The following is a 115,343-nucleotide window of genomic DNA, read 5'->3' as shown; positions in this document are numbered from 1 at the left end:
AGAGAATTTATTGAATGTCACGCCAACATTGATAGGACGGGAGGTGAGGTACGTCAGCTTAGTATTTCCATAGTCGCTCGCAATATCTTTCAAATGAAAATCATTCTTGTAAAAGGATTGAGGAATATAAGTATCATAACTATAGTTCACCTGCATCACACCTAACGAAAGCGATAACTTCCACCGATTATTTAACTTTCTTCCTGCTTCTGCTTCTACCACAAATCCTACTTTTGATTTGGTGCTTGAATTCGCGTCCACCACGTAAATAGGGTTTTGGGAATTATTGACAATGATCACATCAGGTATATTAAATCCATTGGCAATAGCGATCCGGTTTTGAAAATTGGGAAGAATAGTAGTGTTGGCGCTGGCATTAATTTTCAGTTCATTTTTTTGGGCAATACCTGCCATACTGCAAAATACGAGCACCATTAAGGCGATAGGGAATTTCATTGTTTTTTCTAATTAAAAGTCTGAAATTTTACATTACATCTAAACTAGTTCATTAAGTCTTTGCTGGTTAATTTTTGCCTGAAATAAAGATAATTGATTATTTCAGTTGTTGCAAATAGACGATAATGACTACGCAAAGTTTAATTAACTCTCTTAAATTATTAGCAAGAAAAGAGGTTAAGATGGGGAGGGCTGAATAAGGAATGAATAAATGTCTAGTGCCAGCCGATGCGTTTATCAACGTATCGGCTGGTACTCGAGAATAAGTACACCTTTATCGGTCACTTGTGAATATTTCAATTCATATTTTTTCATTTCCCGGTTGTCATCAAAAATCCTTAATCCTCCGCCAATAGAAACAGGAAATACCATTAACCGCAATTCGTCCACCAGGTCGTGATGCAGCAATGCTTTAACGAGGGTGGCGCTGCCATAAACGAGGATATCACCGCCCTTCGTATTCTTTAACGCGGCTACTTCTTTGGCTACGTCCCGAAGAATATGACTGTTGTTCCATTCCGCTTTTTCCAGATGTTTTGATACCACGTATTTAGGCAGGTTATTTATCGGATCAGCAAACTCTTTACCTGTTTGATGGGGCCAATAGCCGGCAAATATGTCATACGTTTTTCTTCCCAATAGCAGCGCATCTACAGATGCCAGCTCTTCTACTTTGTATTTACCTGTTTCCGGTGCATTGTATAGAAATTGCCAACCGGCGTGAGGGTGAGTGGTTTCATTGCCACCAGGTGCTTCCATTACACCGTCAAGGGTGATGAATTCGGTAACGATAATCTTTCTCATGATCTTTTTTTTATAAAATTAGTAGAGATAGATTTTGGGGGCGAGGGGAGAATGAGACATTTTAGGGGAGAAATGCGTCGGTTTTATAGATATCCTAATACTTACAGCAATTTAAATATACATTAGCATATAAACAGGGAAAAATTACCAAATTATATCTGGAAACATCTACTTTTTAGCTTCCGGTAAAGCTACCCTGGTATTGACAAAACGATGTGATAGCTTACGTACTTGAGATTCCAAAATACAAAACGAGGATATCCTCTTCAGGCATCCTCGTTTCAATAACATAATAGCTCTGATTAAAAATGCACGGGTGCGGGAGCAACGTTTTTAACCGGCTTGGTACTTTTTAAATACGCAAAGATTGCAGCTGCATCATCATCGGTTAAACGGGAGTAATTCACCCAGGGCATTGGCGGCAGCAGGATACGGCCATTCTCACTTCCTTTAAACCGGCCATGACGCATCGCATTTTTAAAGGCATCCAGGGTCCAGTTACCAATACCGGTATCATCACTCGTGAGATTACCGGCAAAGCTAATTCCCCAGGGACCGGCAGCAGCAGTCATATCTTCATTGAATTGCGCAATTCCTCTTTTCGCCAGTGCAGTATCATAAGCGGCAACCGGGCGGTTGGCGGGATATCCAGATAACATAGCTTCAGGAATAATTTCAGGGCCTTTAGGACCAAGGCGCTTGGGCGAATGACAATCATTACATCCCATAATAGCTACCAGGTAATCACCTTGCTTTAACAGTTGTGCGGAATCAGTTGCGGGGGCTGTATTACCGGCATGTTCATTTTTCTCCGGGTTAGTGCCGCATGAGAAAAAAAAACTCGCCAATACCACAGCAGACATCAAAAACGCTAGTCTTGATTTAATCATAAGGGGGGCTTTAAATAATTGAAAATGAATACAAAATTATTTCTCCATCCTATGATTTTTATAGACATCATGTCTGAATGGCCTTTATAAGCTACTGAACAGCATTTTTTAACGCCTGAACCGGATCTACCTATTTTCCCATCCACTCTTTAAACTCGCCAGCCTTATCCCTGCTTACAACGGCATCTCCATCAAAAGAGGGCATTAATTGCAGCTCCAGTCGGTTGCCGAAAAAAAGCTCCACTGTTTGTATCGACCTGGTGGCCACCAAACAGGAGCGGTTAATGCGGAAAAAGGAGCCCGGCTCCAACATTTCTTCTATCTTATCAAGCGTATAATCTGCTATAAACTTCCGGTTCTCAAATGTTTTAAAGAAAGTGATCCGCCCTTCGCGGAAAAAATAGGCAATTTCTGTGGTTTCAATACTCACCATCTTCGCTCCCGATTTCACCAGGAAGCGGCTTCTATAATATTTAGGTCCTATTTTTTGCTGTAAATCACTTAGCAACCGGGTTACATCAATAGGAGAGGTAACCTGGCCCGCATACAACTTTTTTATTTGTACATACTTATCTAACGACCGTTGCAGATCCGCCGGCTCTATCGGTTTTAATAAATAGTCAATACTATTTACTTCAAATGCTTTCAATGCATATTGATCATACGAAGTCGTAAAAATGATGGGGCATTTAATCGTTATCTGATGAAAAATTTCAAAACTTTGTCCATCTGCCAGCTCAATATCCATAAAAATTAAATCCGGGGCAGGATTCTCTTTAAACCATTGAACACTCTCTACGATGCTTTTCAGCGTCGCTTCAATTTGTAACTCTTTTTCCGTATCTATCAACAGTTTGGACAAACGCTTAATCGCCAGGTTCTCATCTTCAATGATGACTATCCTCATATTTTGCTGGTTTTATTAATGGCAGTTTAACCGTAAAAAGACGGTCACTTATGTCGATTATTAGTTCTTGCTGAACTAATAACTGATACTTCTTTTGAATGTTTTTAAGTCCTATTTTATTAGATTCAATCACTCCTGCTTTCGGCTGCAGGTTATTACTCACTACTAACTGTCCATCCTGATCACTATACAACTCAATGATCAGTGGATGTGTTTCCATGAGTGTATTATGCTTTACCGCATTTTCAATCAGCATTTGTAGTGTGAGGGGAGGAATCAGATAATCCAGGTATTCATCCGAAATATGAATATCCAACTGGATGGCACTTTCATACCTTGTTTTCAGGAGATGATAATAAGAACGAACAAACGTTAGCTCCACTTCTACTGGCGTAAGTTCACGCTCGTTATTTTGTAACAAATAACGATATACCCGGCTCATCTCGCGAAGAAATTGTTCTGCTTTTTCCGCATCCTCCGTAATTAAGGCGGATAAAGAGTTTAAAGAGTTAAACAGGAAATGCGGATTTACTTGCGACTTAAGGTTATCTAACTCACTTTGTAAATATGCCTTTTTAAGATCCTCTGCTTCCAGTACAGAAGTTTTCCATCTTTTTAAGAGGAAGGTTGATTCAAATACTGCAGTAGCCAACATATTCAGTATTAAACCCGCAATCGTCATCTCCATAAACTTATCTGATTTATAGGGAACACCTGCAAGCTCGCAACATAATAATAGTACCAGGTAATTAATAAAGATGGTAATCGGGATAAAGACAGCCAGGGTTACCAATACTCGCCTGGTTGTTTGGCTGATCTCTGGGAAAAAACTCCGGATAACATAGCCAACATTTGAATGTATATACCAGGAAGATGGCCATATCACCAGGGTTACCATGATAGTAATCAAAAATATATGGAGGTCGTATATGTATGTTTTCCCCCAAATAATAAAGCCAAGTACAAAGTAATAAGGTAATACAATGAAAAGTACCCTTACATCATTGTTGGTAAGTTTGTTTTTAAGCAGTTGTGTAATAATATGGGGTTGACGTGCTGCAGACATACTTTTCAAAATAACTGGTTCTTACTCTTTTTCTTTATCTGTCAAAAAGGATTCAGTCAAAAAATCTACCATTAAAACATCAAATGTGACTGCTCAATCATTATCTCCTGTCTCCTGCAATCTTGCTTTAGTTTCTTTGCTTCGCTTTTACAACATTATCATTTTAACGTAGATATGAAACTTACATTAATCCTTGCTATTGTTTGTTGTTGTCTGTTAAACATCTCCTGTAAAAAAAATTCAGATAACAGCCTCCAAACAACTGCCAGAGCCGTAAAACGACCATTTGGCACCCCAAAAGGTGCTGCCATTGTTAAAAAAATTGGTCCCGAAGGCGGCAGTATTTCCACTGCCGATGGAAAGATCAGGATGATCATCCCTCCGGGTGCAGTTACTACATCGGTTGATTTTAGTATACAGCCCGTTACAAATACACTACCCGGCACAAAGCAGCCCTGCTACCGGCTTTTACCGGAAAATGTTTCTTTTACCAAACCAGTGACCCTTGTATTTACCTATAATGATTCAGACCTGGTTGGCACCAATATCAATCAACTAAGCTTAGCCTATCAGGATAGGGAGGGGTATTTTCACGTGGTAATGAACACTGAATATAATAAAGTCCAACACACCCTGACTGCACAAACAACTCACTTTAGTGACTGGACTTTCCTTGAAAGGATAAAGATAATAACTGATAAGGATATTATAAAACCCGGCGAAAAAGCACAATTAAAAATTATGACTTATGAAAACCTGGATGAATTTCTGGGGAGAGAAGCGACCATCGGAGATTTGGTAGAATATTATATCACGGCAAATATACCCCGCATAGAATGGGAGCTGGCCGTAGGAACCGGCGCTATACAGCCATCCGGAATAAATTGTACGTATACAGCGCCTCCAGCCATACCATCGCTCAACCCAATTTTCATCAGTGCCATATTACCCATATGGAATGCCAACACAAAAGACTATAGCAGCCTGGCTATGTTCACATTGCCCATTACCATTTCAGAAGATGAATTTGTGACTTATACCCTGGACGGCGTGATACATCAAAACAAAATTGGCAGCTGCATAGGTGAGTGCATGGTATTGGAAGCAGACAACTTTTTATTGCGCGCCGAAATGGATAACAGCGATGGCATTCTGATTCGCCTCCTGGGTGATTCATTTGGGACTAAAAGCTATCCTTACGGAGAAGAGGATGACAAAGCCTATATTATGTTCCAGGGCCCCGAAGAATGGGACTGGGCTACTAATATGCAGCCCTGTTTCAAGTGTGATGAACACTACTCATCCGGCAGTGTTACCATTACAAAATATGAACCCGTTGGAGGATATGTAGAAGGCCGTTTCACGGCTGAACTGTGGTATCAGAACGGAAGTTATAATCCCCCGAAAAAAGAAATCTCCGGCCAGTTCAGGCTAAAAAGGAGAATATGATGTTAGTGTTAGATGAATATCCATGTTGCGAGCCCCAAAAAATTAGTATCAACGACGCGTGGCCCCTTAGTCTTTGTTCTCAAAAACCTAAGATGATTGAAATGAAAAAAGGTTCAGTAATAGCTGAACCTTTTTGCCTGAAAAGCGAATACTTTAAAGAGGGATAGCGATTGACCTTGCAAGGTACCGGGCTTAAACATACGCCACCCAGGGGCACAATCTTTGATCGGTCCACAAATATGAGTAGCCAGATTTTTAACAGGTCAATTAATGTTGATGGGATCGATATCTTCTACCGGGAGGCCGGAGATCGTACAAGCCCATCCCTACTGCTATTACCTGGTTTCCCCACATCATCCATCATGTTCAAAAATCTGATGATCGCCTTATCAGACAGGTATCACATGGTGGCGCCGGACTTTCCCGGTTTTGGCTTCAGCGCTTTTCCGGCTAAAGATCAATTTGAATATTCATTTGCGAATATCTCCGCTTATATAAACAAGTTTACGGATGAGATCAATCTAAAGACATTCACCATTTATCTTCATGACTATGGCGCTCCTGTTGGCCTCCGGCTATGTGTAAATCATCCTGAAAAAATCGAAGGAATAATTGTCCAAAGCGGTAACGCATACGAAGAAGGTGTTCGCGGGATATGGGATGAAATGAGAGCTTATTGGGAAAACCCGACGCCTGAAACAAAAGAACAACTTTACGCATTCCTGAGTGAGGAAGGCGTGAAGTGGCAATACACGGCCGGATTACAGGAAGAATTGCTCCCCACTTTAAGTCCTGAATTATGGATGCTTGATTGGGAATCGATGAAAAGGCCCGGCAATATTGATATGCAATATGAATTGAACTGTGATTATAAGAATCATATAAAAATGTTCCCCGTCTTCCAGGAGTATTTCCGTGTTCATCAACCCCGCGCCCTCATTATATGGGGCAAATATGATCCGTTTTTTAACGTGGAGGAGGCTTTCTGCTACAAGAAAGATTTACCTGATGCACAGGTGTATATTCTTGATGGCAGCCATTGGGTGCTTGAAACAAATTTTGATGAGGTATTGCAACTGATCACCGACTTTTTAAAGCAACCATGATGATGTTCCACTAACCTGATTCCGGGCTAATTAAAAAAGGTTTCAGGCGCATTGCCTGAAACCTTTCACCTTTTTTGCTCCCCATGAAAAGCCGGAGGATTCCAGGATCGTTGCCATCGCAAGGGAGTACCTGCAGGAAATTGGCATCTCCAATACCCAGTTTGCCATTACCAAACATACTGACAAAGCGCACCTGCATGTGCATCTCATCGCTAATATGGTGAACAACGACGCCCGGAGTATCAAAGACAACCATATCGGGTTGAGAGGAAAAAAGGCCGCCCAAAAGCTTACCCTGAAACACGGGCTCATCGTAGCCGAAAGGAAAAACCTGGCCCTCACTCACCAGGAAGCACTCGACCAGTCCGAAGCCAACCGTTACAAAATCTATACGGCTATCATGGAAAGCCTCCCGAAATGCCGGAACCTGGAAGAGCTGGAAGCTCGCCTCAAGACTTATGGCATTGAGGTACTGTACAAGTTTAAAGGTCAGACCCAGGAGCGGCAAGGCATCAGTTTTCGCCTGGAGAAGGATGTCTTCAAGGGTAGCAAAGTAGACCGAAACTTCTCATTGGGCAACCTTGAAAAGACGCTTTCACAGGGTCAGCGGCAAAATCCAATTCAGGTTATAGAAGCGACGAACCCAATACGGTTGTCCGGGCGGGGTGTTCCTAATGCGTCGAATCCAGCCAGTCAACTGGCCCAGGAACTAGAAAATATACTGCTGCAATCAACCGGTAACCTGCTTTCTGATCTTATGAAGCCGGAGTACGTACCGCAGGGTGTTAACCCTGACTTGTTACGCGAAGCTCGTAAAAAGAAGAAGCGTAAAAAACTGCGCTAGACCAGAACAGTATTTTAAATGCCAAAAATTCAAACCATGAATGAGAATCTTTTGACTACCCTGACCGAGATCAGCGAAGGTCACACGAATAAATTAGAACAGCATGCCCAACAAATCAGCGCCTTGCAGGAAACTTTGGGGCAGTTATCTGCATTAAAAGGCGCGCTCAATCACCTCACCCAAGCCGGAGGTCCCATAAATCAATTATTAATCCAACTACCTGAGCAGTCAAATCTGCACCAGCGCCTGGACCGGACATTGCGGGACACAATCACTGCCCTTTCCCGGCCGCAGGTGCAAAATCACCATCATCATTTCCCCAAGGTTGCCTGGGCGTCGGTAGGCTTATTCCTCATGTTATGCCTTGTAAGCACCGGGTGGTATCTCACCGCTTCCCGGTTGGGCGATTTCCGTGACAATGATACAAAATACCGTTACCTCAAACTTTTCGATAATAGCCAGGTGGCCCGTCTGCTGCACTTCACAGATAGTTTACAACGGGCGCAGCCCGACTTTTTTCGAGATAGCGTGCTTTCGAAAGAAGAGGAAAAGCACCGCCGCCTGGAAATGCTCGACGAAGCAAACCGGAAAGAAGCGGAAGCCGAGCAGCTTCGTCAAAGGGCCGGTGCTAAATAGGAGGAAGTCCCAACTCCTTTAAGAATTCATTGTGTTGGTCAGTGCTCCTCTTTATTTTTTCATTTATTGAAGTCAATTTTTTGTTTACCTCATTTAAGTCAATGTGTACTTCGTCCTCAGATGTACTTACATACCTGGAAATATTTAGGTTGTAGCCATTTTTCTCAATTTCTTCCATTGACACTCTCCGTGCAAATCTTTCAATATGTTCTGAGCGGAACTGGTAGGCGTGAACAATTTTATTGATATGGTCCTCCTCTAAAGAGTTTTGCCTTTTCCCAGGTTTATAGTGCTCAGAGGCATTGATAAACAAGACATCATCCTGTCGTTTACACTTTTTCAAAACCAAAATACAAACAGGAATCCCGGTAGAATAGAATAAATTGGACGGCAAACCAATAACTGTATCAATATGGTTATCCTTTAACAGTTTGGTGCGAATTCTTTCCTCTGCACCGCCGCGAAATAGCACACCATGGGGTAAGATGATTGCCATTGCCCCCCCGTCTCTTAAAAAATGGAATCCGTGTAATAAAAAAGCAAAATCGGCCGCTGACTTTGGTGCTAACCCGTGACTTTTAAAACGAAAATCTTCTGATAAAGTATCGTTAGGCTCCCAACGCAAACTGAAAGGCGGATTGGCAACAACGGCATCAAATTCTATTTTTTTACTCGGATTCATTTCATTGAGTAAATCCCACTGATTAAGTAAAGTGTCACCGTGAAAAATATCAAACTCGGTGTCTTTCATACCGTGCAACAGCATATTCATCCGTGCAAGATTGTAAGTAGTAACGTTTTTTTCCTGCCCGTAAATTTTACCAATCGTACCGCCTTCTTCTTTTAATTTGGTTCGTACATTCAATAATAAAGACCCTGAACCACAAGCAAAATCAAGTACTTTATCCAATTTCGATTTAGGACCTGTAGTAGGATCTTGGGAATCTAATATAACAATTCGGGAGAGAATGGTTGAAATTTGTTGAGGTGTATAAAATTCACCTGCTTTCTTGCCTGAACCTGCTGCAAACTTTCCAATCAAATATTCATAGGCATCACCAAGGGTATCTGTATCTGCAGAAAAATCAGCAATGCCTTCTGCAATTTTCTGAATGATCTTGCAAAGTGTGCTATTTCTTTCTTTGGGCGTTTTGCCAAGCTTTTCAGAATTGAGATTGATTTCTGAAAACAAGCCCTTAAACTTGCTCTCGAACGATTCATTTTCAATATGCCGAAATCCTTTTTGAAGTGTTTCTAATAATTCGCCATTCTGGGTACGTGCCAGTTCTGTGATATTGCTCCATAAGTATTTTGGCTTGATAACATAATGTACTTTTTTACGCATTTGTTCTTCAAACTCTTTAATATCCCCGTTGTTATCTCTGTACCAAAGTTCAAGGGGCGGCGGAACAATAAAATCCGCCCTTTTTTCCTTAGTAAGACTTTTAGGATAATCTTTTCCTAATTCTTTCTTTGCTGCTTCTTCGTAATTAAAGGACAAATACCTGAGGAATAGAAACGAAAGCATATAATCACGGAAGTCGTCCGCATTCATTGCGCCTCTCAAATCATTAGCTATATCCCAAAGCGTATCCCCTAGTTTTTTATATTGATCTTTTTGTGTCATGCTGATGCTGTTTCTGTCTCTGTTTGAATTCCCTCGTTAAATATTTGTGGGAAATAGAATTCATACTTTCCGAGAAAACCGTTTAATATCCGTTTAAAAAGTTCTTTGTTGTCGTCACCCATTTCTACAGGGTCGAATATTGAATATTTTCCGTGACTGAATAACTGTAATGCCCGCTCAAAGAGCACTTCGTCTTCTAATCCATTGATACATTTATCTATTTTATCATAACCAAAAAATGTTGCGGTCTTTTCCAAAATACTTCTTAATGAATTAAAATGATACGTATAAATTTTATTCAATTCGACGACTTTCTTTAGTTCGCTTAATGTAGCTATGTGATGAAAGAAAGGAGTATCATTTGTGTCTTGCAAAGCATAGCCATTAGCCCCTTTATTGTGCAAAAAGTAGCGTTTGTTCTTTACCTTTCTGCCAAACTCATTGTAAAGGACGTTAAAAAACAGACTATGATGTGTTGAAATTACTGTTTTAATTTCATTGCCTTCTGTTGTTAATAAATTACATAGATCGCAGGCTACGGCAATAGCATTGTTTTCATCAAGGGAGGATATTGGATCGTCAATATAAATATACTTTACCCAACTGTACGCAGGATCTTTGTCGATTGCCAACTGGCAAATAGCAAGAAAGAAACACCAAATGAATAAAGTTTCTTCTCCTCTCGATATCTTAATATTTTCTACCGTTTGCTCATGCCCGTCAACAATTATGCTTTTTGAAAAAGCTACTGTGGATGCATTATAGTCAATGTCGAATTTTAAATCCACATAGTTGTTTAGAAAGGACTCAATCTTGACATCTAAATCCAATTCATGAAGTCCGTTAAAAAATGTAGAATCAGGATTTAATTTAAGTGTTCTATGAGTATCGTTCTCGAGATCATTATTCCAGGAAAATAAATCTTCCGTAAACGCGTTGAAATACAAAGTGTCTCTGCTCAATACATTGCCATCCATATCAAGCACTTTTCCCGCTTGCTTAAATTCCATCGAAAGCCTGGTTTTGCCGGTGCCATTGTGAGCAAAGAATAATACCAAATCTTTCATAGGCCGATGATCTCCCGTTAAATCCATTCGGAAATGTTGAGCAACCTCCGCAAGGGTCGTAAAATTGGTTATCGTACTCATGATCTAATCAATCATTTTTGGAAATAAGCCTTGCATCAAACCTTTTTTGTGCAACTTCAATTGTTCTATTTTTTCCGCTTGTGCCGCGATGAGTTCGTCCATAGAAAAAAGGCAGGAAGCGATTTTTAATTGCTCATTGATTGAGGGAACTACAATTAATAATTCTTTAAAATATGGAAGACCAATGGTCTTAATTGTACTTCCAACAGCAATGCTCTCAAAAACAGGTTTTAAAATTTGAAAAACGTAATATAGGAACCAATTTGATAATTTGGATTCTTCACAAACCCATACAATAAAATGCTGGCTTACTGCCATTTCGGAATACAGAACAGCGCTTTTACCTACTCCAGCGTCGCGGCTAAGAATTACAGTACCTGCGGGATGAAGCACGGCAGAAGAGTTTTCAATTCCTTCTTTTGAGATCTGAATTTTAGTGTCGTATATATACCTATTATCAAGTTTGTTCGAATCAGCGAGTGAAACCCACTTTATCCCCCCATTGTAATAGTTAGAGGCTTTTTTATTTGGCGTATGCCCAGATCCTCTTTTTGCTAACTCCTCCAACTTTCTCTCAACCCAATCCCCATCTTTCACAAACTCATCAAACCGATACCTCGGTACTTTCTCCCCCCTTTTCGGAAAAAGGTTTTGCAATAAGCTCTTTTTGTGATCTTTAAGTAATTCTAATTTTTGGCTGTGGGCTGCAATTATTTCATCCAAAGATGAAAGGCAAGAAGCAATTTTTTGCTGCTCTAGCGCATTACTGATTATAGGTAATTGGCATGTGACTATTTGGCTTGGATATATATGCTTTACAGTCGTACCTGAAACCAATTTTATAATTTCACTTCGGGAGTAATTCAGCAAATAGCTAAGAAAAATGGAATTGATAATTATTTTTGGCCTTAAGATATTCATATCCCCACCTAAAACAACGTTATCGAGTAATATTGCTGATGCTTTTACCAAACCATTCGGTGTTACATCAGAACTAGGCATTAAAATATCTCCAATTTTGCTTTTAATACCATCACTTTTATTTGTCTTTGAATAAATAGTTTTAATTACTTCATTGTATTTTGTAAACAACTCTCCATAATGAATACAAAGTTCAGTACCATTTTCATCAATATCTGCCTTAGAAAAGGCACCACCTCTATATACATCACATACAATTGACAACGGAGTCATCTCCCATGGTTCTATAAACTCAGGAAAGCGAAATTCGGGCATCAACCCTTCGGATTTTCTCACGGTCAGTTTTCTATTTTTACTCATAAGCTGCTAATCCTGATATTTCACGGCCTTGGGCCAATTTTTTTAATTGCGGCACTAAATCTTCCATCAACGCCAATTCTTTTACCCTGCGTTCTTTCCAACTCAACTCCAAAGGCTCTAATAGGTCTGTGAGTTTTTCACCATCAAAAATCATCCGACTCATTATCTTTTCTACAAAGGCTTTCAGGTCTGCCGTTTCTAACCCGTTTTTGCGGGCAATGGCAGCGAGTTCTTTGTTGTATTTGTCGTCTTTAAAAGATTCGAACATTGACTTTAGCTCATCTGCATTGTACCCCTTTGTCCAATCCAGGCCCTTTATAAATTCCGTTAAATCTTCCTGTTCGTCCATCAGGTTGGCATTGGAACTCAGCAAGCCAATCACCTGTCCCTTTGTCATTCTTTGTTTGGAAGGTTTCTTTTGCGTGCTGTCGGCAATCAGGTTCATGATATAGTCGTAATCTATCACTGCTGACGCAAATAACACCAATTCAAAATCCAGTTGCTGGATTTCAGGTGGGGCTTGGTCGCCTTCTTTTTGCTGGATTTCTCTTAACTGCTTGGCGGTTTCTATATATGAACTCCTGAATTCCTGTAAGGTTTCTTTCGGCAAAATGGCTTCGATCCTCGCCTTTTGAGATTCGTCAAGGTCGGTATATTGATCTAATTGTGTTTTAAGTCTTTGTACTTCCTTGAAGTTTTTCACAAAAGTGATTCGCGCGGCATCTCCTCTCAGATTGTACACCTCACCTGGGTCGTTTACCAAATTATTGTCCTGCAAAAACACACCTAATTTTTCTACGGCTTCTTTGTATTTGTCAATGACCACAGGGGCAGGGTCCACCAACCATATCTCTCTAGCATTTCCACTATTTTCGCCAGAGAAAAGCGCAATGGCCTGGTTCACAGCTTCCTGCTGCGAACGGAAATCTAAAATATTGCCATAAGGTTTAGTGTCGTTTAATACACGGTTGGTTCGGGAAAACGCCTGGATCAATCCGTGGTATTTCAGATTTTTGTCCACATATAAGGTGTTCAGGTATTTGCTATCAAAACCTGTGAGCAGCATGTCTACTACGATGGTAACGTCAATCTTGTTTTTGTGGGGATAGTCCTTATTGCTGTATTTCTGGTCTTTAATGCGTCTTTGTACATCCTGGTAATATAAATCAAATTCATTGATATTGTGATTGGTGTTGAACTGTCGATTGTAATCAGTAATAATTTCTGTTAAGGCCTTTTTCTTCTCTTCAGGATTGGTTAGATTGTCAAGTTTTTCCTGCTGCAAATCTTCTTGCAATTGTTTTACGTCAGCCGCATTCTTTTGACTTTGCTGGTCCCCTTCTTTGGCTATCAATTGAGCCGGAGGTGAAAATACGCAAGCAATGTTTAAAGGGATATAATCAGGGTTTTCTACTTGTCGCTTCCCTTGAATTTCTTTAAATAACTTATAGTATTCGATAGCGTTGTTGATAGAAGCTGTCGCCAATACTGCATTGAATTTCCGCTGATTGGTGGCGGCATTGTGCTTTTCCAATATGGCTGCTACAACAGCTTGTTGAGCTATTGCCTCGCCAGGCTTGGATTGTTGTGTCCCCTTACCTTTAAAATAATCAATGTGAAAGCGCAATACATTTTTATCATCGATGGCATGCGTAATGGTGTATTTATGCAATTCATGCTCAAAAATGTCCTTTGTTTCTTTGTATTTAGCTTCTTTACCCTCGCGCGTAACATATGTTGCGTTGTCTCTAAAAATAGGTGTCCCTGTAAAACCAAATAGCTGAGCGTTAGGAAAGAATTCCTTAATAGCCTTATGATTATCCCCAAACTGCGAACGATGACATTCGTCAAAAATTAATATGATACGTTTATTACGCAAAGGCTCTAAGCGTTCTTTATAGTTCTTTTTGTTGGTACTGTCTAAAGCCAGGCCTAACTTTTGAATGGTGGTGACAATTACTTTATCTGCATAGTCGGTAGAAAGTAAGCGTCTTACCAAAGTTTCGGTATTCGTATTTTCTTCGACACTGCCTTCCTGGAATTTGTTAAATTCTTCACGGGTTTGCCGGTCAAGATCCTTACGATCCACCACGAACAAACATTTTTCAATTTCAGGATTATCCTTCAGTAGGGTAGAAGTTTTAAAAGAAGTCAAGGTTTTGCCGCTTCCCGTTGTATGCCAGACATAACCATTTCCGCGGTTTTGCTGAATGCAATCAACTATAGCCTTTACTGCATATATTTGATACGGGCGCATAACGAGTAATCTTTGCTCGCTCTCTACCAATACCATATACTTACTTATCATTTCGCCCAGTGTACATTTGGAAAGGAACTTTTCAGCAAACGGTTCAATATGTGTTATTTTCTTATTGTTTTCATCTGCTAGTTGGTAAATGGGCAAAAATTGTTCGTCTGCATTGAATTGAAAATGCTGACTTTTGTTGTTGGAGAAATAATATGTATTGGTGCGATTGCTTACAATGAACAACTGCATAAAGCAAAGCAGCGAATTGCTGTAGCCATTGCCTGGTTCATTTTTGTAATCCACGATTTGTTGCATAGCCTTTCGTGGAGAAATATCCAGTTTCTTTAGTTCGATCTGCACAACAGGTAGACCATTAATCAACAAAATGATGTCATAACGCTGATGGCTGTTCTCGGTATTTATGCGTAGTTGACTGATAACTTCATAATCATTTTTGCACCAATCCTTGATGTTTACCAAGGTGTAATATAAAGGAGTTCCGTCTTCTCGTTGAAAGTATTGTCTTTCACGTAAAAGTTTAGATGCCAAAAACACATCAGGGTTAATGATTTCTTCCCGAAGTCTTAAAAACTCGCTATCTGAAAGCCGAACACGGTTAAGCTCTTCAAATTTAGTCTTGAAGTTTACTTCAAGCGTTTTTCTATCAATTATGTCAGGCCGATAGGCATATTTAAGTTCCCTTAGCTGGGCTATAAGGCTATCTTCTATTTGATTTTCTTTACTCATGCAAATACTGTATTTCGCATTGAATTATTTAGGAGTTATATATTACTTAAGCTTTGTTACCAATAATTCACATACTCCAACCTCAAGCACCTCTGCAATATCAAATAGCGTATCAAGCGTTGGTTGCTGATCATTAGTGCACCATTTGGAAATAGTGCTTTTATTCTTACCTAATTTTTCGGCAAGCCATAAATTGGTTTTATCCTTGTCAGCTAAAACGCTTTTTATACGGTTAAGGATTCGTTTTTCTGCCATATGATAGTGAATTTCACCATTTAATTGGCAATATAGGAAACCAATAAAATTGCTTCTGCTAATCATTAGTTCTGAAAAACAGAATCATAAAATATCAAAACAGAAATTAAGTGCTGAAAAACGGAAATATTTATTACCTTAGTATCCGGATCAATTTTTTTATTATGAACTGGATTCACATTTTTAATAGCAGTTAATTATTTGAAACATAGTTAGTAAAGCGTATTTGCTTTATTCTCGTTCCTAAAAACTACGACCTTTTAAGACAACGAGAAAATAAGGTAAATCGCTCACGTTTTCCTTAATATATTTAAGGCATGGACGTGGGCGTTCTTATTTCGTTGTCGGGGTGTCGTAGCCCTTTAGGAACGGTAAGGACTAACCCACGTCTCTTTTTATGCGTTCCCGGTTGGTCTATTCACGAATTCTTCACTTTAAATGTTATCTCATGAAAAAGGATCCAACCGGCATGCAACAGCGAAAGCCGGAGCCGGAGCTTAAATGGCAAACTGGCGCTTATGATCGTCACGCCGAAGTTAAATTTATTCTGCCATACCAATTTCTCCTGTTATGCAGGCTTGTAGAAAAATCACCGGAGGAAATCATCCGGGACTTCACTGATAATTTATCTTGCGGCAGTTGGAAACGGGAGGGTAGAGACGAGGCAAAGGAACACCTTATTAATTATTTTATCGCACACGGCTATGGCCAGCATCATTACAGTGAGGAAGATATACGTCAAATGTTTAAGGAAATGGATGCATTAGGATTACTGTTTCCTAATGATGGGAAAATGGAACTCATTGATCTGTATGCGAGCTGGCGAGATAAACACCACAATTACTGGTTTAAGAAATGGTTCAGGAAACCCAGGCGAAAACTATCAAAAAAGGAGGGATTATGAAGCCGTTTGCTATTAACCACCTTTGCCGGGAGACTTTCTCCATTCACGAGCAGCAACTAGTGAAGGTAATTGTAAATGCGACTATACGCCGGATATGATTTTCCTGCTGGGGGCAACGCTGAACAAAAATAGATGTGAAAGTATATTTAATAAAGAGGCTTCCTCTTGTGAACAAATATCAGATTGTAAGCTACTAATCCTTTTACCAAACCTTGCTAACAAAGAACCGCATGACTGGCAGAACAAGATAGAGAAAAGTTGCAGTGACATTATGTCTGTTACTACGCTGGTACTACAAACGTCTACGTTTATGGAGTGGCTGCAAGGAGGACTTCCATTTGCAATGGTTACATGGCAACAAGCTCCTGTGCTTTACGATGCTGGCAACATTTGTCGGGAAAATATCAAGGAGCCAAAGGAAACCATTAATCCTAAAGAAACGACCAAGCAGTGGGAAGATGGACTGACTAAGGCTAAAGAATTTCTGGCAGGATCGGAACTATATCGCGTACGCAAACAGCACAAAATGACGGCGTTCATGCTACACCAGTCGGCCGAACAGGCTTTGCGAACATTGCTAAAAGTGGGGACCGGATATCATGCCAATACCCATAGCATTGACCGGCTGCTCCGCTTTGGTAGCCTGGTATCTTATCAACTGTCACAACTATTTCCCCGGCAAACGGAACAGGAGAAGCGTTTGTTCACCCTGCTGCAAAAAGCATATATAGATACGCGCTATAAAGAAGACTACAAGATTACCGATGGCGAGCTAATCACACTTACCGGAAAAGTTAAGTGCATCCACGAAATATTATCAGAAGTGGGATCAGGAATAAACTAATTGTTCTTTGCTTCGTTGAACAGTCTTGCATACACGATCATCGCAAAAATAAATTAACTTAGATAACGACAAGCTCTTCGACCACGCTGCTGGCAAATTGTTGGCAAAAAATAAAATAGGTCACCGAAGTGACCTATTAAATGTTTGATAACCGAGCTCCCCCTGCTGGACTTGAACCAGCGACCCTCTGATTAACAGTCAGATGCTCTAACCAACTGAGCTAAGGAGGAATATGACTATAAGCCCATTCAGAAAAGGATGTCTTATAAATGCGCACCTTTTTGTGAACATCGGCGGCAAATCTAGTAAAATATTTGATAAAATGTGCGGATTGTATGGATTTTTATTGGGGAATGTATAAAAGAGGATAGAGAAGAGGAAGGGCCCTTAGCAGCGATGGTAAAAAACGGAAGGTAAACCACTCCCGGAGAGGTAATACATAACATCATAATCACATTATATAAAAAACACATGAGTGCATTGTAGCTATTTAAATGTTTTATGTCCGTGAACAATTCATCATTCACCGGAAAAATCCAGGCAGTCATACTTGCAAAAAATAAATTACTAAACTCTTTTGCTGTAAAAAGTATGATATCCTAACTAAATAAATCACCCCCTGTTTTTCTTTAACGCAAATCCAGTGCGTAATGAAGTTGTTACTTTAGTTAACATTTTTCTTAAACCTCAAAATATAAAAAATGACGTTAGCCACTATTGCAAATTTATTGAGTTACACCCCTACTGCGCCCGATGAACTTGTTCATGTTCTGGGTTATAACGAGGCAGGTGATGGGGGAGAAGGGGCCTTTTATTGGAACAATGTTTCCACTGAACCGGCGGATGGCGGTACTATATTCAACACTGTTTCAACAGGCCGTTGGAAGCGACTATATAATGAATCCGTGAATGTAAAATGGTTTGGCGCAGTAGGTAACGCCGGTGATCCATTAAGCAACGACGATAGCGATGCTATCCAGGCTGCTTTTAATAAAAATAAGAGCGTCTATTTTCCTCCTGGAAATTACAAAATCACAAAGACCATTAATGTAAATCTGAACTATGCTTCTATTGAAGGACATAGCGCCTATTTAAGGCCCAATGGAAGCTTCACAGCATTGAATATAAAAGGCTACAAACTTACCTATACAGGGCTTCATATTAGTTTTGAAGATGTTCCAGTAGGCGTGTGTGATGAAAACGCGGTAGCAATATGGTTCTTCAAAGATGGCAATAATAAGAATGATCAGGTAATGAACAGTGTATTTGCAGATTTCTATATACACTATGCCCACACCGGGATAAAGTCTTCACCTGGTACCGGTGCGGTATGGCAAACAGAAATAAGAAATATCTTCATGGTGATAAATCCGGGAAAATCCAACATAAAGGCAATCGGTGTTGATCTGGCGCCTCCCATTGCCGGTGCTGATAATACAACACTCCGCGTCAGTAAAGTTTCCGTGCAAGATTTTGGAGTACGCGACCGTGGCGCTGGTCTGAGAGGAATGAGCATAGTTGGATATTCCGATGTTACCATTCTGAATTTCTCCTGTGATTTTGTAGTACAAACCTCTCTTTCCGTTGGTGAAATACTATATGTGGTCGCCAATCAGATTGCGATAAAGGGATTAGCGGCAGAATCCATTACTAATACTGTAGGATTAATATCAAGCGATGCGGGGCCTATTATTCTTGTTGGCGGCCTTGGTAATAAGGAGGACTCAGTATCCATTGAAGATTGCCTGTTTATCAACTCCAGGTTTAATTGCGGTGGTCCCAACGCCGTTGGCACCTGGATTGTATTCAGGAACCATCCCAAGGTAACAGTTGGTAACATTGTGAATAAATTTGTGACCTCCGATGATGGCACCACTATCAAGAAAATTGATAGCAGTTTATACAGAGGTAAGCTCAATTCTGTGGGTAATGTATCCTCTACTGATATCGCCAATTTTGAAAGAAATGCAAATAACTGCGTGATTTTAGCTGATTACGCTGGAGAAGTTCGAACTACTGCGCCCATTACAGCAACAGCGATTTATCCCTTAATTCAACCTGGCCAGTGTTGCCTTGTGCTTGTAAAGGGATTTGATAGCATCAATGGAAACATCAGCTTTTTTGATATCGTGAGTGTGGCTACATCGTACAGTGGGCTAAAAACTACGGCCATCGTTTCTTCTAATAAAATAAACTACACACCCGTCAATACCTATACAATCGATGCGAATAATAATCTGGTATTAACGCGCAGTGGAGGAAATACAGCTACAATATTCGCCAAAACGATGTCAATGCTGTAAGAAAAAATGCGGATGTTGGCAGGCGTTATTATTCAATTAACCGAGACGACTATCTGAGCTGACAGAATTCGGGGGCTCTCTGACCTCATTTGGTCCCGGCGCTCCCGGATTTATACAAATCACCAAAAAACAGAAAGAGCTTAGCAAAAATGCTAAGCTCTTTCTTTTGCTCCCCCTGCTGGACTTGAACCAGCGACCCTCTGATTAACAGTCAGATGCTCTAACCAACTGAGCTAAGGAGGAGTGTTTCCCGTACCGCTTACGCGATTTGGGATTGCAAAAATAGGTAAATTTTTATTTTTGCAAAATCTAATTCTGCTTTTTTCCAAAAAAACCGACACCAGAAGCGTAAAACAAGCCACCACACTACATCTACATCTAAATAAAAAAATTATCTTTTTACCTCCACCAACATTCTTTCTCCTAAAACCTCCGCCCGGGTCACCTTTCGAACAAATGGCAAATCCAGTTTACTCACATAAAAATGAGGGAACGACTTTACCACAGTACAAACATAGCCCTGCTGCTGCAGAGACGAGACGCCCTCCCGCGTGGTAAAAATGAGCGGCGTAGCCGTATCAGCGCGTAATACAGGCGCCTTTAAATAAAAATCGAAAGCATAGGAATTGGCCTGGTATAACCCAATACTACGCCCCGGGAGATAGGCATTTGCATAAGCAGCAGCCGCACTCCCGCTCTGGTATTGCATCATATCAGGATACAAGATGGTATTCAGGTATAAATTCAGCAGGATACTCACCGCCACGGTACGGTAAAAGATCGCCTGCCGGGTAGATTTATCGAGCCAGTAGTGGAGGAGGAGATACAGTACACACAGGGCAGCCGCCAGCAATAGCCAGGCATAGTGCATGGCCGGTTTATACAGCAGGTCAATAACCACTACACCAATCGCCAGCAGGATGATGATGGTGTATTGCGTAATCCGGAAAAACTTAAGTCCAGCGCTGCTTTGCAGGGATAATATATACTGCGTCGTAAGAATAGCAAAAAAAGGAAAGATGATATTCAGGTAATGAGGCAACTGAAAACGGGATAATGAAAACAGGGCAAAAGTAGCCAGGGCAGCACCTATACAGTAATATTCCCTTTGTTGTTTCCATTTTTTTATGAAGATAATGATTGCCGCATATAACATCACTGACCACGGGAGAAAAGCCCACAGCACCGTATGAAAGAAGAAAAACGGATCCCCGGCTCCCTTGATAGGCCCTGTGTTCATAAAACGCCCAAATTGGCTGTCCCAGAAGAAAAATCGCAAACCAGAAACGCCGGTATGGCCGAAAACAACTTTTTCCGGATGCAGGTCGAATTGCGTGTAAAGTGCATACAATTCAGGAGTAATGAACAAGGCTATGAGCAGCAAGGCCAACATCCACCGCAGGTGAAACAGCTCCTTCCAATTACGCGTAAACAACATTTGGCCGCCTATAGCGGCGCCAATCGGCACCAGGGCGAACACGCCCTTGGTCATGATGGCACAAGCCGTAAAAACGGCTCCCAGGAGTATTCCCCGCCGGTAAAAATGATACACAGCGGCGATGATAAGTCCCGTGAGATAAGGCTCTGCCCGTACATCATTGTTAGAAATAACCAGGTGTTCGGCTGTTAATAAGATACAAAGCGCCCAGCGGGCCACCTTTTCGTCGTATAACAACCGGGCAAACCGATAGGTATAAGCCGCACCCATCAACAGAAACAGGATAGCGGGCAACTTATAAGACCAGGTGTGAATACCGAAAAGCCGGAAGCTCAACGCAGCCATCCAGAAAGGGAAATGGGGCTTATCCAGCCAGTCATGACCATCTGCATATAGGTTCCAGTAGTCATGTTTCAATACCATAGTTTTGGCAATGCCGGCATAGAGTGCGCCATCCGGCTCAAGAATAGGTACAAACAGTGCACTGAACTGTAACAGTATAGCCATGGCTGTTATCAGCAGCCATACCTGCTTTTCAGTAAGCACATATCTGCGGGTTTGTGTGATAGTTGTAGGAGAGGTCAGCATGCCGAAAAGTTACAGGCATCTGCCGGCACTTCAAATACACACGCGACTCTTAACAGAAAGATAATTGCTTACCAGAACCAGCCGCTTTTTTCCAGGCCCAGCCAGGGGCCGTCTTCGCGTTGTTCTATGGGGTAGGTTTTCAGGTAATAGCCCTCTCCGCTGCAGTTATAGCCATTTTTCACGCTAAACTTATAGCGGTGCAGCGGACAAACCACGTTACCGGCGGCATCAATAACCCCATCGGCCATAATGCCACCGGCATGCGGACATTTATACGCAAAGGCGAAAAACCGTCCCTCGTGGAGAGTACAGCACATTTTTTTGCCATTTACAGTAATAACGGTAATCGCTTTCTCTGCTAATGGTAGTTCACCTTCATCTAACTTATACCAGGAATATTCTTTGGCCATTAGTAGAAGAATTCGGTTTTATAAGGGAAGCGCTCCTGGTAGAGTTTTGTTACCTTATCAAGAATAGTTTTGCGCAACTCTTCGATATTCCTTCTCTCTGTGGCGGAAATGAATACGCAGTTACCTTGTGTTTTGGTTTCCCAGGTCTGCTTCAGGTTGTCCAGGATATCCTGTTTAATTTCCGGCTCCAGCCATTGGTCAAAGGTGTTGGCCTCGTACAGATCCATCTTATTAAAGATCATGATAGTGGGCTTCTCAAAGGCTTTCAGATCCTGCAGCGTACGATTTACCACTTCAATCTGTTCTTCATACTGCGGATGTGAAATATCTACCACGTGAATCAGGATATCGCTTTCGCGCACCTCATCCAGCGTGGATTTGAAGCTCTCCACCAGGTGATGCGGCAATTTACGGATAAACCCTACCGTATCACTGAGCAGGAAAGGCGTTTGTTCAAATACTACCTTACGGGTAGTGGTGTCGAGGGTAGCAAACAGTTTGTTTTCGGCAAACACTTCACTTTTGCTGAGCAAATTCATGATGGTGCTTTTGCCAACGTTGGTATAACCAACAAGCGCTACCCGGATAAATTCGCCTCTTTCCTTGCGCTGGGTAAGGGATTGACGATCGATGTCCTCCAATCTTTTGCGTAACAGGGCAATTTTATCCTTTACGATACGACGGTCCGTTTCAATCTCCGTTTCACCGGGACCTCTGCTACCGATACCACCTCCCTGCCTTTCCAGGTGACTCCACATACCACGTAAGCGGGGCAGGATGTACTGGTACTGTGCCAGCTCTACCTGTACCCTGGCTTGTGCGGTGCGGGCGCGGCGGGCAAAAATATCCAGGATAAGATCACTACGGTCTATCACCTTTACTTTCAACACTTTTTCTATATTGGATATCTGAGAGCCGGTAAGCTCATCATCGAAGATAACCAGTGATATATCCCTGCCTGCAATAAACTGATGTATTTCTTCCAGCTTGCCCTTTCCCACAAATGTGGCCCTGTCGGGGTGCGCCAGGCGCTGGGTAAAGCGTTTTACGGTGGTAGCCCCTGCGGTTTCCGCCAGGAACACCAGTTCGTCCAGGAATTCGTTTACCTGGCGCTCGGTCTGTTCCTTGGTGATAACACCCACAATGACGGCCCTTTCTTCTTTTGCTACTACTTGTTTCTTTTCAATCAAGTTATTTCTGAATTTGGTGCAAATTTACAGAGAATTTAGTGGTTACGCCACTATAGATTTTCTTCCACGAATGACGCCGGTTTCGGAAAAAATCATCAAAATCAGTGCAGTCCGGGGTAAGAAATGTAAGCGGGCAGTCCCCTTTTCTTCCTACATTTACCCGGTCCAAAACAACCTTTCGAAATCATGTATAAACCTTTATTAATTACAGGACTATTCATATCAACTATGGCAGTAGCCCAGGATAAGATGACGCCCGAATTGCTATGGCAATTAGGCCGGGTGAGCGGAGAAGCGATAAGTGCCGATGGCAAAACAGTGATCTACGGCGTTTCTCAGATTAATATGACGGAAAACAAAGGAGAAAAAAATCTCTTTGCCATTCCGCTGACAGGTGGTGCACCAAAGCAACTCACCCAAACTGCCGGTGCAGAAGGCGATGTAGCCATATTGCCAGGCAATAAAATCGGCTACTCCCTCAAAGGACAATGGTATGAAATGGATGCCGATGGCTCCAACCCGGTGCAGAAAACCAATGTGGAAGGCGGCATGCAAAACATCCGTATTTCTCCCGATGGTAAGCATATCCTGTTTTCGAAAGAAGTGAAAGTAAAGAAGATCTCCGGCGTCGATCATTACCCCGATCTTCCAAAATCCAATGTACAGATCTATGATAACCTGAACTACCGCCATTGGGATACCTGGGAAGATGGAAACTTCTCCCATGTGTTTTATGCCACTTACAATAACGGGGAAGTAGGTACGCCGGTAGATATCATGGCTGATGAACCATACGATTGCCCTCAAATGCCTTCCGGTGGCCCTGAAGACATGATATGGAGCACCGATGGTAAAAGTATCATTTACGTTACCAAAAAGAAATACGGAAAAGACTACGCCATCAGCACCAATACGGATCTCTACGAATATAACCTCGACACCAAAGCTACCCGCAACCTGTCGCAAGGTATGATGGGCTACGATATGGCCCCTGCTTTCAGCCAGGATGGTAAATACATTACCTGGTTAAGCATGGCCCGTGATGGCTTCGAAGCAGATAAAAATGATGTGATCATCATGGATCGTGCTACCGGCACTATTACCAATCTCACCAAAGGTTGGGATGGTACTGCCAGCGCTACCCGCTTCAGCAACGACGGTAAAAAAATATACTTCCTTGCTGTGATCAAAGGCACCGAGCAACTGCTGGAAATTACCCTGCAGAAAAATATCGCCCAAACAACGGAAAAGCATATACGCCAGGTAACCACCGGTGATTTCGATATCCATGATATGCTGGCACAAACCGGCAACACCATGGTAGTATCCCGCACCGATATGAACCACGCTGCCGAACTGTTTACCGTAGACCTGCAGAAAGGCGCTATCACAGCCCTGACTACCGTTAACAAAGCAGCCTACGACAAAATAGGCATGTGCAAAATCGAAAAGCGCTGGGTAAAAACCACCGATGGAAAAGACATGCTGACGTATGTTATCTTCCCACCTGATTTTGATCCTGCAAAAAAATATCCTACACTTCTGTACTGCCAGGGCGGCCCGCAATCAGCCGTTTCCCAGTTCTACTCTTATCGCTGGAACTTCCAGTTGATGGCTTCCCAGGGATATATCGTAGTAGCTCCCAACAGAAGAGGAATGCCCGGACATGGAGTGGAATGGAATGCTTCCATCAGTAAAGACTGGGGCGGACAACCTATCAGAGACTATCTGAGCGCCATTGATGCGGTAAGTAAAGAAAGTTATGTAGACAAAGCCCGCTTAGGTGCCGTAGGCGCCAGCTATGGTGGTTACTCTGTATACATGCTGGCAGGCGTACACGAAAATCGTTTCAAATCCTTTATTGCACATGATGGCCTCTTTGACCTGAAAAGCTGGTATGGCACTACCGAAGAACTGTGGTTCGCCAACTGGGACATCGGTGCATACTGGGATCCGGCTAATGCCAACGAATACAAAAATTTCAACCCAAGTGAACACGCCAACAAATGGAATACGCCTATCCTGATTATACAAGGTGGCATCGACTTCCGCGTGCCTATTGAGCAGGGCTTGCAAGCCTTCCAACTGGCACAACTGAAAGGCATCAGGAGCAAACTGCTCTACTTCCCTGAAGAAAATCACTGGGTATTGAAACCACAAAATGCCATTGCATGGCAGCGTGAATTCTTTAACTGGCTGAAAGAAACCCTGTAATCACCAAACAATCCAGCTACCATGGCGGCTTTATTAATGGATATCCAGGATGGTATTGCTACCATCACACTCAACAGACCTGAAGTATACAATGCATTCAATGACCCACTCAGTTATGAGCTGCAGGACGCACTGAAAACGGCAGAGAAGGATGCCGCTGTGAGAGTGGTAGTGTTGACAGGCGCCGGGAAAGCCTTTAGCAGCGGGCAAGACCTCAAGGCTTCTATGGAGTCGGGGAAACGCGATTTGAGTGAATCGCTCCACAAACGCTATAATCCCATTATACGCGCCATCCGCAACATGCCTAAGCCCGTGATATGCCGGCTCAATGGCGTGGCGGCTGGCGCCGGCTGCTCCCTCGCCCTGGCCTGCGATATGATCATCGCCAGCGAAGAAGCTACCATGATTGAAATATTTGTGAATATTGCCCTGGTGCTGGATTCCGGCTCGTCTTACTTCCTGCCCCGTACTGTTGGCTACCACCGCGCCTTCGAGCTGGCTACCAAAGCCACCAAAATTACCGCATCGGAAGCCCTGCAAATGGGACTGGTTAACAAAGTAGTACCTGCTGCCGAATTGGATGCCGCCGTACAGGCCGAAGCAGCCTATTACGCTGCCGCACCTACGAAAGCCATCGCCCTGATGAAAAAGATGCTGACCAAAGGCATGACCGACAACCTGGACAATGTGCTCGACTATGAAGCCTACTGCCAGGAAATAGCAGGCAATTCCGCTGATAATGCGGAAGGAGTGCTGGCCTTTATTGAAAAGAGAAAGCCGGTATTTAAGGGAGCGTAAAGCTGAAAGCATAAAGCATAAAGCTATTAAAGCGAATGACCGGAGCGAGTATTTAAATTACTCATACGCTCCGGTCATTCGCTTTAATAGCTTTATGCTTTCAGCTTTACGCTTTACGCTCTTTATAAAACAGCCCAGGATTATAATCCACTCAAGCAGATACCGATTGAATACGGTCTGATATCCAGGTTACCACTGGCGTTATCTTTCAGCAATGGATTCAGGGAATAAGCACCAAACAGGGCGAAGTTACCATAACCTACACGGGCAGTTGCTGCAAAGCGCCATGGGTTAAAGAATCCGCGGTTCGCGTCTTTATCAATATCCTTGCTACCATTAGCTCCGGTATATTTTCCCTTGGTATGTGCATCTACCAGGGCACCTATTTTCACACCTATAGCAGCTTTGAAGCCTTTGTTGGCGTTATCAGGCACGCTACGGTATCTTAATTCAATAGGAATTTCCAGGTAGGTAGTTGCCACTTTATTCTTTTTGTAGTTTGAACTAGGGAAGGATACCTGGTTTTTATTCAGCTTTCCTTGTATGTCCATAGAGTGGTCTTTCAGGTAAATACCGCTGGTACTGATACCTAAACCCGCTGCCATGCTCAGTTTGGATTTCTTAAACGGGAAATCATACATCAAGGCAACATTAAAACCCCTGTTCAGGCCGGTCTTAACACTATCTGGCGAACCTGCCCAGCCATCGTAAGATAACTGTATCATCAAAAAGTCGTTGGAATGGGTAACTTTATTAACCGCTTTATTCATCGGCGAGCCACCATCCTGCGCGAAAACTCCAATAGAAACAGCTATCAGACCAAGGGTAAAAATTATTTTCTTCATATAATATACATACTTAGGAAAAAGAATATTAGGCAAATATAATGGAATGATTGTAACACAATTGGTTAAAATATTGCAAAAACATGTTCCGTATTATACACTCCCGGCCCGAAAGTTACAGAAAAAGTGATATTACTGCCATAATCTTTTCCTGATCCTTCCCAATCTATATTGAACAAGATGAACAACAATATTGATTCAAAAAAACCTAATTTAAATAAATAATCCTCTATTAAGGCCATAACCCCTGCCAATGCTTTTAATGAGTCGTTGAAAACTACGCATGAAAAAAATTGTAAATACCGTTTTAGTCCTCGTACTGGTGGTGTTAATGGCGCTCTCCGGATTTGTATACTACGCCTGGATGGTACAGAAAAGAAGTAAAAGCGCGGCAGAACTCATGACACAAACAAATGCCCAGATAGACAGTGTCAGATTCGTTTCCATCCTCGAAACCAACTACACCACCTATATCAGGGATATGCTGCTCATGAACCAATCTTCCCTGCCCTCCACAGCGAACCTGTTACCAGGTAGCATGAAATCTTTATTGACGAATATCCGGAACAATACGGAGGATACCGCCTCCCGGCGTATATTGGGCGATCTCCTCGTGGTAGTGGAAGAAAAAAATGCCTACAACCAACAAATTGTTGCCATCGCTGCTACCCAACCCGCTCTCGCCAAACAACTTGTTACCGCAGAAAAAGAAGCCATACTAAAGACCAATATCCGGAAAAAGGTCAACGACTATATTTCGGAAAATCGCCGACGACTCATCACCCGCATAGAAAAAGACACCCAATACACCCGCTACTCCTTCTGGACTACCGTTATTATCAGCCTCTTTACGCTGGTACTGTTGTTAGGAGAATCGCGCTACATATACCGGCTCTTCGTAAAATTAAAAAGCCGGGCAAACCGCCTGTATAAAAGAGAACAATCCTTTATGCGCCTGGCAGAAGAAACAGAACTTATTCTCTACAAAGCAGGTCTGGACGGCATTTTCACCTACGTGAGCAAGCGCACCATCGAAATCACCGGCTTCACCGCCGCAGAATTAATAGGACAGCATTACTCCATCTTCCTCGAACCCAATACCTGGAAACAACTGGACGAATTTTATACCAACCAGGTGAAAACCGGCGACGACTATACCTTCATCGAATTTGAAATCATCACTAAATCGGGTACTAAAAAATGGGTGGAACAACTGGCCACCCTGATCTACAATGAAGACGGTCGCATTAAAGAATTCCAGTGCATTGTACGGGACATCGATAAGGAGAAACGAAATGAGGACCAGGCCATGTACCTCCAGAAAAGACTGGATGCCATTGTTGACTACATGCCCGCCATGATGTTCATTAAAGACGTTCCCGGCAAATACCTCCTGGTCAATAACCGGTTTACAGAAATGCATGGAGTGCAGAAAAAAGACGTCATCGGTAAAACAGACGCAGAGCTGCCCTACGACTGGGTCGCCAAATATGCAGCGCTCGACAGGGAGGTACTCGCCACCAAATCCAGGGTGAAAGTGGAAGATATTATTACACATAATGGCATCGATTACCATTTCATCATCACCAAATTCCCGCTACGCAATGCTGAAGGCGAGATGATCGGCATCTGCGGCATCGGTACCGACTTCACGGAAAAAGCCAAATATATTATCGCCGTAGAAGAAGCCAACAAACAGGCGCAGGAAGCCATTAACGCCCAGGAAATGTTCCTCGCCAATATGAGCCATGAAATTCGTACGCCCATGAACGGTATCATTGGCATGAGCAACCTCCTCATGCAGCAACAACTGACTACCTCGCAACTGGAGTACACCAGCGCTATTAAAACATCCGCTAATCACCTGCTGGTTATCATCAACGAAATCCTTGACTTCTCTAAAATAAAAGCCGGTAAACTGCATCTCCAAAATGAATCATTTGATATCTATGAGGTAATCGACAATACCCTCTTCCCGCTTAAACTACAGGCCCAACAGAAGGGATTGTCTTTCTTTGATGAAATAGATAACAACGTTCCTACTTACCTTATGGGCGACGAAATAAGACTCGCACAAATACTGACCAACCTCGTGGAAAATGCCATTAAATTCACCCATCATGGAAAAGTAATGGTAAAAGTATCGCTGGTGGCGGAAAACAAAGATGCCTCCACACTCACACTGGGCTTCGAAATAAAAGATACCGGCATCGGCATTGCTCCCGAGCAACACGACATGATCTTCCAAAGCTTCTCTCAATCGCATACTGACAATACAAGAAAGTTCGGCGGTACCGGCCTGGGATTGGCCATCAGCAAAGAACTGATAGAATTGCAAAAAGGCAGCATCCGCGTGGATAGCCAACTCGACGAAGGCGCCTGCTTCTATTTTGAACTACCATTTACCAGGAGTACCGGGGAAATAAATGAGAGAGATAAAAAAGTAAACCTGGTGCGTATCGACAAACCACTCCAGGGAAAAACCATCCTGGTTGTAGAAGACAATGATATCAATCAACAGGTAGTATTCCATACCCTGCGCAACGCCGGCGCCAGAACAGATGTTGTTAACAGCGGCAAAGCCGGACTGGAAATGGTGGATTACAAGTCGTACGACTGCATCATCATGGATATTCAAATGCCCGGTATGGACGGGTATCAAACTACCCAGGCTATACGTAATAAAGGCATTCAATCCTGTATTATTGCCATGACCGCCTCCGCATTGAAAGGGGAGAAGGAGCGCTGCCTGCAGGCTGGCATGAATGACTATATCTCCAAGCCTTTTGATAGAGATGATCTATTTCACAAAATCCTCAAAGGACTGGGAGAATCTGTCCCCGATCCCGACACCAAACTAAATGCCCCCATTCCTGTAGCTGCTTCCCTTGATTTCACTACAGTATACAATATGATGTCAGGAGAAAAGGAACATGTAAAAATATTACTGGAAGAACTGCTGGACGGCATCCCCAAAAAATTCCTGGAAATGAACAACCTGGTAACGGAACAGGACTGGCAACCACTATATATGCTGGCGCATCAGATGAAGTTTAACCTGAACGTGGCCGGGCTGCAACATGCTTCCAACATGGCCTATACCATAGAAAGAGATGCCCGGCTGGAAGAAAATCTCGACACCATACCCTCACGCCTCAACGAAATTATGAATACCTACTATCAACATGCACACCTGATCAAAGAGCACGTAGATCAGTGCTAAGCAGTAGCTTCCGGTAAAGTAAAGTAAAAACGGCTGCCCTTACCTTCTTCACTTTCTACCCCGATGATGCCACCCTGCGCTTCAATGAATTCCTTACTGATGGCTAGTCCCAGTCCATTCCCCTTATGTCCTTTCATACCCGGCACCTGGAAAAACCGTTCAAAAATCCGGCCCCGGAAAGCCACAGGAATACCCTTTCCATAGTCCTGGACTACAAAAGAAATCATTTCAGTGCCCGTACTGGTCACCGCCAGATCTATGGCCGCACCATGTGCAGAATAGCGGATAGCATTGGTCAGCAGGTTGACTAATACCCACGCCGTTTTTTCTACATCTGCCAATACCTTCGGTAAATTCTCAGGCACATTGATACGAATGGTTACTTCCCTTTGCGCGGCCTGCTTCTGTACCGTATCCATGGCATATTGCACAATATTAAATGCCGCAACCGGCTGCGGCTGTAGTTGTATATTCCCGCTTTCCACCTGCGATAAATCCAGTAACTCGCTTACAATTTTGATCATACGCCGGTTGTCCTGTTTCATGCTATCCACCAGTTCCTTTTGCTCATGGTTCAGGGTACCGGTTCTTTCATCTTCCAATAGTTTAATACTAAAATCAGACGCTGCCAGCGGGGTTTTCAACTCATGTGAAATGGTAGCAATAAAGTGGGTTTTGGCAATGTCCTGTTCTTTGAAGGTGGTAATATTCCGCAATATAACTACATAGCCTATACGCGTATCTTCATGCTGAATATCAGTTGTTTCCCGGGTGAAGAAGCATTCTTTACCGTCAACAACAATTTTCAGCGGCGCATTTTCTCCGTTGTTCAGGAGGAAACGTAGCAGGTCGTTGCGTTTAGCCACGTTTTCGGCAGGTTGGCCAACCACATCTTTCTCTGGTAAGCTCAACAACTGTAACGCCTGTACGTTGGCAAACAGGATGATGTTATTCACGTCGAACCCGATGGTGGCATCTTTCAGGCTGCCTATCACGGCTTCTGCCCGTTGTTTTTCAAACATAATACGGGCAAGGTTACTATGTTCATATTCATCCAGTCGCTGCGCCATGGTATTAAAAGCGGCGGCCAGTTCCCCGAATTCATCACTGGAACTAAAATAAAGTCTCTTGCTGTATTGCTTATTGGCAATGCCTTTGATCCCTTCTGTCAACTCATGGATAGGGTTAGCAATATATCCCGGGAAGTTATACACGAAGGTAAAACCCAATAAAAAACATACGCCACTGATGATGGCAATATACATCAGGGCATTATCCGCTGTTTTCTTTACTCTCTCATTTTTACCAACAATGGCGGCCATGTTGAGGTCCATGATGGTATAAATACTTTTCTTAATGGCGCCGATATCCGTGGTAGTATCTTTCTGCAGCAACTGAAAAATGCGGGTCACTTCAGCGGTTGCATTCTTTTCCCCACGTTCTGTTACATTACCCTGTTGTTTTTTGAGGTTATCAGAGAAAACAGCCATGGCAGCAACACGATGCTGTGGTAAATCTTCCAGCGCTACCAGCATATTTTTGGAATACTCCAATGATTCGTAGTTATCCTTGAGGATAAATTTCGCCTTTTCATTCAGGCGGTTCAGGTAGTAGTAACCGAGTATACTCACCACCAGCAGCATGATGTAGAGGAATAATACCCCCAGCGTAATCTTCGTTTTTAACCTGAACTTACTCATGATAATATGATGATGTCGATATCGTTTGAAGAAAGCGTTTTCAATAACTGGTTAAACAGGTTAGTACGCAAAATGATACGGAAAAGACTGATATGTGGCTTTCCCATACAAATGGTAGTGACCCGCTTTTGTAATGCAATGTTAATGATAGCTTCTGAAACTTTGGCACTATGCTCCTGGATTACTTCAGCTCCCAGTTCTGTAGCCAGCTTCAGGTTATTAATAAGATGCCGCTGGGCAGCCAGCGCAATTTTATCGGAGCTTTCTCCAGGTACCTGCACATACAACACAAACCAGTCGGCATGATAATAAGCTGCCAACCGGGCTGTTTTCCGGATTACTTTCCGGGCTACTTCATCATTGGTAGAAATACATGCAAGGAAGCTCTCGTGGCGCATCTGCAGGTTTCTGGGTATCTCAGTTTCTACCTTTCTTTCTACCTGTGTGGTTACTTCTTTCAGCGCCAGTTCCCGCAATTGCAGGATTTTATCTGCCTGAAAAAAATTACTCAGGGCACTCTCTACTTTGGAACGATCATAAATTTTGCCTTCTTTCAAACGGGTAATTAACTCATCTGCGGTCAGGTCAATATTCACCACTTCATCCGCCATCTGTAATACCAGGTCAGGGATGCGCTCCTGCACTTCCACGCCGGTGATAGACTTCACCTCCTGGTTAATGCTTTCGATGTGCTGGATATTTACGGCCGACAGCACGTTAATACCAGCATTAAGCAGGTCTACCACATCCTGCCAGCGTTTTTCATTTTTCGAACCGGGGATGTTGCTGTGGGCCAGTTCGTCTACTACCACCCAGTCGGGTGCCAATAATAATATAGCGGAGAGGTCCATCTCGTCCAGCATTTTTCCTTTATAAAATACCTGCCTGCGGGGTATTTGGGGTAATCCATCCAGCAGGGCATGCGTTTCCGCACGCCCATGTGTTTCAATATAACCAATCTGGATGTTTACCCCATTTCTTAACATGGCATGTGCTTCCTGCAGCATGCGATAGGTTTTTCCCACACCGGCGCTCATGCCAATGTAAATCTTAAACTTACCTCTGCCGGCGCGATTCGCCAGGTTAAGGAAATGCTGTACCGAGTGTTCTTTATCTGTCATATGAGATGCTTAGAACCATACTGCCAGTGAGGCGGTGATTGAGGTGTTCGTATTTTTCAATTCGGTTCCTTTCATGAAGATCTTATCCTTTCCATCAAATGTTCTGCCTTCCAGCCGAAACATCACGTGATCCACAGGGGTAAAGTCGAGGTTCAGTGAATAACCGGTTGTTTGGAAACCGTTTGCTGTACCGGTATTTATTACTACGCCATGTTGATCGTTATAATATTCTACGCGGGCCGCCATCGCGAATTTATTGGTAAATGCATACCTGCCGATAATAATTGGGCTATACCAGTTATTCAGGTCTGAAGAGCCTTTGGCTTTTTGTTGCAGGCCAAAGTCAAATCCGGCAGTAAGACTGAGTTTTTCCGTTACACTAAAGGTACCATAAACATCATTAAAATAGCGCATCTGGCGGGTACTGTCCGGGAGATCATTACCTACATAAGTACTCCAGTTCAGCAATATTTTATCCGATGGTTTAAAGGTGATTTGTGTTCCAAAGTTGGGTGTCTGGTTACCATCTACCCGTTTAATCCGTTGCCAGCCGTTGAGATACATAGCGGCAAATGTCCATTTGGCATTAGGCGTCCACGTTACTTTGGCGCCGGTTTCATAATAAGGCGTATTTTCTGCCATGATGCTGCGGGTAAGGGTAGGGCAGTCTTTCCCGATGGCGCTTTCAAAGCCGATATGCGATGGCATTACACCCGCATCAATCCAAACGTTTTTGCCTACACGAATACCCACATTGGCCTCGTATATATATTGCATCATGCCCGGTTCTGACGCCAGGTTGTATTGTGGATAAGTACCTGCCATCAGGCCCACATTGGCGCGTAAACGATCCGAAGTATAATTGGCTTTTATCATAGCCAGGTTTAAATTCAGTTCATTATGACGATTATAGTTGTACAAAAATCCAGGTTTAGTATGATGTGCCGGCTGATTCAGGTCGTAGCTGTAATATGCTTCTGCATAACCGGAGAGGGTGATCGTACCTTTGTTCTTACTGCTGTCTGTCTTTGGAGCATCCTGGGCGAACATAGTAATAGCTGCTGCCAGTGCGCCGGCCAGTAATAAAATCTTTTTCATCTTTCAAGTTGACTTTTTAAATATAGGTTGCTGGTGTTGTAAACCCCCGCAATTCGTTTTAACGAATCGCGGGGCAAGATAGTTAATCATAGGATATTCACAGGCGAAAGGAATAACAGGACGGCGCTCCACTTACTTCAACTCGTCGAGCGCGATATTCAATTTTAACACATTAACCGTAGCTACACCCAATACACCTAACACCGCTGGTTTGGTATTGGCATCCACCAGTTGTTTGAGGCGGTCTGCTGCAATCCCCCTGTGCTTTGCAACCCGTGGTATTTGTACGTAAGCCGCTTCAGGCGTGAGATGTGGGTCAAGACCGCTGGCGGAAGCAGTGACCAGTTCCGCCGGGATATCGGACTTTTTCACATCCGGGTTGTGCACCAGGAAGGTGTCAATTCTTTCCTGCACTGTTTTTAAATAGTCAGGATTACCGGCTGATTTATTGGAACCACCGGAACCGGCGGCATTATAATCTACAGTAGACGGACGTGGCTGGAAATATTTATCGTCAGAAAATTTCTGCGCTATATTTTCATATCCTACCACCTTTCCATTACGCATCACTTTTACGCCATCACCGCCGCCAGGAGCCATCTTAGCCACGCCTGCCAGGAACAAAGGATATATTCCACCCAACAGTACCACCAGTATTAAAGTGAGTTTTATAGAAGGCAAAAGATATTTTTTCATCTCTTTAAATTTTTATCATTTACAATTACATGAAAAGTGCCATCACCATATCAATTAACTTGATACCAATGAAAGGAGCTATAATACCACCTACACCATAGATCAACAGGTTTCTGCGAAGCAGGGCGCTGGCACCGATAGGCTTGTAAGCCACCCCGCGTAGTGCCAGTGGGATCAGCATCGGGATAATGATAGCGTTGAAAATAACAGCACTTAAAATGGCGGTTTCAGGGCTATGCAGCTTCATGATATTAATACCCTGCAAAGCCGGGATAGACGCCACAAACAAGGCCGGCACAATCGCGAAGTATTTAGCCACATCATTTGCAATAGAGAAGGTGGTAAGGGTACCGCGTGTCATCAGCAACTGTTTCCCGATTTCCACTATTTCAATCAGCTTGGTAGGATCATTATCCAGGTCCACCATGTTGCCGGCTTCTTTTGCAGCCTGGGTACCACTGTTCATAGCAACGCCTACATCAGCCTGGGCCAGGGCGGGGGCATCGTTGGTACCGTCACCCATCATAGCTACCAGGCGGCCTTCATTTTGTTCCTTACGGATGTAGCTCATTTTATCTTCCGGTTTGGCTTCTGCGATGAAGTCGTCTACACCGGCTTTGTTGGCAATGAATTTAGCAGTGAGCGGGTTGTCGCCAGTTACCATTACGGTTTTCACACCCATTTTACGCAGGCGGTCGAAGCGCTCGCTGATACCAGGTTTGATGATATCCTGTAATTCAATAACCCCTTGTACTTTACTATTAAGCGATACTACCAGAGGTGTACCACCATCTTTTGAAATGGCTTCTACTTTCGCCAGGGTTTCCGCAGGAAAAGTAAATCCTTCTTTCTCTGCCAGGCGTCTGATAGCATCGTAGGCTCCTTTACGGATACGGTTGCCATCAGGCAGGTCGATACCACTGCTGCGGGTTTCTGCCGTAAATTTCACCAGGCTGGCGCCACTCACGGATAATTTATTTACTACGTCTTTACCTGCCAGCTCCACGATGGACTTACCTTCCGGCGTTTCATCGGATAAGGAACTGAGTGCGCAAAGGCGGACAAACTCTTCATTGGAAACACCGTTGGTGGCGTAGAAGTTAGTAGCCTTACGGTTACCGATAGTGATGGTACCTGTTTTGTCGAGCAACAGCACATCTATATCTCCCGCAGTTTCTACGGCCTTACCGGACTTAGTGATCACGTTGGCACGCAATGCCCGGTCCATACCGGCAATACCGATGGCAGATAATAAACCGCCGATGGTAGTGGGGATCAGGCACACAAACAACGAGATGAATGCGGCAATAGTGATAGGCGTTTGTGCGTAGTCAGCGAAAGGTTTCAGTGTTACACACACAATGATAAATACCAGGGTGAAGCTGGCCAGCAGGATTGTCAGCGCAATTTCATTCGGCGTCTTTTGCCTGCTGGCGCCTTCTACGAGGGCAATCATTTTATCCAGGAAAGATTCACCTGCTTCGGTGCTTACTCTTACTTTGATATGATCAGACAATACTTTGGTACCACCTACTACGCTGGATTTATCGCCACCGGCTTCCCGGATCACCGGGGCGCTTTCGCCGGTAATGGCTGATTCATCGATGCTGGCGAGGCCCTCCACGATTTCTCCATCTGCAGGAATAATATCGCCGGCTTCACATACAAAGATGTCGCCTTTGCGCAGGGAAGCAGAAGAAACAATTTTAATTTCATTGGTGAATATTTCACCGACCAGTTCTATTTTTTTAGCGGGTGTTTCTTCTCTCGTTTTACGCAAACTTTCTGCCTGTGCTTTACCACGGGCTTCAGCAATAGCCTCTGCGAAATTGGCAAATAACACGGTGAGGAAAAGCACTGCAAAAACAGCTACGTTGTAAGCGGCGCTACCCTGATCTTTATTACCGGTAAACACTGCGTAGGCCGCTACTACTGCCATTACAGCGGTACCCACTTCCACGGTGAACATCACCGGGTTTTTAATCATCAGTTTTGGATTCAGTTTCACGAACGACTGCTTCAGGCTTTCCATCACCAGTTCTTTCGGAAACAATTTATTATCATGCTTCATGGTCATCAGTCATTAAAAAATTACATAGAAAAATACTCTGCAATAGGACCCAGTGCCAGCGCAGGGAAATAAGACAAGGCAGTAAGAATAACGATCACCGCAAATGTCATAGCGCCGAAAGTGAGCGAATCTGTTCTCAGAGTACCAGCAGATTCAGGGATGTATTTCTTGGATGCCATCAACCCTGCAATGGCCACTGGTCCTATAATAGGCAGGAACCTGCCGAGGATCAGCACAAAGCCGGTAGAAACGTTCCAGAATACGTTACCATCTCCCAAACCTTCAAACCCGGATCCATTATTAGCATTTGCAGAAGTATACTCATACAGCATTTCTGAGAAACCGTGATAGCCCGGGTTATTCAACCATGCAGTGGGTTTCACCGCCCAGTTCACATCCGGATGATGTGTTAATACATAAGACGATAACGCAGTACCAGCCAATATCAGGAACGGAGACAAGAGCGTAATAATGGCTGCAATCTTCACCTCCCGTGCTTCCAGCTTATGTCCCATGAATTCGGGCGTGCGTCCTACCATGAGTCCTGATATAAATACAGCGATGATTATGTAGATGTAATAATTCAGGATACCTACACCACAACCACCATAAAGACAGTTCAGCATCATACCCAGTAACTGCATTAACCCTGTCATAGGCATAGTGCTATCGTGCCAGCCGCATACGGAACCGGTAGAGATAATAGTGGTCACGGTACTCCAGTAACCAGTAGCCGCAGCGCCAAATCGTACTTCCTTACCTTCCATGGCCCCCGTTAGCTGGTGAATGCCCATTTTGGCGATTGCCGGGTTACCGGCCATTTCCTGTTGCATTGATGGGATCAATAAACAAATCATACCAATGGTCATGATCCCGAATATGACGTTGGCGAATTTTCTTTTCTGTATAAACAGGCCCAGTGCAAATACCATGGCGATAGGCAGCACTACCTGTGCCACCATTTCTGTCATCCAGGTAACGTAGTTAGGATTTTCCAGCGGATGGGCAGAGTTAGCGCCAAAGAAACCACCACCATTGGTTCCCAGGTGTTTGATAGCTACAAATCCGGCCACCGGGCCACGGGATACATTCACGGTATCTCCCTGCATGGTTACCACGGTATCTTTGCCGGCGAAGCTGGCAGGCATACCATTGAATATAAAGATGAGTGCAATAACAATACTGAGCGGTAACAGGATACGGGTAATGGTTTTCAGGAAAATATCCCAGAAATTACCCAGTTTCGTTGTAGTTTTTTCCTTCATCGCTTTAAATACTACTACCAGAGCAGCAATGCCGGTAGCGGCACTTACGAATTGCAGGAAGGCCAGTACAAATAGTTGTGTAAAGTAGGTGACACCGGTTTCTCCGGAATAGTGTTGCAGGTTACAGTTTACCACGAAACTGATGGCGGTGTTAAATGCCAGGTCTGCCGACTGTCCTGGATTTCCATCCGGATTCAGCGGCAATTTATCCTGGAACATTAATGCGAAGAAAGCATATACAAACCAAACAAGGTTGATCGTTAGCAATGCTTTCATGTGGTCTTTCCAGTTCATTTCCTCTTTAGGATTGATACCGGATATTTTGAAGAAAAGGCGTTCCAGTGGCGCCATAAAGTCGGACCAGGTCCGCTCGCCCCTGAATACTTTTACAATATACCTGGAAAGAGGCCAGGCTAGTAACAGCGTGATGCCGTAGGTGGCAATTACGCCTAAAATGTCTGTTGTCATTGCTATAGTTAATTAAAATCGTTGCGTATAGGCGTTGGGGCTATAATACCCATCAGAACTTTTCAGGCTTCAACAGTACATATATCATGTAGCCGAAAACGAAAAGCGATAAAACAAATAATGCAGTCATAATAGTGGTGTTAGATCTTTTCGAAATAGTCGACCGATTTAAAGAATACGGCAAAGCAAGCCAGTCCTGCCAATACCAAAAGAATAGTCATCATCATAAAAAGTGTTTATATAGCGATTGTTTGTAAATGCCGGAGTCGTACGGTCTTCAGTGATAGAGGCAGTAGTTCCTTATGCTTTCCGCAGATCAGGGGAGACAGGGTATACATGAATGCACTTTCAATGGCGTTACGCAAAGCGCTGCTTCCATTATGATACAGTACACCGGCTACATGAAAGCAACGTTTCACTTCATGTAATTGTTCATTACGTATCATTCGGCCGGTGTAATCAGCGAAGGTGTGAATCACTTTGCTAATGGCGCCTTTAGCAGGCACTTGTTGTTCTGCCGGGAATGTTACCCCTGGTATCTGCGAACCTATCAGTTGAGAGATTTTCGAATCTGGTAGCATGGATCAATTTGTTTTTGATACAAATGGGGGAATGCCATTGGGATGCCAGTATGCCAAGACAAGGTTTATTATCATTTTATTATGCTGATAATCAAGTGCTTAAATAATAATTTCGGGGGATGGGGTTTGCGATGGGGTTGTTGAAACCATGCAGAAATGGTAGGGTGTATGCAGAAAATGAAAGTGTTTGTGTACCTTGCACGCCAATTTTAGTATACCCCTAACCGATACGTAAACCTATATTTTCTATGGATGACATGAATGTATCATCATCTATACCAGCCCCAAAACCTGGTTGTCATAATTGTAATAATCCCGAAATTGAACCTGGCTATCTGACGCCTCTTTGCAAAATGTGCAGGAAACAGTTCAGTCGTTACCCGGTTCTTAACAAGGTGAAATGGGCCGCAGCAGGAGTTGCACTACTATTCCTAATTTCCGCGTACAAACTACCTAAGTATTTCAAAGCTGGCGTCATGTATCAGCAGGCGCTCAAAGCGGAAAAAACACATCACTACATCACAGAAAAAAAACTGCTGAAGAAAGTATTGCGGCAATTCCCCAACAACTTTGAAGCAGGGGTACATTACCTGATCGCCGCTGTGCGGAGTAATGACTTTGCGGAAATCGACAGCCTTTTAACAGTAATGGCTGACAAAACAACCAATAATAAGAAGCTGATTGAAGAAGCCAATTCGGCGATGGAGATCCTTGACTATTACAATTTAAAAGATCCTGATTTCGCCGCTTCTATTAGCGAGATAGCCGAAGAAGACCCTGAATACGATCAACAACTGACAGCCTATTACGATACACATCGGGAAGATGTTTGTGCGCTTTTCATGTTGGGGAAAAGCGCTTTCAATCGTAGGAATTATGCTAAAGCAGATAGCCTGTTTAATAGGCTGGCTACCTTCAAACCTGATTTTCACCTGGCCTTTTTATGGTTAGCCAATACCTACATAGAAGAGAAAAAATATGATGGTTCCATTAAACTCTGCGAAAGAGTATTAGAACAAAATGCGGAATCACATCATGCCCTGGCGATCATCGCAAAAACAATGTTAAAACAACAGCGCGATAAGGAAGCCTTGCAAAAAGCAATGGCAGCCTATGAGCTCAATCCCGATTCAGAACCCAGCATATATACGCTGGCAATGGCTAATCACTTTAATAACAGGCCGAAAGAACGGGATCAGTTATTTGCAAAAATGAAAACCTTGCCCGATGCAGACACTACTACCATTGCTGAAATGACAAACATTTTTAGCGGTAAAATCAGCTATCGGTAATCATCTTCCTGATCTTTTAAATTTAAAAATATGTTTATCCCTGGTATTGCTGTTACCATTCTTACTTTTCCGGGTGTAATTGTACATGAATTTGCACATCAGATTTTCTGTCGTTTATTTGGTGTTGCCATATTTGACGTAAAGTATTTCCAGGTGGGAAACCCTGCCGGATACGTCATTCACGAGGTTCCACGAAATCCGGCACACCAGCTGATGATCAGTATAGGACCGTTTTTCATAAACACAGTACTCGGTTTTATCATTGCATTTCCTGCCACTATTCCGGTAGTACAATTTGAATCCGGTCTGCTCTCAGATTACCTTTTACTATATCTTGGCATTAGTATCGCCATGCATTCCTTTCCAAGCATTGGCGATGCAAAAAGTATGTGGCAAACCCTCTGGCATGGAGAAGATACGCCGTTATGGCTTAAAATACTGGCCGTTCCCGTTGCAGGCCTGATCATGATAGGCGCGCTGGGTTCTTTCTTCTGGCTCGATCTGGCTTATGGCATAGGCGTAGCAATTGGGCTACCCAAACTGATTGTTAGTTTATGTGCATAAAAAAAGGAGCGATTTGTATCGCTCCTTTTGATTTAAGAGTCAGCACGTCCAAAGCCTACTGTATTACGGAACACCTGTGGCGATACATCCGTATTCGCTTTAAAGAAACGGCTAAAATAAAATTCATCTTCATAACCTAACTCGTACGCAATTTCCTTCACCGCTTTATTCGTGAGATACAGCTCCCTTTTAGCTTCTACAATAATACGTTCTGCAATCAGGTGAGTAATGGTTTTATTGAAATGCGTTCTGGTAATGCGGCCCAGGGCTTTAGTAGAAATATTGAGTAAGTCGGCATAATCGCCGGCACTATGTTTTACTTTAAAATTGCCTTCAATGGCATCTTTGAGCTGTTGTAAAATAACCGGCTCTTTATACTGGTTATCTGAAAGGACGGTCAATTCTTCCTGTTGCTGGATTTTTAGCCGCGAAGCCGTTACCAGGAATATTTTAAGATAAGAAATAAGGGCATCGTACTGCGCAAGGTCTTTATGTTTCATTTCCATCTTCATCTGCTCAATAATCATATTAAAAGTAGAGGCAGCACTGCTGTCTACTTTTACATAGGGAGCCTGATAGATGTTATTAAACAACACGCCATTACATGATACCTCCTTATGATGCATATGAATACAGAAAAAATCAGGGTGAAACTGCAATGCCACACCTGTCAACTGTTGTGTAGTACACAGCATAAACGGCTGATAAGGTGCAAAAGCCAGCAGGTTATTATCTTCAAAATCATAAGAAGAAAAATCTGATTTCAACTTTCCGCTTCCCTTATGTAACCAAATCACGGAATAATAATTATTGCGCTGCAAATGGTCGAAGTGATTATTATTCTCAAAAGAGAATAGCTTTAGGGCAAGGTTTCCTGTGGCCGGATCTGTAAGCGTATAGGCGGCAGTGGTATCCATAATACTGATTTGTTTGGCAATAAACAGGTGCGTGCACTTTCACCTGCTTACTGGTATCCGTAAATTTAAGCTATTGTGGCATGCGCCGCTACTACTGGAAAATCTATTTCTGTTTCCGCAGTATGATTAAAATAATTAGTCAGGATATTTAATCCTACGTGTCCTATTACTTCTCCAATTTCGCCTTCTGTTAAGCCGGCTGCTTTCACTTCTTCCAGGTCTTCATTACTTACATGGCCACGCTTGTTCACCAGCTTTTTTGCAAATTGCAGGATAGCCTGTGTTTTAGCATCTGCAGCCCTACCTTCTCTGGCGGCAGTTAAAGTTGCCTCATCAACTTTTATCAGATTAGCTCCTATGAAAGTATGAGCAGACAAGCAGTAGTCGCAGCTGTTACTTTCTCCCACCGCCAGGGCAATCAGCTCTCCGGTTTTGGCGCCCAGCGTGCCGCCGCCGAGTGCACCACTCAGCTGAAGGTAGCCATTCAGCAGGGCAGGGGAGTTACCCATTGTACGCATCATATTGGGAACTACGCCGAGCTTACCTTGTATGGTGTTAAACAGTTCTTTTGATTTACCGGTAGTAGTGTCTGGATTCAGTGCAGTTAATCGTGCCATGGTTTTAAGTTTTAATTAGGTGATTTGTTTTGTTGTTATTGATGACACAAAATTGGTCTAAAACAACGGGGTACACCATGCAGGATTGCCGCTATCGCATGGACAATTTTCCCAGGAGAGTATAGGCATTAAAAAAGGAGCGCTGTTAGCGCCCCTTTTTTAATATTGCAATTAATAGCTGTTTATTAATCAATACTGCTTAAAATATCCTCTATTCTTTCTTTAAGTACAGGAATATCATTTTCAATAATCTGCCAAATCAATTCCGCATCTATACCAAAATACTCATGTACAAGGATATGCCTAAGGCCAATTATCTGTCTCCAGGCAACATCGGTATATCTGTCCCTTAATTCAGCTGTAAGCAAATTTGCGGCTTCTCCTATAATTTCAATTTGCTTAACGGCCGCAAAACGCATCATGGAGTTCTCAAAAAAATCACTTGCAGTTTTACCAGTAGTATAAGATTCGATTTCACTAATTGCCTCGGCAATATGCTACAAGCGCTGCTTATCACCCATTTTACCTTTCATAAATCAATTTTTTATCTGATTCGATAAAAGGCAGAATATATTTTGAAATTGATCCCTGTGATACCAGGTCTACTTTTTTATGCAATTGATCTTCCAAATCCTGTTGCATCTTAACAAACCCTAATCCTATATATTTAGAATAATCCAATTCCACTAATATATCAATATCACTATCGCTATTTGCTTCTCCTCTCGCCTGGGAGCCAAAAATAAAAGCTTTCTTAACTGGTTTATCAGTAAAGTATTGCTTAATTATGGCGATATCCTTTTGCGAGAGTTTCATTATTCTAAATTAAGACATAATAATTATGTTGCCAATATGCTAACTGAACAAATACAACACATCTTCTTTCGTCAACTTCTTCACAAAACCACTATCATCGGAAATAATCTCTTTCACCAGTGATTTCTTACGTTCCTGCAACTGTAGTATCTTCTCTTCCACTGTGTCTTTACAGATCATGCGGTAAGCAAAGATATTTTTCGTTTGCCCGATACGGTGAGTACGGTCAATAGCTTGTTGCTCTACGGCCGGATTCCACCATGGATCTACGATGTATACGTAGTCGGCTGCGGTGAGGTTCAAGCCCACACCACCGGCTTTGAGAGAAATCAGGAATACACGGCACTCATCGTTGTGCTGGAAGTTCTGGATCGCTTTTTCCCTGTCAACGGTAGAGGTGCTACCATCAAAGTATTCGTAAGGAATTTTGAGGTGTTGCATCCGGTCGCGGATCAGTCCCAGCATACCGAGGAATTGAGAGAAGATCAACACTTTGTGATTGCCGATGTTCTCCGATATTTCTCGGGTGAGTTCATGCAGCTTCACGGAATGGTTTGGATACTGCTCTGTATCGTTGAGGATGGCCGGGGAGTCGCAAATTTGACGCAGCTTCATCAACCCTTGCAGGATGGTGAGCTGGGAACGCTCCATACCCTGATCTTCAATCACACCGAGGATCTTAGAACGATAAGTATTGCGGTAAGCATCGTAAATATGCCGTTGTTCCGCATCCATTTCGCAGAAGATCACCGTTTCTATTTTTTCCGGCAGGTCTTTCGCTACCTGTTCTTTGGTACGGCGAAGAATAAACGGATAGATCAGTTTACGCAGGTGTTCCTTTCTTTCTTCATCCTGGAATTTATCGATAGGCGTAGCAAATTCATTGCGGAAGAAGTCAACGCTACCGAGCATTCCCGGGTTCAGGAAGTTCATTTGTGCATAAATATCAAAGGTATTGTTCTGCATCGGGGTACCGCTGAGCGCCAGCCTGTTCCTGGTTTGCAGCAGTTGAGCCGCTTTGGTTACCTTGGATTGCGGATTCTTGATGGCTTGTGATTCATCGAGGATCACATAGTCGAATTCCACTTTCATGAGCAGCTGAATATCGCTGCGCAAAGTACCATAGGTAGTAATAATGGCATCATATTTTACCAGTTCCTCAGACGCTTTTAATCGTGCAGGGCCGTGGTGGATATGATGTTTGATATCCGGTGTGAATTTCTTTATTTCATTTTCCCAGTTGTAAATCAGCGTGGTAGGACAAACTATCAACGCCATGGTTTTACCACCGTTCTTGTTTTTGTAATACTGCAGGAAGGTGAGGGCCTGGATCGTTTTACCCAACCCCATGTCGTCCGCAAGGATACCACCCCATTTGATGTCATCGAGGTAGTTGAGCCATTGGAAGCCGCTTTCCTGGTAAGGGCGCAGCGTAGCTTTCAGGTTTTCCGGCAGCGCAATGTTGCGGATCTCATCGAATTGCAACAGCTTGCGGCGCTTTTGTTCCAGCTCTAATACCACGGCCTCATCATCAATAAACTCGTAGAGTTCATCAATAACGCTGAAGTTGTATTTGCTGAGTTTAAGCCCTTTATCTCTTTCTTCCCCAACTTTGAAGAGCAGGGAATATTTGCGCAGCCATTCTTCCGGCAGGAGGCCCAGGGAGCCGTCTGCCAGCTGAACATAGTTCTGTTTGTTGGCCAGCGCATTTTTAATATCCTTGATACTTACTTTCTGGTCACCGTATAATACTTCGATCTGTGCATCAAACCAATCGATGCCCGAGCTGATTTGCAGGTTGGTAACCGGCTTATGCGAGCTGAATTTGAAGTTACGCAGGTTGTCGAAGCCAAATACGCGCACGTTCATTTCTTTCAGGGCGTCGAAGAAGAGGAAGAACCAGTTGTTCTTCAGGGCTTCTTTTGCGCGCAGGTAGAAATAGTTGTGGTTATCGTGCTGTGCGAAGTTGGTATGTAAGGTGCGGAGTTTAGCTACAAATGCTTCTTCCGCATCTTTATTACGGTGAATGATGAGCACTTTATTGCCTTCCTGAACGGTGATTTTGCTTTCATCGTTCCATTCTACTTCCTGTCCGCGGTAAGCGAAGCCTGGTTGTATGATGAAAGTTTCTCCCAGTTCTTTCAGGAATACGCGAGATTCCGGCATGATATCATCTACCTCAGCCAGCAGTTCTTTGTCGAACTGAATATCATATTGCCGGCTTAATGGCAGCAGGTAATCTTTCAGGTAGGCCGGCCATTCTTTATTGGCGATGCGCAGCTTACCGTTTTGTCTGAAGAGTTCTACGTGCAGGGCGTCCTGCGGGCTTTCAAACAAATAAATCACCTGTTTGTAGAGGAACATCAGGGGGCTATCCCATTCGTTGCCGGCTACGTTTACCAGTTCTCCTTCAATGTTTACAAAGCAGTTTACTTCCACGTGTGTATCACCAGTGGTGGTTTTGATGACGAGCTTGAGGCGTTCGGCACCTATTTGCAACTGTTGTAAATTCTTTGTTTTGAAGGCTTGTCTGTTAGGCAAGGCAAATACCAGTCCGTGCTCGGCCAGCTGTGGGAACAGTTTGGCAAGTTTAGGATGCAGGTATTCCAGCATCAGCTCTTTTGTTTCCGTGGGCAGTTCTTCCGCATTTTCGTGCGTAATATTTTCCCATATACCGGCAAAAGGAGAGTTTTTGCTAAGGAATTTACTCACTTCGCTGCCCTGTAATTTTCGTATAGGCGCTATGAGTTCCCTGTCTTTTTCCTTGTACTGGTAGAAGTCTACGTATTTTGTAAGATCCAGTTTGCTGGCGAGGGAAACGAAGCCGTTTTGTTCTTCGTTTATTTCGCCGCTAACCAGGTCTATTTTGAAGTAAGGATACAACGTTTCATTGGCGTTAAAAACAGCGGCCAATCGTTGTGTAATGGTAATGGTTTCCTCTGGCGGTGGTGGTGCTGTCACGGGTTGCCTGCCGGCGGCGGCGCCATCTACGCGTTTAATAGACGGATCCAGTACGCGGAGGAATGGTTTACCATCCATGTAGGAGAAGGCAAATTTTCCGTTGAGGTCATCCGAGAGGGAGTAGCCGTAGAGGGAGAGGAGTTTATTTTTCTCTTTATCCCAGTTACGGAGGGTATCGAAATAAAACGGTCCGTTTTTCTGCAGCAGTTGCAGGAAGAGAGCGGTTTTATGCACACAGAGGGCATGCTCCGTTTCATCGCAGGTACAATGCGTATCAAAGAAGCGTTCCTCGTTCCGCTGAATGATCAGGGGAAACTCGGCTCCGTTGAGCTTCAGCAGGGCTTCTACCTTTTCATCTTTCGCTGCAATTATTTTAGCGGGATGTTTTTTGGCGATTTCTTCTGCTTCGGCCAGGATGGCGCCGGAGGTAAGCAGTTTGATGGATTTTATATCGATAGACTTCATCTTGATCAGCGTATGCTGCTGATCAAATTGTGTGTCGAAGCTCTCGAAATGATTTTTATCCAGCATTTCCTGGAGCTGGAAAAGCGCGGCTGCTTCGTGCCGGCAGATGTCGCCCAGGTTATAAGGGCATTGGCATCGGATGGACATACCGGTTGTTTCTCCATACTTGCTGATGGAAACACGGTAATAGTTGGCATGTGTGTCGCTCTTTACGCGGAAGGTAGCTGATTTCAGTACCGGGTCTGCCTCGATGAGTTCAACGCCCCCGGCCGAAAAAATACGCTTCCCCCTGCGGATCACTTCATCAGTGCCGTTGTTGTAAACATATTTTAGCAAATGGGGTAGCGACATACTATACGTTGTTGCCCACTTTTATTATCAGCACAAGGGTTAATAGATATATCAAAAAAACTTAACAGCTGATAAAAAGGCAATCCACAAAAGTAAGCAGAAATTTTCTAATTACCCGCAGTCTACACATTAAGAACGCATTAACCGCTCCCCGTTTGCCATGGCGGGGAAGCGGGATTTTTTCAGTGTCTTTTTTTACAAATATAGATGCCTGTTTATCAATCATTTAATTCGCTGCAGATATCTCTCTAAAGAAAAATCTACGGCTGCCTGTGCGCCAGTTTTAATATATTTTCCAAAAGCACCATACATGGCATCGTATACCAGTGGTTTTATGGCCGTATGCAAAGTGTTAATTTCCCGGGCAGATAAGGGTATATAATTGGGATAACTGTACATCACAGACACCGTTTTCCGGTCGGACGACACCTGGATCACATCACCCACCAGTAGCTTACCCTTGCCGGCAGGGGAATACAGCACATTGGCGCCGGGGAAATGCCCACCACATAAAACCAGCTTAATGCCGTCCCATAGTGGCAATTCGTTGCCCGACCATAACTTAATCACATCATCGCGGCGTTGCAGCCATTCCGCATCCAACTGGTGTACATATACCGGGATATTACCAAAAGCATGGCTCCATTCCACGATGGTAGAAAAATAATGCGGGTGGGAGAGGGCAATGGCTTTAATGCCTCCCAACTGCTGTATCATCTTTATCGTAGAGGCGTCGAGGTTAGCAATGCAATCCCACAGGATATTCCCTCCCGGCGTAATGAGTAAATGCGCCCGCTGCCCGATGGCAAAATCCGGGGTGGTATATATGGCATACAAATCAGGCGCTACCAGCTCTATGATATTCTTATGCGTTTTTTGTACCTGTTCCAGCGTGGTCCAGCTTTGACCACCGGGATTCACGTATTGACGGTCATCTTCACAAACCGGACAATGTGCCGGCGCTTGTTCACTGGCTTCATATTGCACACCGCAGGTAGTGCAGAGATAATGTTTCATAGTTGTTGTGTTATCGTTTGCAGGGAGAATATAAGCATTTTTAAACAGCACAGGCAGGCCCATCATGGCGAGCGTGCTTTGCTTAATCCATTTCCTCCTGGAAGTATCGTCTGACATATTCATTAATTTTACACCTCAAAAGTAAGTCAGCCCCAAAGGCGTCTCAATGGACATACCACACAATTACTTGTACATTTGAACATGCAACGATCACAAATTCCTTCTCATCGTATCCATGACGGCGTTACCGCCAATATCCCATTGCATCTGAAAGATGTGCTGGTATCGGGTATTAACGAGGAAGGCAAAATCATGACCCGCCAATATCCCCACCGGCATGATTACTATGAAATTATGCTGCTAAACGAAAGTGAAGGCATTCATTATATCGACTTCATCGCCTATCCCTTCAAGGGGCCCGCGGTATTTATATTATCACCCGAGCAGGTACATGAACTGGCGCGCAAAAGCGGTTCTCGTGGGTTTTCGCTGAAATTTAATGCCCCCTTTTTCAGCAGCGGCAACGACCCGGATAATCAACTCTACGCCCATTTTCTGTTCGATAACCTCCAGGCCTACCCGGTGATTGAGCTGCAACCCGAAGAATATGCCCGCCTGCAAACCCTGATGACGCTGGCCCTGCAGGAATATAACCTCGGCGCCAACGGAGCCGCAGACATCCTGTATTCTTATATCCGGGTAATACTCATGGAAATACTGCGCATCCGGAAACAACACCTGCAGGAAACGCATTTGCAGCAGGGTATAGCCCAAACACAATTGCTGACTTTCAAGAAGCTATTACACCAGCACTTTCAGGAAAAACATGCCGTACAGGATTACGCCGCGCTGTTGCATATCACGCCGCAGCAACTGAATGCAGTGGTACAAAAGCTCACCGGGAAAACCGCTGGCACGCTCATTAAAGAAAGGATACTCCTGGAAGCCAAACGCCTGCTATTTATGGACACGCTAAGTGTTAAAGAAATAGGCTACCAGCTTGGATTTGAGGATCCAGCCTATTTTAACCGCTTCTTCAAAAAAAATACAGGACTCGCTCCACAACAGTTCCGCGAGCAGGCACAGCAAGCGTAAGCGATTTTTTGTCTTGATCAGGATTAAACTGATTATCTATTTAAAAAAATTAGCGAAGGCCAATGCGGATATCCACATCAATCTTCGCTAATCTTCTAAAATCAAAAATATTATTGGAAAAAATCAGTTTAATCCTGGTCAAGACAAATTACCCGGCAATTAACTCTCCATCCCTGAACAATGGCAGCACATTGGCGCCATCCGGAGTGAGACAGTAGTGTATATCTTTTTCCAGCCCATACTTCGCTAAACGTTGGTAGTGGGAGGCTTGTTTCATAAAAGTATAGATATCGCCTTTGGCGCTTTCATACAGTGTTTCAGCGGCAATAGCAGAATCGCAGTTAACGTCGAAATGTGCTTTAATACGGCTTACCACGGCGCCGGCAAACAGGGTATCTTCCATGTTTACGCGGTCTTTCCAGGCAGCACAACCAAGGATAACATTTTTATTTTGTGAGATGAGGTACTCACAAACGGCACTAATATTCGGGAAAGAACCGGTAATGATCTGGATGGCATCTTTGGCCATATGCAACAGTTTCGTGCCATTGGTAGTGGTGAGTACCAATGTTTGATTTTCAACGAATTCACGGGGATATTCGAAGGGAGAGTTACCATGTACCAGGCCTTCCGCAATCTTACCATCGCGTTCTCCGGCGGTAATGCCGCCAATAGCGCGACCAATATTCACGCATTCTTCCACACTGGCTACCGGTATTACCCGGGATGCACCGTTATAAAGGGCGGTACAGATAGTAGAAGTGGCGCGCAGTACATCGATGATCACGACAATACTGTTTTTTACATCAAACAAATGTAATAAAGCCGGGGATAAACATACTTCCAGGCTGGGTTTGTTGCTTTCTGTCATTCAGTTACTTTTAACATTAATCAAGGATTACTCTCCACTTTTCACTTTCCGCATAATCCTTAATAGCATTATTACGCTCCTGCAGGAGTTTGGTCATATACTTACACAAATAAAACCGTTCAAATACCCGTCCGAACCAGCCGTAAGGCGTTCCGAAGTCCATGATATCAATCATGACGGTACCATTGCCGATTTCTTTAAAATGGTGTTCATGGTTCATGTGGGTAAAATCACCAGCTGTCATTTCATCGCTAAAAAACTCGTTCTGACGCATGGCCGTGATTTTGGTAGTCAGCTCCCTTACTTTTCCCAGATGCTTTGCCCTCCAGGTAACTGTTTCATTATAAGATATCAGTCCGTTGGTACGACCTTTTATCGCTTCCTCCTGTCGGTGCGACATACTTCGCTTGTGCAGCGTGATGCTCCGGCTCAGGTCAAAAACCCTGTCCAGCGGGGCATGGATGACGGTAGTCAAATGAATAGTAGGCATAGATATGGTAATAAAATATAAAAATTCCGGTGCACTGAAAACTTTCCAGGCACCGAAATTAACAACTTTAACCGGCTATTCATACTATTCCTAGCTCAGGAAAGGCACTTTTACCACTTTTGCTTTCAGGGCCTTGTCCCTTATAGCAATAAATATTTCTGAATCCTGTGCAGCAAAGGCAGTATTCACATAGCCGAGACCGATAGCCTTCTGCATAGAAGGAGACTGGGTTCCGGAAGTTACACGGCCAATGACGTTACCCGCTGCATCTTTAATTTCGTAGTCGTGACGGGGAATGCCTTTATCTACCATTTCAAAACCTACCAGCTTCTTGCTAACGCCTTCCGCTTTCTGTTTTGCGAATATTTCACTGGAAGTAAATGGTTTAGTGAATTTGGTGATCCAGCCTAAACCTGCTTCCATTGGGGAAGTAGTGTCGTCGATATCGTTACCATACAGGCAGAAACCCATTTCCAGGCGGAGGGTGTCACGGGCGCCCAAGCCAATAGGCTTCAGGCCTTTAGGACCACCGATGGCGAAGATAGCGTCCCAGATTTTGTCTGCAGCACCGTCTGTATCTTCAAAATAAATTTCGATACCACCTGCACCGGTGTAGCCAGTAGCGCTGATTACCACGTTAGGTACACCTGCAAATTCGCCTTTAGCGAAGGTGTAGTACTTCATGTTCACCAGGTCTACTTCTGTGAGCGGTTGCAGGATACTGGTGGCGTTAGGTCCCTGGATAGCCAGCAGACAGGTTTTGTCGGAAATGTTATGCATTTCCACGTTGTTGGTGTTGAATTGACTGATCCAGTTCCAGTCTTTTTCAATGTTGCTGGCATTTACTACCAGCATATATACTTTATTTTCTTCAATGCAATATACCAGCAGGTCATCTACAATACCGCCTTCTTTGTTAGGCAGGCAGCTGTACTGCGCTTTTCCGGCAGTAAGTTTGGAAGCGTCGTTGCTGGTCACGCGTTGGATCAGGTCCAGCGCATGTTCGCCTTTTAAAATAAATTCGCCCATGTGGCTTACGTCGAATACGCCGGCGTTTGTACGCACCGCCTGGTGCTCATCGTTAATACCAGTGTAGGAAATAGGCATGTTGTAACCCGCAAAGGCGGCCATCTTGGCGCCCAGCGCAATGTGTTTCTCAGTAAACGGCGTGTTTTTCATTACTTTGTTTTTAAAACGGGGCAAAAATAGCGATTTGGGAATTACCAACGGTCAACGGTTTCCGGCGAATGACTCTTTTAAGACGAAAGGTTTATATTATAAATAGTTGAAATACAATACAATCGTCAAAAAGAACTTCTGCCAATTGCGTTATCACCCGGCTGTAATTCGTAATTTTGCCGCAACACCCAAACAGATTGCTGTGAAAAAGATAACCTGGCTGTTACCACTGGTGGTTGTAACCATATACGTGCACGCGCAGAAAAGAGAGGACCGAAAAACCATAGGTAACCTACAATTGCACATTAACTCCCTGAGCAGCGACAAGCTGAATGGCCGCAGTACGGGAGCTCCCGGTGAACAACTGGCTGCCACCTACATTGCCTCGCAACTCCAGCAAATCGGCTTAACCCCCATGGGAGATGATGGCTTCCTGCAAACTTTTACTGTAAAAGAAACCCGGGAACCAGCTGCCACCTGCCATATGACACTCAATGAAGATAAACTTCCTGCAGGCAAACAATTTCTCCCGCTACCCTTCAGTGCCGAGAAAACCGTGAAAGGAGAGGTGATGCCCGGCGTGAATGAACCCGATAATATCTGGTTTATCAATATCACCGATATAGATACCGATAGCCACAAAACCATGCTGCAACAGTATCTGGAGCAAACAAAGATTGCCGAAAAGTCTGGTGCCACCGGTGTTATCTTTTATAATGGGAAAGAATCTGTTGCAGAAGTGACCAAATGGTTAGAGCAACACCCCGCCGCCACCGGCATCCCAGCCGTTTGGGTGAGCAACGATATCAGCAAAAAACTTAGTTCAGAAGATGCCGGCAGCTTCCAGGTAAACCTGCAGGTGGCATTCAAAGCCATCAAGCGCAGCGGCACCAACGTGATCGGCTATATTAATAACAAAGCACCCAGAACCATCGTGATCGGTGCACACTACGATTATCCAGGTTGGGAAACCACAGCCCAGGCGGAAGATAACGCCAGCGGCACCGCCGCCCTGTTGGAAATAGCCCGCATATTGAATGGCTCCCGTCTTCATAACAATAATTATGTAATTGTTGCTTTCTCCGGTAAAGAACAGGGATTATTTGGCTCTAAATATTTTGCTTCCCATAGTACAGTTAACCTTTCCCAGGTGAACTACATGATTAATATGGACGGTATTGGGCAACTCAATCCCGGCACACCCCTGCAGATTGGTGGGGCAGGTACCTCTCCCGGATGGGCAGCTATTTTGCAGCAAGCTGCCAGCAAAGATCTACCACTGGTATATGATTCTACCGGCATCAACAACTCTGATCATGCATCTTTCTATCAGAAAAATATACCCGTTCTTTATTTCTCTACCAGCACCGCTTCCAGTGATAGCAAAATCAATTATGAAGGCACCCTGAACGTGCTGAAACTGGTGTACAATATCATCGATAAAACAAACGATAAAGATAAGCTTGCATTCAGCAGTATCCCCTGATTCCGATCCACTCAAAATTTGAAAGTTACATATAGGTGCGAAATGTATATTTTCGCATAATTACGTCATTCAAAAAATTTCAATTTATCCCTTTAAATGGAAGAGAAACTGGCGCTTATATACCGGTATTTCCAACTGTTGGAGAGTTTCTCCACAGACCCCGTTGAGTTTGCCAGGGTTTTTCATCCGAATATCATTCAGACTGAATATCCAAATCAGCTCTCGAATGAAATCAAACAACGCAATTTTGAGATCATGCTGGAAAGCATGGCCACCAATAAAATCATTCTAAAATCCCAACACTTCAGCGTGCTGAAAGTTGTGGAATCCGGCAATACTCTTGTGGTAGAAGCCAAATGGACCGGGGAAATAGGCGTAGACGCCGGACAATTTCGCCGCGGCCAGATCATGAAAGCATTTATTTGCACCATCATAGAATTCCGCGATGGCAAAATTTATCGCCAACGCAACTATGATTGCTACGAACATTAAAGTTTTGAACGCATGAATAAAATATTATCACTCCTCACCATCGCCATCGGATTATTTGCGTGTAACCCTACCCGTAATGACGGACAAACCTCCGATAAATCCGCCTATGATGTGATCAGCGAGAAATCCTATGTATACCGCGAATTCAAACCCGCGTCCAGCCCGTTAAATGACTCAGTACTGCAACTGAGGCAACAACTCACCGATTACCTGGATCGCCACGACTTTAAAAGACATATGGCCGGGAAAGACAGCCTCCTGTTCCACCGCGCCAATGGCCAGGAAGTGATCATAGAACTGCCCACCCCGCAGGATATATGGGAACAAAGCACTATTATCGTTTTTGATCCGCAGAAAAATCCTTTGTTCGTAAATTTACACAAGGACTCTACACAGTTAGATCATTACATTAAGTAAAATAACCAGATAATCTTGCCGATTAAACAAAACATCAAACTCACCGTAGACGCGGTGGTATTTGGATATATTCCCAAAGAAGGCATTGTGGTGCTGCTCATTAAGCGTACCATACAACCTTTCCTGCACAGCTGGGCGCTACCCGGCGGCTTTGTGCTGGATGAAGAATCCCTCGAAGAAGCCGTTACCCGGGAACTGCTCACCGAAGCCGGAGTAAACATCAACTACCTGGAACAGCTATATACTTTCGGCTTACCCGGTCGCGACCCCCGAGGCAGAATCGTTTCCGTCGCCTATTTTGGCCTGGTAAACCCTACCAACTTCCAGTTAGCAGCCAGCTCGGACGCCGAAGACGCCAAATGGTTCAACATCAAAGACCTTCCCACACTGGCCTTTGATCATGCCGCCATTATTGATGTAGCGGTACAACGCCTGCGTAATAAAATCCGTTACGAACCTATAGGCTTTGAACTGCTCGCCAAGAAATTTCCCATCGCAGACCTGGAAAAGCTCTACGAAACCTTGCTGGACCGGCCTATAGACCGACGGAATTTTCAAAAGAAAATTAATCACCTCGGAATATTGATAGCGCATAATGAAAAGCAGAAACAGGTATCGCAGGGGAGACCCGCGAATTTGTTCAGCTTTGATGAGGAGCGGTATTTTAAGTTGAAGAAAGAAGGAATGGCGTTTGAGATATAATTTTTTGTATAAACGATATTTCAGAAGAGGCCGTGATGGCCTCTTTTTTTGTGATGTCTATTCCCTCATTTCTAAAAATGACTTGATATATAAGGTCAATTAAAATAAAATATATGCCTTCCTTTGTAGCCAACCATCTTTGTTAAACCGTAATTTTTTTGTCATGCAAGAAAACAAACTAATTCCCTTCGCAGCCTCTTTGAAGGCTTTAATAGCAGTGGTATAAAATTCCGTGAAAAAGTATGTGAAGAATGCGGCTGGAGCGAGTCTACCTTTATCCAAAATAAGAGGCATTAATATTTTGTGTAAATTTTACAATAAATATTTTGCCATTTCAATTTACCTCCATACATTTGTGTAACAATGACACAAAATAGCTCGGATATGCAAAACACAAAGCCCACAGGAGTTATTATCGCTCGCTTCCAAACACCTTCACTACATGAAGGTCATATGACCCTCATTAGACAGGTGAAACAAAAGCATAACCGCGTACTGATCATACTTGGCGTGAGCCCCGTAAGAGGTAGCCGCAAAAACCCGCTCGATTATTACACCCGCGAGCGCATGATCAAACAACAGTTTCCTGAAATCATTGTATTACCACTGAGCGATCAGAAAAGCGACGCCGTATGGTCTCAGAAACTGGATGAACTGCTACACAACAACTTCCCACACGAAACCTTTTTGTTGTACGGCAGCCGCGATAGCTTCATGGACACCTACACCGGTAAATACACCACCGAAGCACTGCCCCCGGTAAAAGACTACAACGCTACCGCCATGCGGGAAGCCTTATCCGACAAGGTATTTGACACAGAAGAGTTTCGCGCCGGTATCATATACAACACCTATAACCTGTTTCCATCCGTATATGCTACTGTAGATATTGCGCTGTTCCGTAACAATAAACAGGAATTGTTGTTAGGTCGTAAGCCTAACGAAAACGCATGGAGATTGCCTGGCGGTTTTTCCGACCCAACAGACGATGATTTCGAGATGGCTGCTGCCAGAGAGTTACAGGAAGAATGTGGCCCACTGTCAATAGGCGCTATGGAATACGTCGCCTCCATGCGGGTAGACGACTGGCGCTATCGCTCCGAAGTGAACAAAATTATTACCACCCTGTTCAGTACTAACCTGGTAGCCGGTACACCCGCTGCCGGCGATGATCTGGCCGAAGTAAAATGGGTAACGGTAAAGGATATACCGAATTTAATTGCCCGCGGAGAAATTGTTGATACACATCTCCCTTTACTCGCCAAACTGAATGAAAAATATTCTTACCAAGACTAAAATATTAAGTTATGACAACCGAAAACCTCCTCCTCCTCGCCGACGCTTACAAATACTCTCACCATAAACTATATGTCCCCGGCACCCAATACATCTACTCTTACCTTGAAAGCCGGGGCGGCAAATTTGACGAAACCGTTTTCTATGGCCTGCAATACTTTCTGAAACAATATTTAGCCGGCGAAGTATTCACCAAAGAAAAACTGGACGAAGCCGAAGTCCTGCTCACAGAGGTTTTTGGCCGCACAGATGTATTCGACCGCAGCCGCTTCGAATACATCATCGATAAACACGGTGGCAAACTCCCCATCCGCATTAAAGCAGTACCCGAAGGTACGGTAGTGCCTGTACGAAATGTACTGATGACCATCGAAAACACCGACCCTGAATGCTTCTGGCTTACCAACTTCCTCGAAACCCTGCTCATGCAGGTTTGGTACCCTTGCACCGTAGCCTCTGTATCCAGGGAAATTAAAAAAATAGTAAAGAAATATTACGAAGAAACCGCCAGCGGCGACGCTTTCGCAGGCATCGACTTTGTCCTCAACGACTTCGGTTTCCGCGGCGCCAGCTCCGTAGAAAGCGCCGGCATAGGCGGCAGCGCTCACCTGGTAAGCTTCGCAGGAAGTGACACCATTCCCGGATCTGTATTTGCTAAAAGATACTACCAGGCAACTACCGCACCCGGACTGTCTATCCCCGCTACTGAACACTCTGTAGTAACCCTCTTAGGCGAAGCTGGCGAACTGGAAATATTCAAACACATACTGGATACCTATCCTACCGGTACCATCGCCTGTGTATCCGACTCCTACAACATTTTCCGGGCCTGTGAAGAATATTGGGGAACTGAGTTAAAAGAACAGATATTAAAAAGAGATGGTACCCTTGTTATCCGCCCCGACAGCGGCGATCCGGTACAAACCCTGCTGAAGATCTTTGATATCCTGATGAATAAATTTGGTTTCACCACCAATGAAAAAGGCTTCAAAGTATTACCACCACAGGTAAGAGTGATACAAGGCGACGGCATCAGCTATTCCTCTATCCCTGGTATCTTCGAAGCCCTCAAACAGGCCGGCATCAGTGCCGAAAACCTGGTGCTGGGTATGGGCGGCGCCTTACTCCAACGCGTTAACCGCGACACACAAGAATTTGCACTTAAATGCGCCTATGCGGTGGTAAATGGCGAACCGGTGAACGTGCAAAAAATGCCTGTAGAACTGGATGCCAGCGGTAACCTCCGCACTTCTTTCAAAAAATCAAAAGCCGGTAAATTAAAACTGGTACGCGATAACAACACCTTCAAAACCGTAGCCACCTCCGAAGCAGGCGATGACCTGTTACAAACCGTATTCGAAAACGGCGAAGTAGTCAGGCAGTATACTTTCGATGAAGTACGCCACACCGCCGCTTTATAAAAATATCCTTATTTCTTCCACCACGTTTTCCTCAACAGCAGCCGTTTCACACAGAAACGGCTGTTTTATTTCTCTTTTCTTTAACGCCTTCACCGCTGCAACAATTCATGGCATTCATTATCTTCATAGCATGTATTTACTCATACCCGGCCGCCATCACCTGCTAACTGATTTCCAGTTCAAATATCTTAACCGCCTGATCAAATGCAAACTTACAGGCGAAATTGACGTATATGGTAACCCGTTACCCACACAGGAAATAGACGGAATTATCTTCGCTGTTACCTCTGCCAACCACCTGGGTACCAAGCGAAACCCGGTGCCATTCTACCTCCGCGCCATGGCTATCCAGGAATTTTCCAACTCCCTGGACGTACCCGCGTTTGTATACGGCATCGATGATGTGGGCGTGATCAACGACTTCACCGATTATACCATTAAAACCATACGACATTCCAGTGAAGGCATACATTCACTCAAGCCCGAAAACACCCTGGTGATCTGCTCTACTGCCGTGAAAGAAATGTATCTCCGCAAAGGATACACCGTATTACCGGCAGAGTGGGATCCCGTCAGTCAACAGCTTACACAACCCATGCCCTGGGATATCGTGAAACTGGTGGCACAATCCAACGACTGGCGAAAAGACAAAACCATCCTGGATCAAATGCACCCGGCCTCGTTTAAAATCTGGTCGCTGTATGGAGTAGGAGAGAAGGTGCAGCAGATCCTGAAAGATCCCATCATTGGCGCTGATGGCGACCTCACCGCTACCCGCGACTACGCTGTATACGTAAAGCAAATGGACGATATCGCCGCACAGAAATACCGCGAAACCGCACCATATATCCAACCCGGGGAAATTGGCGACATCGGCTGTGCTGCCGGTTCCTGGATCAAAATAGCCAGTGAAGATGATCGCCTCCATGAATGCGATTTCTTCGGCATCGAAGTATCCCGGCATTTATACGATATCTGCCTGCAAAGAAAACATAACGGAGAATTTGCCAACCCGTCTGTTTTCTTTTCGCAGAAAAATGCCGTTACCAGCCTGGTATTTGAAGCAGGCAGTATGAATACCATTCATACATCATCACTCACACATGAAATTGAATCTTACGGCAGCAGGGAAGACTTGCTGGCGTTTATCCGTAACCGATATAATGAACTGGTACCCGGCGGCGTGTGGATTAACAGAGATGTAGTAGGACCAGAAAATAAAGATGAAATCATTTTATTGTGGCTCAACGACACTGATGGGGAAAATAATCTCCCGATGCCGGAAAATGCCACCACCCATGAGCTGGCCACCTGGCTCGGAAAGCTGTCTACCATGGCGTTATTCAGGCAATTCGCCAAAGATTTCCGCCACCACGAAGGTTTCCAACTGCCGTATGAATGGGTAACTATTGCCGGCAAAACCTACGCACAGCTATCCATGCAAAATGCCTGCGAATTCCTGTTCAAAAAGGATTATCACGATAACTGGCTGAGTGAAATGCATGAAACATTTTGCTTCTGGAATTATAGCGACTGGAAATCCGCGCTGGAAGAAGCCGGACTTAGACTAGATCATTTATCGAACACCTGGAGAAATGAGTGGATCGTAAAAAACAGGTTGGAAGGAAAGGTACAACTGATGCGCCCGTGCAATAATGATGTACCCTTGCCCATTCCTTTTCCTGTATCACATATGCTGCTGCTCGCGAGAAAATAATGTTGATAAAAACCATCATTATGATACCCCTGTTCTGCAGCGTAGTGGCTATATATTGACAGCTTTGCTGTTGATTACCCTCACGCTAACAAAAAATTTCCTTAAAATAAGTTGAAGCGGCTCCGCAACAGGAGCCGGCTTCCGCTTATTCTTAACTTACAACCCTAAAGTCTTCAACGAAACTATTTCCAGTCTGTCATCCAGTAATTGCGGTATCAGCAATTCTTTCTTCTTTGTATCCAATGCGATATCTGCAGGAGAACGCTTAATTTCCTGTTTGGTATATTTATTATTCTTTAAATCATACACATATAAATTCCCTTTTACCGGGTCTTTAATAGTAATCCAGTCAGATACCAGCAAATGGTGGCCATCCAGAACAATACCATCAAAAAGACCTACAGGCGAATTTTTCAGCTCCTCAAAAGCAGCATTGTCATCATGCAGTTTCTTTGAAAACAATTTACCGGTGCCATCAAAGTCGGGGCCCATACTGCATACATACACAATATCTGTAGCAGCATCATATACCACCCCATTAGGCACTACGATATCTCCCTTTAACTTTATCCATGAAGCGGTAACTGTATTTACCTGCAACACATGATTTTTAAAGGAATCGCTGATGACGAGTGTACTATCATCTACCTTTGTTAAATCGTTTAACATCAACGCTTTCCCTTCCAGGTTTAGATCAAATACTTTTTTGCGTGATTTGATATTGTAGCCTTTCAGATGATCAATATCTGCTACATACAATACATCGCCTATGATCTCCAATCCTTTAGGGGCATTCAAAACGTCATCAAAATATTTTAATGTTTCCAGCTTGCCGGCACTATTAATATAGGAGATAGCGCCATCTCCGTCTTTACCAACCGGGTCCAGCTTTGAACCAATTTCTGACACAAAATAGCCATCATTATAAGCGACCACACTTTCCGGCTTTTCCAGGCCAGCTGTAGTTTTCTGCGCCTGTGTAATAAAAGGAACTGCTAATAAAGATAAAATGGGGAAATACTTTCTCATAAGGATTATTTATGACGCAAAAGTAATATGCCCCCGTGAACTCCACCATGTGAAAACGAAAGAATTACTTGTTAATATCAAAGAAAAAAGAAAGCCGGAGTATGATTACTCCGGCCATTACCTAAACCTACAACTGTTACACTGTTAGTAACATATCTTTAATTCACATGAATTTCATTTAAAGGAACTTCCTCGTAAGAAGCCACCATGCGCTGCCTGATATAACGCTTGGTAGACAACTTGCCAATACCAAACTTCGCCATCACCTTATCCACTATCATATATACCACCGGTACCACGATGAGTGTCAGGAACATGGAGCTAATCAAACCTCCGATGATAGCCCAGGCCAGACCATTTTTAATGGCGCCTACACCACCGGTTGCCAACGCAATAGGCAACATACCAATCACCATGGCGATAGTGGTCATCAGGATAGGGCGCAAACGCGCATTGTTCGCATGGATCAATGCCTGATAAGTGCTCTGTCCTTCTTCTTTCATCTGGTTGGTAAAGTCCACCAGGATGATCGCATTCTTCGCCACCAGACCAATCAACATGATAATACCCAGGATGGTAAAGATGTTCAGCGTATTGTTAGTCAGCGCCAATGCCAGCAACGCACCGATGATAGCCAATGGGATGGAGAACAATACCACAAATGGATAGATGTAGTTATCGTACAGCGCCACCATGATCAGGTACACCAGTACAATAGAAATCAGCAACGCCGCACCTAATGTACCGAAGGAATCGCCCTGGTTCTCTGCATCTCCCCCAAACAGGTAACTAATACCCGTTGGTTTACCCATCTTAGCCAGCTTCGCCTGGAACTCCTGCGTTACTGTACCGGAAGGACGTCCCATTACCTGCGCCTGCACAGATACAGACGTATTTTTATCCCTTCTTTCCAGGTGGCTTGGGCCAGAGCCTTCTGTTACAGCAGCAAACTGCGACAATTTAATCAGCTGCCCTTTATCATTGATGAACTGTATATTAGATACATCGTCCAGGTTCTTTCTGCTGAAATCATCGAAACGAATGTTGATATCATATTCATAATCGCCCTGACGGAACTTCACCTTGGAATCATCTGCCGTACCACTAAAAGCAGTTTGCATAGTTCCACCTACCGCATCCAATGTCAGTCCCAGCGCCGCCATTTTATCACGATCTACCTGTACGTTGATTTCCGGGTTACCATCTTCTACAGACAGTTTTACTTCCGTAGCGCCGCTGATGGTTTTAAGGGTATCCATTGCTCTCTTAGCGTAATTCATTACACTATCCAGCTCGGTACCCATTACGATTAATTCTACCGGCGCTCTTTCCGCGGTACCCATGATGCTTACCGCTGTAGTTTTCACTTTAACTCCCGGTAAGATGTTTTTCAATTCCTTCTTGATCTTAGCCGCATAAATATCTGATGCATCCGCGCGTTTCTCCGGATCTACCAGCATAACCGTAATCTCTGATTTATAAGCGGTAGATTGCGAATTACCAAAACCATCTTCACTGGTTTGACCAACAGTTGTAATCAAACGGGTGATTTCCGGCTTTTTGTTAAGATACTTCTCCGCTGTCCTGGTAGCCAGGTTGGTTTGATCTACAGACGCATCCTTCGGCATTTCCAGCATCACAATAAATTGTCCACGGTCACCTTTCGGAATAAACTCTCCTCCGATATATCCTTTACCTAACAGCATGAAAGACGCAAACAACAAGCCTATAGCCACTATCAGGGTAATGGCTTTATGTGCCAGCGCCCAGCGCAGAATACCTGTCATCCAGCTTGTAAACTTCGACAACTGTGCTTCAAACCAAAGAATAAATTTCTCAAACCAGTTTTTACCCGTGATATGTTCCAGTTTACCAAAACGGGAAGAGAGCAGCGGCACAATCATAAAGGATGAGAGCAAGCTCAACATCGTAGAAATCATTACCACCACGCAGAACTCACGCAAAATTTTGGATACCAGCTCGTTGGTTAATGATATAGGAAGAAATACCACCACAATTACCAGGGTAATGGAAGTAACAGTAAAGCCTATTTCCTTTACCCCATCGAATGCCGCACGTACTCTGTTTTTCCCCATCTCCATATGGCGATAGATATTCTCCAGCACCACAATGGCATCATCCACGAGGATACCAACCACCAGTGATAAGCCGAGTAAAGACATGAGGTTGAGGGAGAATCCCATCAGCTTCATACCAATAAAAGTAGCAATCAGGGAAGCCGGAATGGAGATCATTACGAAAATGGCGCTACGTACACTATGTAAGAACAACAGCATTACCACCGCCACCAGTGCTACCGCCAGGATGAGGTCATGTATTACGGAGTCGGCTGATTCCAGTGTAAAGTCGGAAGAATCGTTGGCCACCAGTATCTTCAGATCGTTGACTGCATAGTCTTTTTCTATCTGCGCGATCGTTTTCTTCATTTCCTCGCTCACGGTCACCGCATTTGCGTCTGTTTGTTTTTGCACCTGCAGTGCAATAGCGCTTACACCGTCTACACGGGCAATACGATCTGCATCTTTTTGGGCATCCTGTACATCGGCTACATCAGTAAGACGAACCTGCGTGCCATTCTCTGTTGTTTTCAACACCAGGTTGCGGAGCTGATCTACATTTTTATACTTACCCGCCAAACGGATCAGGATCTGTTCATTGGCGGTTTTTACCTTCCCGGTAGGGAAGTCCAGGTTGGCATTTGTAATCAGCTGACGCACCTGCAGAATAGATAAATTAAACGCCTGCAGTTTCTTAGGATCTATATTCACCTGTATTTCTCGCTCCTGGCCACCAATCAATGATACCTGCGCCACACCCGGCAACCGGGATAATAATGGCTGCAGCTTTTTATCTACCAGGTCATAAAATTGCTTGTCGTCCATTTTAGCGGTGGCAGACAAAGTCATGATAGGCAAGTCATCCAATGAAAATTTGTTGAGGGAAGGCGGCTTCGCATCACCTGGCAAATCAGCCAGGATAGCGTTCACCTTACGTTGTGCATCCTGTAATGCGATATCCACATCGGCATCATTATTCAGCTCAACGGTAATAACAGAAAGGCTTTCGGAAGATTTGGAAGTAATCTTCTTAATCTTTTCCATGGACGCAATGGCGTCTTCAATCTTTTTGGTTACACTGCTTTCCACCTCATTAGGAGAAGCTCCCGGGTAGATGGTAGCAATGGTAACGATAGGGGAGCTGAACTTGGGCAACAGCTCGTAGTTCAGCGATTTATAACTCATCACGCCCAGCAGGGTGAGGATGGTAAATACCACCACCACAATGGTAGGCCGCTTAATCGATACTTCGGTAATCTTCATGTTGCAAAAATTTGGTCAAACACCAGATACGTTTCCTTACTTACTTCGCAGCGTTTTGTACGGCTACTGTAGCGCCTTCTGTCAGGTTGATCTGACCGCTGGTAATTACGGTATCACCTTCGTTCAGGCCTTCCCGTACTTCTACCTGGTCGCCGATAATACGACCAGCTACTACTTTACGTTTCCTGGCTACATTACCTTCCATGATATATATTTCATTGCTGTTTACACCACCAATAAATGCGGTACGGGCAATGAAGATGGTTTTATCTGCATTCGGATCTACGAAGTGGGCGGTGCCATACATGCCTGCTTTCAGGTCTTTACCGGCAACGTTATTCACTTCCATTTCTACCGGGTAGTTCAGGGAGTTATCGCCTTTGGCTGCAATGAAAGTGATGGTACCTTCATATTTAGTTTCCGGGAAAACGTTGCTGGTCACTTCTACTTTCTGACCTTTCTTCAGGGTCACTACCTGGCCTTCCGGTACAGATACAGCGAGTTTCAGGCGGGATACATCCACGATATCAAACATTTTAGTACCTACAGAAAGGTAGGCGCCTAGTTCAATGTATTTTTTATTGATGATACCGGAGATAGGTGCCTTCACATAAGTATCGCTAACGCGGCGACTGGCGGCCTCGTAGCGGGTTTTGGCCACGTCGTATTGCAGGCGTGCATCATCCATTTGTTTTTGCGTAACACCACCGGTTTGGAAGGCGCTTTCGTATCTTTCTTTATCTACTTTCAGCTGGTTAAGGTTAGCTTTTGCAGACTCGAGGTCGGTGTTTACAATTTGTGCATCCACGTAGGCTATAGGCTGTCCCTGTCTTACTACACTACCTTCGTCTACCAGTAATTTGGTAATACGGCCGGCAGTTTCAGCGAGGTAAGCCAGTTCACGCACCGGTGCAAAGTTACCGTTGGCCAGGAAGCCATTTGAAAAATCGTTGCGGGTTACTTTTTGCACCAGCACCGGGATATCGCCGATATTGCTTTGTTTTACGAATTCTGTTTTGGCCTCATTTGCCTTTTTGTTAGCATTGAGTTTCCACATGATCAGTACCACTGCACCTATTGTCACTACACCCCAGATTATAAACTTTTTCATCTGCAAATAGTTTATCGTTGTTTTCGTTTATACGTTTAGTTTAGGAGATCTTTCAAAGATCCTTTGCTCTTAATAATTTCCAGCTCCGCCAGTTTATACTGCAGCAGGGCTTCGTTATAGCTGTTTTGCGCATCTGCCAGGGAAGTTTCTGCATTGAGCAGATCCGTTAAACCCGCCAGGCCGAGTTTATAGTTATTCTGGGTAGAATAATATACTTCGTTGGCCAGGTCCATGTTTTCCTTTTGGGTGGTGATGGTAGATAAATTACTACGCACCATCAGCTTGGCATTTTCGTAATCCGTGTTGAGCGTTTGTTCGGTATCCTCTATTTGCTTGCTCAGTTGACGCAGCGTTACATTTTGCTGGTTTACTTTGGAGCGGCGGCCAAAACCATCGAAGATGGGCACTTTCAGCGATATACCGATAGCGGCAGCACCAAACCAGCTGGTAGAGTTAGAAGGATCTTTGGAGAAAGCGAATTGCTGACTCATCCCGTTGTAAGAATATCTTCCGAATAAAGACAGGGAAGGATAGTACTCTGCCAGGTAAGCTTTCTTCTGAAACAGTTGCAGTTCTTCCTGTTTCTTCAATAATTTATATTCTGTTCTGTTGGCGATATTCATATCATCATATTGCAATACACCGGCAGCAGTAGTTTCAATTTCTTTCAATGATGCTGCAGGCAGCAGGAAGCTGGATTGCAAAGGCATGCCCATTACCTTTTTCAGGTTATTGGTTTGCATCGCATATTGATTCAGCAACTGTGTGCGCTGGGTCAGGTAGTTGGTGAGATTCACCTTGATACGATCGAGGTCAATCTTTTTAGCCAACCCATTATCGAACTGTGATTTGGTAGCGCTTACCAGTTGAGTGAGCTTCTCGATATTACTGTTGATGGTCACAATTTTTTCCTGTGTTACCATCAGCTGGTAATACAGCTGAGATACGCCATAGATCACGTTTTCTTCAGACTGCACAGTTTGTATTTTATAATATTCTTCTCCCGCTTTCGCTGCTTTCAGACCGGTAAATACGGACTGGTTAAAAATCTGCTGGCTCAATTCTGCGCCCACGGTAGCATTGTATTTTACGCCAAATGCCACGAGTATGGAACTATCTGGTTTACCAAATACAGCACCGGGAATGAGTGATTTTTGCAGCATCAGGTTATCTGTGTAAGATGCGTTACCATTCAGCTGAGGCAAGGCCTGGGAGCGGACTTCCTGGGTTTTGAATTTACCCATTTCCTCGTCCATTTTTGTCCGGGCTAATTGTTTGTTGTTGTTCAGTGCAAACTTCAGCGCTTCCTGTAAGGTGAGCTGCGTTTGGGCATAACCATTATACACCCCTATCCCCATTAGGAGGACAAGCGTTAACTTTAATCGCTTCATAAATTAAATCAGTTAGCGTAGTCGTTTATTCGTCTTCTTTTATATGCAGGTACTGGTTAGCCAGCTTATGTCCTTTGATGGTGGCAATGCCCAGTATAAAATGGGCGGTTACCTGTTCCATTACCGCGTGCAGGTCAAACTGATCTGCGGGGTATTGCACCGGATCAAATGCGGCTTCCAGTTGTAGCTGGCGCATACGTGCTACAATATCAATGTGGAGGTTTTGACGATATAGGCCTTCCGTCGTACCTCGTTTTAGATTGTCTTTGATATTACATAGTATTGTATCTCCCTTAAAACTCTCAATACTCTTCCAGGTGTCCGGATGGTACTTCTGGATTTCATACAACATCACCGGGTTAAGGGTTTTGGCTATGCTGGTAACATATTTCATGTTACGCACCATTTCTTCAATTGCATCAGCTGTGGTTTGCAGTGATGCGGTAAAATAATTAATATGATTAGTTAACAACTGCTGCATCCCTTCATCTATCAACGCCTGTTTGTCTACAAAATGCTCGTATACTGTCTTCTTCGAGATACCGCAATCACGGGCAATGTCGAACATCGTCACACCTTTCACTCCATAGGTCCTGAACATTTTCAGCGCCGTTTCCAGTATCCGTTCTCTCACCACCATGATTTCCGTTATTATGCTTTTAGTCCTTTAATGAAGATCTCCAGCAGTTGTTTTTGTTTTTCTATGATGGCATCCATCATTTCATCATCCAGGTCCATGTCTTCGCGGATATGATCAGGTACAGAAAAGCGCAGGCCCATGGTAGCTTGTACCAGTAATTCGGCGATTAGCGCAGGATCTGTTGCATTAAATTCTCCGGAAGCAATACCTGCTTTAATGATGTCCGTATGGATATTAAATTCTCTTTGTTTGGCTTTCTTTTTTTCCGCCAGGAAGAAGGTGGTATTATCTTGTATAATTTGGAATAATTCGAGGCGACAGAATTTACTGATAAATTCTTTTCGCAGATCGATAATATTATATAATGCCTGCGCAGCCGACTTCAATTCTGCTGCCTCTTTTTCCATTGCCTGGAAATAGGCTTCCGCAATTTTTAGCAGTACGGCTGTATGCAGGGCTTTTTTGTCCGGGAAGTAGTAATACAGCGATGCTTTGGAGCAGTGAAGATCATCTGCTATTTCGTTCATCGTTGTTTTCGAAGCGCCATAGTGAGTAAAACGCTTCAGAGCCGCGTCCAGGATTTTATCCCGCATTTCATCTTTAGCTTCTGTTTGCATTAACTTTTTGACTTTTTTAGTTTCAAGGTCAAAATTAGGAAGTTTTTCGGAAATAGTAACGAAAGTTGACCATTTAACAGGTTTTTAACTTTTCGACGAAAAAAGTCAAAGGGAAGAAAAAGAGCAGAAAGCATAAAGCGGAAAGCAAAAAGCTATTGAAGCGATTGAAAGAAGCGAATAAGTAATTTAAATACTCGCTTCTTTCAATCGCTTCAATAGCTTTTTGCTTTCCGCTTTATGCTTTCTGCTCTTTATTTTTAGGCCAACTTTTCCAGTGCCGCCTGCAGTTTTTCGAACATTGCCGGGATCTCTTCTTTTACGCAAGTACCAACGCTGAGGCGGTACCACGGAGAATTTTTAGCAGATCCGAAGGCATAGAACGGTACCAGGGCCAGCTTCGCTTCATTCAGGATGTAAGAAGTAACAGCAGCCTGATCAGCGAGGACAGTACCTTCAGCAGTTTTCTTACCTACGAGGTCAAACTTAACGGTCAGGTAAATAGCAGCCTGTGGTGCAATAGCTTCTACCTGGTGGCCGGCATTTTTCAGCTTATCGAAGCCCTGGTATATTTTTACCAGTCTTTCTTCGATTTCACCTTTAAAGTGTTTCAGGTAAGTATTTACATTCTCTTTCTGTACCAGGTAGCGGGCAGCTGCTTTTTGTTCTGCCATTGGGCTCCAGGCACCTACGTGAGAGAGAATAGATTTCATTTTACCGATTACATGTGCGGGTCCTAAAGCCCAACCCACTCTTACGCCGGTAGCGGCGAAGGCTTTACTCATACCATCAATGAACACAGTATAGTCTTTCATTTCAGGACGGAGAGAAACCGGGTTGTAGTGGTGAGTTTCACCGAAGGTGAGTACCCAGTACATCTGGTCGAACAGCACGTAGAGTGGCTTTTCGTCGGCACCCCTGCTTTTATTTTCTGCGATCACGAGGTCGCAGATTTCTTCCAGTTGTTGTTTGCCAAAGGCAGTACCGGTAGGGTTTTGCGGAGAGCAAAGCGCCAGGAGGTTAGCTCCTTTCAGCAGTGGCTTCAGTTCAGCCGCGGTAGGCATGAAGAAGTTTTCCGGTTTGGTTTCCAACACTACGTGTTCTGCTTCCAGGAAGTGGGTGTAGTGGTTATTGTTCCAGGAAGGAGTAGCATACACTACTTTTTCACCACGGTCCAGGATAGTTCTGAACGTAGCATAAATGATAGGACGACCACCGCAGGAAATCACGATTTCCTTGGCTGGATCGTAGGAGAGACCTTCACGCTCAGCTATAAAATCACCTACTGCCTGTCTTAACTCCGCGATACCATCAGCAGGAGGGTAGTTAGTGAGGTGCTCCTTATAGGCTGTTATGATTTCCTGTTCAAATTCAACCGGGATGGGAAATACCTTCGGGTCAAAATCGCCTATGGTGAAATTGTAAATCTTCTCACCCTTGGCCTGTTTCTCCTTTATTTCAGCTGCTAACTTAATGATTTCGGATCCAATCAGTGTTTCGGCTAAATGAGACAGTTTCATAACCTGCTTTTTTTGTTGGTTTGGAATAATTTTTTTTAGCGCGGCAAAAGTAACCGATTTGAAGATAATTTAAAAGAATCGGGGAATTCTTTTCACATTATTCAATAATCAAGACGAGATATTATGTCTTATCTAAACAAAATCCATTTTTTCTGTCTTTTTGTTTAGTATTATATTAAAAACAAATGTTTGGAGGCTCACAAATCGTTGTGTAAAACCGCGTTATCTTAGTGTATAAGATGTGATGAAATTAGGGAGAATGACAAAACTTTCTATCTTTGTTTACAGTACATTTGACCTTTTATGCAAGGTAACATGTGAATCAGGCCACCTGCCTTAATGGTTACCCAAGAACAAAAAATGATAAGCAAACTTATATAACTCATGAAATTTATTGTTTCTTCCTCTACTTTATTAAAACAATTACAACAGATCAGCGGGGTTATCAATTCCAACACAGTATTGCCTATACTGGAGGATTTCCTATTCCTGATTGACAAAAACGAACTGACTGTAGTTGCTACTGACCTGGAAACTGTTATGCGGGTGAAGCTGGAGGTGGAAGCCAAGGAAAGCGGTCGTATCTGTATCCCGGCAAAAATCCTGATGGATTCTCTCAAAAATCTGCCTGACCAGCCCCTCACTTTCCACATTGACCTTAATTCCTACGCGGTAGAAATTACTTCAGACAATGGTAAGTACAAGGTAATGGGCGAAAATCCGGAAAACTTCCCGAAAGAACCTGCTGCTGACGACACCACGTCTTTTACCATGTCTGCCACAGGCCTGGTAACCGCTATCAATAAAACCCTGTTTGCAGTGAGCAACGATGATCTGCGCCCTGCGATGACCGGCGTATTCTTCGAAATCGCTCCAGGCAGCCTTACTTTCGTAGCCACCGATGCACATCGCCTGGTGAAATATGTAAGAACAGACGTTACCTCTCCACAGGCAGACAGCTTCATCGTACCTAAAAAGCCGCTGAACCTGCTGAAATCTGCCCTGCCGGATAACGAAACACCAATTAAAATCGCTTATAGCCAGAACCACTTCTTCGTGCAGCACGAAGGCGCCCAGATGATCTGCCGCCTCATTGACGCCCGTTTCCCTGACTATAAGGTGGTTATACCAAAAGATAATCCTTACCGCCTCACCGTGGTAAAAAGCGACTTCCAGAATGCGTTAAAACGTGTAGGCGTGTTCGCTAATAAGAGCACCAACCAGGTAGCCCTCAGCATCACCGGCAGCGAATTACAACTCTCTGCACAGGATGTGGATTTCTCTTTCGAAGGTAATGAGCGCATGAGCTGCCAGTACACCGGTGATGATATGCAAATTGCTTTTAATGCGAAATTCCTCATCGAAATGTTGAACGCAGCAGAAGGCGATGAAATCTCTATCGACCTCGCTACCGCCACCAAAGCAGGTATTCTCCGTCCTTCTGAAAAAGAAGAAAACGAAGATCTGCTGATGCTGGTAATGCCACTGATGCTGAATAACTAAAGATTAAGCTAAAAGCATAAAGCTGAAAGCAAAAAGCTATAAAAGCGAATGACCTAAGCGGATGAGTAATGAAAATACCCGCTTAGGTCATTCGCTTTTATAGCTTTTTGCTTTCAGCTTTATGCTTTTAGCTTTAAAGTAATATATAATACGATACTCCCCAGGAGCTTGCTATTTTCTTTATCCATGGCTCAAAAGAGCCTTTTATTATTCCCTAAATAGTTGTAATTTTTCATTGGAATCAGGGGGAGAAACTCACCCGCCAGGTTCAGGACCGTAACGCAGAGATAATAACAGTAACGCATATATGTGCTGTGTATTATATTACAATATCACTTCCCCGTATCCTCCGTATAGATTTTGTTGGCCTGGTCAGGAAAACCAATAAAGCGAAGTATTAGTACAACTATATATAATTACCTTTTATGGTAAGCTTTTTTGAACATATTCCATCTGTTTACCGTACGGCTATTTTAGTGGGAGGACTCCTGTTATTATGGATACTGGAAGGCATGGTACCAAGATTCCGCTTTGGCGGCAATCGCTATAAACACGCGGGTACTAACCTGTTCTTTACCCTTACCACCGTAATCGTAAACACAGGGCTGGCTTTTCTTATTGTTAAAGCCTCACAATGGACCAGCACCAACCGGTTTGGGCTCCTATACCTGGTACAGCTTCCGCTGTGGTTACATGCAGTACTGGCCATAATGTTGCTGGACTTTTTCGCCGCATGGCTCATTCACTGGGTACAACATAAAACTGCATGGATGTGGCAATTCCATAAAATACATCATATAGATACAGAGATAGACGCTACCACTGCCCTCAGGCACCATCCGGTGGAAAGCCTGTTCCGGATCATCGCGCTCTTTGCGTCCATCCTTATACTGGGTGTTCCCTTCTGGATGATCATGTTGTATCAAAGCCTGTCGGTCGTGTTTTCACAGTTCAGCCACGCCAATATCCACCTGCCGCAATGGCTGGATAATGCACTCAGCTGGATCATTGTATCACCCGACATGCACAAGGTACACCACAGCCATTACCAACCTCAAACAGACGCCAATTATGCCAATATATTTTCTATATGGGACCGGATCTTCGGCACCTTCGTGAAAGTGCCCGATACCCTTTCCATTCGTTATGGTTTAGATGAATACCAGGATCCCCGTTACCAGGGAATAGGCCCCCTGTTAAAAGTGCCCTGGGAAACTACCGGAGTGGCAGCAGAAAAAGTAAGCAGTCAACATCACAACCTATAAGCAAATTTTTATCCTTCACCTGTTTTTAAAACTCGAATACATATGCAACAACACTCAACAGCTCTGACTAAAACAGCCTGCGTATCAGCGCTCATTATTGGTGTATTATCGGCCGCATTCGCCTTCACCACCAAAACGCCCAGCTATGCCGTTACCGCCGGTTCCGTAGCGATCGTATTAGGTCTTATCTCTTTATTTATCGGAAGAAAAAATATCGACGATATGCAACTCGCCGCCGCAGGTATATTCATGGCAGTAGTAGCCTGCCTCGTAGGATTATGGCAACTGTATAACTGATTTAGTTCCGTTTATGGTATTTTTCCACATAGCCCTCAGCGGCCTTTACAGGAAATAATACCAGCGAAGTATCTGACAGTTCTTTAATAATAGTCGTATCCACAATAGTGGACGTGTCTTTTACACCTTCGGAATGATTCCATAATAACAAGGTGTCGTGCGTCAACCTCCATTTCTCGTATACCAGTGTATACATGTTAATGGACCTGGCAGTTCCGTTCTTTCTTAGTTGAAAACCCTGCATTTCCTTATCCAGGCCTGCTACAGGCTGAATCCACATCCCTATGAGCTTAGCTGCATCCACATGCAGCGTATCCGCAACAGCAGCGATGCTGTCAGTAATGCCGGCATTACTGCTGTCTGCGATACTAACCAGGCTGCTATCATTATACAACTCCTCCTTATTCTCTTCCTTATGTTTTCCTCCATTACACGCCACAGCTAATATCAATAAACACACTAAATTGATTCTTACCATGCTTTAAAATTACGAATTACAAATTACGAATTACGGATTTGTGAGAAGATAAAAGCAAATGATCTCCTCACAAATCCGTAATTCGTAATTTGTAATTCGCAATTTCTAAAAAATTGCCTTACTTTTACGTCCACACTTTAGGGGTGTTTATCCACCTTACCGGCGGATAAACTGAGATGATACCCTCAGTACCTGAAGCAGTTCGGACTGCCGTAGGGAAAAGTAACTGAACCTTTCTCATCTTCCACATCCTTAAAGTTTATTGTTTCACCTTAATTCCAATTCAACATGGAAGTGCATGTAAACAATAAACTTTATGCGGTGCAGCCAGGAACAACCATTGCTGCACTCTTACAGTTTATTCAACTCTCTGCTCAAAAAGGCATCGCAGTTGCCGTTAACAACCAGGTAATACCCAAAATTCATTGGGAAAACCAATCGTTGTCAGCTGCAGATAATATTACTATTATCCGGGCCACACAAGGCGGCTAATCTCCGTTGATTAAATTTCGTATATCCCTTTCCGTAGTACCCTATTACGGAACGGACATTTCTATCTGTAAAAATCCAGACATCATGCAACAACAGCCTGCGACAATCAGTCGCACACCCTTTCCTGCATCAGAAAAAATCTATGTAGACGGCCATATCCATCCCATAAAGGTAGCGATGCGCAAAATAACGTTGACAGATACACGTATCGACGGTGGAAACGGTGCATCTACACCTAACGCACCTGTAGTGGTATACGATACCAGTGGCGCATTCTCTGACCCCAATATACCCATAGACGTTAGCACCGGTATTCCCCGCATTCGTGAAGAATGGATTCACGCCAGAAAGGATGTAGAACAACTGCCGCAGTACACCAGTCCTTTTGTGAGAAGCCTCATGCAGGAAGGTGGGAAGATGCCACTGATGAGCCTTACCCATAAACCACTACGCGCTAAATCCGGGCAAAATGTTACTCAACTCCATTATGCACAGCAAGGTATTATTACACCTGAAATGGAATATATCGCTATCCGCGAAAATCAATGCGCAGATAAATTATATGAAGAAAATAACGCCCTCTGGCATCAACACAAAGGCCATAGCTTCGGTGCCAACACACCCGTAAAGTACATTACCCCTGAATTTGTAAGGCAGGAAATTGCTGCCGGCAGAGCTATTATCCCTTCTAATATCAATCACCCGGAAAGTGAACCCATGATCATCGGCCGCAATTTCCTGGTGAAAATTAACGCCAACATCGGTAACTCCGCCGTGAGCTCCAGTATTGAAGAAGAAGTAGAAAAATCCGTATGGGCCTGCCGCTGGGGCGCCGATACCATCATGGATCTGAGCACCGGCAAAAATATCCACGAAACAAGAGAATGGATTATCCGGAACTCACCCGTACCCATTGGCACCGTTCCCATTTACCAGGCTCTCGAAAAAGTGAATGGAAAAGCTGCCGATCTTACCTGGGAAATTTTCCGCGACACCCTGATTGAACAAGCAGAACAAGGCGTAGATTACTTTACCATTCACGCAGGTGTTTTATTAAGATATATACCGCTTACCGCCAAACGTGTCACCGGTATTGTTTCCCGTGGTGGCTCTATTATGGCTAAATGGTGCCTGGCACATCACAAAGAAAACTTCCTGTATACGCACTTTGAAGAAATCTGCGAAATCATGAAAGCCTATGATGTAGCATTTTCTTTGGGAGATGGATTACGCCCCGGTAGCATCGCCGATGCAAATGATGCCGCGCAGTTTGCAGAATTAGAAACCCTTGGTGAGCTGACTAAAATAGCCTGGAAACACCAGGTACAGGTGATGATCGAAGGACCCGGACACGTACCGATGCATCTCATCAAAGCTAACATGGAAAAGCAACTCGAACATTGCCATGAAGCACCATTTTATACATTAGGACCCCTAACCACTGATATTGCACCCGGATACGATCACATTACTTCCGGCATCGGTGCCGCTATGATAGGCTGGTTTGGCTGCGCCATGCTTTGCTACGTTACGCCTAAAGAACACCTGGGTTTACCTAATAAAGAAGATGTTCGGCAAGGTGTGATCACTTATAAAATTGCTGCTCATGCCGCCGACCTCGCCAAAGGCCATCCGGGCGCTCAACACCGCGACAACGCACTCAGCAAAGCCCGGTTTGAATTCCGCTGGGAAGACCAGTTCAATTTAGCATTGGATCCTGAAACTGCCCGGTCGTACCACGATGAAACGCTCCCTGCAGAAGGAGCTAAAATAGCGCACTTCTGCTCTATGTGCGGACCTAATTTCTGCTCAATGAAAATTACCCAGGAAGTAAGGGCTTTTGCAGCAGAACAGGGCATGGAAGCGGAGCTAGCTGTAGATGCAGGTTTGAAAGAAAAAGCTGCCGCCTTTGCCGCACAGGGTGGAGAAATTTATTTATAACTACATTCAAAAAAACAATTTTGATTTGGGTCATCACATCACCTGAACGTATACACGAAGAAGTACAGATAATATCCGGGCTATTATCAGCCGGGGCTTCGCGGGTAGTGCTCAGAAAACCGGGATGGACACAGGAACAGTACCGGGCACTGCTGGAAGGTATTCCTCCGGACTATTACGGCCGGCTGCTGATCCGCGATGAGCCTCTGCTGGCAACAGAATACGGGCTGGCCGGCGTACATTGGAGCAAAGCTGCCAATACCTTTCATGCTGCTGCAGCATACTCAGAAAACAGCATCGGCATACACTCGGCAGACGAAATAACGGTAATGAGTAAACGTTATTCAGTTTTGCTGTTAAGCCCGGTATTCGATAGCATTTCCAAACCCGGCTATACCGGCAGGGCGGCAGGTACGCTGACCAACAAAGACCACCGGCCGGTACTTGCTTTAGGCGGTGTGGACCATACCAATATCATCTCATTAAAAAAATGGCAGTTTGATGGCGCCGCTTTACTGGGCGCCGTCTGGCAAACGCCGGCGAAAGCCGTCGAAAATTATTATCGCATTCAGGAATTATGGAACAAGAGCGACCTTACGTGATGAGCTTTGCCGGTCTGGATCCCAGTGGGGGCGCAGGTTTACTGGCAGACATTAAAACTTTCGAACAACACCGGGTAACCGGCTATGGCGTATGTACCGCCCTTACGGTGCAAACTCCTGAACAATTTGTATCTGTAGAGTGGCTATCGGTAACGCATATACTGGCACAGGCGAAACCCTTGCTGGGAAACGATTTGCTCCGGTATTGCAAAATCGGGATCATGGCAGATATTCAGTCGCTACTGGAATTAGTGAGGCAGGTGAAGTTAATGTCGCCCGGTATCCGTATTATCCTGGATCCCGTCCTGAAAGCATCTGCAGGCTTTACTTTCCATGGCCATATACAACAGCAGGCCTGGAAAGAGTTGCTACCAGAGTTATACCTGCTTACCCCTAACTACGATGAGGCGTTGGCGTTAACAGGGCTCACAGACGGCGAAGCCGCCGCCAGGAAATTATCTGAATGGTGCGCAGTATTGCTGAAGGGCGGACATCATAAAAACAAGCCGGGATATGATACTTTATACACCGGGGATGTGATACATAGCTTTGAACCGGTATTAAAGAAAGTATATCCCAAACACGGCTCCGGTTGTGTATTATCAGCTGCCATTACCGCCGGCCTGGCCAACGGCCAATCATTACACGACGCATGTGCTAACGGCAAAACCTATACGGAAAAGCTGCTGGCCAGTCATTCATCATTAACAGGATATCATTACATATGATCAGCAAATTGCACTACATATCGCAACCGGACCATATTGGCAACATTACCGCGGCACTCGATGCCGGCTGTAAATGGATCCAGTTGCGCATCAAAAACGAAACACCCGACACTGTTTTACCGGCAGCCGAAGCGGTAAAAAAAATCTGCGACCAATATAAAGCATCGTTGATCATCAACGACTACCCACATATTGCAGTGGCAGTGGGCGCCACAGGCGTACACGTAGGCCGCCTGGATATGACAGTAGCCGCTGCCAGGGCCATCACCGGCAACAACATAATAGTCGGTGGCACCGCCAATACTCTCGACGACATTCTTCAACACGTAACAGATGGCGCCAGTTATGTAGGCGTGGGGCCTTACAGGTTCACTACTACCAAACAAAACCTGAGTCCTATACTGGGTCTGGCCGGCTATCAGCAAATTTTACAGGCGTTAAAAGAAAGGAATATAGCCGTCCCCGTTATTGCCATCGGCGGCATTTTGCTGGATGACATCCCGGCCCTGATGGAAGCCGGCGTACACGGTATTGCTGTAAGCGGTCTTGTTACGCAGGCCATGGACAAGCAAAATATCGTTCATCATATTCATCAACAGTTAAACCATACCCCTACATGGAGCCTCTAATCATCGCCGGCAAGCAGTTTTCATCCCGGTTGTTTACCGGTACCGGCAAGTTTTCTTCTCCCGATATCATGGAAAGCGCACTACTGGCTTCGGGTAGCGAGCTGGTGACGGTGGCGCTCAAACGGGTGGAAATGGATAACAAAGCAGATGATATGCTGCAGCACCTGCAACATCCGCAACTCAACCTGTTACCCAATACCTCCGGCGTACGTACGGCCAAAGAAGCGGTATATGCAGCACAACTGGCCAGGGAAGCACTTGAAACCAACTGGATCAAGCTGGAAATACATCCTGATCCCCGCTACCTGATGCCGGATCCGGTAGAAACCCTGCTAGCGGCTACAGAGCTGGTAAAGCTGGGATTCATCGTATTGCCTTATGTGCATGCAGACCCCGTGTTATGCAAGCGGCTGGAGGAAGTAGGGACCGCTGCTGTCATGCCTTTAGGCTCTCCCATAGGCAGTAACAAAGGACTAAAAACCGCCGATTTCCTGGAAATCATTATTGCGCAAAGCAATATTCCTGTGATTGTAGACGCAGGTATTGGCGCCCCTTCTCATGCAGCACAGGCCATGGAAATGGGTGCCAGCGCGGTGTTGGTGAATACCGCGATTGCCGTTGCCCGTAACCCGGTACAGATGGCAGTAGCATTTAAAGCCGCAGTAGAAGCGGGACGTATCGCCTATGAAGCCGGTTTACCCGGCAGCAGTCAGCAGGCCATTGCCTCCAGTCCATTAATTGCTTTCCTGGATGAAGCATAATTCAATTTTATCATCTATTTAATCCATCATTATGTTTAAAAGCATATTTGATCAGTATGAGTGGAACGAGGTAAAAGCCGGTATCTATGCTAAAACATCCAGGGATGTGGAGCAGGCGTTGCATCATCAACGTCGTTCGCTGGACGACTTTGCCGCCCTCATTTCACCGGCGGCGGCGCCTTACCTCGCACAAATGGCAGCCATTAGTAACACCCTCACCCGGCAACGCTTTGGTAACACCATGCAGTTATACATCCCGATGTATCTCTCCAACGAATGCCAGAATATCTGCACGTATTGTGGATTTAGTTTAGATAACAAAATCAAAAGGAAAACTCTCAGTCCGGCGGAAATACTAATGGAAACAGCTGCTATCAAGGAAATGGGGTTCGATCATGTGTTGCTGGTAACCGGGGAAGCGCATCAACAGGTAGGCACCGACTACTTCAAAAAAGTACTGCAATTGCTCCGGCCTCATTTCTCGAACATCTCTATGGAAGTGCAACCGATGGACGAGGAGGACTACCGGGAATTAACAGCAGAGGGGTTACATGCCGTACTGGTATACCAGGAAACCTATCACCAGGACGATTATAAAAAGCATCATCCCAAAGGGCGTAAATCGAACTTTGAGTACCGGCTGGAAACACCGGACCGGCTGGGGCGTGCAGGTATTCACAAAATGGGGCTGGGCGTACTGATAGGGCTGGAAGACTGGCGAACCGACAGTTTTTTTACGGCCCTTCACCTGGGTTACCTGGAGAAAACATACTGGCAAACGAAGTATAGCATTTCTTTTCCACGCCTGCGGCCATTTTCCGGGGGGCTTACGCCTAAAGTAGTGATGACCGACCGGGAACTGGTGCAGTTGATTTGTGCCTATCGGTTACTGAACCAGGAGGTAGAACTTAGCATTTCTACCCGGGAAGAGGAAACGTTCAGGGATCATATTATCCATTTGGGTATTACGGCCATGAGTGCGGCTTCCAAAACCAATCCGGGTGGGTACGTGGTAGATGCGCAATCGCTGGAACAGTTTGAAATTTCGGATGAGCGAAGTGCAGCGGTTATTGCGGAAATGCTGAAAGGGAAGGGGTATGAGCCGGTTTGGAAAGATTGGGATCCTGCTTTTTCGGGACAATAAAAAAGGTGGTTGGTTAGACCACCTGGTTATTATTGTTGTTTTTCATGGGGAGGTTAAAACATATATATTTGTTGAATTACTTCTCTCAATCATCCTAAAGATAGGGCGGCTAATAGAATTTAAAAAGGGGCAAATCAAACTGAACAAAATGAACAGACCAGATTTAAATGAACAAGTCCCTCTTTTTAACTTCGCTTTTCAGGAATGAACAAGCTCTGGCCTGGGCCCGGAAGGCAATAAAAAAGGGCTGCTTCAAACGCTGAAGCAGCCCTGTACCGAAAATCCCGTAGTTGCCATATTACTTATTAAGATAAGTATGATTGGAATCTAATCATATCAAAAGTAGTATGGCCATGCTGAACAACAACAGTAAGCAGTGATATGAACAAAAAGAACAGATATCAGCCAAATGCACAAAATGCTCGTTAGCTGACCACATCCCGGTAGCTTTTAATGGTATCATGCGCTTCTTTTAGCCAGGCCCGCTGGCTGGCAATCATCTCCCGTACGCTATAAGGCATTGTAACATCACTGCTCAGTGCATCTGCATAGGCGCGTTGTACTGCATCTTCCCCATATTCACAGGAAGAAAAAAGAGAATACCGGTCGGTCCCGGTAAAAATGGTTTTTACAGACATCCAGGTCCGATATATTTTGCCGCTGATAGTTCCTGCGGTAATTCCATCTACTCCCTGAGCCGCTAATTGCTGATTTAACGCCTCCACAAATTTCACACTGTCGTTGATCATATGCTGAAACAAAGCTTTTACATCCGCGTCATCACTGGCATCCTTTGCTATCTTGTACCCTTCTATCCGGTCGTTATTGATTTTGATAAGATCACTTAAGAGGGTTACCAATTTATCTTCCTGAAGCATAGTAAAAATTTTAGGTTAAAAAGATAGGTACCTTTTCATTTTCAAAAATGTTTCCATTTTACCAAACCCTTTATCAACAAGTACTTCCAGAGAAATATACCGGCGGCACCCGCCCTTTTTTGTCCCGGATGGTGGAGAAGGTTCCACAACACAGCAGGGTCAACGATATTAAGATGGCTGTAAACAAAGCAATTACCGGATTGGCATAAATTTTTTGGAGATAATTTATGAATCAAATCCTTGAAACAATGAATAGCCTTCTTTATTTAATCGCCGTAATTCTAATTATAGGATGGATACTTGGGTTCTTTGTTTATTCCGCGGGATCATTAATACATGCCTTGCTTGTGCTGGCTATTATTGCGATCCTCATCAATATTATCAGAGGCAGAGCGGTATAGGATTACGATTTAGCTACTAATGACGTACCCGGTTTGGTATACTCACTTTTAAAAAACATTTGAAGGGGAACGCTTTAATCCGGTAGACGAGAAGACTTTGTTGCATTGGCTGTTGTCAGGCTTAAAAACTGCCACAGATACAGTTAATAGTTATCAATGCATGGTATTTTCATCCAGTAAAAAACCAGTGCACCCCGTAACCAGACAGAGCTTTCAATTCTACCGGATTTTGTTATCTTAGGCTGCCTAAACAAACCCTTTTGAAACATCTTGTTATCCCATTTTATGTCTCTTTATCAGCTTATGCATTGTCAGGCAAAATTGCAACTGCCGGTACTGCCAGTAATGAACCGATTTCCCCCGGAAAACGTTGCCGCCAAATTATTATCCGATCAAACTCCTTATCTCAAAATCCGGTCTTTTGATATTACCTCCTTGAGCAAAATTGGGTTACCACGGCGCAATAGTACCTGGAACAATAATACCATGTCAGTTTCCTGCTTTTGATGTAATACGTTAAAAACAATAGCGCCCCGGCGTTGTTATCTTCAGAAAAAAACCTGCTTTATGAAACGCTTGCCATTATTGTTAGTATGTGTCATCTTTGCCGCCTGCCAACAGACCGGTAAACACATCGGAGGAACAGATAGTACGGCAACCCAATCGACAGATGCAGATACTGCTGCCCAGGTAACTTATACAGGTACGTTACCCTGCGCCGACTGTGAAGGCATTGTAACAGAACTTACCCTGCACCGGAAACCGGAAACCAGCTTCACTATGAAAGAAACCTACCTTGGTAAAAACCAGACCTTTCCCAGTGAAGGCAATTATGTGGTGCTACATGGTACTCCATCTGACCCCTCCGCCACAGTGATACAACTCAACCCCGACAAAGACAAAAACCTTCAACGCTATTTTCAACAGGTGAATATTGATGAACTCAAGATGCTTGATATAGAGCAACGCGTCATAGAAAGTAATCATAATTACACCCTAAAAAAGGTTTTATAGCATTTTTACAACAAAATTGAATGATAACCAGGTGCCGGTTTAAAATAAACCGGCGCTTTACATTTTATCAAAAAAGTCGCTTAAATTTAGCGTTGACCTTGTGACCTTTTATCACTCAATCATGTTATGAATCGATTTTTGGGCTATCTGATTTTGCTACTGATAACTGCTACCCATGCCTATAGTCAAACGTCTACCGACAGTTTGCTCAGGGAGTTGAATAAAGCCATGGAAAAATCAGCCGTCTATGATTCCATTAAATTAAGAGGTATTGATAGCATCAAGCGCGGCTTGCCGGCTGTAGCCAATAATCCCACCGGGCGATTTCACATCTACGAACAACTCTATAACGCTTATAAAGTATTCAACTTCGATTCTGCCTTTGTATATGCCCGGCAGCTGGAACAGTTGGCCATACAATTACATGATCCGGTATATATCACCGCCTCCAAAATTAAGATCGGCTACGTGTTGCTTTCGTCCGGCATGTTCACGGAAACAGCGGCTTATGTAAATACAATAGACGCCACTGGCGCGCCAGATAGTATCCGGATTGAATTTTACCTGATGAAAAGCCGGTTGTATTTCGACCTGGCAGATTATAACCAGGACAAATACTACACCCCCTCTTATATAAAACAAGCCAGCGCTTATATTGATTCCGCCCTGGAGCTGATACCCGTTAATTCATTTGAGTACCGGTATAATAAAGGGCTGCAATTATTTAAAATGGGGGATGTGGCCGGGGCCCTGGCTATTTATCCCAACCTGGATACACCCGGTATCAGCGATCGTAAGCTGGCCGTATCCGCCTGTACACTGGGTGCCATTTATGAGGCCCTGCATAATACCGATACTGCCATCGCCCTGATGACCCGTTCCGCCATTGCAGACATCCGGTCATCTACCAAGGAAACTATGGCGAGTTACAGTTTGGCGACCCTGTTATTTGAAAGGGGAGATATCAAAAATGCATCACACTGCATCGAACGCGCCATAGGGGAAGCGGTATTTTACGGCGCCCGCCAGCGAAAAGTAATGGTAAGTAGTATTTTACCCATTATTGAGCATGAAAGAATTAATACTGCAGAAGAAAGAACCAAATCGTTGCTGATTTATGCAGCAATTGTTACCATATTGCTGATTGCCCTGGTAGTATTGGCCATTACTGTATTCCGGCAGGTGCAAAAGCTCAAGGTCGCCCAGCGGATTATTACAGCCGCCCATTTGAAGCAGCAGGAAATCAATAACCAGTTACTGGAAGCCAATAAAATAAAGGAAGAGTATGTTGGCTATTGCTTTAATATCAATGCCACCTATATCGGGAAAATAGAAAAACTGAAACAAAGCCTGGAACAAAAGCTCGCCGATAACAAACCGAATGAACTGAAGTTTGTGGTCAACAATATTAATATCCGGCAGGAAAGAGAAGAATTATTTACCAACTTCGACCGGGTATTCCTCAAAATATTCCCTCATTTTGTAACGGAGTTCAATGCCCTCTTTGACAAAGAAAACCAGGTAGTATTAAAAGAGAATGAATTACTGAATACAGACATCCGGATCTTCGCACTTATCCGGATAGGTATCAGCGATAACGAAAAAATTGCCAGCATCCTGGAGTATTCTGTCAACACCATTTATGCCTACAAAACCAAAATCAAAAAGCGGTCTTTAATACCCAATGAAGAGTTTGAAAACCGCATTATGAGCATCAAAGCACTCTAAAAACAGGCAGAATATCTCTTCATTCTACCAATATATAAATATTTTATATATGTATATAATGTACTGATAATCAATCAGCATCAACCCTTACATTTGGCACTTTCGGGTTTATTTTCTATATTTTAACTGTAATACTTGTTACCCTGCTGATAGTGTTTTTATTTTGACTCATCAGTAGAAAAAACCAAAAATCTAACTTGTTCTAAAAAACCATTCAAAGAAAACAAAACGACACCGGTCGTTTCAAAAAACAATTTAATCCACGTTGATAAACTGCCGAGGCATTCTCTGCAAGCAACGCCTTATTTCCGTTCACTTAAATAATGAAAAACATTTAATCCACGTAGCAGCACCGTTGACTGCTTAAAAAATCCACTTTATGCTTAAAACAAGATTCATCAAAAATCTTTTTCTGTGCATGCTGTTATTTGCCTTACCCGGTATGGCTATGGCCCAGAACAAGACAATTACCGGGAAGATCACCGACAAAAGCGGTGTAGCCATTCCTGGCGCCTCTGTACAAATAAAAGGCACCCAAAGTGGTACTACCACGGATGCCGACGGAGCTTTTAAGCTGTCTGTTGCTCCGGGAGCCAGCGCCTTAATAGTAAGCTTCATCGGTTATACACCACAGGAAATAAGTATTGCCAACAAAACAACGGTCAATATACAACTGACCCAGGAAAATACCACCCTTACCGATGTTGTGGTAGTTGGATATGGCACTACCAGGAAAAAAGATTTAACCGGCGCTATTGCACAGGTAAAAGCCGCCGATTTCAATAAAGGAATCACCTCAGCCCCTGATCAACTGATCCAGGGTAAGGTATCCGGCCTCATGATACTTAACAATAACGGAGCGCCCGGCGCCTCCGCTACCGTGAGGATCAGGGGTGTATCGTCCGTTCGTTCCGGTAATCAGCCACTTTATGTGATAGACGGAGTACCCTTAGACGGACGTATTGCCCGTCCCTCACTCAACCTTACCGGACTAGGTCAAACACCTGATGCCAACCCGCTCAACTTTATTAATAATAATGATATCGCCACCATGGAAGTATTGAAGGATGCTTCTGCTACCGCTATCTATGGATCCCGCGGATCAAACGGGGTAATTATCATCAATACTAAAAAAGGCACTGCAGGTGCTGCAACAGTAGATGTGAACTACTCTGTAGGTATGAGTAATATCATGAAGAAACTGGATGTACTGAATGCAGATGAATACCGTGCCGCCTTAAAAAAATATAACTTCACCAGCGGCGATGGCGGCTCCAGTTCAGACGGCCTTGGCTCTATTCTCCGGACAGGCGTTACACAAAATGTGCATGTGGCCATCAGTGGAGGCAGCGAAACCAGCCGCTACAGAGCTTCCTTCGGGTTACAGGATCAACAGGGTATCGTTAAAAAAACCGGTTTGAAAAAATATACCGCTACCCTGAATGGTCAAAGTAAATTCCTGGAAAGTAGAAAATTGGGGATCGACTATAGCATTATGGCGGCTCAAACCAATGAGCAACTGGCGCCCATCTCCAATAACGCCGGCTTCACCGGCAGCTTAATCGGACAAGCTTTACAGTGGAATCCTACGGTAGCACTCACCAAACCAGATGGATCACTGAACATCCTGGCCAAAAACCAGGCGATCAATCCAATGAATATGTCGCAAGGCTACGATGATAAAGCGAATATCAGTTATGTACTGGCCAGTGTATCTCCCTACTTCAAATTCAACGACAACTGGGAATACCGCGCTATGTACAGCGTAAATCATCAGATTGGACAAAGAAGAGCTTCCCTGGACTCTACCATTAACATTGACCAGGTACTCGGTGTAGGTATCGCAGCTTACAATACTGCAGAACTCACCACCCAATTATTCAACAATACCCTGACCTATAACAAGCAGCTCTCCAGCGCCTGGAACCTCACTGCCATGGTAGGATATGAATACCAGAAATTTGCTTATTCCGGCGTAGGTATCGGTGCCAAAGGCTTCCCTACCAACGCTGTCGGTTACACGAACATATTCCAGTCTACCTCCCAGGTAAATACTAATATCAGTTCGTTCAGGAACCCATCCTCCGAATTGCAGTCTTTCTTTGGCAGGGTAACCGTTAACGCAAAAGACAAATATATCCTGACCGCTACCATGAGGGCTGACGGATCCAGCAAGTTCGGCGCCAACAATCGCTATGGCTATTTCCCTTCCTTCGCTGCTAAATGGAATATCACCAACGAAGATTTCATGAAAGGCAATACCTTTTTCAACAACCTGGGATTGAGAGCAGGCTATGGTATTACCGGTAACCAGGAATTCCCCGCTGGCGCAGCACAGGCACAATATACCCTTACTCCGGGTAACAAAGCCAATCTGAGCAACGTTCCTAACCCTGACCTGAAATGGGAAGACTCCAAACAACTGAACGTGGGAGTGGATTTCGCCATCCTGAAAAACAGGTTAAGCGGTACATTGGATTACTTCCTGAAAAACACCACCAACCTGTTGTTCAGCTTCCCGGCTATTCAACCGGCCCCGGCCTCCAGCTATTGGATCAACTTACCTGGTAAGGTGATGAATACCGGTGTGGAATTATCCCTTAAAGGTACTATCGTTCAAACCAAAGACTGGGTATGGGACCTGGGTGTAAATGGTACCTGGCTGAAAAATGAAATGTCTGGTTATTCCGGCCCTACTGTTAATACCGGCTCTATTGACGGACAAGGTGTATCTGGTGTAACCTCCCAACGCCTGGCAAACGGATATCCGCTGAATACTTTCTACCTGAGGAAATTTGAAGGTTTTGATGATAAAGGCATGAGCATTTACGCCAACGATGGCAAGACCCTTTATTATATGACCAATCCCAATCCTAAAGTGCTGCTGGGTATCAATACCTACGTACAATATAAAAAATGGAGTTTCTCTGGTAGCTCCCATGGCGCATTCGGATTCCAGGTGTATAACAATACCGCCAACACAGTATTACCCATCGGTAACCTTGGTTCCCGCAACATTGCCAAATCACTGGTTGGTAATGGAGAAGCACAAACCAACTCACCCGCCGCTTCTTCCCGCTACCTGGAAAATGGTAGCTTCCTGAAGCTGGACAACCTCACGCTTTCTTACAATGTAGGACCTGTCGGCAAAGTATTCAGAGGCGCTGTATTGTCGCTCACCGGCCAAAACCTGCTGGTTATTACAAAGTATACCGGATTTGATCCTGAAGTAAATACTGATAAAAACATTAATGGTGTTAGCTCATTTGGTATCGAGTATTCTCCTTATCCAACAGCAAGGTCCTTTATGTTTGGTGTAAACTTTACTTTATAATCTACTGCTAAAAAAGATCACAATGACGACTCAACATATATTCAAAACAGCCATGGTAATAGCCTGCAGCATTGGTTTCACGGCCTGCAGCCTGAAGGAAGACCTGGGAAGCAGCCTAAATCAACAACAGGCAGATTCAGTTATTAAAGCGTCCCAATTGTTAGGTACCGCATATGATAATTTGCAGAATGCCTACCAGGACTTCTCCCAGACCTGGGGTATGAGTGAAATCAGTACAGATGAAGCACTGGGCCCCACACGTGGTGGAGACTGGGATGACAATGGTGTTTGGCGCGCACTGCATTTACATCAATGGGATGCAGACCATGCACACATACAAAACACCTTTAGCGCATTACTCCTCGAGCAATTCAGTGCTACCAACGTATTGGCATTTCACCCCACACCAAGACAGGATGCAGAAGCCAGATTTTTACGCGCCTGGTCTATGTTTTCTGTGATTGACCTGTATGGCCAGGTGCCTTTCCGTAATCCAGGCGATAATTTACTGGAACCACCCAAAGTATTCAACGCGGCAGATGGGCTGAATTTCCTCATCTCCGAACTGAACGCTATCATAGCGAACCTGCCGGATAGAGCAACTGCCAAAGACGCCTTTGTGGCCAACAAAGATGCCGCACGCTTCCTGCTGATGAAGATTTATCTCAACAAAGGCGCTTTCCTGAACAGGAAATCTCCCACCTTTGATGCAGCGGATATGCAAAAAGTGATTACGCTGGCAGACGAACTAACTGCCAGTGGCTATAGCATCCAGGCAAATTATTTCGAAAACTTTGCGAAAGATAATGATGCAAAATCTCATGAAAATATCTTCACGCAACAGAATGGTCCCGGCATCAGCAATACCCGTAATGGTAACAACGTATACTGTCGCTGGATGTGCACCTTGCACTACAGCCAGAACCCGAGTGGCTGGAATGGCTTTACCACCTTATCTGATTTTTATAATTCCTTTGAAGCGACTGATACCCGCTTAGGTGGTGCCTATCCCGGTGTAACCAATGTTTCCGGCTTAAGAGTAGGTTTCCTGGTAGGGCAGCAGTATGATCAAAATGGTAACAAAATCCTGGACAGAAGCGGACGCCCTCTTGTTTTCACGCCTGAAGTGGAGCTGAGAGCAACAGGCTCCCAGGTGGAAATGTCTGGTATCAGGGTAGTGAAATATCCACCAGATATGGGTTCATCCGGTAGCGAAGCCACCAACGATTTTGTATTCTTCCGCTATGCAGATGCCGTATTGATGAAAGCAGAAGCCTTACTCAGAACAGGTGCTGCTCCTGCCGCATTGCTACTGGTAAATGATCTTCGCATAAAACGTGGTGCTTCCGCTTTACTCACATTGGACCTCACCCAAATGCTGGCTGAAAGAGGCCGCGAATTATACTGGGAAGGCTGGAGAAGACAAGACCTGATCCGCTTCGGCAAATACCTTACGCCATGGCAACTGAAACCAACAGATGATGAGAAGAACCTGCTGTTTCCAATTCCTACCAGCGACCTTGCTGTAAATCCAAACCTGAAACAAAATCCAGGCTACTAGAATATCCTTTTGCTACAGGCGGGATCATAGAGATCCCGCCTGACAGCAACATCTCCTTCCTTTTATTACTGATATCACTGTTACGCATTACGTCTGTAATGCGATAGGGAATTTTTTGTGTAGAAATAATCGCTCATATGAATATCAAATCGCTGTTAAAGCAATCCAACTGGCTACTGTTACTGTGCGGCCTTTCTCTTAAGGCACAAACCCCGGTAAAAACGATTGGCAAAATAAACACCGTCAATATCTCAGGACAACAAATCCGGATCTCTGCGGAAAATGCCTACGCTGAAATCACCGTATACAGTCCATCAGTGGTGCGCGTACGGATGGACCAGCATCCACTGGCGGCTGATTTTTCATACGCCGTGATCGCACAACCGGTAACCACGCGGGTACAGACTACCCAAAATGAGCGAGAAATCAATGTCACTACCGATTCCCTGCAATTTCGTATCACCAAAAATCCATTTTCCATCCATTTTTTTACCCCTTCGGGAGAAGTGATTAACGAGGATGAAACCGGGCTTACCACCTCCTGGATTGGCAATGACGTTACCACCTACAAAAAAATGCAGGAAGGAGAACGATTCATTGGATTGGGCGAAAAAACCGGCAACCTGGATCGTAAAGGCGAAGGCTATACGAACTGGAACTCCGACAAGTTCGGCTACGCCACCAACCAGGACCCCATCTACGCTACCATCCCTTTTTATATCGGTATCCATCACCATGTTAACTACGGCATTTTCTTCGACAACACCTTTCAAAGCGATTTTAATTTCGGCGCCAGCAACAACCGGTTCTCTTCTTTTGGAGCAAGAGGAGGGGAGATGAACTACTATTTGATCTATCATCCGCAAATGGCTGATATCATTGCCTCTTACACCTCTCTTACCGGCCGGATGCCTATGCCGCCTCTGTGGAGCCTCGGCTACCAACAAAACCGCTACAGCTATTACCCTGATACTGAGGTATTACGCATCGCGCAAACCCTCCGCGAGAAAAAAATTCCTTCGGATGGCATTACCCTCGACATCCACTACATGGATACCTACAAACTATTTACCTGGAACAAAGACCGTTTCCCTAATCCGTCCCAGCTCACGAAACAACTGGGCAATATGGGCTTTAAACTCACCGTGATTGTTGATCCCGGCATTAAAGTAGAGGATGGCTACGCCGCTTATGAAAACGGCAAAAAAGAAAACATCTTCATCAAATATAGTGATGGACAAAATTATACCGGCCAGGTATGGCCCGGCTGGTGCCACTTCCCGGACTTTACCAGTGTAAAGGGCCGCGATTGGTGGAAAGGGCAAATTAAATCGTATATCCAGAATGGCGTGCGCGGCATCTGGAACGACATGAATGAAATTGCCACCTGGGGACAAAAAATGCCCGACAACGTATTATTCAACTATGAAGGTCACCCGGTTACTCATCAACAGGCACATAATATTTACGGTCTTCAGATGGTACGCGCCAGCTACGAAGGCAGCCGCGAAGAATTAAAGAAACGTCCTTTCCTGCTGACCCGGGCCGCCTATGCCGGCTCTCAGCGCTATAGCGCCATCTGGACCGGCGACAACCGCGCAGAAGAAGATCATATGCTACTCGGGGTACGCCTGCTGAATAGCTTAGGTCTTAGCGGTATGCCATTTTCCGGGATGGATATTGGCGGCTTCACCGGCAATCCTACCGTAAGCCTCTATGCCCGCTGGATGCAGATTGGTGCGTTCATTCCTTACTTCCGTAATCATACAGGCGTTAATACCAAATCGTCTGAGCCATGGGCATATGGAGAAGAAGTACTGGAAATTACCCGTAATTATGTTAACCTGCGCTACCAACTGCTTCCATACCTGTATAGCTCCATGTATGAGGCCACTCGTACCGGCATGCCCGTTATGCGCACCCTGGCCCTTACCAATACTTTTGATGCTAAAGTTTATGATACCCGCTTCCAGAATCAATACGGCTATGGCAGCGCCTTTATGATTGCCCCTTTCGAAAGCACCAAAGAATTTGGAGCGGTTTACTTCCCTGCCGGCAAATGGTACAACCTCTACAATGATAGTCTTACCAACGGCAACCAGGAAATGATCACACCACTAAATATCAAAACCCTGCCGGTATATGTGAAAGAAAGCAGCATTATACCCATGCAGTCGTTAATACAAAATACCGCCGAGAAACCGTCAGACACGCTATTTCTACATATTTACAAAGGAGAACAACCGCATTCCTTTGTTTATTATGAAGATGATGGAGAAAGTTTTGACAATGAAAAAGGCGTCTACTATCAACGTACCATCTCTTATCAACCGGCTAATAAAAAAATCATTTTCGAAAAATCAACCGGCAGCTATACTTCAAAATTTCATCACATCAAATTATTACTCCACGGCTTTAATGAGCAAAAAAGCATCTCCGTAAATGGTAGCCAACTGCCATTACAAACAAGCGGTTATGCTTTCCTTTCACCTATTTCCCGTTTTGATCCGCAAGGGTTTTCTATTCCGGCAGAGCGTTGCGCTGTACAACAGGCAACCTTCGATAATGGTAATCAGGTCATTAACGTGGATTTGTAATAAAAGGAACGGCCCCCTGGATTTTCCGGGGGGTCTTCTTTATATTTGAATAATGAAATATTATGTACTGCTTCTTTTTATTGGACTCGTAGCCTGTAAGACGTCATCCAACAAACAAGATCCTCATACCTTACTTACCTCCGATACTTTAGCTAAGCCAGATATTAATCAGTTGCTGAAATTATATCAACCACTCATGGGAGATACTATAGAAATAGACAATCAAAGAGAGAACGAGCGCGCTAAATGGAGATACCAGGGGACACAGATTGACTCCATACTGCTGAATTTACTACCTACTTACTATGAAGGACAAGAACCTTTATACTACGCCTGCTACAAATTTGACCTGGACTCCAATACTGTTGGATTGATTACCAGGACCCCTTCTGACTACGAATCTTCTTCTATCAAGCTATTTGCCTGGCATAAGAAAAACGATACCATCACATTTGAAACGGAACTGGCAGAGTCATGGGGCGATGCCGGAGATGCCATGACCAAAACCTCCTGGCTATATCATCATCAACAAAGTGGCTGGATGGGTATTTTGGAACAATTCAACTACAGCGAAGACCTGAATGATACCACTGCCCCCATTTCCGAAACATACGATTACTATCATTTTAAATGGGCCAATAACAGAATCGATACCATTAGCCGGGATAGCTCCGCACTGGTAGCCATCTACAACCAGATTGCTCCCAAAAAAGGAAAGGCAACTACCGGAAAAGGTGAATAGTAGCGCCTATTTCGTAGGTATTATCTTCATAGGTACAAATACCGCCGGTTTGTGCGCTATACAATATCTGTATGGCCAGTGTTTTCATCCCATCTACACCAATTCCGGCCGTGATGCGCTCAGAAGTATGATACATCGTCATCATATTGGCACTAACGTTAACGCCTATATCCATAATATTATCGTGGTCGCGTATTCCGCGAAAGCGAAGCGGTTACTGATAATAAAAAATTCAGCATTACAATGGCTCTATTACATTAAGTTGTACATTATATACAGGAAGCCCTTTTATACACGCATACCTGTCAGCGCCAGACAGATAATTCATATTGCCCCTGGGGTCTCTGCTTTCCCTGAACAGGGACAATACGTACCCTTCTTCAGCAGTAAATACTTTCAGATTTCCCACCTTGTCTTTTCTTACGAAGTAGGCATTATTCCCATACGAGTTGGATCCTACAAAAGCGTATCCCTTTTCTTCTGCCAGCAGGCACAGGGCCTTCAATGAAGCGCCAAAATAAAGATGGCTGTAATGTTCTTTTTCTCTTACAAAATCTGCCTTATACGGCACGGTTACCGCGATATCTTTTCCCATAACACTGTTATATTCCATGATCACCACCACAGGTTGTACCGCCTTGATCGCTTTCCAGATCCAATAATCATTACCGTCTATATCAATAGATAGCAGCCCTATTTCACCAGTCATTCCACCAGATATAATCAGCTCATTAATATTTTCCGCAGTAATAAACGCTTGTACCACCTCCAGGTTATGCTGGTAGTAGATATCATCAGATTTGATATAGTCAATGCTTTTCTGACCTCCATCAATTAGCAGGCCGGACCAGTTGTCGTTTCGGAGTAGAAACCTGGTGTTAGATTCTACATAATTCTCTACGCCAAATTCTATAAATGTTTTGTTGGGGATATCAATCTTATGAATGAGATATTGAATAATGCCATCATCGCCGGATTGGGAAAATACTTTAAACTCGGCCTCTGCAAGATTATTTAGTATGGGTAATTCTTTGTTTTGCCTTGCCAGGAGTTTTCCCAAAAGCAGTATATCGGTTTGCTGGGTTTTCCGGGTAACATAGAGTGATTGGTATAAAACATTCGCTAGCTTCCTTAATTGTTTCATCAGGACTGGTGAATTTAATAGATGCTGGTTTTAAAAATAATCGCTCTCACACTAAACATAATAGCGTCCATATTGTTCATTTTGGAGAACTTATAAAATATTGTGCATATACAACAAAATGTAGTCTTGAATGTTATGGCTTGTACTGCATCATCAAAATCGGATAGTAAGAAGAAGTTCAGTCATGTGTTGTGGTCTTAAATTTTATTGGTTGCCAGGTTATTTACTTTTTTATTTTCCAATTTCCCTTATTTGAAAACTATCTCATGTCCCCTCAAACTATGGCCCCTAAGTACTTTTTCAGTTTGGATGCAATCAGAGGATTTGCTGCGCTTATAGTGGTTTTATGCCATTGGCAGTTCTTTTTGTATACTGATTATACATCAATGCCTTCTGCTATATCGGAGATGCCATTGCCGCTGTATCCCTGGCTGTCTGTTTTTTATAATCTCGCCTTTTACGCCGTAGACCTGTTTTTCCTTCTTTCCGGTTTTATTTTCTTCTGGTTTTATGCAGATAAGATAAGCAGTCGTGAAACGTCGTTCAATAATTATATCTGCTACCGTGTTACCCGCCTCTATCCAATACATGTTGTTACGCTAGTGGCATTGGTATTTTTGCAGGCGATGATGATAAAAGTTAACAGTCGTCCTTTTATCATACAGAACAACGATACTTACCACTTTATTCTAAACCTGCTAATGATCCATAGCTGGGGATTTGAGTCCCATCCTATCTACAACGGATTCAATGGTCCTTCATGGTCTGTTTCAGTAGAATTTTTGCTCTACCTGCTTTTCTTCCTGCTCAGCTATAAACGATTGCAGCATAAAAAGTGGCTTTTGATAGGCATCGTTCTAGCAGGGGCCATGTTACAACATTTTTATTCTATGGTTGGACAAGGGATCTATTCATTTTTTCTGGGAGGATTAGTTTTTCACTTATACAAATGGTTGCTTACCAGGAAACATCTTGCCAGGCAGGCGCTTATCATTGGAGTTGTGGCATTACTTATCTGGGTATTTGTTTTAACAGAATATGCCTGGTCCTACGTCCGACATACCAGTATACTTGTACTTCAACAATTGCTACCCGGGAAAAGTAGTGCATATGACACCGCACTTTTTGATGTTACCAGGAATTCTTTTTTTCGCACTATTGTTTCTCCGGCTACCGTACTTTCACTAGCAATGCTGGAAACCTGTTACGGTAGCTTAAAAATTAAATGGCTGCTGATATTGGGCAATGCCAGTTATGCAATATACCTGATTCATTTTCCTTTAATGGTACTTTTTGCATTGATAGTATCTGTGGCCGGTATTGACAAGCATATATACCAGTCGCCTTTTACGTTGCTATGCTTTTTTGCTGTTCTTATTCCGGTAAGCATTGCCGCTCACTATTATTTTGAATTGCCGATACAACGGGTGTTCAGGCGGAGATTGGTGAAGAAACCGGCGCCGGTTACGGTGGTGTGAGGGGAGGGGTATGGTTCAAAACATGTATCAAATGAAAAAAGGCTTTCTGCGTCAATCCGCTGAAAGCCTTTTCTATCGTGTGGTCCCACCAGGGCATGATCCTGGGACCCCCTGATTATGAGTCAGGTGCTCTAACCAACTGAGCTATAGGACCCGTTCCGAAGAACAAAAATTCCCCTTTTCAAGGGACGGCAAAATTAATTATTTTATTGAATTAACCTAAAATATTTTTTTATTCCCAACGCATACGCCTATACTTTAATAAATTTGCCTTCAATCTTTTACCAATGCAAGGCATCAAACATATTATATTCGACCTGGGTGGTGTTATTCTCAATATCGACTACCAGCTTACCGACAAGGCTTTTACGGAGTTGGGGGTGAAAAACTTTAAGGAACTTTATTCACAGTATAAAGGTTCCAGCTTATTCAACGGGTTGGAAACGGGGCATGTGTCAACAGAAGAATTCCTGGAAGCCATGCATAAACATGTACCGGAAACGGTGACGGATAAACAGTTGAAAACGGCCTGGAATGCAATGTTACTGGATTTTCCGGTGCAGCGCCTGCAGTTGCTGCAGCAGTTACGGCAGCATTATGGGCTTTATTTACTCAGTAATACCAATGCTATTCACCTGGAGGAGTTCAACAGGTTATTGCTGGAAAGCCGTGGTATTCCTTCGTTAAGCAGTTTCTTTGACCGGGCTTATTATTCCCATGAGATGGGACAGCGCAAGCCGGACAAGGAGGCTTACCAGATGGTATTGGATGAAAACGGGCTTATTCCTGCTGAGACCTTGTTTATAGATGACCTGGCACAGAATATAGAAGGGGCCAGGGCTGTGGGTTTACAAACTATTCACCTGGCGCCTCCTAAAACGATACTTGACATTTTCCGTCCTGCAAATGCAGTATAAAAGAAAGGCCCCCGCATTAACGGGGGCCTTTCTTTTTATTTAATTTCTTCAAAATCGAGATAATCTCCTTTGTCGACCTTTTTGGGGCCGGGAGGAGGGGTGGAAGGCTCCTGGTTGCTGCCAGGCCGTGCACCTGTTTGATTTTCATATTGCTGCCGCATATGCTCCTGCATATCGCTCATTTGCCGGCGTACCTGCTTAGTCACTCTATATCCTGGTATGAGCAGATCAAACACCAGTTTATACAATAGCCAGGCAATAAATATGGAAAAGAATAGTTTCAACATAATGGTGCAAAGTTAGCGGAATATAGTATCCGACTCCCTGAAAATCACCTCATTTTAAGTTTTATTTAACTTTCCGGGAGGCTATTACAGCCCCAGCAAGGCGGCTGAAGCCAGGGCTTCTTTTTTATTGTAGGCCCAGGTCAGTTTGCGATAGTTAACAGCGTCAATGATGGTGCCTACAAAGCAAAAGCCGAAGGTTACTATATAAATAATTCCCATAGCGATCTGGTTGAGCAGAAAGCGTTGAACGCCGGCTACGGCAACAAAGCCGATCAGGCTGCAGATCAGAATGGTTTGAGGATCTTTGCGCCGGCTCTGGTATACAGAGAGAAAGCGCTGTTTATTTTCGGCAGAATAGCTTTTGGTTAGTTCCTGTAGCCACACCATTTCCTCTGTCTCAATTCCGGGAAGCATGGCAAATGAAAAGTCGCTCATAGTATTGGGTTTATGGTTGTTTAAAGTCTGCATATTGAAGGCGGGCCAGTTGTGCAGTGCGGTAAAGTAACACTATTACCACTACAGGCGATAGCCAATGATGGTGAATGGCAGCGAACCATTGTCCATGTAAAAAATAATGGATACCATGGCCTAGGCCGCAGCCTGGACAAAAGGGGATACCGATATTTTTGAATAAGCATAAGCTGGCGGCATTTTCGTTGGGCTTCATCAAATAAAGGAGGAGAAGCCCCATGGGCCATGCGATGAATTCAATATTTATTTTTCGCCAGAAAGCAGTACCCACGTCAGATATTTTAAAAACACATATGATTGATGGCAGTGCATCTCTCGTAAATATTTATATACAAGTTAAAGAAATAGTTTTTCAATCAAAATAAAATCCTAATTTTGTAGAAGGAAAAATGATTCAAACGAAGGGGACGAGATATTGTCCCCTTCGCGCTTTTTGTATGGCAAACGAACACGTGATAAAAACTATCCGGGAAATAGCAGAAGGACTGCTGGTTAATGATCCCGACAATTTTTTGGTAGACATCAGAATTAAGCCCACTAACAATATTAAGCTCTTTTTGGATGGAGATAAAGGGGTGCCGGTGGCTACATTGGTGTCATTTAACCGCCAGTTATACCCTTTATTGGAAGCGGCGGAACTGTTCCCCAACAACGATTTCTCCCTTGAAGTGTCGTCTCCCGGACTGGATGAACCGCTCAAATTACACAGACAATACCTTAAAAATATTGGACGTAAAGTGGAAGTAACCTTGCTGGATGGCTCTGTAAAAGAAGGCACCCTGCAATCAGCTACAGAAGAAATGATTAACATTGAAGAGCTGATTGGCAAGAAAAAAGAAAAGAAATCAACTGATTTAAAACTTAATGAAATAAAGCACACAAAGGTGTGCATCGTGTTTTAAAATATAACAACTAAACATGGCTAGTATTAACTTGATTGAGTCATTTACCGAGTTCAAGGAGGCGGAAAACATTGACCGTCCTACATTGATGAAGGTCCTGGAGGATGTGTTCAAAACACTGCTGCGGAAAAAGTATGGCTCAGATGAGAATTTTGACGTGATTGTAAATACCGAAAAAGGTGACCTTGAAATATTACGCCGTCGCACCATCGTTACTGATGGAGAAGTAGAAGATGACAATGCACAAATCGCCTATTCCGAAGCTATCAAGGTAGAACCGGATTACCAGGTAGGTGAAGATTTATATGAAGAGGTAGAGATCATGGATTTCGGTCGCAGGGCCATCCTGGCGGCTAAACAGACTTTATCTGCCCGTATCGGTGACCTGAAAAAGAACATCCTGGTTAAGAAATATGCAGATAAAGCAGGTGAAATTGTAAACGGCGAAGTATATCAGGTTTGGAAAAAAGAAGTTTTATTGCTTGATGATGAAGGGAATGAGTTAATTTTGCCTAAATCTGAACAGATCCCCACTGATTATTTCAAAAAAGGGGAGAACGTAAGAGCGGTGGTGAAGAAGGTGGAAATGAAAAACAATGCACCACTCATCATTCTCTCCCGTACACATCCATCCTTCCTTGCTAAATTGCTGGAAATTGAGGTGCCTGAGATCTTTGACGGGCTTATTGTCATCAAGAAAATAGTTCGCGAACCCGGTGAAAGAGCCAAAGTGGCTGTTGAATCCTACGACGACCGTATTGACCCGGTAGGAGCCTGTGTGGGTATGAAAGGTAGCCGCATACATGGTATCGTACGCGAATTGAGAAATGAAAATATAGATATCATTAACTTTACCACCAACATTCAACTGTTGATTCAGCGTTCCTTAACACCTGCCAGGATCAGCCGCATGGAAGTGGATAACGAAAACAAATACGCTTCTGTTTACCTCAACCCTGACCAGGTATCACTGGCCATCGGTAAAAAAGGTGTAAACATTAAGCTGGCTTGCGAACTGACTGGTTTTGAGATTGATGTATTCCGTGATGAAGCACAGGAACAGTCTGAATTTGATATCGATCTGGAGGAATTCTCGGATGAAATCGAAGAATGGATAATAGATGAACTGAAGCGAATAGGTTGTGACACTGCCCGCAGCGTATTAGAGCTGACTGTTGAAGAACTGGTTCGCCGTTCTGATCTGGAAGAAGAGACAGTGCAGGATGTAAGAAGAATATTACAGGAAGAGTTTGACAAAGAATAAAGCCGAGCCACAACCCTTCCCAGGTAAAGGCCTTATTAGAAAGGGAATTGATTTTTTCGAGTTATTGTTTAAACGTAAAAAAACATCCCGTTTTGAAGAAACGGGAAACAGGGGAGGCCCGAAATACGATATGCCTGAAACAACAAACAACACACCACGCTTGCTGGCTGCAGCCAAGGAGTTTAATATTGGTAAGGAAACTCTCATCGACTTCCTTGGCAATAAAGGCTTTGACATGGGCGGCTTTGGTTCTCCCAATGCCCGCCTTACGGCTGTTATGTACTCAGCACTGCAGGCGGAATTCCAGCAGGACAAGGCAAATAAGCGCAAAAGCGACCAGATAGCCCTGCCCAAAGGAAGCGTGTTAGAAACGATGAAGAAGAAAGAGAAGGAGGAAGCGGAAGCGGCGGCTAAAAAGAATACCAATAAAGAAAAAGAAGAGGCAACTCCCACTGCTCCGGTAGCAGAGGTACCAAAACCCGAAGAAAAAAGGGAACAACCTAAACCGGAACCAGTAAAGGAAACCCCTAAACCGGAACCACAACCGCAGGTGCCAGTTGCCCAAACAACTACACCTCCCGCAAAGGAAAAAGCTGAACCGAAGCCTGAACCAACCGTTGTTACAGCTCCCCCTGTTGCGGAAGTTCCGAAAGCACCGGCAACGCCTCCTCCGGCAGAACCAGACGTAGTTAAAACAGAAGCGCCGAAAATTAACGGCCCTAAAGTCATCACTACCATAGATCTGGACGCATTAAACCGCAAGAAACCAGTTGCTAAAAAAGCAGAACAGGAAGAAACTCCAGCTCCGCAGCCAGAAGCAGTACACACTCCGGTAAAGGAAGAAAAACCTGCCCCGGTAACTACCGCTCCCGTTGCTGAAAAAGAGCCGGCACCTAAACCTGTTTCAGCTCCTCCTGCACAGGAAGCAACTACCACAGCTGCTGAAAAACCAGCTGATAAAGCCGAAAAAGTAGCACCAGCCCCTAAAGCTGAAACTACCCCACCGGCAGAGATAGTAGCGAAAACAGATAAGACCGATACGACAGAAAAAACGGAAAAAGCCGCACCGGTTGAAGATAAACCTGTAGTTAAAAAAGTGGAAGAAGTATTACAAGAGGCAAAACCGGCTGCAGCCAAAGAACCGGCGCATATTCCTGTTAAACAAGTCGTGAAAACGGAAAATCGCAAACCTACTGTTGTCGATAACACACCACCAACGCCTCCTCCGGCTGCCCCTCAGGCACAGGAAGAACAGCCTGGTCCCGCTGTTATCGAAAATATTCAGGCCGAAAAATTAACCGGCCCTAAAGTAATCGGTAAAATTGAGCTGCCAGTTCAATCTGACAGACGCGATAACAACAAAAACAACTTCAGCAGGGACGAGAAACGCAAACGCAAGCGTATCATCGTAGAAAAGAAACCTGAACCTGTTCAGCCTAAAGATTTCAAAGAAGGCGATCGCAAAGAAGGCGGCGCTCCGGGTGAACACCGCCCACATCATGATAATCGCGGCGGACAAGGTGGCAATCGCCCTCACCACGATAACCGTGGCGGCGGCCATCAGGGCCAGGGCGGAAACCGTCCACAGGGCGATAACCGTAACAATCGTCCAGGCGGCGGCGCTAACACCGGAACCGGTGGTGGTTACAACAGACCTGCAGGCCAGGGTCAGGGCGGCTATAACAGGCCAGCCGGACAAGGCGGTCAAGGTCAGGGTGGTAACAGACCAGGCGGCCAGGGTGGCGGCTACAACCGTCCAGGCGGTCAAGGCCAGGGTGGTAACAGACCAGGCGGTCAGGGTGGCTATAACAGGCCAGGCCAGGGCGGCGGGTTTAACAGACCAGGTCAGGGTCACCGTGGTGAAGACAAACGCACTACTGAAGAAAAAGAAATCGATAAGAACGAGATCCAGAATAAGATCAAGGAAACAATGGCCAAACTCGGTGGCGGTCGCGGTAAAAACGTGAAAGCTAAACACCGTAGAGATAAACGTGAAGAAAGAGCCCAGCAGAAAGCACAGGAAGGAACCGGAGACAACAAACTCCAGGTAACAGAATTCGTTTCTGTATCCGAACTGGCTAATCTGATGGATGTAAGCTTCGCCGAAGTAATCTCTAAATGTATGGGCCTCGGTATCATGGTATCTATCAACCAACGCCTCGACGCGGAAGTAATAGAACTGGTTGCCGGCGAATTTGGTTATGAAGTTGAATTCATTGGTCTGGAAGATGCAGAGGAAAATGATGATGAAGAAGAAGTAGATGATCCCGCAGATCTCCTGCCTCGCGCTCCAATCGTTACGATCATGGGTCACGTTGACCATGGTAAAACCTCGCTCCTCGATTATATCCGTAACGCGAATGTGGTAGCCGGTGAAGCCGGTGGTATTACCCAGCACATCGGTGCTTACCAGGTAACTACTGCCAGCGGTAAGAAAATTACCTTCCTGGATACCCCCGGTCACGAAGCGTTTACCGCGATGCGTGCCCGTGGTGCTAAAGCAGCAGATATCGCTGTTATCGTGGTAGCTGCTGATGACGCTATCATGCCACAAACAAGGGAAGCAATATCCCACTCCCAGGCTGCTGGCCTGCCAATGGTATTCGCCATCAACAAGGTGGATAAAGAAGGCGCCAACCCTGAGAAAATTAAAGAACAACTGGCCGGCATGAACCTCCTGGTAGAAGACTGGGGCGGTAAATATCAAAGCCAGGAAATATCTGCCAAAAACGGGTTAAACATAGATGTACTCCTCGAAAAAATATTACTCGAAGCAGAACTGTTGGAATTGAAAGCCAATCCCGACCGCGAAGCATCTGGTAGTATCGTGGAAGCCACACTGGACAAAGGCCGCGGTTACGTTGCCTCCCTGCTGGTACAAAATGGTACCCTCCGTCAGGGCGATACCATCGTATCCGGCTCCTTCTTCGGTAAAATCAAAGCCATGTTCAACGAACGTGGTCAGAAAATGGATGAAGCAGGTCCTTCTATGCCAGTACAGGTGCTCGGCTTAAACGGTGCACCACAGGCAGGTGAGAAATTTAAAATGTACTCCGACGAATCTGAAGCTAAAGAAGTGGCCAACCGCAGAGCCCAGATCGTTCGTGAACAAGGTATCCGTACCAAGAAACACATTACACTGGATGAAATCGGTCGCCGTCTGGCACTGGGTAACTTCAAACAGCTGAACCTGATCATCAAAGCCGACTTTGATGGTTCCGTAGAAGCTTTGAGCGACTCCCTGCAGAAACTGTCTACCGAAGAAATCGTTATCAGCATTGTACACAAAGCAGTAGGTCAGATCACAGAATCCGACGTATTGCTGGCTACCGCTTCTGACGCCATCATCCTCGGATTCCAGGTACGTCCTTCTTCTCAGGCTGCTAAGCTGGCGGAAAAAGAAAATATTGAAATCCGTAACTACTCTATCATCTATGACGCTATCGATGAAATCAAGAGCGCCATGGAAGGTATGTTGGAACCAAAAATCGAAAAGAAAGTGGTGTGCAACGTTCAGGTGCGCGAAACTTACAAATTCGAAAAGGTTACCGTGGCAGGTTGCTTCGTTGTCGATGGCAAGCTGACCAGGAACACCCGTATCAACGTAGTACGCGATGGTATCGTGGTATTCACCGGCGAACTTGGCTCCCTGAAACGTTATAAAGATGACGTGAAAGAAGTAGCCGCCAACATGGAGTGTGGATTAAGTGTTCGCGGATACAGCGACCTCAGACCAAACGATAACATCGAAGGTTTTGAAGAAGTAGAAGTAAAGAGAACATTATAATAATGCCTAAAGCATAATGCCCAAGGCAGGAAGCAATTAAAGCGGATGATACCAGCGATTACCTCGTTGATATTATTCGCTTTAATTGTTTTTAAATCTCCTCGCTACCAGCTGGTTATCTACCATAAAAAGCTGCGAGCCCTTTTCATCTAAACTTTTGTTAAATCCGTCGACTTTCCCTATGCTACTGCCTTTTAAATGGTTATTTTTGATTTTTACCGCTTTTGTATGAAGAAACTTTTAGCATTATCCGCAGGCGTTTTGCTCATTTGGCAAGCCGCTTCGGCCCAGCAAAAACTGATTGCAGATAAGATTATCGGCGTAGTAGGGGATAAAATTATCCTCAAATCCGATATGGATGGAGCGCTTGCAGATCAGATGCATAACTCACCAGATGGAAATCTGATGCCCGATGCTGCCTGCAGAACACTGGAAATGCTGATCTCCCAGAAAGTCATGGTACTACAAGCGGAAAGAGATAGCTTACCCGTAAGTGATGGAGATGTGGAAGCACAAATGGAAAACCGTATCCGTTACTTCGAACAGATGTACGGTGGTAAGGAAAAAATGAAAGAAGTTACCGGCTACTCCATCTACCAGCTCCGCGAACGCTTCCGCCAGCCCATTAAGGAAAACTTACTGGCACAGGCAATGCGTAACAAAATTATTGAACCGGTAAAAGTAACACCGTCTGAAGTAAAACGCTTCTACGACGCCATTCCAAAAGATAGTCTCAAATTTTACGAATCTGAACTGGAAATAGGTACCATCGTATTAACACCGAAGGCCACCCGTGAAATGGACCAATATGCCATTGACCGCCTCCTGGATTTCAAAAAACGTGTACTTAACAAAGAATCTGATTTCTCCTCCCTGGCAATTTTATACTCTGAAGACCCTAGTGTAAAAGACAATAAGGGTATCATGCAAATGAGCCGCGGCGATAAAAACTGGGATCCTGAATTCCTGTCAGCTTCCTTCCGTTTGAAAGAAGGCGAAATTTCTTCTCCGGTAAAATCACAATTCGGATATCACCTGATCCAAATGGTGAAACGTTCCGGTGATAACGTGACCGTACAACATATCCTGCTGAGAGCAGCGGTAACCAAGTCCGATCTGGCAGCTAATATCGCCAAACTGGATTCTATCCGCTCCAGCATCCTGGCAGGCAAAATCAACTTCTCAGAAGCAGTGGCTAAATACAGTGATGCCCCAAGCGCTAAATTTGATGGAGGGATGCTCCAGTCTAAAACCGGCGATGGTAGCACCCTGATCACTATTGACCAGCTGGATGAACCCGGCGAAAGAGAAATTGTAATGATGCTCGATACCCTGAAACCAGGCGGCATCTCTAAACCAGTACAATTCACAGACGAAACTGGTCGCCAGGCGGTACGTATTGTTTACCTGAAATCCAAGTCACAACCACATAGGGAAAACCTCACGGATGATTACTCCCGCGTACAACAACGTACCCTGGATATCAAACGTGCTGAGGCGATCAACAAATGGCTCATCGAAAAAATCCCGACTTTCTATGTGCATGTAGACGACGAATACAAAAACTGTAACCGTATTAGCCAATGGATGGCATCCCTGGCTAAACAATAATAAATTAGCTTTTAGCAGTTAGTTATCAGCCTTTAGTAAAGCGGAGATAGAAGCAATCAGCCTTTATCTCCGCTTTGCTAATTGCTAAAGGCTAATAGCTAACTGCTAAAAGCTAATAGCTTCCCCGCTATTCCTGATAGCTTTCCCACCTCCTTTCTGGTTTTCCCCTTTTTTGCCGTACCTTTGCGACTTCAATTTTCTGCCATGAGTGATGCGATCAAACATGAATGCGGTCTGGCATTTATAAGATTAAGAAAACCGTTTTCCTACTACCAACAAAAATATGGGAGCGTTTTCTATGGGCTAAACAAACTATACCTGCTCATGGAAAAACAACATAACAGAGGCCAGGATGGCGCTGGTTTGGCTACCGTAAAACTGAACACCGAACCTGGCGTTCCCTTTATGCACCGTATCCGGAGCGCAGCTCCACAGGCGATCGGTGATATTTTCGGAAAAGTCCGTGATGAAATACAGGAGATAGAAAAATATCAGCCGGAAATCACCAAATACCCCGGCCTGATGAAAGGACATGTGCGTTTCCTCGGTGAGCTGATGATGGGACATATCCGTTATGCCACCCAGGGTAAAAACAACGTGGAACTCTGTCACCCGTTCGTTCGCTACAATACCATACCAGCCCGCAACCTTGCAATGGCCGGTAACTTTAACCTGATTAACACGGAAGAACTCTTTGAATTCTCCAAAGCACAACCAGGTGAAGTACACAAAAACAGTGACCTTGCTGCCATGCTGGAAGTGGTACACCATTTCCTCGCCAAGGAAGATAACGAGGGCAGTAACGAACTCGATATCAAAAAAATCCTGCAACAGGCATTCTCTATGTTTGATGGAGGCTATCATACCTGCGGCCTCATTGGCTCCGGTGACGCCTTCGTTATTCGCGATGCACACGGTATCCGCCCTTCTTACTACTACATCAACGATGATGTGATTGTAGCTGCCTCCGAAAGAGCCGCTATCCGCACCACCTTCAATGTAGGCGAAAATGAAGTGCTGGAACTGATGCCAGGTAATGCACTGATCGTTAAAAATAATGGCGACTACAGCATCGAACAAATTCTCGAACCTAAAGAGCGTAAGGCCTGCAGCTTTGAAAGGATTTACTTCTCCCGCGGTAACGATGAAAAAATATATAAGGAAAGAACGGACCTCGGTCGCTACCTCTCTGGTACCGTACTGAAGGCCATCGATAATGACCTGCGCAATACCATCTTCTCCTTTATTCCTAATACCGCTGAAGTAGCCTTCTATGGCCTGTTAAAAGGACTGGAAGACTATCTAAACAAAATAAAGGTTGAACGTATCCTTTCCTGGGGCAAGGACTTTGATGAGGAAAAGCTCACTGAAATGGTGAATCGCCGTATCCGCATCGATAAAATTGCTACCAAAGACGTGAAAATGCGCACGTTTATTACCGAAGACTCCAGCCGTAATGAAATGGTACAACACGTGTACGATATCACCTACGGTAAGGTAAGACCCGGTATTGACTCCCTCGTGGTAATAGATGATTCCATTGTTCGCGGTACCACCCTCAAAGAAAGTATCGTGAAAATGCTGGATCGCCTCGGACCCAAGAAGATCATCATCGTATCTTCTGCTCCGCAAATCCGCTACCCGGACTGCTATGGAATCGATATGAGCAAAATGGGTGATTTCGTAGCCTTCCAGGCCGCTATTGCGCTGCTGAAAGATCACGGCAAGGAACACATCCTGCACGAAGCATATGGCCTTTGCAAGGAATTGCAACGCACCAATACCCTTCACGCTCAAAACGTGGTGAAGAACATCTATAAACCGTTTACGCCAGAACAGATCTCTGCAAAAATCGCAGAAATACTGAACCCTGGTGGTATCAAAGCGGAAATAGAAGTGATCTACCAATCTATCGAAAGCCTGCACCTGGCCTGTCCAAACAACCTGGGCGACTGGTACTTCACCGGTAATTACCCTACACCGGGTGGTAACCGCGTAGTGAATAAAGCATTTATGAACTACATGGAAGGCAAAAACGAAAGAGGATATTAATAAAAAGCAGAAAGCGTAAAGCATAAAGCAAAAAGCGATTAAAGCGAATAAGAAGAGCGAGTACGTTAATTACTCATTTGCTCTTGTTATTCGCTTTAATCGCTTTTTGCTTTATGCTTTACGTTTTCTGCTTCTCCCAAACGCATGTTAATTTTATCTTAAATAACCGCTTCCAGTCGAACTGTATAAGCCTAAGAAGTTAACTTCCTGTAAAATCTGTATTTTCGTTTTAGCTAACTATTGGTTTTCAGCCCATGAAAACGTTACTACTTATACGTCATGCTAAATCCAGCTGGACCGATCCAGACATGGATGATTTTGACCGGCCACTCAATAAAAGAGGGAAACAAAATGCGCCCGAAATGGCACAATACCTTATTTCACGGGGGATGGTACCGGAATTAATTATTTCAAGCCCGGCAAAGAGAGCAAGATCTACCGCCAAAATAATGGCTGGCGAATGGAAATATCCCAAGCAGGCCATCCTGTTGGAAGAAGAGCTTTATCTCTGCTATGCCGCTACCTTCCTGAAGGTAATTACCAAAATAGATGACGATTTCGGCGCCGTTGCCATATTTGCACATAATCCCGGCATTACCGATTTTGCCAACTACCTTACGGAAGAAATCAGGATAGATAATGTCCCTACTGCCGGCGTATTCGGCATACAAGCCGACACCGACAACTGGAAAGACTTCGACCTGGCAAAGAAAAAATTCCTCTTCTTTGAATATCCACGGAAAGATTAATCCTTCACGATCTTGTTATAAGAAGCAGTAATCCCCTTGATCAGTGAAGAACTGAAACCCTGGTGCTCCATTTCATTTAAGCCCGCAATTGTGCAGCCCTTGGGCGTAGTTACCTTATCAATTTCCTCTTCCGGATGACGATTTTCCCGGATCAGCAATTCCGCAGCGCCCTTCACCGTTTGCGCCGCAATAAGACTGGCCGTGCGTGCATCAAAGCCAATTTCAATACCGCCCTGAATATTGGCGCGGATATAACGCAGGGCATAGGCAATGCCACAAGCTCCAAGTACAGTAGCCGCATCCATCAGCTTTTCATCAATAATAACGGTAGCGCCTAACTGGTCAAACATCGTTTTTATATAGCGTATCTGCTCTTCCGTTGCATGCTTATGCGCAATACATGTAATAGATTCCTGTATGGCAATTGCTGTATTCGGCATGGCACGTACTACCGGCATTCCCGGAAGCACATGTTCCAGGTCGTCGATACTCACGCCGGTTACTACGCTGATCAATATATGCCGACTGGGGTCAAAAGACGATTTGAACTCCTGCAATACCTCACGCACATTGTAGGGTTTTAATGCCACTACAATTACTTCTGATTCACGGATAGCTACCGCGTTATCTGTTTCTATCCGTACGCCTGCATCACGCAAACCAGTAAGGGTCCCTGTATTGCGCTTGGTAACGGTAATATCACCGGCCTTTGAAAAACCGCTCTTCAGCAATCCCTGGGCTATGGCCGAGCCCAGATTTCCTCCACCTATAATGGCTATCTTTTTGGCTGACATAAAAATTTATGTTTACATTATAAATCCTACGGAAGGTATAACAAAAGACGCATCCGTGCAAGGAGCAGAAAACGAAAGGCATAAAGCAAAAAGCTATTGAAGCGGATGATGGAAGCAAATGTTGTCTTTGTTCAGGATTAGACTGATTATGCTGATTTTTATTTTTTAATTAAGAAGATGAATGATTGAAATAGGAATATTCGTTTCAATCTCTTTTCATCTTTTTAAATCTTTAAAATATAATCAGCATAATCAGTCTAATCCTGAACAAAGACAAAATCCGCTCTGAGCGCTTTTGCTTATCTTGCATAGATGCAGGCATCACACACAGCTACTGCGTTTTACGCCAGGATAAGAGAAGCACACGGTGTTGAGAATACAGAAGAAAAAACCCGACACTATAAGCAAATACTGGAGATCCTTTTCAGGGAATTAACGAGGAAAGAAACCCGCTCCTTCGGGAACCTGTTTGCGCGCATGCAATTCTTCTTCGACCGGCAGACTGTTCCTCCGGATATCCTCCAACAATTGACAGCACTCCGTATACTAACGAACAAGGCTACACGTGGAATGTTCCCACTGCAGGACGCAGAGCACCTGCTTTGCATCAAAGCCCTCACCGAGTCCGTAGCCTGGTGCTACCAGGTTGCTCCTCCCGCCTCATTAACGGAGATTTATGCTCCCGTGGGTATACATAAATTATCGCTGGCCTACCAGCACCGGCCCGACAACATGGCGCTTCTCAAGTGTATGGTAACGGCAGTAGGCCCACTAAACACTGACACTCTCGGAAAATACACCCTGCTGCTCAACGTGAAAAATGATGAACAAGGCGACTTCCAGCTTCAACTGGAGCACATGGATCCGGCGACTGTACTGTCTTTACATGGCTTGCTGCGGCCATATGACACCATTCACGTACTTCATTGCCGCCAGGGCGCCGCCGGTCACGAATACGCCACCACCAGCGAAAGCCAGGTAGTGCTGGAGCCAGATCTGTTGATTGATATCAGTGACCTCGCGGAATGCTTTACCCATAAAGGGCCTAACCGCCTTTTATATCTTGTTAAAAAACTAACACCCCAGCAATCCAGCCCCGCCGCATTCAAGGGAAACCTCGTAAATGCCCTGCTGGACGAAATGTTGCGCAACCGTGAAATTGATTTTAAAAGTTCCTTTATTGAAGCTGTCGCCGAAAACGTGCTACAGGCAGCCGCCTACGGCCGGGAAAAAATAAATGAGATGTTCCGGGATATAAAGCAACATCATTGGGGTAATCTTTATAATACCGTAAAGGAACTACAGGATAAGCCAGTACGTATTGAGCCGACCTTTTTCTCTGCCCAATACGGCCTGCAGGGGCGTTTGGACCTCATGGCAGAAGATGAAACCGATGAATACCGCAAGGAAATATTTGAGTTAAAAAGTGGCAAATGCCCCGACTACAATACCTGGAAGAACCATGAAATGCAGGTAGTAGGATATAACCTGTTGCTACGCTCTGCCTTCGGACGGCATCGCAAAGGCAGCTCGGCAATTCTATACTCCGCCGCTGAAACCAATCCATTGAGGAATGTGAGCAGTACCCATCTCACAGAAAATGACTTACTTGTACTTCGCAATGAGGTAGTAGGAATGCTGCTCCGGCTGGCTGGCTGCGAGTTTGAAATATTGTCTACCATTACTACGGCTGCGGCCATTGGCCTGCCGTCTTTCAGTGCAGCACATTTCACAGCTTTTGAACAGGCCTGGCAATCCGCCCCACCAGTAGCAAAGGCCTACTACCACGAGTTTCTGGCATTTATGCTGCGGGAATATCTGCAGGCAAAATGCGGCATGTTCTCCGAAATCAACCGGGAAGATGATGCAGATGGCTTTGCCGCACTATGGCTGCAACAGGAAAAAGACAAGCTTTCCCGTTTCAATATTATCCCCGGGCTTCGTTTCCGGGAGTTTGATACGGTAAACAGTTCGGTATTATTTGATATAGTCGTGCCCGTTAGCCACAACTTCCGCAAGGGAGATACCGCCATTATATATCCCCGTACCAGTACGGAATTGCAGCCCATGCAACAACAGCTGCTAAAGGGCAGGATAGAGGAAGTGGGGAGAGATTTGCTGAGTTTTTCTTTGAATAACCGGCAAATGACCCTGGATTTTTTCCGGCAGTTTGATGAATGGATCATTGAACATGATATTTATGAATCCAACTACTGGATAGCTACCTCCTCCCTGTTTCATGTAATTTCGCCCCGCTATCGGGAACGCACCAATATATTACTGGGCCTTACAGCGCCCCGTTGGTACCCATTACAACACCCTACGCCTGCGATGTTTAATCCTAACCAGGAACAAATTGTGAAACAGGCCCTGGAAGCGCAGGACTACTACCTGCTGCAGGGCCCACCTGGCACAGGGAAAACATCTTCCCTGTTAACCACTATTGTGGGGGAAATGGTGAAACAAGACCACCACATCATCATTGTGGCCTTCACCAATAAAGCAGTAGAAGAAATTTGCCATAAGCTGACGGCAAAAAACATCACGCACCTGCGTATGGGCGGGCGCAGCTCGGAGGCATCCCTAACATTAAAACAATATTGCCTGGAAGGATCGCTGGATGAAGCCCGTAGCTATATCACCAGCCACCGTGTGTTTGTGGCCACGGTAGCTACAATGGCTACCCGTTTGGAGCAATTAACAATGATGGGGATTCCTACCGATACCTTAATTGTAGATGAAGCCTCCCAATTGACAGAGCCCCAGCTACTCGGCCTGTTAATGCCTTTCCGCAAATTTATCCTTATCGGAGACCAGAACCAGTTGCCGCCGGTAGTAGCGCAGGAAGAGTATTTCTGCCAGGCGAAAGCGCCTTGCTTATTGGAGGTAGGCATCCGTGACCTGCGTACGTCTATTTTTGAGCGACTGATATCTCGTTGTAAAACCAGCCACTGGCGCCATGCCTGGGGCATGCTGAATACCCATTTCCGGATGCACGATAGCATTGCGGCACTGGTGAACCATTATTATGCTGGCCAGTTATCTTCCGGAAGGCCGGAACAAAAAGCGGGCTTCGATTTATATAAAAATCATGAGAACATAGGATGGGAGCGGATTTTATCTTTAGGAAGAAAGGTATTTGTTGCCAGTCCCTATGAGGCTACCTCAAAAATGAACAAAACGGAGGCGCAGTGGGTGGTATCATTGTTACAACACCTGAAATCCCGTTATGGAGCCCAGTTCAATAAAGATACAGTAGGAGTGGTCACCCCATGGCGTACGCAAATCAGTCTTATCCGTGAGCTGATCGCGGAAGATGCCGCCCTGCAGGATATCAATATAGATACCGTGGAGCGCTTCCAGGGATCTGAAAACGACATTATTATTGTTTCCCTGGCGGTATATCATGCAGCCCAGGTGCAGACATTACAATGCCTGGGGCAGTTTAACTGGGACGAGGAAGCGATAGAAGTGGACCGTAAGCTGCTGGTAACGTTATCGCGTGCACGAAAACAGGTGGTTGTTCTTGGCTATGAGCCCGTATTACAGGACAGTGTGCATTACCGGAAGATGTTGGGCGAGATGGAGAGGGGTGTGTTATAAATAACTATGGCCACACGGTTAGTATGGCCATAGTTTAGACAACATCATATATGATCACTCCTGGTAAGCCAGGCTTTAATCCAAGGTTACGTGTCCCCAGTTTTCCCCGCTTTTAATGCGGTACAGTTGCATTTCACTGATATCGAACTGTTCAGCGATTTGCTTCATCGTTTTCTTACCGGGTTTATTGAGCAGGCGTTTAATGCTCTTTACTTTGGTCACATTCAGCTTCAGGCCTTTTACGCGGTTACGTTGTTTTTCTTTATAGGCCAGCTTTGCAGGGCTTTTTTGCTGATGTTCTTCCATTTCCTCCTTGGTTGCCCACTGGAGGTTGGAGGCTTTATTATTTTTCTTATCGTAGTCCAGGTGAATCACATATTTGTGTGCCCGGCCACCTTTTTTACTGAAAAGTTTAGCCACCTCGCGGTGCAGGTAGAGCGACTGGTAGCTATCGGCAGGCTTTACGTTTAATACCGTATAGCCTTCCACGGTAGATCCCGTGAGCAGCTTACCATCTTCGGTACTTTCATGATAACTGATCACTCTCCCCATGTTTGAAACGGCGTATTTTTTACGCAGGGCAGATTTGTTTTTAATCTGTAAGTCTTTCCAGACTTCATTTTTCAGATTTTTAATTGTGGTCATGTGAAAGTAATTTTTGTTTTTTTTATCCGCTGGGGTTATCCGTTTATCCGTAAACGTTACAACCAGCCATTTCAGTATCAGCTGGCAGAAAATCGTGTGCAGCTAATTGGGGAGCGGCCCTTTCGAATATATGGTCCTTGTATTGTAACACCACCGCGTCTAGTACTTCCTCTATCTCAGCTAATGTATTGTAAGTTACTAATTGTTGTCTGAATTCTTTGATATGCGGCAATCCTTTGAGGTAATTTGTGTAGTGCCGGCGCATTTCCAGGATACCTACTACTTCACCTTTCCAGGATACTGATTGGCGGAGGTGCTTCTTGCAAACTTCCACTCTTTCTAAAACAGTTGGTAAAGGCAAATGTTCGCCAGTCTTCATAAAATGCTTAATCTCCCTAAAAATCCAGGGATATCCTATGGCAGCCCGGCCAATCATCACCCCATCTACGCCATATTTCTGCCTGGCGGCTATTACCTGCTCCGGCGTACATATGTCACCGTTACCAAAGATAGGAATTTGTATGCGGGGATTGTTTTTTACTTTTCCGATGAGTGTCCAGTCGGCACTGCCTTTATACATTTGCGTACGGGTACGGCCGTGAATGGTGAGGGCTTTGATGCCAACGTCCTGTAGTCTTTCCGCTACTTCCTCGATGTTCTTGGTGTTATCATCCCAACCCAGGCGGGTTTTAATGGTTACCGGCAACTTAGTAGCCTTTACCACGGCAGCTGTCAGCTTTACCATTTTAGGTACATCCTTCAGAATACCGGCGCCGGCGCCTTTGCAGGCCACTTTCTTCACGGGGCAGCCGAAGTTGATATCCAGCAAGTCGGGGTTGGTGGTTTCTACGATCTGTGCTGCCAGTGACAAGGATTCCTCATCACCGCCGAAGATCTGTATCCCTACCGGCCTTTCGTAGTCGAAAATATCCAGCTTTTTGCGGCTTTTGATGGCATCACGTATCAGTCCTTCTGAAGATATAAACTCTGTATACATGAGATCGGCCCCATTATCCTTGCACACCGCACGAAAAGGCGGATCGCTCACATCTTCCATGGGCGCCAGTAATAAAGGGAATTCTCCCAGTTCAATATTTCCTATCTTCACCATAATTTGTATAACCACGGCAGGTTTTGCCGTAGTTATTATTTTAATATTTTATATACTATTTCTTTTACAAGCAGGATTTCTTTGCAGTGACAGCTATATACCAGGGAGCTGTATTCATCAATAAGTAACTGCAAAACTGAATTTCGCGCTGTAAATTTACGCAAAATTTAATACAGTATTTTCTTATGACCGGTTATCTGAAGCAGTCTTCCTCTTTCTTGCAGTTTATTACCTTCCTGGGCTTTTTCTTTTTGTGCTTTGCTATATACCTGGTAGTACTGCAAGCGGTAACGCCTTCTATTACTGGTCAAAGCCTCGAGGCAATTCAAAGCAATGCTTTCACCGATCCTAACCTTCTCGGCTATCTGAAAATAACACAATTCCTTTATACTGTTGTGGTATTCTTTGTGCCTGCTGCCATTTTTGCTTGTCTGTGGCAGCCCAGGCCGGCTGCGTTTCTGGGTTTAAAACCCGCTCCAACCGGCATTCAAATTGTGATTGCCCTGCTTGCCATGTATGCAGTATTGCCACTGGCCGGCATTTTGGGCGAATGGAATCAGCACTTCCCCATATCACAACATGCCCGAGACATGGAAGCGATGGCAGAAAAATTGCTGAAAGTGATGCTGAACATGCCATCTCCGAAGGATTTATTGGTGAACCTGATCCTGGTAGCTATTGTACCAGCTATAGGAGAGGAGCTGTTTTTCCGGGGCGTATTACAGCGACTCATCATTAAAAGCACCCGCAAAGTATGGCTGGGCGTATTTATCACTTCTATTATTTTTAGTGCCGTACATGGTGAAATGCTCGACTTTTTACCACGTGTGGCACTGGGCTTTGGGCTGGGCGCTATCTATGTCATTAGCGGTAACCTGTGGTTAAGTATCCTGGCACATGTGCTGAATAATGGGTCGCAGGTAGTGATGTTATACCTTTTCCAACATGGAATGATGGCGGATGATCCTATGAAAGATACACCCATAGCGTGGTATTATGTAGCATTGAGCATTCCTTTTGCCATTGGATTGTTCTGGGCGTTACGAAAAAAGTCAACGCCTATGCCCATGATTGAGCCGAGGGAAAACTATAAGAAGGATGAGGTGAACGAGATAGGAATGGACGAAAAGTTGTAATCTTACCAAGATATTAAAGCAATTACTATGGAAAAAGACTGGGTTAAAATATTTTCAAGTGACAAACCGTTTGAAGCGGAGATAGTGAAAGGCATGTTGCTGGACAACGGGATAGATGCAGTATTGCTAAACAGGCAGTCCTCTTCCTATAACATTACTTTACCCGGGCAGGCAGAGCTGTATGTGCATCAATCCCAGGAAGAAACGGCGAAAAGTCTGGTGCATTCTCACAACAATTTGCCCACTGGCGACCCCAATGAAGTAGACGGATAGGGACCGGAGGGGATTTTTGCTCCAAAGGGTTATTTAACCCATATTTGTGGGCAGCCATTTAATCATCAGATTTAAACATAATGAAGACTTTTTTTACCCGCACTGCCTCTGCGCTTGTGTTTGTGGCAGTAATGCTGGGCGGCATTTTATGGGCCGACTATACCTTTTTCCTGCTTTTCTTCCTGATTGGCTGCTTTGCCTTACAGGAATACTTTAAGTTAATCCGTCATATCGATCCTGATTATGCAGGTGTGCCTGCTTCCCATAAATGGGGTGCCACCGTTGCCGGCGCTGCTATATTGCTCACTTTTACCGGCAACAACTTCCAGGTCGGACATATTCCCACAGGCCTGATTGGCTGGTGGGTAGCGGTTATTTTCCTGCTGGTAATGCCCTTGGGAGAAGTATTAATGAGTAAAGACTTCTCTTTAAAGAACATCGGCTACTCGGCTATTGGACTGTTGTATATCATCATTCCATTTGGCCTGCTGATACATATCAGGCTCAATGCCATCAATATTCACTATACGCCTCAGGACGTGGGAACCGCGCCAGGCTGGCTGATCCCTTTATTGCTGATTATTTTTATCTGGATCAATGATACGATGGCCTACATAGTGGGTTCGCTGATTGGCCGTACGCCTTTTGCTCCGGCAATTTCACCGAAAAAGACCATTGAAGGTACCGTAGGCGGGATGATCCTGGCGGTAGCCACCGCCGGCATCTATGGTCATTTCTGGGGAAGTAGCTACCTCGCCCTGCAGCACTGGATAGCCCTGGCCCTCATTGCAGCTATATTTGGTACCATCGGCGATCTGATTGAGTCTAAATTAAAGAGAATGGCCGGCGTAAAGGACTCTGGCAATATCATGCCCGGCCATGGCGGATTCATGGATCGTTTCGACTCATTGCTACTGGCGGCTCCCTTCGCCTGGATCTATGTTCAGTTCTTTATGATGGCTTAACCATAATTTCGTATGCTGAAAAAATTGAATTGAACTACCTTCGCACTACGATTTAACACTTAAAACAATCATTTAATAGTAAAACAATGAAGATCCATCGTGAAGGATTTGCTACCATTTCCCTTGTATTCCTGGTACTGGCGTTAATTAACGGGGCCATTTTTTATTGGTTCGGTAATTGTTCCGGCCTTTGCTGGACAGTATCTCTGATATCCCTGGCATTCTTCCTGTTCATCGTATCCTTTTTCCGGATTCCATCAAGACAATATACTGCCGGAGACTCACTGGTGATTTCTCCCTGTGATGGTAAAGTAGTGGTTATTGAAGAAGTGTATGAACCAGAGTACTTTAAAGATAAACGCCTGCAGGTGTCTATTTTTATGAGCCCAGCCAATGTGCATGTAAACCGTAACCCTATCAGTGGTACCGTGAAACTGTCGCAATACCATGCTGGTAAATACCTGGTGGCCTGGCATCCGAAATCCTCTACAGAAAACGAAAGACATTCTGTAGTGATTGATAACGGCAAAACGGCCATCCTGGTAAGACAAATAGCCGGTGCACTCGCCCGCAGAATTGTAAACTACCTGAAACCAGGCATGGAAGTAAAACAAAACGAGGAAATGGGCTTTATCAAGTTTGGCTCCCGTGTAGACCTTTACCTTCCTATTGGCACTGAAGTAGCCGTAAAACTGGAAGAAGTAGTAAAAGGTGGTGTTTCTGTTATTGCTAAAATCTAGTATTTTTAGACACTAAACAGCAATTATTTATGATAAAGAAAGCTTTTACCGGCGCTGCAGCCCTCCTGTTACTGGCAGGCATTGCATTTGCCCAGGAACAAACAAAGAGCAAAACAGCAGAAAAGCCTGCTAAAAAAGAATGCTCTGCGGCAACCTGTAAACCAAACGAAAAAGGTAAAAGCTGCTGCCAGCAGCCTTCTAAGACTGCCAGCCTGAGAATGGCGGCGGCGAAGAAGCCGAAAGCATAAAGCTGAAAGCAAAAAGCTATAAAAGCGAATGACCAGAG

The 115,343-nt window shown here is 44.4% G+C and carries 99 protein-coding genes, 3 tRNA genes and 1 riboswitch (1 of these 103 running past the window's edge); of the genes, 51 read left to right on the top strand and 51 right to left on the bottom strand.

The window, feature by feature from the left end:
* The 5 genes from J7623_RS10000 to J7623_RS09980 all read right to left on the bottom strand — a co-directional run.
* Nucleotides 1-456, bottom strand: the 5' portion of a protein-coding gene (locus J7623_RS10000; RefSeq protein WP_291919760.1) for a hypothetical protein. The gene continues 315 nt to the left of window position 1, outside the view; only the first 456 of its 771 coding nucleotides appear in the window; the start codon lies at nt 454-456; its stop codon lies off the left edge, out of view.
* Between the two features lie 237 nt (nt 457-693).
* The gene (locus tag J7623_RS09995; RefSeq protein ID WP_291919758.1) at nt 694-1,260 is read right to left on the bottom strand and encodes a dihydrofolate reductase family protein; all 567 of its coding nucleotides are present in this window, start codon (nt 1,258-1,260) and stop codon (nt 694-696) included.
* A 302-nt stretch (nt 1,261-1,562) separates the two neighbouring features.
* Complete coding sequence (locus J7623_RS09990; protein WP_291919756.1) at nt 1,563-2,150, bottom strand: c-type cytochrome; 588 nt, start codon at nt 2,148-2,150, stop codon at nt 1,563-1,565.
* Nucleotides 2,151-2,280: 130 nt separating this feature from the next.
* The gene (locus tag J7623_RS09985; RefSeq protein ID WP_291919754.1) at nt 2,281-3,057 is read right to left on the bottom strand and encodes a LytTR family DNA-binding domain-containing protein; all 777 of its coding nucleotides are present in this window, start codon (nt 3,055-3,057) and stop codon (nt 2,281-2,283) included.
* On the bottom strand, nt 3,038-4,123 hold the full coding sequence (locus J7623_RS09980; RefSeq protein ID WP_291919753.1) for a histidine kinase: 1,086 nt from the start codon (nt 4,121-4,123) through the stop codon (nt 3,038-3,040). The genes J7623_RS09985 and J7623_RS09980 overlap by 20 nt, the downstream gene beginning before the upstream one ends.
* Nucleotides 4,124-4,297: 174 nt before the next feature.
* On the opposite strand from J7623_RS09980, the gene J7623_RS09975 reads away from it, so the two are divergent.
* Both J7623_RS09975 and J7623_RS09970 read left to right on the top strand, forming a co-directional pair.
* Nucleotides 4,298-5,572 (top strand): hypothetical protein, encoded by a 1,275-nt coding sequence (locus tag J7623_RS09975; RefSeq protein WP_291919751.1) that lies wholly within the window; start codon nt 4,298-4,300, stop codon nt 5,570-5,572.
* Nucleotides 5,573-5,811: 239 nt separating this feature from the next.
* On the top strand, nt 5,812-6,678 hold the full coding sequence (locus J7623_RS09970; RefSeq protein ID WP_291919749.1) for an alpha/beta hydrolase: 867 nt from the start codon (nt 5,812-5,814) through the stop codon (nt 6,676-6,678).
* Nucleotides 6,679-6,688: 10 nt separating this feature from the next.
* Here the strand turns inward: J7623_RS09970 and J7623_RS09965 are convergent, their stop codons facing one another.
* A complete protein-coding gene (locus tag J7623_RS09965) occupies nt 6,689-6,883 on the bottom strand; it encodes a hypothetical protein (protein ID WP_291919747.1) in 195 nt (64 codons plus the stop codon).
* Here J7623_RS09965 and J7623_RS09960 point away from each other — a divergent pair.
* Both J7623_RS09960 and J7623_RS09955 read left to right on the top strand, forming a co-directional pair.
* On the top strand, nt 6,794-7,522 hold the full coding sequence (locus tag J7623_RS09960) for a relaxase/mobilization nuclease domain-containing protein (RefSeq protein ID WP_366838909.1): 729 nt from the start codon (nt 6,794-6,796) through the stop codon (nt 7,520-7,522). The two genes, J7623_RS09965 and J7623_RS09960, sit on opposite strands and share 90 nt — an antisense overlap.
* Nucleotides 7,523-7,558: 36 nt before the next feature.
* Complete coding sequence (locus J7623_RS09955) at nt 7,559-8,158, top strand: hypothetical protein (RefSeq protein ID WP_291919745.1); 600 nt, start codon at nt 7,559-7,561, stop codon at nt 8,156-8,158.
* Here J7623_RS09955 and J7623_RS09950 read toward each other — a convergent pair.
* From J7623_RS09950 to J7623_RS09930, 5 genes are read right to left on the bottom strand one after another with little or no spacing between them, the layout of a single operon-like run.
* A complete protein-coding gene (locus tag J7623_RS09950) occupies nt 8,151-9,785 on the bottom strand; it encodes a type I restriction-modification system subunit M (RefSeq protein WP_291919743.1) in 1,635 nt (544 codons plus the stop codon). The genes J7623_RS09955 and J7623_RS09950 overlap by 8 nt on opposite strands.
* Nucleotides 9,782-10,933 (bottom strand): AAA family ATPase, encoded by a 1,152-nt coding sequence (locus J7623_RS09945; RefSeq protein ID WP_291919741.1) that lies wholly within the window; start codon nt 10,931-10,933, stop codon nt 9,782-9,784. Before J7623_RS09945 ends, J7623_RS09950 begins: the two co-directional genes overlap by 4 nt.
* A gap of 3 nt (nt 10,934-10,936) precedes the next feature.
* Nucleotides 10,937-12,214, bottom strand: coding sequence for a restriction endonuclease subunit S (locus J7623_RS09940; RefSeq protein ID WP_291919740.1), 1,278 nt, complete (start codon nt 12,212-12,214; stop codon nt 10,937-10,939).
* A complete protein-coding gene (locus tag J7623_RS09935) occupies nt 12,207-15,209 on the bottom strand; it encodes a type I restriction endonuclease subunit R (RefSeq protein WP_291919739.1) in 3,003 nt (1,000 codons plus the stop codon). The genes J7623_RS09940 and J7623_RS09935 overlap by 8 nt, the downstream gene beginning before the upstream one ends.
* Nucleotides 15,210-15,251: 42 nt before the next feature.
* Nucleotides 15,252-15,464, bottom strand: coding sequence for a helix-turn-helix transcriptional regulator (locus tag J7623_RS09930; protein ID WP_291919738.1), 213 nt, complete (start codon nt 15,462-15,464; stop codon nt 15,252-15,254).
* Between the two features lie 448 nt (nt 15,465-15,912).
* Here J7623_RS09930 and J7623_RS09925 point away from each other — a divergent pair, with 448 nt between their 5' ends.
* Together J7623_RS09925 and J7623_RS09920 are read left to right on the top strand one after the other, a co-directional pair.
* Nucleotides 15,913-16,368, top strand: coding sequence for a hypothetical protein (locus tag J7623_RS09925; protein ID WP_291919737.1), 456 nt, complete (start codon nt 15,913-15,915; stop codon nt 16,366-16,368).
* 94 nt (nt 16,369-16,462) lie between these two features.
* Nucleotides 16,463-17,212, top strand: a complete 750-nt coding sequence (locus J7623_RS09920; RefSeq protein WP_291919736.1) for a HEPN domain-containing protein — start codon at nt 16,463-16,465, stop codon at nt 17,210-17,212.
* A 156-nt stretch (nt 17,213-17,368) separates the two neighbouring features.
* On the opposite strand, the gene J7623_RS09915 is transcribed toward J7623_RS09920, so the two are convergent.
* Nucleotides 17,369-17,442 (bottom strand) — tRNA-Asn (locus tag J7623_RS09915).
* Between the two features lie 471 nt (nt 17,443-17,913).
* On the opposite strand from J7623_RS09915, the gene J7623_RS09910 reads away from it, so the two are divergent.
* Nucleotides 17,914-19,515: a glycosyl hydrolase family 28-related protein gene (locus J7623_RS09910; protein WP_291919735.1), complete on the top strand. Its 1,602-nt coding sequence runs from the start codon at nt 17,914-17,916 to the stop codon at nt 19,513-19,515.
* A 169-nt stretch (nt 19,516-19,684) separates the two neighbouring features.
* Here J7623_RS09910 and J7623_RS09905 read toward each other — a convergent pair.
* The 4 genes from J7623_RS09905 to hflX all read right to left on the bottom strand — a co-directional run bounded on the left by J7623_RS09905 (nt 19,685) and on the right by hflX (nt 23,141).
* Nucleotides 19,685-19,758, bottom strand: a tRNA-Asn gene (locus J7623_RS09905).
* A gap of 148 nt (nt 19,759-19,906) precedes the next feature.
* Nucleotides 19,907-21,541 carry a glycosyltransferase family 39 protein gene (locus J7623_RS09900; protein ID WP_291919734.1) on the bottom strand — a complete coding sequence of 545 codons (1,635 nt, stop codon included), beginning with the start codon at nt 21,539-21,541 and terminating at the stop codon, nt 19,907-19,909.
* A gap of 68 nt (nt 21,542-21,609) precedes the next feature.
* A complete protein-coding gene (locus J7623_RS09895) occupies nt 21,610-21,951 on the bottom strand; it encodes a Rieske 2Fe-2S domain-containing protein (RefSeq protein WP_291919732.1) in 342 nt (113 codons plus the stop codon).
* Nucleotides 21,951-23,141 carry a GTPase HflX gene (gene hflX, locus J7623_RS09890; protein WP_291919726.1) on the bottom strand — a complete coding sequence of 397 codons (1,191 nt, stop codon included), beginning with the start codon at nt 23,139-23,141 and terminating at the stop codon, nt 21,951-21,953. The genes J7623_RS09895 and hflX overlap by 1 nt, the downstream gene beginning before the upstream one ends.
* 228 nt (nt 23,142-23,369) lie before the next feature.
* Here hflX and J7623_RS09885 point away from each other — a divergent pair, with 228 nt between their 5' ends.
* Both J7623_RS09885 and J7623_RS09880 read left to right on the top strand, forming a co-directional pair.
* Nucleotides 23,370-25,355 carry a S9 family peptidase gene (locus tag J7623_RS09885; protein ID WP_291919724.1) on the top strand — a complete coding sequence of 662 codons (1,986 nt, stop codon included), beginning with the start codon at nt 23,370-23,372 and terminating at the stop codon, nt 25,353-25,355.
* Between the two features lie 21 nt (nt 25,356-25,376).
* A complete protein-coding gene (locus tag J7623_RS09880; protein ID WP_291919723.1) occupies nt 25,377-26,153 on the top strand; it encodes an enoyl-CoA hydratase-related protein in 777 nt (258 codons plus the stop codon).
* A gap of 140 nt (nt 26,154-26,293) precedes the next feature.
* Here the strand turns inward: J7623_RS09880 and J7623_RS09875 are convergent, their stop codons facing one another.
* The gene (locus J7623_RS09875) at nt 26,294-26,998 is read right to left on the bottom strand and encodes a porin family protein (RefSeq protein ID WP_291919722.1); all 705 of its coding nucleotides are present in this window, start codon (nt 26,996-26,998) and stop codon (nt 26,294-26,296) included.
* 283 nt (nt 26,999-27,281) lie between these two features.
* Between J7623_RS09875 and J7623_RS09870 the strand changes: the two genes are divergently transcribed.
* Nucleotides 27,282-30,221 carry a PAS domain S-box protein gene (locus J7623_RS09870; RefSeq protein ID WP_291919720.1) on the top strand — a complete coding sequence of 980 codons (2,940 nt, stop codon included), beginning with the start codon at nt 27,282-27,284 and terminating at the stop codon, nt 30,219-30,221.
* Here J7623_RS09870 and J7623_RS09865 read toward each other — a convergent pair.
* From J7623_RS09865 to J7623_RS09835, 7 genes are all read right to left on the bottom strand, one after another.
* Nucleotides 30,218-31,921 carry an ATP-binding protein gene (locus tag J7623_RS09865; RefSeq protein WP_291919717.1) on the bottom strand — a complete coding sequence of 568 codons (1,704 nt, stop codon included), beginning with the start codon at nt 31,919-31,921 and terminating at the stop codon, nt 30,218-30,220. The two genes, J7623_RS09870 and J7623_RS09865, sit on opposite strands and share 4 nt — an antisense overlap.
* On the bottom strand, nt 31,918-33,042 hold the full coding sequence (locus J7623_RS09860) for a sensor protein KdpD (protein ID WP_291919716.1): 1,125 nt from the start codon (nt 33,040-33,042) through the stop codon (nt 31,918-31,920). The genes J7623_RS09865 and J7623_RS09860 overlap by 4 nt, the downstream gene beginning before the upstream one ends.
* A 9-nt stretch (nt 33,043-33,051) precedes the next feature.
* Nucleotides 33,052-34,140, bottom strand: a complete 1,089-nt coding sequence (locus J7623_RS09855) for a porin (protein WP_291919715.1) — start codon at nt 34,138-34,140, stop codon at nt 33,052-33,054.
* Between the two features lie 132 nt (nt 34,141-34,272).
* Nucleotides 34,273-34,836: a potassium-transporting ATPase subunit KdpC gene (kdpC, locus tag J7623_RS09850; RefSeq protein WP_291919713.1), complete on the bottom strand. Its 564-nt coding sequence runs from the start codon at nt 34,834-34,836 to the stop codon at nt 34,273-34,275.
* Between the two features lie 25 nt (nt 34,837-34,861).
* Entirely contained in the window at nt 34,862-36,913 is a 2,052-nt protein-coding gene (kdpB, locus tag J7623_RS09845; protein ID WP_291919712.1) for a potassium-transporting ATPase subunit KdpB, read from the bottom strand.
* A gap of 14 nt (nt 36,914-36,927) precedes the next feature.
* Nucleotides 36,928-38,640, bottom strand: a complete 1,713-nt coding sequence (kdpA, locus tag J7623_RS09840; protein ID WP_291919710.1) for a potassium-transporting ATPase subunit KdpA — start codon at nt 38,638-38,640, stop codon at nt 36,928-36,930.
* 236 nt (nt 38,641-38,876) lie between these two features.
* On the bottom strand, nt 38,877-39,221 hold the full coding sequence (locus J7623_RS09835) for a hypothetical protein (protein ID WP_291919708.1): 345 nt from the start codon (nt 39,219-39,221) through the stop codon (nt 38,877-38,879).
* A 476-nt stretch (nt 39,222-39,697) separates the two neighbouring features.
* On the opposite strand from J7623_RS09835, the gene J7623_RS09830 reads away from it, so the two are divergent.
* Complete coding sequence (locus tag J7623_RS09830; RefSeq protein WP_291919705.1) at nt 39,698-40,513, top strand: tetratricopeptide repeat protein; 816 nt, start codon at nt 39,698-39,700, stop codon at nt 40,511-40,513.
* Between the two features lie 30 nt (nt 40,514-40,543).
* Complete coding sequence (locus J7623_RS09825; RefSeq protein ID WP_291919704.1) at nt 40,544-41,077, top strand: DUF3267 domain-containing protein; 534 nt, start codon at nt 40,544-40,546, stop codon at nt 41,075-41,077.
* Between the two features lie 32 nt (nt 41,078-41,109).
* Here the strand turns inward: J7623_RS09825 and J7623_RS09820 are convergent, their stop codons facing one another.
* The 6 genes from J7623_RS09820 to J7623_RS09795 form a co-directional block, all read right to left on the bottom strand.
* Nucleotides 41,110-41,994, bottom strand: a complete 885-nt coding sequence (locus J7623_RS09820) for a helix-turn-helix domain-containing protein (RefSeq protein ID WP_291919702.1) — start codon at nt 41,992-41,994, stop codon at nt 41,110-41,112.
* Between the two features lie 65 nt (nt 41,995-42,059).
* Nucleotides 42,060-42,611 carry a carboxymuconolactone decarboxylase family protein gene (locus tag J7623_RS09815; protein WP_291919700.1) on the bottom strand — a complete coding sequence of 184 codons (552 nt, stop codon included), beginning with the start codon at nt 42,609-42,611 and terminating at the stop codon, nt 42,060-42,062.
* 185 nt (nt 42,612-42,796) lie between these two features.
* On the bottom strand, nt 42,797-43,093 hold the full coding sequence (locus J7623_RS09810) for a HepT-like ribonuclease domain-containing protein (protein WP_291920707.1): 297 nt from the start codon (nt 43,091-43,093) through the stop codon (nt 42,797-42,799).
* A 40-nt stretch (nt 43,094-43,133) separates the two neighbouring features.
* Entirely contained in the window at nt 43,134-43,427 is a 294-nt protein-coding gene (locus tag J7623_RS09805; protein WP_291919698.1) for a nucleotidyltransferase domain-containing protein, read from the bottom strand.
* 39 nt (nt 43,428-43,466) lie between these two features.
* Nucleotides 43,467-47,204: a DEAD/DEAH box helicase gene (locus J7623_RS09800; RefSeq protein WP_291919696.1), complete on the bottom strand. Its 3,738-nt coding sequence runs from the start codon at nt 47,202-47,204 to the stop codon at nt 43,467-43,469.
* A 222-nt stretch (nt 47,205-47,426) separates the two neighbouring features.
* Nucleotides 47,427-48,338: an MBL fold metallo-hydrolase gene (locus J7623_RS09795; RefSeq protein ID WP_291919694.1), complete on the bottom strand. Its 912-nt coding sequence runs from the start codon at nt 48,336-48,338 to the stop codon at nt 47,427-47,429.
* Nucleotides 48,339-48,422: 84 nt separating this feature from the next.
* Here J7623_RS09795 and J7623_RS09790 point away from each other — a divergent pair, with 84 nt between their 5' ends.
* A complete protein-coding gene (locus J7623_RS09790; RefSeq protein WP_291919692.1) occupies nt 48,423-49,316 on the top strand; it encodes a helix-turn-helix domain-containing protein in 894 nt (297 codons plus the stop codon).
* A 148-nt stretch (nt 49,317-49,464) separates the two neighbouring features.
* On the opposite strand, the gene J7623_RS09785 is transcribed toward J7623_RS09790, so the two are convergent.
* The 3 genes from J7623_RS09785 to gcvT form a co-directional block, all read right to left on the bottom strand.
* Nucleotides 49,465-50,187, bottom strand: coding sequence for a 2-phosphosulfolactate phosphatase (locus J7623_RS09785; RefSeq protein ID WP_291919690.1), 723 nt, complete (start codon nt 50,185-50,187; stop codon nt 49,465-49,467).
* A 16-nt stretch (nt 50,188-50,203) separates the two neighbouring features.
* Nucleotides 50,204-50,677: an SRPBCC family protein gene (locus J7623_RS09780; RefSeq protein WP_291919689.1), complete on the bottom strand. Its 474-nt coding sequence runs from the start codon at nt 50,675-50,677 to the stop codon at nt 50,204-50,206.
* 90 nt (nt 50,678-50,767) lie between these two features.
* Nucleotides 50,768-51,856, bottom strand: a complete 1,089-nt coding sequence (gene gcvT / locus J7623_RS09775; RefSeq protein WP_291919687.1) for a glycine cleavage system aminomethyltransferase GcvT — start codon at nt 51,854-51,856, stop codon at nt 50,768-50,770.
* Nucleotides 51,857-52,058: 202 nt separating this feature from the next.
* Between gcvT and J7623_RS09770 the strand changes: the two genes are divergently transcribed.
* The 7 genes from J7623_RS09770 to J7623_RS09740 all read left to right on the top strand — a co-directional run bounded on the left by J7623_RS09770 (nt 52,059) and on the right by J7623_RS09740 (nt 59,387).
* Complete coding sequence (locus tag J7623_RS09770; protein ID WP_291919685.1) at nt 52,059-53,342, top strand: M28 family peptidase; 1,284 nt, start codon at nt 52,059-52,061, stop codon at nt 53,340-53,342.
* 96 nt (nt 53,343-53,438) lie between these two features.
* Nucleotides 53,439-53,834, top strand: coding sequence for a nuclear transport factor 2 family protein (locus J7623_RS09765; RefSeq protein WP_291919683.1), 396 nt, complete (start codon nt 53,439-53,441; stop codon nt 53,832-53,834).
* Nucleotides 53,835-53,846: 12 nt separating this feature from the next.
* Complete coding sequence (locus tag J7623_RS09760) at nt 53,847-54,251, top strand: hypothetical protein (RefSeq protein WP_291919682.1); 405 nt, start codon at nt 53,847-53,849, stop codon at nt 54,249-54,251.
* A gap of 15 nt (nt 54,252-54,266) precedes the next feature.
* A complete protein-coding gene (locus J7623_RS09755; protein WP_291919680.1) occupies nt 54,267-54,953 on the top strand; it encodes an NUDIX domain-containing protein in 687 nt (228 codons plus the stop codon).
* A gap of 363 nt (nt 54,954-55,316) precedes the next feature.
* Nucleotides 55,317-56,249 carry an NUDIX domain-containing protein gene (locus J7623_RS09750; RefSeq protein ID WP_366838688.1) on the top strand — a complete coding sequence of 311 codons (933 nt, stop codon included), beginning with the start codon at nt 55,317-55,319 and terminating at the stop codon, nt 56,247-56,249.
* Nucleotides 56,250-56,260: 11 nt separating this feature from the next.
* On the top strand, nt 56,261-57,670 hold the full coding sequence (locus tag J7623_RS09745) for a nicotinate phosphoribosyltransferase (RefSeq protein ID WP_291919677.1): 1,410 nt from the start codon (nt 56,261-56,263) through the stop codon (nt 57,668-57,670).
* Nucleotides 57,671-57,800: 130 nt separating this feature from the next.
* A complete protein-coding gene (locus J7623_RS09740; RefSeq protein WP_291919675.1) occupies nt 57,801-59,387 on the top strand; it encodes a transferase in 1,587 nt (528 codons plus the stop codon).
* 156 nt (nt 59,388-59,543) lie between these two features.
* On the opposite strand, the gene J7623_RS09735 is transcribed toward J7623_RS09740, so the two are convergent.
* From J7623_RS09735 to J7623_RS09705, 7 genes are all read right to left on the bottom strand, one after another.
* Complete coding sequence (locus J7623_RS09735) at nt 59,544-60,416, bottom strand: hypothetical protein (protein WP_291919673.1); 873 nt, start codon at nt 60,414-60,416, stop codon at nt 59,544-59,546.
* 158 nt (nt 60,417-60,574) lie between these two features.
* Nucleotides 60,575-63,757, bottom strand: a complete 3,183-nt coding sequence (locus tag J7623_RS09730; RefSeq protein ID WP_291919672.1) for an efflux RND transporter permease subunit — start codon at nt 63,755-63,757, stop codon at nt 60,575-60,577.
* Nucleotides 63,758-63,797: 40 nt separating this feature from the next.
* Nucleotides 63,798-64,868 carry an efflux RND transporter periplasmic adaptor subunit gene (locus J7623_RS09725; protein ID WP_291919671.1) on the bottom strand — a complete coding sequence of 357 codons (1,071 nt, stop codon included), beginning with the start codon at nt 64,866-64,868 and terminating at the stop codon, nt 63,798-63,800.
* Nucleotides 64,869-64,903: 35 nt separating this feature from the next.
* Nucleotides 64,904-66,259: a TolC family protein gene (locus tag J7623_RS09720; RefSeq protein ID WP_291919670.1), complete on the bottom strand. Its 1,356-nt coding sequence runs from the start codon at nt 66,257-66,259 to the stop codon at nt 64,904-64,906.
* A gap of 25 nt (nt 66,260-66,284) precedes the next feature.
* Nucleotides 66,285-66,899, bottom strand: coding sequence for a TetR/AcrR family transcriptional regulator (locus J7623_RS09715; protein ID WP_291919669.1), 615 nt, complete (start codon nt 66,897-66,899; stop codon nt 66,285-66,287).
* 11 nt (nt 66,900-66,910) lie between these two features.
* Nucleotides 66,911-67,516, bottom strand: a complete 606-nt coding sequence (locus J7623_RS09710) for a TetR/AcrR family transcriptional regulator (protein ID WP_291919667.1) — start codon at nt 67,514-67,516, stop codon at nt 66,911-66,913.
* A gap of 257 nt (nt 67,517-67,773) precedes the next feature.
* On the bottom strand, nt 67,774-69,033 hold the full coding sequence (locus J7623_RS09705; RefSeq protein WP_291919666.1) for a pyridoxal phosphate-dependent aminotransferase: 1,260 nt from the start codon (nt 69,031-69,033) through the stop codon (nt 67,774-67,776).
* Nucleotides 69,034-69,417: 384 nt separating this feature from the next.
* Here J7623_RS09705 and dnaN point away from each other — a divergent pair, with 384 nt between their 5' ends.
* From dnaN to J7623_RS09690, 3 genes are all read left to right on the top strand, one after another.
* Nucleotides 69,418-70,536 (top strand): DNA polymerase III subunit beta, encoded by a 1,119-nt coding sequence (gene dnaN, locus J7623_RS09700; RefSeq protein WP_291919663.1) that lies wholly within the window; start codon nt 69,418-69,420, stop codon nt 70,534-70,536.
* Nucleotides 70,537-70,961: 425 nt separating this feature from the next.
* Nucleotides 70,962-71,801, top strand: coding sequence for a sterol desaturase family protein (locus J7623_RS09695; protein WP_291919662.1), 840 nt, complete (start codon nt 70,962-70,964; stop codon nt 71,799-71,801).
* A 42-nt stretch (nt 71,802-71,843) separates the two neighbouring features.
* Nucleotides 71,844-72,098, top strand: a complete 255-nt coding sequence (locus tag J7623_RS09690; protein WP_291919659.1) for a hypothetical protein — start codon at nt 71,844-71,846, stop codon at nt 72,096-72,098.
* 1 nt (nt 72,099) lies between these two features.
* Here the strand turns inward: J7623_RS09690 and J7623_RS09685 are convergent, their stop codons facing one another.
* Nucleotides 72,100-72,576 (bottom strand): lipocalin family protein, encoded by a 477-nt coding sequence (locus J7623_RS09685; protein WP_291919658.1) that lies wholly within the window; start codon nt 72,574-72,576, stop codon nt 72,100-72,102.
* A 129-nt stretch (nt 72,577-72,705) separates the two neighbouring features.
* Nucleotides 72,706-72,812, top strand: a riboswitch (TPP riboswitch).
* A gap of 52 nt (nt 72,813-72,864) precedes the next feature.
* Here J7623_RS09685 and thiS point away from each other — a divergent pair.
* The 7 genes from thiS (at nt 72,865) to thiH (ending at nt 78,873) form a co-directional block, all read left to right on the top strand.
* Complete coding sequence (gene thiS, locus J7623_RS09680; RefSeq protein ID WP_291919657.1) at nt 72,865-73,068, top strand: sulfur carrier protein ThiS; 204 nt, start codon at nt 72,865-72,867, stop codon at nt 73,066-73,068.
* 84 nt (nt 73,069-73,152) lie between these two features.
* Nucleotides 73,153-75,009: a phosphomethylpyrimidine synthase ThiC gene (gene thiC / locus J7623_RS09675; RefSeq protein WP_291919655.1), complete on the top strand. Its 1,857-nt coding sequence runs from the start codon at nt 73,153-73,155 to the stop codon at nt 75,007-75,009.
* 20 nt (nt 75,010-75,029) lie between these two features.
* Nucleotides 75,030-75,611, top strand: a complete 582-nt coding sequence (locus J7623_RS09670; protein WP_291919653.1) for a thiamine phosphate synthase — start codon at nt 75,030-75,032, stop codon at nt 75,609-75,611.
* Nucleotides 75,587-76,339 carry a hydroxymethylpyrimidine/phosphomethylpyrimidine kinase gene (locus J7623_RS09665; RefSeq protein WP_291919652.1) on the top strand — a complete coding sequence of 251 codons (753 nt, stop codon included), beginning with the start codon at nt 75,587-75,589 and terminating at the stop codon, nt 76,337-76,339. The genes J7623_RS09670 and J7623_RS09665 overlap by 25 nt, the downstream gene beginning before the upstream one ends.
* A complete protein-coding gene (locus J7623_RS09660) occupies nt 76,336-76,968 on the top strand; it encodes a thiamine phosphate synthase (protein ID WP_291919650.1) in 633 nt (210 codons plus the stop codon). The genes J7623_RS09665 and J7623_RS09660 overlap by 4 nt, the downstream gene beginning before the upstream one ends.
* The gene (locus tag J7623_RS09655) at nt 76,956-77,729 is read left to right on the top strand and encodes a thiazole synthase (protein ID WP_291919648.1); all 774 of its coding nucleotides are present in this window, start codon (nt 76,956-76,958) and stop codon (nt 77,727-77,729) included. The genes J7623_RS09660 and J7623_RS09655 overlap by 13 nt, the downstream gene beginning before the upstream one ends.
* Nucleotides 77,730-77,760: 31 nt before the next feature.
* Entirely contained in the window at nt 77,761-78,873 is a 1,113-nt protein-coding gene (thiH, locus tag J7623_RS09650; protein ID WP_291919647.1) for a 2-iminoacetate synthase ThiH, read from the top strand.
* Nucleotides 78,874-79,298: 425 nt separating this feature from the next.
* Here thiH and J7623_RS09645 read toward each other — a convergent pair whose 3' ends face one another.
* Nucleotides 79,299-79,751: a PA2169 family four-helix-bundle protein gene (locus J7623_RS09645; RefSeq protein ID WP_291919645.1), complete on the bottom strand. Its 453-nt coding sequence runs from the start codon at nt 79,749-79,751 to the stop codon at nt 79,299-79,301.
* A 227-nt stretch (nt 79,752-79,978) separates the two neighbouring features.
* On the opposite strand from J7623_RS09645, the gene J7623_RS09640 reads away from it, so the two are divergent.
* The 7 genes from J7623_RS09640 (at nt 79,979) to J7623_RS09610 (ending at nt 91,128) form a co-directional block, all read left to right on the top strand.
* Entirely contained in the window at nt 79,979-80,152 is a 174-nt protein-coding gene (locus J7623_RS09640; protein ID WP_366838678.1) for a lmo0937 family membrane protein, read from the top strand.
* 567 nt (nt 80,153-80,719) lie between these two features.
* Nucleotides 80,720-81,166 (top strand): copper resistance protein NlpE, encoded by a 447-nt coding sequence (locus J7623_RS09635; protein WP_291919643.1) that lies wholly within the window; start codon nt 80,720-80,722, stop codon nt 81,164-81,166.
* 126 nt (nt 81,167-81,292) lie between these two features.
* The gene (locus tag J7623_RS09630) at nt 81,293-82,894 is read left to right on the top strand and encodes a DUF6377 domain-containing protein (RefSeq protein WP_291919641.1); all 1,602 of its coding nucleotides are present in this window, start codon (nt 81,293-81,295) and stop codon (nt 82,892-82,894) included.
* Between the two features lie 379 nt (nt 82,895-83,273).
* Complete coding sequence (locus J7623_RS09625) at nt 83,274-86,228, top strand: SusC/RagA family TonB-linked outer membrane protein (RefSeq protein ID WP_291919640.1); 2,955 nt, start codon at nt 83,274-83,276, stop codon at nt 86,226-86,228.
* A gap of 22 nt (nt 86,229-86,250) precedes the next feature.
* On the top strand, nt 86,251-87,789 hold the full coding sequence (locus tag J7623_RS09620) for a RagB/SusD family nutrient uptake outer membrane protein (RefSeq protein WP_291919638.1): 1,539 nt from the start codon (nt 86,251-86,253) through the stop codon (nt 87,787-87,789).
* A 137-nt stretch (nt 87,790-87,926) separates the two neighbouring features.
* Nucleotides 87,927-90,386, top strand: coding sequence for a TIM-barrel domain-containing protein (locus J7623_RS09615; protein ID WP_291919636.1), 2,460 nt, complete (start codon nt 87,927-87,929; stop codon nt 90,384-90,386).
* A 52-nt stretch (nt 90,387-90,438) separates the two neighbouring features.
* Nucleotides 90,439-91,128, top strand: a complete 690-nt coding sequence (locus tag J7623_RS09610) for a hypothetical protein (RefSeq protein WP_291919634.1) — start codon at nt 90,439-90,441, stop codon at nt 91,126-91,128.
* On the opposite strand, the gene J7623_RS09605 is transcribed toward J7623_RS09610, so the two are convergent.
* On the bottom strand, nt 91,109-91,303 hold the full coding sequence (locus J7623_RS09605) for a hypothetical protein (RefSeq protein ID WP_291919633.1): 195 nt from the start codon (nt 91,301-91,303) through the stop codon (nt 91,109-91,111). The two genes, J7623_RS09610 and J7623_RS09605, sit on opposite strands and share 20 nt — an antisense overlap.
* Before the next feature lie 63 nt (nt 91,304-91,366).
* A complete protein-coding gene (locus J7623_RS09600; protein WP_291919631.1) occupies nt 91,367-92,272 on the bottom strand; it encodes a hypothetical protein in 906 nt (301 codons plus the stop codon).
* A 266-nt stretch (nt 92,273-92,538) separates the two neighbouring features.
* Between J7623_RS09600 and J7623_RS09595 the strand changes: the two genes are divergently transcribed.
* Nucleotides 92,539-93,750, top strand: a complete 1,212-nt coding sequence (locus J7623_RS09595; protein WP_366838673.1) for an acyltransferase — start codon at nt 92,539-92,541, stop codon at nt 93,748-93,750.
* 80 nt (nt 93,751-93,830) lie between these two features.
* On the opposite strand, the gene J7623_RS09590 is transcribed toward J7623_RS09595, so the two are convergent.
* Nucleotides 93,831-93,904 (bottom strand) — tRNA-Ile (locus J7623_RS09590).
* A 133-nt stretch (nt 93,905-94,037) separates the two neighbouring features.
* On the opposite strand from J7623_RS09590, the gene J7623_RS09585 reads away from it, so the two are divergent.
* Nucleotides 94,038-94,667 (top strand): HAD family phosphatase, encoded by a 630-nt coding sequence (locus J7623_RS09585; RefSeq protein WP_291919630.1) that lies wholly within the window; start codon nt 94,038-94,040, stop codon nt 94,665-94,667.
* Nucleotides 94,668-94,702: 35 nt separating this feature from the next.
* Here J7623_RS09585 and J7623_RS09580 read toward each other — a convergent pair whose 3' ends face one another.
* The 3 genes from J7623_RS09580 to J7623_RS09570 all read right to left on the bottom strand — a co-directional run bounded on the left by J7623_RS09580 (nt 94,703) and on the right by J7623_RS09570 (nt 95,696).
* Nucleotides 94,703-94,954 (bottom strand): hypothetical protein, encoded by a 252-nt coding sequence (locus J7623_RS09580; protein WP_291919629.1) that lies wholly within the window; start codon nt 94,952-94,954, stop codon nt 94,703-94,705.
* A gap of 84 nt (nt 94,955-95,038) precedes the next feature.
* Entirely contained in the window at nt 95,039-95,389 is a 351-nt protein-coding gene (locus J7623_RS09575) for a TM2 domain-containing protein (RefSeq protein WP_291919627.1), read from the bottom strand.
* Between the two features lie 10 nt (nt 95,390-95,399).
* Entirely contained in the window at nt 95,400-95,696 is a 297-nt protein-coding gene (locus J7623_RS09570; protein ID WP_291919625.1) for a DUF2752 domain-containing protein, read from the bottom strand.
* A gap of 166 nt (nt 95,697-95,862) precedes the next feature.
* On the opposite strand from J7623_RS09570, the gene J7623_RS09565 reads away from it, so the two are divergent.
* From J7623_RS09565 to J7623_RS09540, 6 genes are all read left to right on the top strand, one after another.
* On the top strand, nt 95,863-96,327 hold the full coding sequence (locus J7623_RS09565; RefSeq protein ID WP_291919624.1) for a ribosome maturation factor: 465 nt from the start codon (nt 95,863-95,865) through the stop codon (nt 96,325-96,327).
* Between the two features lie 16 nt (nt 96,328-96,343).
* A complete protein-coding gene (gene nusA / locus J7623_RS09560; RefSeq protein ID WP_079471571.1) occupies nt 96,344-97,591 on the top strand; it encodes a transcription termination factor NusA in 1,248 nt (415 codons plus the stop codon).
* A complete protein-coding gene (gene infB, locus J7623_RS09555) occupies nt 97,578-101,378 on the top strand; it encodes a translation initiation factor IF-2 (RefSeq protein WP_291919620.1) in 3,801 nt (1,266 codons plus the stop codon). Before nusA ends, infB begins: the two co-directional genes overlap by 14 nt.
* 228 nt (nt 101,379-101,606) lie before the next feature.
* Nucleotides 101,607-102,989, top strand: coding sequence for a peptidylprolyl isomerase (locus J7623_RS09550; RefSeq protein ID WP_291919618.1), 1,383 nt, complete (start codon nt 101,607-101,609; stop codon nt 102,987-102,989).
* A 324-nt stretch (nt 102,990-103,313) separates the two neighbouring features.
* On the top strand, nt 103,314-105,041 hold the full coding sequence (locus J7623_RS09545; RefSeq protein WP_291919616.1) for an amidophosphoribosyltransferase: 1,728 nt from the start codon (nt 103,314-103,316) through the stop codon (nt 105,039-105,041).
* A gap of 254 nt (nt 105,042-105,295) precedes the next feature.
* A complete protein-coding gene (locus tag J7623_RS09540) occupies nt 105,296-105,790 on the top strand; it encodes a histidine phosphatase family protein (RefSeq protein WP_291919614.1) in 495 nt (164 codons plus the stop codon).
* Here J7623_RS09540 and proC read toward each other — a convergent pair.
* Nucleotides 105,787-106,584 (bottom strand): pyrroline-5-carboxylate reductase, encoded by a 798-nt coding sequence (gene proC, locus J7623_RS09535; RefSeq protein ID WP_291919613.1) that lies wholly within the window; start codon nt 106,582-106,584, stop codon nt 105,787-105,789. The two genes, J7623_RS09540 and proC, sit on opposite strands and share 4 nt — an antisense overlap.
* A 312-nt stretch (nt 106,585-106,896) precedes the next feature.
* Between proC and J7623_RS09530 the strand changes: the two genes are divergently transcribed.
* Entirely contained in the window at nt 106,897-110,187 is a 3,291-nt protein-coding gene (locus tag J7623_RS09530) for an AAA domain-containing protein (protein ID WP_291919611.1), read from the top strand.
* A 75-nt stretch (nt 110,188-110,262) separates the two neighbouring features.
* On the opposite strand, the gene J7623_RS09525 is transcribed toward J7623_RS09530, so the two are convergent.
* Nucleotides 110,263-110,832: an NUMOD4 domain-containing protein gene (locus J7623_RS09525; RefSeq protein ID WP_079471790.1), complete on the bottom strand. Its 570-nt coding sequence runs from the start codon at nt 110,830-110,832 to the stop codon at nt 110,263-110,265.
* A gap of 43 nt (nt 110,833-110,875) precedes the next feature.
* Nucleotides 110,876-111,943 (bottom strand): tRNA dihydrouridine synthase DusB, encoded by a 1,068-nt coding sequence (gene dusB, locus J7623_RS09520; protein WP_291919605.1) that lies wholly within the window; start codon nt 111,941-111,943, stop codon nt 110,876-110,878.
* 185 nt (nt 111,944-112,128) lie between these two features.
* Between dusB and J7623_RS09515 the strand changes: the two genes are divergently transcribed.
* The 5 genes from J7623_RS09515 (at nt 112,129) to J7623_RS09495 (ending at nt 115,305) form a co-directional block, all read left to right on the top strand.
* Complete coding sequence (locus tag J7623_RS09515) at nt 112,129-113,079, top strand: CPBP family intramembrane glutamic endopeptidase (RefSeq protein WP_291919603.1); 951 nt, start codon at nt 112,129-112,131, stop codon at nt 113,077-113,079.
* A gap of 27 nt (nt 113,080-113,106) precedes the next feature.
* Nucleotides 113,107-113,352, top strand: a complete 246-nt coding sequence (locus tag J7623_RS09510; RefSeq protein WP_291919602.1) for a DUF2007 domain-containing protein — start codon at nt 113,107-113,109, stop codon at nt 113,350-113,352.
* Nucleotides 113,353-113,432: 80 nt separating this feature from the next.
* The gene (locus J7623_RS09505) at nt 113,433-114,317 is read left to right on the top strand and encodes a phosphatidate cytidylyltransferase (RefSeq protein WP_291919600.1); all 885 of its coding nucleotides are present in this window, start codon (nt 113,433-113,435) and stop codon (nt 114,315-114,317) included.
* A gap of 86 nt (nt 114,318-114,403) precedes the next feature.
* Nucleotides 114,404-115,057, top strand: coding sequence for a phosphatidylserine decarboxylase family protein (locus J7623_RS09500; RefSeq protein ID WP_291919598.1), 654 nt, complete (start codon nt 114,404-114,406; stop codon nt 115,055-115,057).
* A gap of 29 nt (nt 115,058-115,086) precedes the next feature.
* Nucleotides 115,087-115,305, top strand: coding sequence for a hypothetical protein (locus J7623_RS09495; protein ID WP_291919596.1), 219 nt, complete (start codon nt 115,087-115,089; stop codon nt 115,303-115,305).
* The last annotated feature ends 38 nt before the right edge of the window (nt 115,306-115,343 follow it).

It is taken from the genome of Chitinophaga sp., assembly GCF_017745275.1.
In the GTDB taxonomy this organism is placed as follows: Bacteria; Bacteroidota; Bacteroidia; order Chitinophagales; family Chitinophagaceae; genus Chitinophaga.
The sequence above is the reverse complement of the archived record's forward strand: the minus strand, read 5'-3'. Positions and strand labels throughout refer to the sequence as shown.

Bases quoted from the DNA above. Each gene is read 5' to 3' on its own strand.
- J7623_RS09885 (WP_291919724.1), top strand. From the start codon at position 23,370: ATGGCAGTAGCCCAGGATAAGATGACGCCCGAATTGCTATGGCAATTA.
- J7623_RS09990 (WP_291919756.1), bottom strand. From the start codon at position 2,150: ATGATTAAATCAAGACTAGCGTTTTTGATGTCTGCTGTGGTATTGGCG.
- J7623_RS09605 (WP_291919633.1), bottom strand. From the start codon at position 91,303: ATGGATATAGGCGTTAACGTTAGTGCCAATATGATGACGATGTATCAT.
- thiH (WP_291919647.1), top strand. From the start codon at position 77,761: ATGTTTAAAAGCATATTTGATCAGTATGAGTGGAACGAGGTAAAAGCC.
- J7623_RS09505 (WP_291919600.1), top strand. From the start codon at position 113,433: ATGAAGACTTTTTTTACCCGCACTGCCTCTGCGCTTGTGTTTGTGGCA.
- J7623_RS09665 (WP_291919652.1), top strand. From the start codon at position 75,587: ATGGAACAAGAGCGACCTTACGTGATGAGCTTTGCCGGTCTGGATCCC.
- J7623_RS09910 (WP_291919735.1), top strand. From the start codon at position 17,914: ATGACGTTAGCCACTATTGCAAATTTATTGAGTTACACCCCTACTGCG.
- J7623_RS09780 (WP_291919689.1), bottom strand. From the start codon at position 50,677: ATGCCTACTATTCATTTGACTACCGTCATCCATGCCCCGCTGGACAGG.
- J7623_RS09530 (WP_291919611.1), top strand. From the start codon at position 106,897: ATGCAGGCATCACACACAGCTACTGCGTTTTACGCCAGGATAAGAGAA.
- kdpC (WP_291919713.1), bottom strand. From the start codon at position 34,836: ATGAAAAAATATCTTTTGCCTTCTATAAAACTCACTTTAATACTGGTG.
- J7623_RS09975 (WP_291919751.1), top strand. From the start codon at position 4,298: ATGAAACTTACATTAATCCTTGCTATTGTTTGTTGTTGTCTGTTAAAC.
- J7623_RS09565 (WP_291919624.1), top strand. From the start codon at position 95,863: ATGGCAAACGAACACGTGATAAAAACTATCCGGGAAATAGCAGAAGGA.
- J7623_RS09585 (WP_291919630.1), top strand. From the start codon at position 94,038: ATGCAAGGCATCAAACATATTATATTCGACCTGGGTGGTGTTATTCTC.
- J7623_RS09950 (WP_291919743.1), bottom strand. From the start codon at position 9,785: ATGACACAAAAAGATCAATATAAAAAACTAGGGGATACGCTTTGGGAT.
- J7623_RS09785 (WP_291919690.1), bottom strand. From the start codon at position 50,187: ATGACAGAAAGCAACAAACCCAGCCTGGAAGTATGTTTATCCCCGGCT.
- J7623_RS09715 (WP_291919669.1), bottom strand. From the start codon at position 66,899: ATGGTGGTGAGAGAACGGATACTGGAAACGGCGCTGAAAATGTTCAGG.
- J7623_RS09710 (WP_291919667.1), bottom strand. From the start codon at position 67,516: ATGCAAACAGAAGCTAAAGATGAAATGCGGGATAAAATCCTGGACGCG.
- J7623_RS09855 (WP_291919715.1), bottom strand. From the start codon at position 34,140: ATGAAAAAGATTTTATTACTGGCCGGCGCACTGGCAGCAGCTATTACT.
- J7623_RS09865 (WP_291919717.1), bottom strand. From the start codon at position 31,921: ATGAGTAAGTTCAGGTTAAAAACGAAGATTACGCTGGGGGTATTATTC.
- J7623_RS09945 (WP_291919741.1), bottom strand. From the start codon at position 10,933: ATGAGTACGATAACCAATTTTACGACCCTTGCGGAGGTTGCTCAACAT.
- J7623_RS09545 (WP_291919616.1), top strand. From the start codon at position 103,314: ATGGAAAAACAACATAACAGAGGCCAGGATGGCGCTGGTTTGGCTACC.
- J7623_RS09750 (WP_366838688.1), top strand. From the start codon at position 55,317: ATGACACAAAATAGCTCGGATATGCAAAACACAAAGCCCACAGGAGTT.
- J7623_RS09825 (WP_291919704.1), top strand. From the start codon at position 40,544: ATGTTTATCCCTGGTATTGCTGTTACCATTCTTACTTTTCCGGGTGTA.
- J7623_RS09595 (WP_366838673.1), top strand. From the start codon at position 92,539: ATGTCCCCTCAAACTATGGCCCCTAAGTACTTTTTCAGTTTGGATGCA.
- J7623_RS09620 (WP_291919638.1), top strand. From the start codon at position 86,251: ATGACGACTCAACATATATTCAAAACAGCCATGGTAATAGCCTGCAGC.
- J7623_RS09525 (WP_079471790.1), bottom strand. From the start codon at position 110,832: ATGACCACAATTAAAAATCTGAAAAATGAAGTCTGGAAAGACTTACAG.
- thiS (WP_291919657.1), top strand. From the start codon at position 72,865: ATGGAAGTGCATGTAAACAATAAACTTTATGCGGTGCAGCCAGGAACA.
- J7623_RS09765 (WP_291919683.1), top strand. From the start codon at position 53,439: ATGGAAGAGAAACTGGCGCTTATATACCGGTATTTCCAACTGTTGGAG.
- J7623_RS09630 (WP_291919641.1), top strand. From the start codon at position 81,293: ATGAATCGATTTTTGGGCTATCTGATTTTGCTACTGATAACTGCTACC.
- J7623_RS09660 (WP_291919650.1), top strand. From the start codon at position 76,336: ATGATCAGCAAATTGCACTACATATCGCAACCGGACCATATTGGCAAC.
- gcvT (WP_291919687.1), bottom strand. From the start codon at position 51,856: ATGAAAAACACGCCGTTTACTGAGAAACACATTGCGCTGGGCGCCAAG.
- J7623_RS09835 (WP_291919708.1), bottom strand. From the start codon at position 39,221: ATGCTACCAGATTCGAAAATCTCTCAACTGATAGGTTCGCAGATACCA.
- J7623_RS09655 (WP_291919648.1), top strand. From the start codon at position 76,956: ATGGAGCCTCTAATCATCGCCGGCAAGCAGTTTTCATCCCGGTTGTTT.
- J7623_RS09790 (WP_291919692.1), top strand. From the start codon at position 48,423: ATGCAACGATCACAAATTCCTTCTCATCGTATCCATGACGGCGTTACC.
- J7623_RS09635 (WP_291919643.1), top strand. From the start codon at position 80,720: ATGAAACGCTTGCCATTATTGTTAGTATGTGTCATCTTTGCCGCCTGC.
- J7623_RS09980 (WP_291919753.1), bottom strand. From the start codon at position 4,123: ATGTCTGCAGCACGTCAACCCCATATTATTACACAACTGCTTAAAAAC.
- J7623_RS09580 (WP_291919629.1), bottom strand. From the start codon at position 94,954: ATGTTGAAACTATTCTTTTCCATATTTATTGCCTGGCTATTGTATAAA.
- J7623_RS09640 (WP_366838678.1), top strand. From the start codon at position 79,979: ATGAATCAAATCCTTGAAACAATGAATAGCCTTCTTTATTTAATCGCC.
- J7623_RS09695 (WP_291919662.1), top strand. From the start codon at position 70,962: ATGGTAAGCTTTTTTGAACATATTCCATCTGTTTACCGTACGGCTATT.
- J7623_RS09615 (WP_291919636.1), top strand. From the start codon at position 87,927: ATGAATATCAAATCGCTGTTAAAGCAATCCAACTGGCTACTGTTACTG.
- J7623_RS09870 (WP_291919720.1), top strand. From the start codon at position 27,282: ATGAAAAAAATTGTAAATACCGTTTTAGTCCTCGTACTGGTGGTGTTA.
- J7623_RS09760 (WP_291919682.1), top strand. From the start codon at position 53,847: ATGAATAAAATATTATCACTCCTCACCATCGCCATCGGATTATTTGCG.
- J7623_RS09600 (WP_291919631.1), bottom strand. From the start codon at position 92,272: ATGAAACAATTAAGGAAGCTAGCGAATGTTTTATACCAATCACTCTAT.
- J7623_RS09965 (WP_291919747.1), bottom strand. From the start codon at position 6,883: ATGCACATGCAGGTGCGCTTTGTCAGTATGTTTGGTAATGGCAAACTG.
- J7623_RS09985 (WP_291919754.1), bottom strand. From the start codon at position 3,057: ATGAGGATAGTCATCATTGAAGATGAGAACCTGGCGATTAAGCGTTTG.
- nusA (WP_079471571.1), top strand. From the start codon at position 96,344: ATGGCTAGTATTAACTTGATTGAGTCATTTACCGAGTTCAAGGAGGCG.
- J7623_RS09540 (WP_291919614.1), top strand. From the start codon at position 105,296: ATGAAAACGTTACTACTTATACGTCATGCTAAATCCAGCTGGACCGAT.
- J7623_RS09495 (WP_291919596.1), top strand. From the start codon at position 115,087: ATGATAAAGAAAGCTTTTACCGGCGCTGCAGCCCTCCTGTTACTGGCA.
- J7623_RS09970 (WP_291919749.1), top strand. From the start codon at position 5,812: ATGAGTAGCCAGATTTTTAACAGGTCAATTAATGTTGATGGGATCGAT.
- kdpB (WP_291919712.1), bottom strand. From the start codon at position 36,913: ATGACCATGAAGCATGATAATAAATTGTTTCCGAAAGAACTGGTGATG.
- J7623_RS09920 (WP_291919736.1), top strand. From the start codon at position 16,463: ATGATTTTCCTGCTGGGGGCAACGCTGAACAAAAATAGATGTGAAAGT.
- kdpA (WP_291919710.1), bottom strand. From the start codon at position 38,640: ATGACAACAGACATTTTAGGCGTAATTGCCACCTACGGCATCACGCTG.
- J7623_RS09830 (WP_291919705.1), top strand. From the start codon at position 39,698: ATGTATCAGCAGGCGCTCAAAGCGGAAAAAACACATCACTACATCACA.
- J7623_RS09610 (WP_291919634.1), top strand. From the start codon at position 90,439: ATGAAATATTATGTACTGCTTCTTTTTATTGGACTCGTAGCCTGTAAG.
- J7623_RS09730 (WP_291919672.1), bottom strand. From the start codon at position 63,757: ATGAAGATTACCGAAGTATCGATTAAGCGGCCTACCATTGTGGTGGTG.
- thiC (WP_291919655.1), top strand. From the start codon at position 73,153: ATGCAACAACAGCCTGCGACAATCAGTCGCACACCCTTTCCTGCATCA.
- J7623_RS09745 (WP_291919677.1), top strand. From the start codon at position 56,261: ATGACAACCGAAAACCTCCTCCTCCTCGCCGACGCTTACAAATACTCT.
- J7623_RS09735 (WP_291919673.1), bottom strand. From the start codon at position 60,416: ATGAGAAAGTATTTCCCCATTTTATCTTTATTAGCAGTTCCTTTTATT.
- J7623_RS09550 (WP_291919618.1), top strand. From the start codon at position 101,607: ATGAAGAAACTTTTAGCATTATCCGCAGGCGTTTTGCTCATTTGGCAA.
- proC (WP_291919613.1), bottom strand. From the start codon at position 106,584: ATGTCAGCCAAAAAGATAGCCATTATAGGTGGAGGAAATCTGGGCTCG.
- J7623_RS09645 (WP_291919645.1), bottom strand. From the start codon at position 79,751: ATGCTTCAGGAAGATAAATTGGTAACCCTCTTAAGTGATCTTATCAAA.
- J7623_RS09805 (WP_291919698.1), bottom strand. From the start codon at position 43,427: ATGAAACTCTCGCAAAAGGATATCGCCATAATTAAGCAATACTTTACT.
- J7623_RS09795 (WP_291919694.1), bottom strand. From the start codon at position 48,338: ATGTCAGACGATACTTCCAGGAGGAAATGGATTAAGCAAAGCACGCTC.
- J7623_RS09955 (WP_291919745.1), top strand. From the start codon at position 7,559: ATGAATGAGAATCTTTTGACTACCCTGACCGAGATCAGCGAAGGTCAC.
- J7623_RS09800 (WP_291919696.1), bottom strand. From the start codon at position 47,204: ATGTCGCTACCCCATTTGCTAAAATATGTTTACAACAACGGCACTGAT.
- J7623_RS09900 (WP_291919734.1), bottom strand. From the start codon at position 21,541: ATGCTGACCTCTCCTACAACTATCACACAAACCCGCAGATATGTGCTT.
- J7623_RS09895 (WP_291919732.1), bottom strand. From the start codon at position 21,951: ATGGCCAAAGAATATTCCTGGTATAAGTTAGATGAAGGTGAACTACCA.
- J7623_RS09930 (WP_291919738.1), bottom strand. From the start codon at position 15,464: ATGGCAGAAAAACGAATCCTTAACCGTATAAAAAGCGTTTTAGCTGAC.
- J7623_RS09720 (WP_291919670.1), bottom strand. From the start codon at position 66,259: ATGAAGCGATTAAAGTTAACGCTTGTCCTCCTAATGGGGATAGGGGTG.
- dnaN (WP_291919663.1), top strand. From the start codon at position 69,418: ATGAAATTTATTGTTTCTTCCTCTACTTTATTAAAACAATTACAACAG.
- J7623_RS09995 (WP_291919758.1), bottom strand. From the start codon at position 1,260: ATGAGAAAGATTATCGTTACCGAATTCATCACCCTTGACGGTGTAATG.
- J7623_RS09575 (WP_291919627.1), bottom strand. From the start codon at position 95,389: ATGAGCGACTTTTCATTTGCCATGCTTCCCGGAATTGAGACAGAGGAA.
- J7623_RS09725 (WP_291919671.1), bottom strand. From the start codon at position 64,868: ATGAAAAAGTTTATAATCTGGGGTGTAGTGACAATAGGTGCAGTGGTA.
- J7623_RS09690 (WP_291919659.1), top strand. From the start codon at position 71,844: ATGCAACAACACTCAACAGCTCTGACTAAAACAGCCTGCGTATCAGCG.
- dusB (WP_291919605.1), bottom strand. From the start codon at position 111,943: ATGGTGAAGATAGGAAATATTGAACTGGGAGAATTCCCTTTATTACTG.
- J7623_RS09625 (WP_291919640.1), top strand. From the start codon at position 83,274: ATGCTTAAAACAAGATTCATCAAAAATCTTTTTCTGTGCATGCTGTTA.
- J7623_RS09815 (WP_291919700.1), bottom strand. From the start codon at position 42,611: ATGGCACGATTAACTGCACTGAATCCAGACACTACTACCGGTAAATCA.
- J7623_RS09515 (WP_291919603.1), top strand. From the start codon at position 112,129: ATGACCGGTTATCTGAAGCAGTCTTCCTCTTTCTTGCAGTTTATTACC.
- J7623_RS09940 (WP_291919740.1), bottom strand. From the start codon at position 12,214: ATGAGTAAAAATAGAAAACTGACCGTGAGAAAATCCGAAGGGTTGATG.
- J7623_RS09705 (WP_291919666.1), bottom strand. From the start codon at position 69,033: ATGAAACTGTCTCATTTAGCCGAAACACTGATTGGATCCGAAATCATT.
- J7623_RS09925 (WP_291919737.1), top strand. From the start codon at position 15,913: ATGAAAAAGGATCCAACCGGCATGCAACAGCGAAAGCCGGAGCCGGAG.
- J7623_RS09500 (WP_291919598.1), top strand. From the start codon at position 114,404: ATGAAGATCCATCGTGAAGGATTTGCTACCATTTCCCTTGTATTCCTG.
- J7623_RS09820 (WP_291919702.1), bottom strand. From the start codon at position 41,994: ATGGATACCACTGCCGCCTATACGCTTACAGATCCGGCCACAGGAAAC.
- J7623_RS09875 (WP_291919722.1), bottom strand. From the start codon at position 26,998: ATGAAGAAAATAATTTTTACCCTTGGTCTGATAGCTGTTTCTATTGGA.
- J7623_RS09740 (WP_291919675.1), top strand. From the start codon at position 57,801: ATGTATTTACTCATACCCGGCCGCCATCACCTGCTAACTGATTTCCAG.
- J7623_RS09860 (WP_291919716.1), bottom strand. From the start codon at position 33,042: ATGACAGATAAAGAACACTCGGTACAGCATTTCCTTAACCTGGCGAAT.
- J7623_RS09685 (WP_291919658.1), bottom strand. From the start codon at position 72,576: ATGGTAAGAATCAATTTAGTGTGTTTATTGATATTAGCTGTGGCGTGT.
- J7623_RS09880 (WP_291919723.1), top strand. From the start codon at position 25,377: ATGGCGGCTTTATTAATGGATATCCAGGATGGTATTGCTACCATCACA.
- J7623_RS09510 (WP_291919602.1), top strand. From the start codon at position 113,107: ATGGAAAAAGACTGGGTTAAAATATTTTCAAGTGACAAACCGTTTGAA.
- J7623_RS09935 (WP_291919739.1), bottom strand. From the start codon at position 15,209: ATGAGTAAAGAAAATCAAATAGAAGATAGCCTTATAGCCCAGCTAAGG.